Below are 115,343 nucleotides of genomic sequence, written 5' to 3'. Positions count from 1 at the left end.
AAGCCATTGTAGAACACACCTCACCGTTAGCTGAAACTGGGAAACCGGTCATTTCTGAAAAAGATAAAGCGATCGGACGAAATATTGCTAACTTAATTAAAGATGGAGATACAATCCAAATAGGTTTTGGGTCCATACCAAATGCCGTAATGGAGCACTTGAAGGACTTTAGACACTTAGGTGTTTATACCGAAATGTTCCCTGATAGTTTAGTAGATTTATACGAAAGTGGCGCAATAACAAATCAAAATAAACCTTTTTACAAAGGAATTTCAACGGCAACCTTTGCTTTTGGCAGCAAGAGACTCTACCAGTTCATGCATGAAAACCCTGCCCTATGTATGATCCCGGTTAATGAGTCGAACAGTATTAAGCAAATTGCTCAATTTGAACAGTTTGTAACGATTAACGGTACTGTTGAAGTCGATTTTTTAGGGCAATGTAATTCAGAAGTGGTGAAAGGAACTTATTATTCTTCATCTGGCGGTCAATCTGATTTTGGAAAAGGTGTGACACTATGTAGGGATGGCCGTGGAATTATTTGTTTACACTCGACAACTAAAGACGAAAAGATCTCAAAGATTGTTCCTTATCTTCATGATAAATCTGTCGTGACAACCTCTAAAAACGATGTAGACTTTATCGTTACGGAATTCGGTGTGGCCCACCTAAGAAACAAAACCATTTCAGAACGTACAAGGGCATTAATTAACATCTCCCACCCTAGATTTCGTGAGGAACTTACTTTTACCGCTCAGCGTATGGGATTTCTTTAAACAAGGAGGGTTATATCGTGGAAAACTATACAGAATATTATTTAAATCATTTACTAGGCGTTCTCGTAACGAACCCCAACTTCAATACATTGCTAGAAAGCTATGAAAGTTTGAAAAACGATCTTAAGGAGAATGAAGAGCTTAACCTTCAGATCGACTCACTAGACGCGGCATTTAAACAAGCCGTTGAACATTGGAAGTTTGCTAACTGAGTGTATTAACCTTATAAAGAGGTAAAAAAGCGACGTAAGGAGACTGATTCCTTTGTCGCTTTTTTGAGTGTTCGTTCATTTTTAAGTAAATCACTACTTCTTATAAGTTAAAACGGGGCACGCTCCATATTTGTTCCATCAAGATTCATCTGGAACCAGCCAAGCTGCAATGCACTTATATGTTTAGAGTAATAAATTTGATCGTTAATAATATGAATATGTGATCCACGTTCATCGAGCATTTCAGCTTCTAACGTGTTTAAATCAATTTTATATAAACTATGATCTTCTGTAACATTTGTAAAATATAAAATATCTCCGGCCACATTAAACCCTTGGCTTTCATACGTCGATAATAGTTTTGTATTTGTTCCGTCGAGTTGAACACGATATAGTTTAGCACCATCTAATGCGCTCTCAAAATAAATCCAATCGTCTTCCACTATGAACGTTCTGACCGGATAATCAATCACTCTTGGAGGATGTGTCTGCCCTAGTTCATCAACCCCAACGACATAAAGGATACCTTTTGGTTCTGTTTGATAAATGACTTGATCCTCGTAAATGCTATATCGGAAAAGATCATCGATCAGTTGAATCTTTACACCGTCCTCAGAAACCATATAGAGAGATTGTTTATTATTTAATGGATTATTAGCTTTATAAAAGATCCAACCATCCATTACACGTAAATCTATCGCATAGTCATCTGATACTTTTTCTACTTCTGTTCCGTCTATTTTCATCCGATATACGTTGAAGCGGTCTCTTTCATCTGAATAATACAGCCAATTTCCCATTACATTTAAATCTTTAGCTAGTACATCAGAAATAAGTTCCTTTTCTTCTTGTCCATCTGTCCATTTATAAATTCCACTTTCTTGCATCCAGTTGGAATAATAAACAGCTTCGCCATCGGTTGCAAAATACGATCCATTTAAGTGATTTCCATCGCTATTTCCTTTTTCTCCCGTAAGAAATCCAGTTTGCTCTTCTAACAGGTCACGATCACCTAAAAATATATCCCCGTACGTTTTTGCATTTTCAATCACCGTTTGAGGTACCGTTACCTCATCTGTTTCGTTTAATGCATTATAAGAAATATACAATGTTTCTATCATCTTATTTTTAACTTCATCATTTTCAGCATCCACATCGAGTATACTCAAATTAAAGGTATATTCCAGCATTGCCGACGTCCGATGAAACGTTTCTTTATCGATGATCATTTCATAAGTAAATGAAGTAGGACCATTTTCTGTTCGAATCGAATGGATCATCGTATGAAAGAGCGGGTCATCCATCACATAGTAAAATGGAAACAGTCCCTTCCATAAAGATAACATTTCCTCTTCATTAGTGGAAATAGAAAAACGGTAGCCATTATTATCTTCTGTAAAATGGAATAAATCGATATTTTTTAATATAAGTTCAATTTCTTCTACTGGCTCAAGCGCATGGATTTTAGGTGATACATTAATCCACAGGTCACTTTCCTCATCCATTAAAAAGTACGTTTCTCCACCTGTGATATAGACTTCTGACTTCATTGTCGTTCCTGATATTTTCGATGACCGTTCGATATGAGCTTCGGGTGGCTGAACTTTTGCTGTTCCACTTAAGTAAGAGATTAACGTCCCCATATCTGCTTCATTCGTAATGGCATCCATTTCAAAGGAATAAGTTTCAATTTTCTTCATTACCTCAATCGAATGTTGTAAAATTTCTTCTCGTGTTAACTGCTCGCTATCTTCCTCACAGGCAACAACGAATGCTAAGACACTCAGTAGCAAAGCAGCTATAAATAAATGATTAAAACGCATGTATTCCCCTTTCAAAGTCCTCGTCACTCTTATTTTTACGGCTAATCCGTATAATTCAATTTAGATAAAACTCTATAGAAATCCTCTTTTAGATTTCAATAATACCACAAAATCCAATGTTTACTACAAATTTTTCACGGGTACAGATGAATAAGGAGGGATAAGTGATGAAAAATAAACAAAAAGAACTAGAACTCCAAAAACGAAACAAAAGATCCCATGCGTTTAAGGAAGATTGGGACGAGCAGTTAAAGCGAGACCAGATGATTATGCCAATTGATGAACCACCACTAGAAGACATAAAACTCGAAGAACAAGAAGAACGTCAAAAGAAAAAAACCAAACAAAACTCATCCAGCCAATAAACCAAAACCGAACGGTGCCAGGTACCTTTAGAAAGGTACCTGGCACCGTTTATACACTAAAACATTAAACTATTAGTACTTTAAATGACTGAAGGTACGTGGTACCCTCTGCTGAATATTCTATAACTAGGTGGTATGCTTCATGATCGTGGAGTTTTTTGAGCCTTCAGCGTATATGAAGGGAACGGTATTTTTATCTCCTGCCCACGCAGCCTCATTACTATTATTTGCACTGTCTATCGTTTGGATGTTTGTTCATCGACGTAAGAGTTACATGTCTCATGTGCGGTGGGGGATACTCGCTGTACTTGTCCTTTCCGAACTTAGTATTATTTTTTGGAGTATTGCTGTTGGCTTGTGGGATATCCGTTTCAATTTACCACTGCAACTTTGTACAATTAGCATTTATTTAAGTTCCATCATGCTCATTACCTGTTCTTATCGTATCTTTGAAGTCCTTTATTTTTTTGGTATTGGAGGTGCCTTGCAAGCATTAATCACACCAGAATTGTTTTACACATTTCCACACTATCGATTTTTACATTTTTTTATTGCTCACATTGCCATTATTCTTGCTATTCTCTACATGATTTGGGTACAAAAATTTACTGTCACATGGAAATCGGCCGTTAAATCATTCATTTTTCTAAACAGCATTGCATTTATTGCTTTTTGGGTAAATTATTGGACAGGTGCTAATTATATGTTTTTAGCGAGAAAACCCGATAACCCTAGCATCCTTGATTGGCTCGGTCCGTACCCTTGGTATATCCTATCTCTTGAAGTGATCGTCATTTTCATGTTTACTCTCCTTTACTTACCTTTTTTCCTGAAAAGAAAATTACAATCATCAACTCCTCATGTATAAATTGAGATTTTTTGTACAAATTAATAAGAATATTTTAGAGGAGGTTTTCAACTTGAATAAGATTATTGAACAAATATCTACCTTTTTAATCGCACTATTTGAGTTAGAGTACGAACACCTTCTTAATGATGAATGGTGCTACGATGAGCACGGTGACCCAACTGCCAAGCTGTAATACAATTTTAATTCACTTCTTTCCCATTTATCTTCCTTAAGGTGGAGTTCAACAAACAATCCCTCTCAGTATTCTGTTACGAACTCCCCTTTACCATATCAAATTATCCCATCCTCACTATACCGTAACCACATATAACAATAATCGTTTACGACATCATACACTCTATCATCAAAACCTTGTAAAAAGCCCTTACCCTCTCCACTTAAAGTTAATGCCCACCGACCAAATATACTACGAATCCCTAACCCAAAAATTATTAATCGATCTCACTATATATAATAGGATAACTACTATTGGTAAAATTTCTCTCCCTCACTGCATAAAATTGGGAGTAATGTTAAAAATATTAGATACTAAGGAAAGTATATCCATGCTTCTCAGGAGGTGGGTTTGTGAAATCGTTACAGTTTGATTATAGTATTCCACGCTATGTCTTTAGCAAAGTCGTTGGAAGGTGGAAGCCTTCTCTCTATTGGCATCCACGTCTGTCTTGTTTACGGTTACGTGAAGTTCAAGAACCAAATCTTCCAAATGAAGACTGGGTTAAAGTCGAAGTAACCTATGGTGGCATTTGTGGAAGTGATTTAAATTTAATTTTCCTCAATGATAGTCCAGCTACTTCCCCTTATGCTTCGTTTCCTTTTACAGTAGGACATGAAGTAGTTGGAAAAATATTAGAAACAGGTCAAAATGTCAAGCATCTAAAAAAAGGGGATCGCGTCGTAATTGATCCAATCTTATCGTGTATGAGCCGGGGCTTTAAAACACCTTGTAAAGCTTGCGAACGTGGAGAATTTAGTTTGTGCAGTCATATGACTGAAGGAGATATATCACCTGGATTACTAATTGGAGCTTGTAAGGATACTGGTGGGAGCTGGGGGCCTGTCCTCGTTGCTCATAATACCCAAGTTTTACCTTTACCTGATGAAGTTGATGATTTAAATGGAGTTCTGATCGAACCATTCAGCTGTGCACTTCATGCGGTATTAAAAAATAAGCCAAAAGCTCAAGATCGTGTTCTCGTAATCGGTGCAGGTGTCATTGGCATTTCGGTCATCGCTGCCATACGTGCGCTCGGTATTAGCTGTCATATTACTGCACTTGTCAAACACCGTTTCCAAGGCGATCTTGCGACAACATTCGGGGCTGATGAGGTCATTTATCTTACTCGAAACGGAACATACATTGATGAGACCGCCAAAACTTTAGATGCAAAAGTTCTAAAACCGATTTATGGCGCACCTGTCATTGAAGGTGGTGCAGATATCGTATATGAATGTGTCGGTAAAAAGCAAAGTATTAATGACGCTCTGCGCTTTGCTCAAAGTGGTGGAAAAGTTGTTCTCCTCGGATTAGCAAGTATTATCGATGGAATAGATTGGACTGCGGTTTGGCTGAACGAGCTTGAGGTGAAAGGAAGTTTTGCCTATAGCACCGGAGAATACGAAGGTAAAACGATGCGTACTCTTGAGATTGCTATTGATTTAATTCGTCAGAAAAAAGTCGACTTATCACCAATGATTTCTCACCGCTTCCCACTCGAAAATTATAAGGAAGCGATTTATACAGCAACTAATAAAGGTAGTAGTTCCGTAATGAAAGTTATATTTGAACATGGGAACACAATTAACAGAGGAGGCAATCAGCATGAAAACATTTCTAGTTAATGGAACGACTGAAACTTCATTTATGGCATGGTTAGAAAAAGGGATGAAAGAGGTTTTCAGTCGAAATGGATTTACACTTTTGGAAGATGTCGATGAAGACTTGCGACTCGTTCTGAATTTTACCGACCCTAAATCGTGTCGTCCTTTTAGAAGAAAAGCACAAGCCACATTTGTCGTTTCGATTTTAGAAAATGAAGGAGTTATGGAAAATGTGTTTAAAGAGGCATATCCTTATTTAATTCGATCTCTTTCCAACCATTTAATGTTTGTAAACCATAACGCGGGAACGACAACCTTCTACTTTTTAACTCCCGAACAAGGCTGCTATCAAATTGAGTACAAACAAGGCGATGATGAATCAAGACTCTTCCAGAAAATATATGAACGCTTAGAGCCACTTGCTTCATCTCAACTTGTCATTGACAATGACTTTCACTTTGACTTACCAGAACCGTTATGGAACGGAGATGAAGTCAGTGTACAATTAAAACAATCTGGGAAGAAGCTCGATAAAATGGATCTTCTTCCTGCTCCATTCCCGATTGATGAATATTTAACACCACGAGATATGCGCCATTTACATAAATTATATGGTATTGGTGGTTTAAGCTACGGGAATTTAAGTGCAAGACAAGATGAGAACCACTTCTGGATGAGTGCTAGCGGCATTGATAAATCGAACATGAATACAATTGGACAAGACATTTTATTTATAAAAGGATATAACTCAAAAGACAATAAAATTGAAGTAAGTGTTCCACCTGAAGTAACACCAAAACGAGCTTCTGTTGACGCAATTGAACATTGGATGATTTATAAAGAACACCCTGAAGTTGGAGCGATCGTCCATATCCACGCATGGATGGACGGGATCACAGCAACGGAAATTAATTACCCATGCGGTACAGTTGAATTAGCCAAAACAGTCGCACAACTTGTTCGTGAATCAGAAAACCCTTCCCAAGCGGTCATCGGACTCAAAAATCATGGGCTTACGATTACTGGGACAAGCTTAGAGGATATATTTGAACGGATTGACGGTAAAATTAACCGCCAAGTACCAATGAATTAATGTGAAACCTATTGGTAACATCTAATTAGCCCCGACAATCCTATTGTTGTCGGGGCTCCACTACGTGATTATATGCAACTAAACACATCTTAACGGTAAAGAGGTGTGTTTAGTTTATAGATTTTGGGAACGGTAATTACAAAAATTCAATGAATTACACTTTCTGAGCCTCTTCTCCCTGTTACTGGTAATACCAGGGTCATATTCTCGTTTTCTGGCCCACACTCCAACCAGTATGAGTCCAGATTGCACTGTCGTAAGAGTTGAGGGAAGTCTCGCTGGCCGCTACTACTACCAAGCCCATCTACAAATGCTGTTTCTATCTAAAAAACATTAAGAGGCTGCCATAAAAGTGGGCAGCCTCTCTTCTTTCTACGATCTATTTTATTTCCTCAAGCTCTTCTTCATTTTTCCCAACTTCTTTAATTAACGCTTTATAGCCATTTCTCGTTAATTTAAACTCATTATCAACGTATCCTGACTTTTCTAAAGCTTGAATGATGTCATCTGATAATGATGAGCGAATTTCATCTAGCGCCCAATTCAAGTCATAAATCGATCCATTGAGGACAGAATCCTTATCCAGTGAAGCAGCGATTTCTTTGATCGGATCGACCTTTATGAAATACTTCTTTGTTTCAAGTACAGCTTGGTGGATTTTGTTTTTCGCATTATTAATTTCTTGCATAATCGTTGATATTTCGTTATCTTTTTGTTTAATTTGTTGACGATACTTTTGTTTTTCTAAATCGCTTAATTCAGCTTTTGTAAAAAGCTCTTCGAGTAACATCGTTCGATCTAAATCTACTTTTTCTAAATCACTTTGTTTCTTTGCAACTTCAGACTTTGTTAACTCCACATCTTCAGATTTTTCGTCTTCAACCTGCTTAGTTTTCACATTGTTTGCTTCTTCACTTTGGTTAGTAACTAACGGAGTTCTTATTCGATTAATAGAAACCGCAAGAGTCATTAACAACACCATAACAAATAATCTAAAAATAATATCATTAAACAAAGCTCCTATGAAAAGTGCTACTCCTAAACATCCAATAACAATTATAAACGCCCAATCTTTTGACGAGTTTGGTTTTTTTAATGCTTGAAGTAACGACGAAGATTGCTGTTTTGATCTATATTCCATCTTCTTTCTCCTTTATTTACTTTTTAATTGCAACATCATTTGAAAAATATCCTATTTTGAGTATATCAATAAAATTTAAGTTTGCCAGACTTCAATTGTGTCAACTTATTATAGAGTAAGGAAATCATACTGTAATGAGTAGTCTTTACTATTCTCTTCTACAAATACCTTATATTAAAAAAGATAAAGCTATTACAAAAATGGATAAATGGTATAAAAGATCCAATATATTTGTTCTCCTATAGGATTTTAGCATATTAAGAGAAACATAACCTGAACGAATGACGATAATAACCAGAGCAATCGTAATTAAAATGGACGGGATCATCTCGCAACACCTCCAAGTTGTTAAGTCATTCATGTATATGATCAAAGATTTCGTCATACGACTCTTTTTTTATTGACAACTTCGTACAAACAATTCCAATATTAAAGCACCTGAACTTCAAGAACAGTTTAATCAAAGCATCTCCACTCTAAAAAAAAAGACGCAACATGTAAGACAGCTTCACATGTTACGACCTTCAAAATAAGATTTTTCCATTTACTTCATATATACATCTCTCTAAACTTACCTATTAAATGGGTCTCTTCATGTCCCTCACCTATAAAAAATCAAGAACGTACGTACCGTCGCGACCATTAAGATAAGGATTAATATGACCGCCAAATTTATACTTGTATCCACGGTATTGCAGAAGCGACGGGGAGATTTCATTCGATCTTTCCGTAAACTCGATTCCTTGAAACCCCTTTTCATTGGCGATCTCTTCTAGAATAACTACTAATCTGTCCAATTGATATTTAGACATAGCTTTTTTACATTCCAATAAAACGACCAAACGTTTACTACGTCCAGGTCCAGGTCGAATCGTCAACTTACATTCTACAAAATTTAAATAGAGACAAACTAAATCCTCGGTATAACCAGCATAGTTTAAAATCTTGTTCAATTCACTGAAATCTTCCAATTTAATTCGAACAAACAAAATACTACTTCCTCCTTATTTACTAAACCGCACGGAGGTCCATATTCGGCAACTGGCTAGCATAGTTAATTAACATTAACTGAAGCCCCTATAGTTTTGCGTCATCACTTTTCAATGATTTTGCCCTTTCGTACGATTGTTTTATATCATTACTATCTTAACAGCATTTTCAGAATACTGAAACCAAAAAGGTCTAATTTTCATTTCTGTATGTCTCTTTTGGAACTTTATCGAGAAATTGACTCAGTTCCCCTTTATAAAAAAGGTCTAGTGAATGCATCGCCCTTGTACACGCGGTATAAAATAAATTCCGTTCACTATCCTCGTGGTATTTTGAGTTTGAAGCATCGTAAATAATAACGGCATCAAACTCGACTCCTTTTGATAAATAAGAGGGGATTACTAGTACCCCGGCTTCATAACCTGTCGATTGTTTTGTTATCATTCGAAGAGGTAGTAATTCTTTTAAATGTTCGTATACATTCTCTGTTTCCTCAGCCGTTTTACAAATAATTGCAATCGTTTCATGTCCATTGGCTTGAAGTGTTTCAATTCTCTTCCCTATTTTTGAATGGAGTTCATTTTCATCTTCAGCTAATTGAACCGATGGCTTTTCACCTTGTCGATTAAAAGGATCAATATTTGCACCGATAATCCCCTTCGTAAACTCGACGATTTGATACGTCGAACGATAACTGCGTGTCAGCTGATATTGCTCCATATCATCTTCTTGAAACAAATAACGTAACGCTTCAAAACTATTGACGGAAGAATGGGCATAAATGGACTGATTTAAGTCACCAAGCACAGTCATTTTTGCACGTGGAAATAAGCTTTTTATGAACGCAAATTGAAACGGCGAATAATCTTGTGCTTCGTCAATAAACACATGACGAATCGACGTATTCACCTGAAGACCCTCGAGCCGACCTTTTAAATAAAGAAGAGGTGTCGCATCCTCATATCGAAGATGGTTTTGTTCTATATTTTCAGTTGTTGAGACGCATATATCAGCCCACTCTTTCGGTAATTGATCCGAATACCCGTTTACATACTCTGCTTTTCTAAACAATTGGATATACGTTGCTTTCACATCAACAAACTGTAGATTTTCAATATACCTTCTAATTTTCTTCAAGCGTTTTTTCACAATGATCGCAGCAAGTATTTGTTGTTCTCGGTCAAAATCATAAAATTCATCGTTGTTTTGATTGTTTTTTTGGAGCTTATGGTAGGCTTTTAAATAGGCTTCCTTATCTAACAGCTCCATTTCACGTTCAACCCACTCTTCTTTTCGTTGCTGAAGCTCAAACGTTCGTAACTCCTTTAATAACCATTCTGAGGTTAAATTCATTCGATTAGGTATTGGTAAATCCTGATCTAGAGAGTAGAAATACTCTTTGATCCTTGTGCTTGAGAATAAAACTTGCCCTTTAAATTTCAGGCCTCTAAAAATGATACCATCTTGTTTTAGAAGACTTAAATACTCATCAATCACCTGCATAAATAATAGCGACGATTTCAATTGGATACCTGCGATACCCACTTTGTAAGATTTATCTTTAGTTTTCGTTAAAACAAATTCCATTTGAGAAAATGGATCTTCTATTGTAAACGCATCTCCTAAGCGATGTTCTAGGTATTCTTGGAATGTCGTCTGTTGCATATTTTCTTCACCTAGCTCTGGTAAAACACTAGAAACGTAACTATTAAACATGGAGTTTGGTGAAAATAAGACGATATTTTCTGCTAATAATGTATCGCGGTATCGATACAACAAATACGCCACTCGTTGCAGAGCTGCTGAAGTTTTCCCACTTCCAGCTACTCCTTGTACGATTAACAGTTTTCCTTTTTCATTTCGAATAATTTGGTTCTGTTCTTTTTGGATCGTTGCAACGATGTTTTTCATTTGAGAATCAGCTTGAGCCCCAAGAACCGTTTGAAGCATTTCATCTCCAATCGTAATTCCTGTATCAAACATATGTAAAAGCTCACCGTTACGGATAATATATTGCTTTTTTCCCTTCATCGTACCATCAATCAAACCAGAAGGTGTCTCATACTGAGCAGCTCCTGGCCCATAGTCATAATATAAGCTTGAGATCGGCGCACGCCAGTCGTACACATAAAAGTCAACGCCATTCTTATCGACGAATGATGATGTGCCAATATACACCGGTTCGGTCTCTTCCTCGCCGTTTTCAAGAAAATCAACTCTACCGAAGTAAGGTGATTTCTCTAATTTATGTAAATTACGTAACTCATTCATAGAATGACGATGTCTCCGCTCTCTTTCTGATAATAGCTCTGCTTGTTGTTTAATACTTGCAAACGTTTCAGCTGCTTCTTCTGCATTATCAAAGTTTACGGTCACATCGTCCCAAAACTTCCTTCTGATGTCGACAACGTCTACTTTTACATCACCTAGCTGATCCTTTAATTCGTGCATTCGTTCATTAATTTTATTGATAACGAGATCAACTCGTTCTTGTTCTGCTTTCCAATCCTTGTTTTCAGTCATTACTTCACTCCTAGCAGGTGCATCCTCTTATCTCTTTGAATAACCTTATCCCTATTTTAGACAAAGAAGGACGTTCCCTTACATATGGATACGTCCTTTCGTGATGTTTATAATTGAATGTATGAGTAAAGGTTTTAATTTATCTTTAATTTATTTATCCTACTGTCATTTTTCTGCCGTTTTATTTGAAGTCAACAAAGACTCTAGCACCTCTTGTACGAGTAGACCTTCTTTGAAATCAATTAAAAATGCTTCTTCACCTTCTGTCGCTTTTACAAATTCATCAATTAAATTCACAGGCGACGTTGTCAAGTCACTTGGTTCAACGATTGCTAATTCTTCCCCACGCTGTGCTTGCTTTACTATTCTCCAGTCTTCTAATGCAATCGTTTGATTCGTACCATGGATTGTGAAAGCAATCTTCTCTTTTTCAGCTTGGCCAACAAGACCGTCCACTAACACTTTTAAACCATTTTCCAAGGTTAGTGTTGTTATTAAGCCAATTTCACTTTTCTCCTGATCTTCTGGAAATTCAACTTGTGCGTCGACGTTATTTACTTTGCCAAACATGTGAACAATCATTTGTAAGTAGTGCGGCAAAATTTCACGGATGAACCCGCCTTGTTCTCGAGTGCCGATCCAAGGAGTTTGTTGCCATACACGAGGCCAAACGTCAAAATGCAGTTTTAATGAAATTCGTCTTACGTCTCCTAACTCCTCTTTTGCTACACGTTCTTTTATCGTAGTAAACGGTGCATTATAAGGTAGTGGAAAATGGATCGCATGGACAACGTTTGCTTGCTCCGCCTTAGCTAGCATCTCTTCTGCTTCTTGCAGTGAGTTAGCTAACGGTTTTTCACAAAGAACATGTTTGCCATTTGCGATAGCAGCAAGTACAACTGCATGATGATAAGCTGGTGGAACAGCGACATAGACAATGTCAATGGACTCACGGAGAACCAATTCCTCATAGTCTGTCAAAACTGTTACTCCTCCGCAAGCATCTGCCGTTTTGGCAGCTAGTGTTTCATTGACATCACAAACCGCATCTATTTCTGTATGAGGATTGGACATAAACTCTTTAATTAATCGTTGTCCAACCACTCCCAAACCAATAATTCCAACTCGTTTCTTAGTCAAATTATCCACCCTCTCCCGAATATACAAATCTCAGTTTACCATCAACAAACGATAATTTCGCGTCAAATGTATTATCACCTTTTTTAAATCCTTTAATAAGGCTCGTTTCTTCTCCTTTAAGCAATTTCTTTACATTCGCTTGTGAAACCGTTTTTCCTAACAGTTTTTTTGATATCGTGAAATCACATTTCGTCGTCGTATAATTTGAACAACCATAAAATGTTCCTTTATCGACAACATCGCCGTTACACTTTTTACAAGGCCCCATTTTTGTCCCAGGCGATCTCGATCCTCTTGCTTTTGTTCCCCCTGATTTCTTCCCTTTTCTTCGTTTTTTAAACTCTTCTAGATTGTACGAAGAAAAATTCCAGGACTGACTTTGCTCAATCGCATCTTCAATGAGTTTGAGAGAGAGCTTTTTTACTTGATTCATAAAGTCACTCGGTGAGGCAGCACCTTCTCCAATTTCGTGAAGACGTTGTTCCCACTTTGCTGTCATTTCGGGAGACGATAAGAGGCTGTCACCTATGGAATCTATTAATAATATCCCTTTATTTGTAGCACTTACTTGATTTCGTTTCACTTCAATATATTTGCGATCTTTTAAACCTTTGATAATGCCTGCCCGTGTTGCTTCTGTCCCAAGACCTTCCGTTTGTTTTAAGACTTTCACTAAGTCACTGTCTTCTAAGTGTTTCCCAGCTGTCTTCATTAACGTAATCAGTTGGCCTTCTGTATACCTTTTCGGCGGCTCGGTTTTTCCTTCTCGAACTTCAACCTTTTTGACTGCTCCTGTTGCTTTTTCTTGCACAAGTGGCAAGTCTTGTTCATCCTCGTTACACTTTTGTTTTTTCTTCTCACTGTAGATGACTTTTCGCCAACCCGCTTGAACTTCTTGTTTTCCTTTTGAAATAAACATCGCTCGCTCATCGACTACGGTATGAATCGTTGTATAATCAAAAATCGCCTGATCATAATGAGCTGCAATGAGTCGTTTTGCAATGAGCAAATAGATTTGTTGTTCATCAGGGCTTAACTTCCCAAGTTGCGGAACTTGTTCGGTTGGTATTATTGCATAGTGGTCGGTTACTTTCTTTTCGTCCACGTATCGCTTGTTATGGAGGATGGAAGGCTGAGGTACAGGAAAGAACGACCCGAGCTCGTCAAACTGCTGCAGCTTTCGTAAAATATCAGGAAACATTTGTGCTTCTTCTTTTGTAACATGACTTGAGTCAGAACGTGGATAGGAAATCATTCCCTTTACATATAGCTTTTGAGCAATCTCAAGCGTTTTCTGCGGTGAAAATTTATATAAACTGTTTGCCGTTGCTTGTAAGGCTGATAAATTAAAAAGGTAGGGTGGCTGAAACTCTTTTCGTTCTTTTTCAACCGATTGAATGGACGCTTTTTTTCCTTCACAAAACTGACGAATCTTGTTTGCCATAGCTTCGTCATCTAAACGTGTTTCCCCGTCTTTATGCCACTTCCCCTTATAAACTTTTCCTTGAAAATCAAAAGTAGCATTAACTTCCCAAAATGGTTTAGATTGAAAGTTAGCAATCTCTTTTTCACGTTTCACAATGAGTGCAAGTGTCGGGGTTTGAACTCGTCCAAGTGAAAACACATCAGAAATTCCTTTTTGTTGCAATAATAAGGTGTACGCACGGGACGCATTCATTCCAACAAGCCAATCTGCACAAGCTCTCGAATAGGCTTCATAGTAAGTAGCTCTCGTATCCGTCTCATCTAGTAACTTAGTAAACCCGTCAACGATCGCCTTATTGGTGAGCGAGGAGATCCATAGACGTTTCATCGGCTTTCTTACGCCACTTAGCTGAATGATGTTACGGACGATTAACTCCCCTTCTCTCCCTGCATCTCCTGCATGAATAATTCGAGTCACTTCATGTTTATTTAAAAGTTGTTTAACGATAGTAAACTGTTTATATTTTGATCTCGTCACTTTATATTGAAATTTTTCAGGAATAATCGGTAACGTTTGTAGCTTCCACGTCTTCCATTCTTGCTTGTAATGTTCTGGTGGACATAGCTCAGTTAAATGACCAACCGCCCACGTACAATAAGCACCGTTTTTAAACACTTCATTCGGCAGGATTTCGATAAAACCATCCCTTCGCTTAAATGGAAAGGGCGAAGCTAGCTTTAACCCTTGGTCCGGCTTTTCCGCAATAATAATTTCCATCGATTTAACCTCACACTAATCGCAGTTCTATATTTTTTAATAGATAAGGCTTTGTACACGCTAAGATTTCACACGATCACAAACGAACTTAGCCCTTGTTATATGTATCTACTTTTCCATTCATTAAGTATATATGAAAGAAGTCATTACAGCACGCGGAAAGTTCCTTTACGAAAAATAACGATCTATCTCTCATTCTACAAGTAAAATTCTACAGGCGACTGTCAATTTAGTAATAATTTCAGGAGAACTGAATATAACTTTCAGGCCATTCCCTGATCTTTTTTATTCCTTCTTTTGCTAAGATGAAGATAGGATTATTTAGACTTAATAATTCATTAAAACAAAGCTTAGTAAAGGATGATAATAGAATGAAAATAGTAAAAATAACTGCACTGCTACAACTCTTTATTGGGATAGGAGCTATACCTGCAGGAATTGGGTTCATATTAGACCCAAGTGGTAAAAACTTATGGATGACAACTGACTTATTAATAGACTCACCTTTTGAAACGTTTATAATTCCGGGAATAGTACTGTTTTCTGTAATTGGTATAGGCAGTATTATCGGGGCGATTATAACTATCAAACAATGGAGGAACTTTCATCTTTTAACTACCGTGTTAGGTTTAGCTTTAATAACGTGGATTTTATTACAAGTCTTTTGGATTGGCTTTGTGAGTTGGTTACAGCCATTATACTTAGGGCTCGGACTAGTAGAAGCCTTGTTAGGGCTGGCTCTTTGGAGGGAGAAACAAAGATCATAATAAATTTAGCAATGTCCTTCATTAATTGGCATTGTGCGGGGGCTTCTTGAAGTATCGGGGTAGAATAGAACATTTCGCAGATATTAAAGTTACACCTTCGCCATTATATACAAGGTTCCACAGTAATCGAAACTCCTCACCAACTACAACAATAAAAATCACAAAGAAAAAACCACAGGAACCCATTACTAATCCCATGGTTTTTTTCGTTGTTCTTTATGAATTACACCCACCACATATCTGATGGCTTTTCTTCAATAATGATCGAGTTTAAGTTTTTCACCGCTCTGGCAAAACCTTCTTCAATTGACATGATTGGGTCTTCATGTTCAATGCTGACAACGTAATCATAGCCGTAAACTCGCAATGCACTAATCATATCTGACCATTCTCGAATGCTATGACCGCAACCAACCGAACGGAACGTCCATGCTCTCGTTTGGACTTCACCGTATGGTTGCATGTCTGTTAATCCGTACATATTGACATTGTCCTGGTCAATGTACGTATCTTTCGCATGAAAATGATGAATGGCATTGGCTTTCCCTAAAATTTTAATAGCTCCGACTGGATCAATTCCTTGCCACCATAAGTGACTTGGGTCTAGGTTAGCCCCAATCGCATCACATGTTTCCTCTCGTAATTTAAGAAGCGTATACGGAGTATGAACTAAAAATCCACCGTGGAGCTCTAAGCCAATTTTGACATTATGATCTTTAGCGAATTGGCCCATCTTTTTCCAGTATGGAATTAGCTTTTCTTCCCATTGCCACTTCAATACATCCCCATATTCATTCGGCCAAGGCGTAACAGGCCAGTTCGGGTATTTTGCCCCTTCATGATCACCTGCTGTTCCAGAAAAGCAATTAACTACAGGAACCTCCATTAAGTTCGCTAGTTTAATCGTTTTTTCTAATACGGTATCCGATTCTTCAGCAAATGCTTTGTCAGGAGAAATCGGATTGCCGTGACAACTAAAAGCACTTATTTCTAAGCCTCTAGACGCTATTTTCTCTTTGTATTCATTACGCTTTTGTTCACTTTCTAGAAGTGCATCAAGATCGCAATGAGCATTCCCTGGATAGCCACCAGTTCCAATCTCAACGGCTTTTACACCAGCATCCCTCACGTAATCTAACATCTCATCTAGGTTTTTCTGTGAAAATAATACCGTAAATACACCTAATTTCATCCTAAGCCCTCCTCACTTTCCACTAACTCATAACTTTATACTTTGACCCGTCTCACTGCTTTTATAAATACCATCCATTATCCTTGAAACTTCAAGAGCTTCTTCAGGTTTAACGATCAATTCATCCCGCCCTAAGCAAGCATCGATAAAGTTTTGTGCTTGAGGAAGACCTGGATTATCTTCTCCACCAATGTATGTTGCTTGACTGTTGAGGAGCATCCCATGCTTGGCTTGGTTGAGTTCAAATGGAAATAAATCAATCCCACCCGTTTCACCAGAAATACTTAGTTGTTCAACATCTTCTTTAATGTTAGCTGACCATGACGTTTCAAATAACATCGTTGCCCCGTTGTCAAACCGAACATACGCAGTTACATGATCATCGACATCGAAGGTTTCGTGATTAAAAGAACCCCATTCATTGACCTGGTTAGGCATTTTACTAAGTTTGTTATACGTTTTCCCAATAACTTCAACAGGTTTTGGACTGCCAAGAAGCCATAAAGATAAATCTAAAAAGTGACAACCGTAGTCAATTAAACTACCTCCACCTTGCAGTTCTTTATTCGTAAAAACACCCCAGCCTGGTACCTTTCGTCTTCTCAGTGCTTGTACACGTGCGACAATCGGTGTGCCGATTTCATTTTGAAAAATGACATTCTTTGCAGCCTGAGAGTCTTTCATAAAACGGTAATGGTAGGCAATAGAAAGTACTTTACCTGACCTGTCCCTCGCCTCAATCATCGTTTTACATTCGTCTGTATTCATCGCCATCGGCTTTTCACATAAAACGTGAACTCCCGCATCTAGAGCTGCGATCGTAATCTCCGCATGAAATTTATTTGGTGTACAAATTGTTACCGCATCAACTTCATGAAAAAGATCGCGATAATTCGTATATACCTTTTCGATATTAAACTTTTCAGCAGCAGCTTTAACTGTCGTTTCATTCACATCACAGATAGCAACGACCGTTACATCATTGGCTAACTTTAGGAAGGCTGGGATATGACGATCTTGAGCAATCCCGCCTGCCCCGATAATACCCATACGTAATTTGCCCATACTAGACTCACCTTTCACTTACACACTCATAATTCGTTTTGTTTCATTTGACTCAAGAGCGGAAAGAACAACTTGTAATGATTTTAAGCCCTCTTCACCAGTAACAAGTGGTTGTTGATCTTCAATAACTGCTGTAATAAATTGGTCGATCACTTGAGTATTCGTTTGTCCACCTGACTCATTCGTTTGAATTCCACCTAGCTCATATTTAACAACTTCACCATTTTTATATTGAACAACAAGAGAATGAACAGGGTCATCTTCAAGACGAAGGATCGCATTCTCACCGTAAATAATCGTTGAGTTATCTTCCTTGGATACGTACGACCAGCTCGCAGCAAGGGTTCCGATAATACCGCTTTCTGTTTTTAATACACAAACCGCTGTATCGTCTACGTCTGTATTCTGTTTTGCACTTGTTTCAACAAATGCCCCAACTTCCACAAACTCTTCTCCAAGAATATAACGCAATAAATCTGTTTTATGAACACCTAGATCACCCATTGCTCCAATGAATGCTTGTTCTTTCTTAAAGAACCAACTGTCTTTTCCATCAGCACTCCAACCTTCTGGACCACCGTGACCAAATGCAGTGCGGAAGCTATAAATTTTTCCAACCTCACCATTTTCGATTAACTGCCTTGCTTTTTGATGAGACGGTACAAAGCGTTGGTTATGAGCAATCATCAGCTTCTTGTTGTTTTGCTTGGCGGCTTCAATCATCGCAAGTGCATCTTCACGTAAAGTGGCCATCGGCTTTTCACAAAGGACATGTTTTCCTGCTTTTAATGCCGCAATCGATACAGGCGCATGTAAATAGTTTGGCGTACAAACGCTAACTGCATCAACATCTGCATTTTGTAATAGTTCTTCATAGTTGGTATAAGCTGTTGCTTCATACTTTTCAGCAAATTCTTGCGCACGTTCTTCAACAATGTCACAAACTGCTGTAATTTCAGCATACTCATTATTCGCATATTCAGGCATATGGCGATGTTTTGCAATACTGCCACAACCGATAATTCCCACTCTAATTTTGCTCATCAATGACACTCCTCAACTTAGTTTTTTGCTTTAATTTCTTCTAATGGCTTCGCATTCCCGTAGACAGGTCTATTTCGTTTCGTCGGCGCCGTCCACTTTACTGCATTTTTTATTACTCGTTGAATTTCCTTGTTGTAATACGTAGGATATGTTTCATGACCTGGACGGAAGTAAAAAATCTTTCCGTTTCCACGTTGGTATGTACATCCACTCCTAAATACTTCTCCACCTTCAAACCAACTCATAAAAATCAATTGGTCAGGTGCTGGAATATCAAAATGTTCCCCGTACATTTCTTCTTTTTCAAGTTCAATGTATTCACCAATTCCTTCAACGATCGGATGGCTCGGATCAATGACCCACAGTCTTTCTTTTTCGTCAGCTTCACGCCACTTTAAATCGCAAGTTGTTCCCATTAATGTTTTAAAGATTTTCGAAAAGTGACCTGAATGAAGAACAATTAATCCCATCCCATCAAGGACCCGCGCTTTTACTTTTTCAACGATCTCATCAGCGACTTCATCATGGGCAAGATGTCCCCACCATACAAGTACATCTGTTGTATTTAAAACATCATCTGATAACCCGTGTTCTGGCGCATCTAATGTAGCCGTTTTTACAACGATGTCTTCTTCTCCTAAAAAGCTGGCAATCGCCCCGTGAATTCCTTCTGGGTATATGTCTTTAACTACTGGATTTTTTTGTTCGTGCCGGTTTTCATTCCATACGGTTACATTAATCATTGTTGCTCTCTCCTTTTACATTTCTTATTTGACTTCATCATATTTGATATAGCTATAACTAGAAATAGATTATATAATTAAAACATGTACTATTTTGCTATTTATTAGAAAGGAACACGTTATGAATTTACATATTGGCTTTTGTGGTTATTCGCACCATACAAAAGGTTATTATTCCAATGATAATTCAAAATTAACCGGGTATCTTTTACGTCTTCAAACGGAAGGATATTGTGAAGCATATATTAACCAACGGAAATTTGATATTAAAAAAGGAGATCTTCTCCTTGTAAAACCAGGAGAGTATTACGATCTATACATTGAAGGAAATCAAATGAGCGGGGATTATCACTTATTTTGTGAAGGAGAATGGGTAGACGAATGGTGGCAGCGCTCAGTCAAAGCTACGGTTTCTCGCATTGATCTCGACGAAAAAATTCTTTCACTTTGGCGCAATCTTATCATTGAACTTCGACGGCCCGATTCAGTGGAAGACAACGAACTTTCCCAATACTTATTGAAAGCATTATTAGTATCATTAGAGCGGGCGATTAACGACATCTCTCCTGCTGTTTCAAGGCCTTTTGCTGTAACTAGGATGCTGCGATACATTGAAGAACATGCAACGAGCGGGTTAAAAATTGAAGATGCTGCACAGTTTGCTGGACTGAGCGTTTCACGTGCTGTTCACCTTTTTAAAAGTAGTGTCGGGAAAACAATGATTGAATATGTACAAGAAATCCGTTTAGCTACTGCTATTAACCAAATGAAATATACGACAATGACACTTGAGCACATTGCACATAACAGCGGTTTCGGTACGTACCCATATTTTCATAGAGTGTTTAAAAAGAAATACGGAATGTCACCAGGGGAGTACCGCAAAAAGGAGTAGAGAAGGTAGTATAAATGGCGAATATAAAAGGACGCAAAACACTCAGACTTTGTCCGAGCGTTTTGCGTCCTTTTATAATGTTAGACCGGATTTACTGTTACACCTGCATTTGCTGTTACACTCGTTTTCGCTAACCAAGCGGCACCGATGACACCCGCATCATTTCCTAACGTTGCAATTGTTATATCCATACCGTCGCATACTCTAGGGAATGCAAACCTTTCAAAATACTCTTTAATTGGAGCTAAGATCGTATCCCCAGCTTTTGAAACTCCGCCACCGATTACGATTGTTTCAGGGTTTAAGCCGTTTGCTAGATTAGCCAATGCCAGACCTAAGTTGATAGCCACTTCATCAATTACCTTCTTCGCGGCTCGATCCTCTTCCTTCGCTAAATTGAGAACGTCTTTTGCAGTCAATGTTTGTGTTTGCTCGAAAACATCTCGTAATCTAGTAGCTTCTGTAGTTGCACTAACTTCTTCTAGCGCCAGACGAACGATCCCTGTTGCTGAAGCAATTGTTTCTAGACAACCTTTTTTTCCACAATTACAGCTTGCACCGTCTTTGATTACCGATGTGATGTGACCAATTTCACCGCCAGCTCCATTTAAACCGTGAACAATTTTACCATTAGAAATAATACCACCCCCGACACCTGTCCCTAGCGTTACAAAAATCATATCGTTAGCTCCAGCTCCAGCACCTTTCCACATCTCACCTAGTGCTGCTAAATTCGCGTCATTGTCAACAACAACTGGTAATGCTGTTTCTTTTTCTAGTAGAGCTTTTAACGGGAAGTGTTCCCATCCTAGGTTTACAGCAACTTCAATTGAACCATCTGTAAAATTAACAGGTCCGGGTGCTCCAACACCTATTGCAAGTAATTTTTCTTTAGATGAGTTTAATTCTAGCAACTTTTGATCAATTGATATAGCGATGTCAGTTGGGATTCGCTGACCATGTTCACTTTTATCTGTAGGAATTTCCCACTTTGTCACTAACTCACCATCTTCAGTCACAAATGCTAGTTTAATTGTAGTCCCCCCGATATCAACACCAACAAGCCATTTCTCCTCCATTTTTATCGCTCCTAACTACCTTTATCTTTATTAACAAGCTATTTTTACATCTTTACAGTTTTTTTTTATAATTTTTTTCGTATAAAAATAGTCCAAAAGGACACTGTCTCCAGTATCCTTTTGGCGCATAATTGCTCACTGCCAGCAAACGTTTGCGCAGGTCATCTTAACTTAATTTAGACTAATTTATACACTCTTGCTTCATACGGTTTCAATGAAACATTTTCAAGTGGTTCTTCTTGTTCAACATCATAGTTACTCAATAACAATTGTGCTGATTTCTTTAATAAGCTTTCTGGTAAACTAAAGTTTGTTTCTTTTGCAAAAAGGTTCGTGATAACTAGTACAGTTTCATCAGTAAATGTACGAGTATAGGCATATACTTGTTCATGGTCTTCTGCAATGAGATCATACGTACCATAGATAAGAACCGGGCCGTCTTTTCTAAGTTCAATCAGTTTTTTGTAATAGTGGTAAATTGAATTTGGATCTTGCATCGCCTGCTCTACGTTGATGTCCTTATAGTTTTCATTCAACTTTAACCAAGGAGTTCCTGTCGTAAATCCAGCGTTTTCATCCCTATTCCATTGCATTGGAGTACGAGAATTATCTCGACCATTTTTCCAAATAACTTCCATGATCTCTTCATGTGTTTTTCCATCTTCAATTTCACTTTTATATAAGTTTTTTATAGCTACATCATTGTAATCATCAATGGACGTAAACTTCACATTGGTCATTCCAATTTCTTGTCCTTGATAGATAAACGGTGTTCCTTGCATTAAGAAGTACATTGTTGCAAGACATTTTGCAGACTTTTCCCAGTACTGTTCACTGTTCCCCCATGTTGAAACCGATCGCGGCTGATCATGATTTTCAAGGAATAATGCATTCCACCCCATTCCATCAAGACCTTTTTGCCATTTTGTTAATGTTTCTTTTAGCGCCGGGAGATCTAAGCCTCCATCGGTGCTTTTACCCCATAGGGAAAGATGTTCAAATTGGAAGATCATATTGAAGCAGCCTTTTTCTTCGCCTACCCACTCTTCCGCTTGGTCTACTTTAACACCGTTTGCTTCACCGACTGTCATGATGTCGTATTTATCAAAGGTTTCACGTTTTAGCTCCTCGAGGAAAACATGAATGCCTTCACGGTTCATATGTCCTTTTAATGACGGGACATAGCGCTTATTGTCTGGGTTGGGCAGGTCTGGGAAACCAGGTACCTTCTTGATATGCGATATAGCATCCACTCGGAAACCATCAATTCCTTTATCTAACCACCAATTCACCATTTCATATAAGTCATTTCTTACTTTGGGATTTTCCCAGTTAAGGTCAGGCTGTTTTCGGGAGAATACGTGCATATAATACTCTTTTGTCGTTTCATCGTACTCCCAAGCCGAGCCGCTGAAAATAGACTCCCAGTTATTTGGTTCTTTCCCGTCTTTACCAGGGTGCCAAATGTAGTAGTCTCTATATGGGTTATCTTTTGAAGAGCGTGACTCAATAAACCACGGGTGTTCATCAGACGTATGATTAATGACAAGGTCTAAGATTAGCTTCATACCGCGGTCATGTACTTCTTTTAAAAGCTGATCAAAGTCAGCCATCGTTCCGAAATCATCCATGATCCCTTTATAATCACTAATGTCATACCCGTTATCATCGTTTGGCGAGCTAAAAATTGGACAGATCCAAATAACATCAATTCCTAAGTTCTTTAAATAATCAAGTTTTGAAATGACACCTTGGATATCACCAATTCCATCACCGTTTGAGTCCATAAAGCTTCGAGGATATATTTGATAAGCTACTGCTTCTTTCCACCATTTCTTATTCATCAGCAAACGCCTCCTTCTCTCTACCATAAAAATAGCATATTTACATCATCAGCGCAATCGTTTGCGCATTTTAATTTTTACGTTTATCTTTTGTACTTTGTTCTTCATCACAATTTCCTTAATTTAATTTATATATTCGTGCTTCATGAGGACGAAGTATTGTGTTTTGAAGATTTCCTTCTCCAGTTACATCGGGATAGTTAGCAATGATAAGTTCTACCGATTGCGCATCCAGATTTTCAGTCAGCGAATAGTCTGTTTCAACATCCGCATGATTTAAGATCACTACCCACGTTTGGCTTTCATACGTACGTGTATACACATACACATTTTCCTCACCTAGAGAAAGATCTTTATAATCGCCATAAATCATGACAGGATTTTCTTTTCGTAATGAGATTAATTTTTGATAGTAATAAAAAACAGAACTAGGGTCTTGCAATGCTTGCTTTACATTAATTTCTTTATAATTGGGATTCACCTTGATCCATGGTGTTCCTGTTGTAAAGCCAGCTTGTTTTGTGTCATCCCACTGGATGGGTGTACGTGAGTTATCACGGCTTAATAGTAGTAAACTTTCGAATACCTCTTCCGGGTCACGGCCTTTTTCGACTTCTTCCTTATACTTATTTTTCATCGCGATATCATTATAATCGTCAATCGAATGAAAACGAACGCCTGTCATTCCAATCTCTTCCCCTTGATAAATGTATGGAATACCTGGAAGTGTATGTATCATCGTAGCTAAAAGTTTAGCCGATTCGATCCGATATTCTTTATCATTTCCATATCGGGTGACTTGGCGGGTATGATCATGATTGTTCAAGAACTGTGAGTTTGTTCCTTTGCCTTTTAATCCTTCATACCAGCGTGTTTGGATTTCTTTAAACCGTTTCATATTCCAGGTCGGCATATCATCTGCAACTTCGAAATGGAATAACGTATGTAACTCATTACGGTCTTCTCCTACATAAAGAAGTCCATCTTCTGGTGTGACAAACGGTATTTCACCAACCGTCATGATATCGTAATGCTGTAACACTTCTCGATACATTTCTTGTAAGTACTCGTGAATACCCGGGTTATTACCTAAGTAGTTAATATGATTTGGATTTTCAACACTCGGAAAGCCTTCTAATTTTGCAAGTAAATTAATGACATCTAAACGAAATCCATCAATACCTTTATCTAACCAAAAACGCATCATTTTATAGATTTCTTGACGTACCTCTTCGTTTTTCCAGTTTAGATCAGGTTGTTCTACTGCAAACGAATGCATGTAGTACTGCCCCGTTTTTTCATCAAACTGCCAAACTGATGGTGTGAAATAAGAGCGCCAATTGTTTGGTACTTTTCCGTCTTGAGGGTCTTTCCAGATGTACCAATCACGCTTCGGATTACTTTTAGAAGAGCGAGACTCAATAAACCACGGATGCTCATTCGAAGTATGATTTACGACTAAGTCCATAATTAATTTCATTCCCCGCTCATGAACTTCGTGTAAAAGGCGTTCCCATGTTTCCATATTTCCAGCCTTGTCCATTATGCTGTAATAGTCTGAAATATCGTAACCGTTATCAAAATCAGGTGACTCATAACAAGGGTTTAACCATATCACGTCGACACCGAGCTCTTTAATATAATCAAGCTTTTGGATGACTCCTTCTAGATCGCCGTAACCATCACCATTCGTATCATAGAAACTGCGCCAATACACTTGATATACAACTGCCTCTTTCCACCACGTTTTATTCATGTCCGTAACTCCCTTTTTTGCACACTAATAGTTTTAATAACAAACTATAATAATATAATTATCACAAAAAAGAAGGGTGCCCCAATAGTGCGTAATTCTCAATTCCATATAAGCGTCTAGTAGAAAGTCTTGATTTCTCAAACTCTTTTTGGATAAAAATTGCACTTTGTGATGGGACATCCCCGCTTCTATTTACAAGATTGCCTTTTGACTAACCTATGAGGTACAATTACTTTTTTCTCCCCATTGTCAGGGTTATTGATCTTGCTGATTAAACAATTCGTTGCTTGATAACCTAGATCATAAATATGAATATCAACGGTTGTCATTGTCGGTGACGAAAGTTCTGAAATCATTACATTATTAAAGCTAACTACAGATATATCACCAGGAACATTTACATTCATATCCGCTAGCATTTTCAACACACCGAAAGTCATAATATCATCAACAACAATAAGTGCAGTTGGGCGTTGTTCAAGAGACATTAGCTCAATAACCGCATCTTGTCCACCTTTTTCTAATTCTTCATGATGAACAATATAATCGTCTCGAACAGGGATATTGGCATTAATTAATGCTTGTTTATATCCTTTTAGATGGTCAATCGTTACGACATAATCTAAATTTCCACCTATAAAACCAATCTTTTCATGGCCTAGTAACATCAAATATTCTGTTACTGTTTTCGCTGCCTTAAAGTTATCATTGTTAACAAAGGTTACTTGGTCTTCGTCTATATTATAAGGTCTGCCGATCAGGACAAATGGAAAGCCTTGTTCAATAAGAAAGGGCATGATTTTATCATTTACTCGAGAGTAGAGCAGCAGTATTCCATCTACTCGTCCCCCATATACCATTTGCTTTACTTCTTCAAAAATTTCATCTTCCGATTGACCTGTTGATAAATACAGTCCGAACCCTTCTTGGTGTGCTTTCGTACTAATTCCCCGAATAACTTCAGGGAAGAATGGATTTTGAAACGCAATTTTAGCCGAGTTTGGCATTACTATACCAATCGTTTTCGTACTTTTATTGGCAAGACTTCTTGCGTTTAGATTAGGGTGATATCCTAATTCCTTCATTGCTTCCCTGACACGTTCTTTCGTCTTTTCACTTATACGTGAACTATTTGCAATAACACGAGATACCGTCGACGGTGCTACATTTGCCCGCTTAGCGACATCTTTTATAGTGACCGCCATCGGTATCCACCTCCTCTACAGTGATTTCATCTATATTTTAGCTGTTAGCACCACTTTAGACAATCTTTTCCTTTCTCACTAGAGGATGTTCAAAAAGTCCGGGAAAAATCTTTGGCGGTAGAAGAACTTCTTGGATCTTTTTGTCCTCCTTTTTGAACACGCACTTTTAGTCATTTACTAACGATTTAGCATTATGATGTTGTTACAATCCACATGAGTAACGCCGAGTATAGGAATAGACCTCCAGCGAGTACTAACAAAATAATAGATAGTATTTTAAATCCTTTAAACACTTGAAATCACCTTCTAATTACTTATTATCCTTTTTCCGCACCAGCCGTTAAACCTTCTACAATATAACGTTGGAACACAAAGAACAAGATCATGAGCGGAAGTGCAATAAGAACTGCTCCTGCTGCGAACACCGTAAAGTTGTTGTTGGCTTGACCTGAAACTAATGTAAATAGCCCTTGTGCTAATGTCCAGTTACTGCTTGAACGCAAGATTACCTCTGCCATAATGAAGTCCATACTCGCACCAACAAAGCTATTAAAGGCAACGAATGCGATAATTGGTGTAGCAAGTGGCAGCATAACTTTAAGGAAGATATCCGTATTCGATGCTCCGTCAATACGAGCAGCTTCCATTAAACTGTTTGGAATACCATCAAAGAAACCTTTAACAATCCATGTATTAAACGCTACACTACCCGCAGCTAATACAAGAATATAACCAAGATGAGTATCTAAAAGACCAAACGTTCCTAATAAAGTATAGATTGCAATCATCCCCATGATCGTTGGGAACATCTGAAGGATAATGATCGCCATTAAACCTTGCTTTTTACCTTTAAATTTAAACTTTGAAAAAGCATAACCTGATAGTACTCCGAAAGTTGTTGAAATGACCATATTAGAAAATGCAATAAACATCGTGTTTCTATACCAAGTTATATAATTATGTTCAGCAAATAAAGTTTTATAATGGCCCCAGTTCCACTCAGCAGGACTAGGGAAGATCCTAGACGTGTGTAATGAAGAACCAGGGTTTACTGAACCAATAAAGATAAAGTAAACAGGGAACAAACAAATAATAACGAGTGAAACTAAAATACTATATACAATAAACATATTAATTGTCTTTTTTACTTTAGGGCTAAGCATTTATTACACATCCCCTTTCAAGGCTTTGGTATTTCGTAAATTGAAATACGCAAATCCAGCAATGATCAAGAAGACGACTAAAGCAACGGCAGAAGCTATCGCATATTGACCATTATCTAATGTCATTTTGAAAATCCAAGATAATAAGATATCCGTGTGACCAGCATAGTTGTAATTTGCGTTTAGTGGGCCACCTTCTGTCATTAGATAAATGAACGTTAACTGGTTAAAGTTAAATGCGAATGTAAAGACCATTAGCGGAGTCGCAGCTACCATAACGATTGGGAATGTTATTTTCCAAAATTGTTGAACGATTGTTGCTCCATCTACTTCAGCTGCTTCATAAAGTTCTTTACTAATCGTTGTTAATACAGCTGTAAATAATGCCATCCAGAACGGAAAGCCTAGCCATAAGTTAGTCAGTAATACGGCAACCTTTGCCCACATCGGATCTGATAACCAAGGAATAGGGTTCAAGCCCACAGTTCTTAGCATTTCATTAATAACACCAAACTGACCATTATACATATTTCTGAAAATAAGAATACTTACAAATCCTGGTACAGCCCAAGGAATAATATAAATGTTTCTCCAAAACTTACGATACTTAACAATCTTTTGTGATAAAACAACAGCTACAAAAAGACCTGCAAATACAACTAAAACAGTTGACATCACTGCCCAAATGATCGTCCATGAAAAGACTCCGAGGAACGTTCCTCTCCAAGACTCCATAGTAAATAAACGGACAAATTGCTCAAGCCCTACCCAATCAACTAAAGACCTTGGGGGCAAATAGTTTGGTGAAGAGAAGTTTGTAAAAGCAATCAATGCCGTAAACACTAACGGGAATACAGTTAACAAAAGCATAGCAGTGGCAGTTGGTGCGATTAAAATATAAGCGTACCCCGTATCCCATGCGTTGCGCATTGATGTTTTAAAGTCGCTAATTGGTTGACCTAGTTCACGTAATTTTCCTACAAGGTAAGCATCACGAACACTTAGATAGTAAATACCTAGGATAATGAGTAATAAAATTAACATCATTAGTCCTTCAGCCATTAACAGAATAGAGTGATCACCTTGTTCGATAATACGGCCTCTCTGTCTAACCTGCGGCTGTTCCCCTAATGTAATTAATCCGTGTAACCCGCTAATAATCGGTCTTACAGCGAAGATCAATACAATAAGTTCAAATACGGCCCAAGAAATACCTTTCCAATACTGCTTATTATAAATTTGTCCTAGTCCCATAAAGAGAACAGATAGCAAAGCGGCAATTTTGCTATGACTTTTGTCTTTATGTGACACTTTCATTTCTGATTGATTTGCCATTGATTATTCCCCCTTTTAACGGAATAAGTAAACTTTCAAAAAACTTAAAATTTTTGTGGTATAAAATGGATAATCAGTGAGGCGGTTAGGGGGATTATTCCTTCATACCACACTCACTGATTATTTGCTGACCTTTTATTTTTTTGTAATAACGAAGGAATGCATCCTCGTTTTACAATTGATTAATTATTGTTGTTGCTCACGAATAGCAGTTTCAATTGTGTTGACTGCGCGGTCTAACGCTTCTTGAACATCAACATTACGATTCCAAATTTCTGTGAACGCTGCTTCCATCGGTCCCCAAACAAGTGGCATTTCAGGAATGTTTGGCATTGGTACAGCATGAGTAGCTTGCTCTAAGAAACCTACAGAAATCGGGTTATTTTGAATATCTTCATGCTCTGTTAAAGCAAAACGCGGCGGTAATGCACCAGTAATTTCGTAAGCTGCTAAAAGGTTCTCTTCGTTCGTGATAAATTTTGCTAATAGAGACGCTGCATCTGGGAATTCAGTGTAAGCATTAACATAGAAACCACGAGTTCCAGAGAAAGTTGTTGGGTTCTCACCGTTGCTTAAAACTGGAAGTGGAGCTACGTTAAAGTTAATTCCAGCATCCTCATAACCACGAACAGCCCAAGGACCATTGATGTCGAATGCTAATTCTCCACCTTCAAACAAACCAGTTCTAACGTCATAAGTAATATCTTCTACAGCCATACCAGGATTTAACTCCTTTAATGGCATTAAGATCTCTTCAGTACCAGCAACAGCACCAGCATTATTTAATCCGATGTCTTCTGGGTTCGTACCATCATCTCCAAATACATAACCACCGTGTCCACCAAGGAAGCCATATAAGAAGTATAAGTTAGCAGGTTCCATCATAAAGCCGTACTGTTTACCTTCTGTTAAGTCACCAGCCATTTCAAATAGCTCTTCCATTGTTTCAGGTGTTTCTTCTACTAAGTCTGTGTTGTAGTAAAGGGCATATGTTTCAATACCAGATGGATATCCAAATAATTCACCCTCGAATGAAGTAGCTGTAATCGCTGCTTCCATGAAATCTTTACTATATTCTTCAGGCCAGAAGTTTTCTAATACTAGACCAGCTGAGATTGCACGTCCGATACGATCATGCGTTGATGCGAATACGTCAGCAGCCATTCCTTGAGGACCATCAGTTGCTAGACGCTCTGGAGCATCTTCTTGGTTGACTTCTTCTACCTGAACTGGTACACCATATTCAGCTTCAAACTTCTCTGCCATTAATTCTGCCCATTCAAGTTGTTGGTCACCGTCACTCCATAAAAGTAACTCTGCACCTTCTTCAGGAACGATTTCGAAATCCTCTACTGTTTCTTCAGTAGTATCTTCACCGATACCCGTATCTTCTTGTACTTCTTCATCTGCTGCTCCACCACAAGCTGCAAGCATCATAGATGATGATAACAACACAGAAGCAGTTAAAAGTTTTGTCTTTTTGAACATAATCGATTTCCCCTTTTTAAAGAATAATTAATAAATAATAGAACAATCCTTTTACTTACAAAACAACTAAGTATTATACACCTCCTTTAAATGATAAAGATCATTAAGGCTTGTACACATTTTGACAACAAGCGATAGTTATTGGGTACGATACAATTATTTTCTATTGCAATGCTATTTTCTATTCCAATTTAAGGACTGAATTATTCTAGTTCAACTTGGGCTTAGAAAAATAAATTATCACGCCTATGAGCAACCGCTTGCATAAAGGAGTTTTAAAAAAGGCTCACGCACACATCTTGATGTGAAAACGTTTGCACTTTGTTGAATTTATTATACAATCCATTATCTATACTGACAATACTTTTTTAAGAAATTATTTTTGTTTTCACCTAAATGACTTATTTCATTTATAGGTCATAGCTTTAATGTAATAACTGTTCTATTTTTCATTTACCAAGTTTAGTATAATTACAAGTGCTAGAGAGTATCTTTATTGGAGGAGTATACTTACCTCGAAAGGTGTATTGCACCATCCTTAACAGAGGTTCGCGCTTCATTTTAAGCAATCGATTGCACTATCGCTATGTTAAAAACTATTCCTAGTCGGATCTTTGCTTTATTAAAAGATATATTTACCGATAGATTCCGTTGTAAACTCTATGGCTCCCTCCATACTAAACCTTGTGCAAGCGCTTGACAACCATGATCGGTGTTAGTAAATTTCTTGATGAGTAACAATAATTTTGTTCCATACATAAGGAGAGTGTCACTCATGTTTAAAGCAGCCATTTACCATCGTCCAAAAAATGAATTCGCTTATGCTATAGATGAAAGCACCCTGCATATTCGACTGAAGACAAACAAAAATGACGTACATAAAGTTATTCTAATATACGGTGATCCTTATGATTTTAACCAAGAGGAAAAATGTTGGGTATCCACCAAGAAAGAAATGACCTTCAACGGCAGTGATGGTTTGCACGATTATTGGCTAGTTGCAATCTCTCCTAAACATAGCCGTCTACGTTATGGATTTTTGCTTGAAAATGAGAAGGAATCTCTTTTTTACACCGAAAAGGGTTTCTATAAAGAGCAGCCAAAAGATGCTGGGAATTATTTCTGCTTTCCTTTCTTAAATAAAATAGATGTATTCTCCCCTCCTGCTTGGGTGAATAACACCGTCTGGTATCAAATTTTTCCAGAGAGGTTTGCAAATGGCGACTCAACGATTAATCCAGAAGGTGCACTCGCATGGGGGAGCACTGACCCTACACCGACTAATTTCTTTGGTGGAGACTTCCAAGGCGTCATTGATCACTTAGATTATTTAGAAGAACTCGGAATTACAGGTTTATACTTTACTCCTATATTTAAGGCATACTCTAACCACAAATATGACACGATTGACTATATGGAGATTGACCAACAATTCGGAGATAAAGTTACCTTCAAAAAGCTTGTGCAAAAATGTCATGAAAGAGGTATTCGTGTTATGTTAGATGCCGTTTTCAATCATAGCGGCTTTTATTTTGAACCTTTTCAAGACGTCCTAAAACAAGGGAAAAATTCTCGATACAAAGACTGGTTTCATCTACACGGATTTCCTGTCAAGGCTGAGGAGCAACCTAATTATGATACTTTTGCGTACGTACCATCAATGCCGAAGTTAAACACTGAAAACGAAGATGTTAAAAAGTATTTATTAGATGTTGCCCGTTATTGGATTGAGGAGTTTGATATTGATGGATGGCGTTTAGATGTTGCTAATGAGGTTGATCATTCCTTTTGGCGGGAGTTTCGGTTGACTGTTAAACAAGCGAAGGCTGATGCCTACATTTTAGGGGAAATTTGGCATGACTCCATGCCTTGGCTTCAAGGCGATCAGTTTGACGCCGTGATGAATTACCCCTTAACATCAGCAGTTACAGAGTATTTTGCTAAAGCCAATATTAGCACGTCTGAGTTCGCAAATGCGGTGACCGCAGTAACCAACCTATACCCAGAAACTGTGAACGAAGTACAATTTAATTTACTCGGAAGTCACGATACACCGAGAATTCTTACAATTAGTGACAACAACAAAGATAAGGTAAAACTTCAGATGTTCGTTCAATTTACAATGGCTGGAACACCTTGTATCTACTATGGCGATGAAATTGGATTGACAGGGGATCAAGATCCAGGCTGCCGTAAATGTATGGTATGGGATAAAAGTGAACAAGACACAGAAATGTTCTCTTTTACGCAAAAGTTAATTTCATTACGTAAAAACAATCCTTTATTGCGTACGAATCGTAATTTCCAATTTTTCGATGTCTCGGACGATGAAAATGTATTAACGTATCGAAAGAAAGATGAACAAAACGAAATTATTGTGATCATTAATAACAATGCTGAAAGAAAAGAAATTGCAATCCCTCCAGCCTACCAAAATAAAAAAGGCGAAGACCTATGGGCGCAACAAAAAACTTCACTAGCTTCTACGATTGATTTAAAACCATACGATTTTCATATCGTCATGCTTTAAGAATTTATACAGGGGTGACTCCTTAACAAGTGCCACGTCCTTCAAGCCAAATACGTTTTTATTCTTAAAAAACGTATTTGGCTTCATACGAGGAATGCAGCAACGCGGAGTCACTCACTCACTTACCAATATTTATTATTAGAAGTTGATTGGGGTTTAATTATTTATCCGACCTCGTATATTGAGGCTTGAACAAACGTTAAAACACACCCCAACCAACGATGATCTCACAAGAGGAAAGGGGGATGAACGTGCTTCAAAACGAAAAACAACAACAGCGGAAGCTAACCCTCTTTGCCATTACATGGCCGATTTTTATCGAAATCATGCTTCATATGATTATGGGGAATGCGGATACCTTAATGCTCAGCCAATATTCAGATGATGCTGTAGCAGCTGTTGGAGTATCCAACCAGCTGCTTGCAGTCATTATCGTGATGTTTGGGTTTATTGCAACAGGTACAAGTATTTTAGTTGCCCAGTATTTAGGGGCGAATGAAGGTGAAAAGGCAAATCGCTTTGCTGTCGTATCCTTATTTGCAAATGTCATCTTTGGTCTCCTATTAAGTATCGTTCTCTTTTGCTTTAGCGAATCTATATTAAGAATGATGAATCTCCCGCCAGAACTGATGGACAATGGTGTCACTTATTTACAAATTGTTGGGGGATTTTCATTTATTCAAGCATTAATTATGACAGCTGGAGCAATTATTCGCAGTCACGGTTTTACGAAAGATGCGATGTATGTCACGATCGGAATGAACATCTTAAATATTATCGGGAACTACATCTTTATCTTCGGTGCGTTTGGATTTCCAGAACTCGGTGTAACTGGGGTTGCTGTCGTCACCGCTGTCAGCCGTGGCCTCGGGGTCATCGTATTACTAGTTCTCCTATATAAACGTGTCAATGAAAATCTATCATTATCCTTTTTAGGGAAATTTCCAAAGTATGAAATTAAATCCCTGCTTAAGATTGGAATACCGTCAGCAGGAGAACATCTTGCCTATAATACTTCACAAGTTGTCATTGTTTACTTTATTGCTTCAATTGGAACTGAAGCTTTAACAACGAAAGTCTATACACAAAATATCATGATGTTTATTCTGCTTTTTTCTGTGGCCATCGGGCAAGGTACACAAATTTTAATCGGTCATCAAGTTGGTGCTAACAAATTAGATGATGCATATAAACGTTGTATCCGCAGCTTAAAAATTGCGGTAGCCGTGTCTACAGGAATGGCGGTAATTTTTTATCTCCTTAGTGACATGATCTTTTCTATTTTTACTACGAATGAAGAGATTATTAGAGTCGGTAGCTTGTTACTCCTATTAACTATAATTCTTGAACCTGGTCGAGCGTTCAACTTGGTCGTCATTAATTCTTTGCGAGCTGCAGGAGATGTTCGTTTCCCAGTTTATATGGGCATTCTCTCCATGTGGGGAATTGCTGTTACCGTCTCTTATATTCTAGGAATCTATTTCGGCTTAGGCTTAATCGGAATATGGATTGCATTTATATTAGATGAATGGCTGCGCGGGCTATTTATGCTGTGGCGCTGGCGCGGTCGTAAATGGCAGCAGATGTCTTTTGTAAGAAAAGTGGAACAAAAAGACCATGCATAACAGAGAGAGATGACTCAAACAGCCTAATTACAAGTTCCAAACACTTTGGGAAATTGTAATTACTAGGCTATAGGAGTCACCTTCTTCTTTTTATAGAATTTTATAACTTGGTTAAAAATCTATAATAACCTCCTACCTAGAGCAATATCTTAAAGTAGGAGGAATTTTTAAATGGAAGCACTAGCCTTTCTGTTCTCATTGTTTCTACTAAGTATAGACGGGTTTATTATTGGCTTTATTTTTGGATTAAAAAGGATTCGTATTGAATTATCAACATTGACCATTATTTCGATCTTTACTGCATTTGTCATGCTTATTGCTTTATTTTTTGGTAATGTCGTCGGAGAGTTTATTCCCACGTATGCGATCAAAGTGTTATCGGGAATTTTGTTAATCGTAATTGGAGCCTACCAATTACTGAGCAATCCTCCCCTCTATCAACCCTCCTTTTTAATCCGCCTAGCGATCATTATTAATATCGATGGTCTCGCTTATGGCGTACAAGCAGGGTTAGCCGGCCGTTCGTATAGCTTCGCCTTCTTTGTTGGGGTTTTTCTTTTTGCAGCGATTGTTTTCGGGGTTATACAAGGAAATACAATTAGAAACTCTTTCGTTCTTCGTTACCTCGCTGTTTTACCAGGTTCCATTTTTATTGTGCTAGGTTTAAGTAAATTTATATTTTAACTAAAATTTAATTTCCTACAAATACAAAAGAACTCATTCACATTAGAATGAGTTCTTTTATTTAGAATAAAAAGAGAACCATTTGAAGTAGTCCTATTTCGCTTGTACTAACTGTGAGAGCCTGTCATTGGATTTGATAAAAGAAATGGCCTTTTCATTAAATTCATCACTTTTTTCAATGTTACAAACATGTCCACAATTTGGGATGACGTGCAATTTACCATTGACATCGTCTTTCACGTGAGCTCTTACTAGTTTTACAAACAGATGGTCTTCATTACCCGAAATATATAACTTCGGTATGTTTACATGTGCACCGAGCGTTGTTTCTTTTACATGATTCGCAAGTTGGAACCAACGCAAAAATGAGGCTCTTCCCATCTTTTTCGCCTCTTGAATGAAAATACTTCTTGATGTCTTGTGATTTTTCTTCGGCATCATAATTTGGGCAAATAACCGGTACAGCCACATATACGGCACGAAGTTTTTAAGTGCGCTACCTAGTCGAATTAACGTTGCAGACAGCATATTAAAGCGAACTACCATTCCACCTAATACAGCAGAATGAAAACGATGGCTGTGTGTTTTCATCAACTGATAAATGACTACAGACCCTAAAGAAATCCCAACAAAATGGGCTTTGCGAATCTTATGTTCATCTAACACACGAATGACCATTTGAGCACACGTTTTAAAAGAACTATGTTGCTCCCACTCTTTAAAAGATGGATTTGGATGATGGTCAGGTAAATCAATTGTGATGACATTAAAATTTTGTTTAAAGTACTTTAATTGCTTGTACCATATTTTTGAATTCCCCCCAAGCCCATGAAGCATGACGACCCAAGGTAATTCCAGTGATTTGTTGTGAGGAAAAATTTTATGACGCAAACTATCCTGTACTGAAGGCAAAATAAGCATCCTCTCTACTCTCTAATTCGTTTACTATTCTATCATTTTTTACGTAGATCACCTAGTCTTTCAACCATTAGAGTTAAAATTTCTTGCTTTTTGCCCAAAATCGCCATAAAATGTTCTTACAAATTACTAAAATTGGAATCGAGGAGTCAACTTGGAACAAGATCAGTCAAAAGAACATCTTATGGGTGTCTTATTCGCCATCGGTGCATATGTACTCTGGGGGATATTACCTCTTTATTGGAAATTAATGGACACCATTCCGCCGCATGAAGTTCTTGCCCATCGAATTGTATGGTGCTTAGTCTTTATGCTTATCATCCTACTTACACTCGGAAAGTTTAAAAGTTTTATAGAAGAAGTAAGAGGAATACTTACTCAACCGAAACAAATGATTAGTATTACGATAGCTTCTTTGATAATAAGTGTTAATTGGTATTTATTTATTTGGGCCGTCACTAACGACCGGGTAATCGAAGTGAGTCTAGGATATTATATTAATCCGATTGTCACAGTCATTCTAGGAGTGCTCGTCTTAAAAGAGAAGTTATCGTTTTGGCAAACGATTGCTGTTGTGTTAGCACTCACTGGTGTTTTACATATGACCGTACAATTTGGAAGTATTCCATGGGCTGCGTTAACATTAGCTGTTAGTTTCGCCCTTTACGGACTATGTAAAAAAATTGCCAATGTCGGCGCGATGACCGGTTTAACAATTGAAACCCTACTTATATCGCCATTCGCCTTATTATTTATTGTTCATTTATCAAGGTCAAATGCCAATTCTTTTACTACTGAAGGACTCGAGGTCATGCTCCTCCTCATTGGCGCAGGTGTGGCAACAGCAATTCCACTTTTGTTATTTGCTAGTGGCGCTAGACGAATATCTTTATCGCTCATAGGTTTTTTTCAATATATCGGTCCAACAATTATGTTATTTCTTGGCGTTTTATTATTTCAAGAGCCTTTTACAATCGCGCACTTCAGTTCGTTTTTATTTATATGGTCAGCCTTATTTATCTTTTCATTCGGAAAGACAAAGTTATTTGTTAGACTAGAACCTAAATTTCTACAAAAGAAAAAATCGTTTCAAGGGTAAGAAAGAAGCGCTCTGTATAAGTAAGCAGTTCCAGTAACGTGGAAAAACTACAATCAAAAAAAAGATAATCACCACGCAAAAAAGGTTGGGTTTCTTTCCCCCAACCTTTTTATATGTGTTATCACTTCTAAAACATACCGTTCATCAACCCTATGAAGGACACTTCCCTTGGCTTTCTCTCTTAGTTTGTCCTTCATCACCTCTATGAAGGGTACTGCTTCTTTATTTCCGTTACAACTTCCTCGTTCTCGTTCATCTAAATATCCTACAGTACTAACGGAAAATAGCATACCAATTACTATGTTAGTTGATATGCTAATTCATATGTTATTTATAAGAAAACTACTTAGTTTATAAGAGCGGTGTTTTTTATTCGTACGAGCTTATTTGTCGCTACTTTTATAAATCATATCAATATGAGGAATGTCATCTTCTAAATACACATCCGAGGTGGTTTTAAAACCATATGATCCGTAAAAGTGCTCTAGATATTGTTGCGCTTGAATTTTAATTTCGGTGTCATTTAAATCATGTTCAATTAGAGTAATCGCACGTTTAAGCATTTCTTTAGCCAACCCAGTTCCTCTATATTCTTTTTTTACAATTACTCTTCCTATCGAACACTCTTTATACTTTGTATTCCTAGGAAGAATTCTTAGATAAGCAACAATCTCTCCATTACACTCCTTAAATAAATGATGGGAAATTAGATCGTATCCATCCACTTCTTCATAAGGGCAATTTTGTTCGACAACAAATACATTCGTTCTTTCTTTTAATATATTGTAAACTTCTAAATTTGTTAGTTCTTCAAACGTTTTAAGCTTCCACTCCATGTTTCCCACCTCTATGTATATTGTTATAGGTTGTATTGGATAAGATTGAATTCAAAGAAATAATCCAATTGATTGTTCGAGATTTATTGGTATCTAACTATACCTATTTTACACAATTCGTTCTATAAAAGCATTTGTTATGTTCTACTTTTCTCGCTTCAATCGTCTAATTTAATACTTTCCTGTTTGATTTTAATCCATTCTCATCAATTTCATGTTTTAGGACAGAATAACCAATATATCTTTTTATTTTAGGAGCGATTATGTTGTCGGATATACCTGTAGGTTTATTATTTTTTCTTGGCATCCTTTTATTTTTATCCGCCTTCTTTTCCTCAGCGGAAACAGCATATTCGAGCGCAAATAAGATTAGAATTAAAAGCTATGCTGATGAAAATCGCAGCGGTGGACAGAAGGCTTATTTTATTACTCAGCATTTTGATCATGCTTTATCTACGATACTAATTGGCAATAACTTAGTTAACATTGCTGCTGCGACGATTTCCGCTCAAATTGCAACGACCTTATTTGGAGCAAACACTGGACTTCTCGTAAGCACGGTTGTCATGACGATTCTTGTACTCATTTTTGGTGAAGTTCTACCGAAGTCATTTGCAAAAGAAAATGCCGAACCATTCGCCTTAAAAATTGCAGGTATTTTAACGTTTCTTATGAAATTTTTTAAGCCGTTAACGTGGGTTCTCGTTCAATTAAAAGAAAAAATTTCAGCTCTTGTTACGAAGGAAGAGTTAACTCCATCGATCACCGAGCAAGAATTAAAAGAAATGGTGACCATTAGTGAGGAAGAAGGCGTCATTGAAAATCATGAAAAAGAGTTACTCCATAACTCATTAGATTTTAATGATATTCGGGTTGTAGAGATCTTAACGCCACGGACCGATGTCTTTGCGATCGATGTTGAAATGCCTTTCGAGGAAGTGACGGCGTTATTATTTGAAGAGCGGTATTCCAGAATACCTGTTTACGAAGGAAATATTGATAATATTATTGGGATTTTATCTGAACGTGATTTTCTTTCGCACTTAATTAAGCATAACAAAGTGAACATTAGAGAAATTGTGCGTAAGCCGATGTTCGTTATTGAAACCTTAACCGTTTCAACACTCCTCCCGATCTTACAAAAAAATCGCGTTCATATGGCTGTCGTCATCGATGAGTTCGGTGGGACATCTGGGATCATTACGTTGGAAGATATATTAGAAGAATTAGTCGGGGAAATTTGGGATGAGCATGATGATAAAGTACGCGGTGTAGATCAATTAGAAGAAAACCTCTATGAATTTTACGGGGATTTTGATTTAGATGACTTTGCCGATTTGGCAAAGATCAAAATCCCTAATAGCACGAATCACACATTAGGCGGCTGGTTAGTTGAACTCTTTCAAAAAGTACCTACAGTCGGCGAGCAATTAGAATATGAGCATTTAACAATCACCATTACCGAAGCGGAAGAACGGCGCATCATAAAAGTCAAAGTCGAAATAAAAAACTAAGTACTACAAAAAATATTGGTACCAGGCACCTTCATTTATTTACCTTATTAAAGTGGTAAAGGTGCCTGGTACCTCTTCATCTTTTTTTACCTCTTCTTTTTTCACTTCTATTTTCACTTTTTCTTTTTCCTATCATTTCTCTTTTTTCACAAATGCCTATGGGCTGACATACAGTATTTCATGATAATTGTTTGACGATCTTATCTTCTCAGAAAGGAGTCATTTATATCATGGATTTAACTGCAGCCCATTGGATGTACCTTATAGGCACATGTATCATTATAATGACGATGCTTTTTAGACAAAACGTTGTCGTTCCCGCGTTGTTAATGACCTTTTTTGTTGGATGGATCTACAGTGGTTCATTTTTGATGGGCGTTCAATCGATCTTTAATGCCAGCTTAACGGCGGCAGCAGAGCTTTTTAATATATTTCTCATTATCGCGATCATGACGGCACTTCTGCATGCTTTAAAAGCGATAGGTTCTGATGAACAAATGATTGTTCCGTTTCAAAAAGTGATGAAAAATGGCCACTTGTCCTTTTGGATACTCGTGTTTGTCACATATGCCCTATCGTTATTTTTTTGGCCGGCACCAGCTGTTCCACTAATAGGTGCACTTCTAATACCGGTGGCCATTCGAGCAGGTTTACCACCAATAGGTGCGGCTATTGCGATTTCATTAGCAGGTCACGGGATGGCTTTATCTTCAGACTTTGTCATTCGCGTTGCACCAGGGTTAACCGCTTCTTCTGCAGGTTTAGATGTAGCAGCCATTACTGATAAAACGCTCATTCTCTCACTTATTACTGGAGCGGTTGCACTATCCATTGCCTACTTTATGATTCGAAAGTCCATAGTTAAGCCTTCGAAAGAAAATCTTATCAAATGGGAGCAAAATGATGAAGATGACCAAGAACAAGGGCAAGAAATAAGTCCACCCGAACAAAACGAAGTGGCTAAGAGCAAATATAGTTTTTTATTCGCCCTAATTGTTCCGCTAACCTTTTTAGCGATCATCGTTTATGTTGTGCTTGCCACATTTTCAAATGCAGTACCTTCAATTGAAAGTGGTGCTGGTGCATCACTCATCGGCGGAATTGCTGTCATTTTGATAATTGGGGCTGCTTTCGCAAAAAATGTAAAGTCTTCCTTAAAAAATGTAGCAGATCATATAACGAAAGGCTTTATGTTTGCCTTTAAAGTGATGGGCGTTGTTATTCCCATTGCAGGCTTTTTCTTCATTGGTAGTGGAGATTTTGCAGCGAAGATATTTCGTTTAGAAGATCCTGATCAAGCCCCAGCGTTTCTATTTGATTTAGTTCAAGCCGGGCAACACGCCATTCCTGAAAATGCATTTATTACTGGTTTTGGCGTCCTTTTATTAGGGATGATATCAGGCTTAGATGGTTCTGGATTTTCCGCTTTACCGTTAATCGGTTCCCTGTCAGAAGCATTGAGTCAAAGTATTGGAGTGGATGGAACAACACTAGCTTCAATCGGACAAATGGGTGCCATTTGGGTTGGCGGTGGTACGTTAATCGCCTGGTCACCAATCATTGCGATTGCAGGCTTTGCAAAAATACCAGTTATGGACTTAGTTCGTAAAAGCTTCATTCCGGTAATTATCGGATTAACCGTTTCTACAATTGTCGCGTTGATGTTCTTATAAGTTTAAAAATTTGAGGGTGACTCAAGTGGTTTCATTACTAGCCTCCACCAGTCATTAGTATTCAATCGGTTGGAGTTCTAAGCAGCACTAACCATAAAAGTCACCCTCTGGAGTTATTTATAAGTAACCTTTATTTTTCCAGCAACAGCTTTCGCTTTTTCTCTTGAAGTATCAACCGAGTCTGATGTATGAAGCACGACAGCCATTCTTCGACCAATTTTGGTTTCTGGTTTACCGAAAATACGAACTTGCGTATCTGGGTCAGTTAACGCCTCTTCTACGCCCTCCACTTGATAAGACTTACTCTCTTCCCAAGCTTTAATCGTATGACTTGCACCTGGTGAAACTAACCGAATGTTAGGGATCGGCAAACCCAAAATAGCACGAATATGCAGTGCGAATTCCGATAATTGTTGGGTAGCTAGTGTGACCATACCCGTATCATGCGGTCGGGGCGAAACTTCACTGAAATACACGCCATTCGGGGTTAAAAATAACTCGACTCCAAATAAACCATACCCACCTAAAGCATCCGTGATTTTTTTTGCCACTTCTTGAGACTCGGTAATTTGCTCGTTTGTCATTTGGTGCGGCTGCCAGGATTCAATATAATCACCATCTTTTTGTACATGTCCAATCGGTGCACAATATGAAGTACCTGAAACTGAACGGACTGTCAACAATGTAATTTCCGATTCAAAATGAATAAATTCTTCTACGATCACTCGCGCTTGCTTGCCTCTTCCACCTTCAAGCGCTTCATTCCAAGACTTCTCTACATCATCCATTGAGCGACAAACACTTTGCCCTTTTCCAGAAGAACTCATAATCGGCTTAATCACACAAGGTGTTCCAATTTGTGCAACAGCTTCTTTTAATTCATTTAAAGTATTTGCAAAAGCATATTTTGCAGTTGGAAGCCCTAACTCCTCACTCGCTAGGCGGCGAATGCCTTCGCGGTCCATCGTTAATTGCGTTGCTTTAGCTGTAGGTACAACATTGAAACCTTCCTCTTCTAGCTCTACTAACGTTCCAGTCGCAATTGCTTCAATTTCAGGAACAATATAGTCCGGTTTTTCGGCTTTTATAATTTTACGAAGCTCCTCCCCATCTAGCATATCAATAACATAAGAACGATGGGCTACTTGCATTGCTGGTGCATTTTCATAACGATCAACAGCAACTGTCTCTACACCTAAGCGTTGTGACTCGATAATCACTTCTTTTCCTAACTCTCCTGAACCTAACAACATGATCTTTTTTGTACTTTCATCAAATGGTGCACCGTACATTATGTAAATCCCCCTTATTTTTTCTATACACGAACATATTAACTTAGGATACTAGATAAATCAACTATAACGATCTAAATACACGAACTTTTTGATTGTTATACAACCATATCGTTCGACTAAACTAAAGAAATCTCTTTCACTCGTAAAGCTCTATTGCTTCATTAGCAAACCCGAGAAACCCTTCATGTTCAACAAAACTTCTATTAATCACGAAAAAATCAAAAAATATCAGTTTAACCTTCGATTTTCTATTCAAAAAAAGGTAAAATAAAGAAGTAGTACATACATATGAAAGGTGAGTGAAAAAACATGTATAACTTAAAAGAGAGTGAACGTATTTTTGTTTTTACAGGTCCAGACGGTTCAGGAAGAAAAACAGTTGCAAAGCTAGTTGGAGCAACCTTCCATATGAACGGTGTCGTTTCCCATACTACGAGAACAAAAAGAAGATATGAAACTGAAGGTGTCGATTATCACTATTTAAGTGAAGAAGATTTCCTTGAAGCTCACCGTAACGGAGAATTCTTAGAAAAAGTTGAAATTAACGGGTATTTGTATGGAATTAAAGAAAAAGAAATTGAAGAGAAGTTTAAGAAAAAAGGCTGTATTTGGGTAGTGTTGAATACAGAAGGTGCTGACATTCTAAAAGAAATGTATGGCGATAAAGTTATTCGTATTTTTGTATATGCAGATGAAGAAACAGTAAGAAGACGCCAATACGGTCGCGGGGACTCAGATGAAGTTATTCAAAGTCACTTAGATCACTATAACGAAGATATGGCGTACAAGGAAAAGTGTGAGTACGTTGTTGAGAACTACGAGTTGTCTCATACTACATTTGAAATCGCTAATCTCGTTGAAAAGTATTTAGAGCCAAATAAATAATTTATAAACATAAAGAGCTTGTACATTTCTTTACATGTACAAGCTCTTGCTTCTTTAAAAAATGCCCACCCATTACCCACACATAACCATTAATCAAAATATCGATCTGCACCTTCAATTTTTTCTATAAATAATTGATGGGCTTTTGAATACCCAGGATTTTTCGATTGGACAAGAGAAAAGTGTCTAACAAACTTCCGGTTGTTAATATTTAATCTTTTTATCGTTCCAGCTTGAAGTTCCTTCCTTACTGTCCATTTCGAAATCATTGCTATTCCTAACCCTTCAGACACCGCTTCTTTAATCCCCTGACTACTGCTAAAAATAAAGGAATGTTTAACGTTTAAATTCAACTCTTGCATAAATCGGTCACTGTACGCGCGTGTACCTGACCCACTTTCTCTCCAGATCCAAACCTCTTCCTGGAGCATTTCAGGCTTGACCACTTTTAATTGGGCTAAGGTGTGATTTGCCGGTGCGATCACAATCATTTCATCCTCCATAAATGGGTGCACTTCGACATCCGTGTTGGTAACTTCCCCTTCAACTAACCCAATATCTAAATCATTGCTGCGAATTCGTTCTATTACTTCTTCGGTATTTGCAACAGTCACTTCAACAGTGACACCGCGATTTTCCCGTGCATATTCAGCCAAAAGTTTCGGAAGGATATACTCACCAATGGTAAAGCTGGCACCCATTTTAATCGTTCCTTGAACAATATTTTTACGATCATTCATTTCCTGTTTGGCTTCATCATATAAAGAAAGCATTTGCTTAGCTTTCACATATAATATTTTTCCTTCTTCTGTCACTTTCACTTGTTTTGGTGAACGATGTAATAACGTCGCCTCAAATTCATTTTCTAAATTACGGATGTGTAAGCTAACATTCGGTTGTGATAAATTCAAGATTTTCGCGGCTTTTGAGAAATTCTTTTGTTCAACAACAGTTACATATATGCGTAAGGTATCAAGTGACATGATTAAGCTTCTTTTAAACCTTCATAGTATCGAGCAAGTTCAATAATCATCGCACCCATTCTTTCGAGCTCAGGAACTACATAATTGTTAATCCCTTCTTCTCGAAAAGCTTCAGCCGTTACTTTACCAACTGCTACCGGAACGACTTTTTCTTTAAAGAAAGGTAATAACTGAGCATAAGTTCCTTTTTCTCTTGCATAATTAAAAAGAGAACGGACTTGAATCGCCGTTGTAAAACAGACCGCATCCACGTTTCCTGCAAAAATTTCTTCGCATAGTGCATCAACTGTTGCTGGCTCAGGGGCAATATGCTGGTACGGTAAAATATGTTGGACTCTAGCACCCTTTTCTTCTAAAAACTTCGTTAACCGTGGTGCCGTTTCACCGTGTAATTGTATCGTTACGCGTTTTCCTGTAAGATCAAAGTCTTTTAGGGCTCGCGATAAACCTTCTGTTGTCCCATCATCATCTTTTGCAATTGGTTTCACATCTAGTTTCTTTAATGCTGCTAATGTCTTATATCCTCTAGCAGCCACTTTCACCTGTTGAACCATATGTAAGAACCGTTCTTCTAATCCATTTTGTTGTGCAATTTTTAATAAAGTTTCCGTTCCAATCCCAGTTGTAAAAATCATCCAGTCGGTCCCATCTTCAATTAATTGTTTAAGTTCTAGTTGCACTTGTTCTTCTGCCAAAAAAACAGTTCCTTGCAAAGGACGAACAATCGCTGTCCCTCCTTGTTTTTCAATTAAAGTTGCCATCTCTTCTGTTTTGCGCGAAGCAGCTAAAACTACAGTTTTTCCAGCTAATGCATTTCCCATTTGTTTACTCCTTTCATTCTAATCCTATGAATCTAGTTTACCCTAAAATCGTTAAAAGAATCGAGATTGTCACAACACTGACTAAAGTTGTAACTAATGCAATACTCGAGACAAGCTTTGGTGTCGTGTTAAATTGTAGAGCATACATCGTTGTTGTAACGGCTGTCGGCATCGCTGTTAACACTATTAGTACTTTTGCTAAGAGCGGGTCTACAGGAAACAACATTACAAATATAAAAGCAATAAGAGGTGATACAAACATTCTTACCGTCGTGCCATAAATAAGCCTTTCTTTATTAATGACTTTATCGACTTTTAGCTCAGCTAATTGCATACCGAGTATTAACATGACAACGGGAATTGTCGCTTGACCGACAAGATCAACAGCTGAATATAAGTTTGCTGATAGTGGAATGTTAAATAAATTAAATAGGATCGCAATAATCATCGCATAAGTTAACGGCATGGCGCTTATCGTTTTGATCGCGGCTCTAAATCCTAACTGTCCGCTTGCTGCATAGTATACCCCGAAAAAGTTCATAATAACGGACTGCAGGACCATAAACGAAACGGCATAAGCAAAGCCGGTTTCCCCATAAGCGAATAAAATGATCGGTGCTCCATAATTACCTGCATTCATAAAAGCTGTTGATAAAATTAAACCACTTTCTACATCACGCGGATATTTCCGGAATTTCGCATAAACCTTATTAATGATAATGAGGACAAATAAGAGAATAAGAGAAAAGATCGTAATAAATACATACTGTTGATCTAACTGAACATCATAGAACGTTCGAAATACTAATGCTGGCGTTAATATATATACCGCTAATGTCGAAATCGATTTCAAGTCCATCTTTTTCCACCGCTGAACAACAAAACCAGAAAGAAATATTAAGATGGCGGGCAATACTACATTAACAAAAATTGTCATTCGCTATCACTAGACATACTATTGCACTCCTATTTTTTAGATTTACTTGTTTAGACAATAATACACCAATATTAAGGGTTGCGAAATAAAGAACTGATGATTAAATTCTTTGTTAAGCGTCCTTCTTCCTTAAATCTTTATAACTTATTACGTAAAACGCTCAAGGTTTAAACACAACTATACACCACTCTCTCAGTAAACACATTCACATATCCGTTTAATTAGTGGAAATACTAAACTGAAATGATATTACTGGGAGGATGAACATGTCTGCGATTACAGAACAAAAATATAAATCGTTTGCTATGAGTGAATACGATGTATTAAAAAAAGTGATTTTATGTGAACCTAAGAATATGAAAATTCGTGAAGTTATTAATGATACGCAAAAACATTTTAAAGATGAAGGAATTCACATCGAGCGCTCCCTTGAACAGCATAAACAATTTGTTGAGACGTTATTAACCTATGGGATTGATGTCATTTTACTTTCACCAATTGAAAAGTTTCCTGAACAAGTATTTACACGTGATATTGGGTTTACATTAGGCCAAACAATCTTTGTAGCTGAAATGGCACATGATGTTAGAAAAGGTGAAGAAGATGTTTTAAAACAGTGGTTAAAAGATGAAAAAATTTCCTACTTTAATCTCATCGGCGATGAAATCGAAGGTGGAGATGTCATCATCGATCAGTCGACTATTTATGTTGGGTTAAGTAACCGTACGAATCAATACGCGATTGACCATTTACAAAGTATACTACCACAATTTGAGGTTGTCACTGTTCCCTTTACCGAAAAATATTTACATCTTGATTGTGTTTTTAATGTGATCTCACCTAAAGAAGCATTATATTTCCCAGAGGCATTTGAACAAAAAGAAATAGATGTTCTTAGTCAACGTTATGACTTAATTGAAGTATCCAAAGATGAACAGTTTACATTAGGCACGAATGTCTTGTCGATTGGACAAAAGCGAATTATTAGCTTACCTGTTAATAAAAATGTAAACCAACAACTTCGTGAGCGTGGGTTTGAGGTAATTGAGGTCGATATTACCGAAATTATTAAATCGGGCGGTTCCTTCAGGTGCTGTACTCTCCCACTTTTACGTGAACAACCAACTAGTTAACCGACGCTGTCCATCAACACCTACAACCAAAATGCCCAAATGATAGGGCATAGAGAACTACTCTATGCCCTTTTTAATTAAGTTAATTTATCCTTTTAATGGTCTTACCTCTTAACATTTCTTCCATCTGTATAGCTGGTAGTGGCTTACTATAAAAATACCCTTGAATTTCTTTACAATTCACTTCACTCAAAGCTTTTAATTGTTCAGCGGTTTCTACCCCTTCTGCAACAATATTCATCTTAAGGGCTTGTGCTAATGTGATAATTGTTTTTGTAATCTCAAAACTTTCAGCTTCTTGGGGGATCCCCTTCACAAATGAGCGATCTATTTTTAACGTATCAATCTTATATTTTCGTAAGTAACTGAGTGACGAATAACCCGTTCCAAAGTCATCTAACGCAATAGTAATGCCCATCGCCTGTAATTTCTTAATGGTATCCAATATATAAGGGTTATTTTCTAAAACTGCACTTTCAGTAATTTCAACCTCTAACCATTTTGGGTCGAGTTGATGCTTTTCTAATGTGCCCCGAACGATTTCTACTAGGTCTTTCTTTAAAAACTGTAACACAGAAAAGTTAACTGACATTTTAATTGGTGGTAAGCCAAGAATTTGCCACTGTTTGTTTTGTTCACATGCACGATCTAAGACCCATTCACCAATCGTAATAATCTGCCCGTCCTCTTCAGCGACTGGAATAAATTCGTTTGGCGGAACATTTCCAAAGCTCGGATGGTACCATCTAAGCAATGCCTCAACACCAACAATTTCTTCAGTTTGACTGTTTATTCTTGGTTGAAAGTGCAGCAATAGTTCTTCAAACTCTATTGCTTTTCGCAAATGATTTTTTAATGTGAAAATCCGATACGTATGATTAGTCATCGAAGGTGTATAGACCTCATACTGGTTTTTCCCTTGATCCTTTGCTTGATACATGGCAGCATCCGCATTTTTCATTAGTTTATGAATGTCCGTTCCCCCATGAGGATAGGTACATACTCCAATGCTGCACGTAATATATAACTCATAATCATGAATATAAAACGGTTCCTTAAAAGTTTGTATCACTTGCTTCGCTAATTTAGTAACCTCCTGTTCACCGTCCATAGTAGGTTGAAGTAAGCCGAATTCATCCCCGCCTATACGAGCTAATACTTCAACACCCTGAATAGTCGTTAGTAGTCTTTTAGCAACCTCACAAAGCAAATGGTCACCAATATGATGACCTAATGTATCATTTATAAATTTAAAGCCATCCAAGTCAAATATAAAAACTGGGAATTCCTCACCTTTTTTCCTAGCTGCTTCCACTTGTTCCATCAAACGTTTTTTAAAATATTCCCGGTTATACATTCCAGTCAATTGATCATGGTAAGCTAAATATTCGACTTCACGTTGACTCTTTTTATGTTCTGTTAGATCTCGATAATTAACTACAATCCCTCTAATGTAAGGGTTATCAACGTAGTTGGATGCAACTAATTCAGTATCAACCCAACGGTTATCTGACCTTTGGATCCTTAATTCAACCTTTATAACTGTAGCTGGTTTAGTTAGTATATTGGCAAATGTACCTTTTGCAAGTTCTAAATCGTCTGGATGTATGAGTGCGAACGCATTTGTACCGATCAACTCTTTCGCCTCATAGCCTAGCATTTGTTCACATGCTGGGCTTTCATATAATACTACTCCATTGGCATCGATGATACCGATGACATCACTTGAGTATTGGATTAGATGTTGAAATCTCTCTTCACTTTTCACGACCTTATGCTCAAGTTCAATTGTATTTGTATTATCCTTTACGACACCATACACTCCTATAACTTCTCCTTCGGCCTTAATAGGAGTAGCCGTTACTTCCACATATTTTATATTAAAACTTTTTTGCTGTATTCTAAATGTGATCTCTTTCCCTTTTCCTTGTAAAACGAGCTGAAAAAAATCCATGACTTTAGCAACATCTTCACCCAGAATAAACTCTTTAAAGTTTTTTCCTATGATCTCTATTGAGTCATATTCTGTTAATGTAGACACCCGTTGATTAATTTCAATAATGTTTCCTTTCGTATCGACTATGAACAAAGCTTCAGGATAAGTGTAAAAAAGTTGTTTATATGGACCATCCTCGGTTCGCAAAAAAGTTGTAAGTTTCATATGATCTTGTTTCTGCTTCTCCACAACATCCCCCTTTTGTACCACGACTATATACAATAATACACGTTTCAACAAAATTCTTCCATAGAGCACACAAAATTCACACCATATATAGGAGAAAGGTCATTTTTGCTATATGAGTAAGCGATTGCTATACTTTGAGTAACGATCTAAATGCGGGGTGAGAGATTTTGAAAAAATATGCGTTTCTGTCGGATATACATGGTAACGCCACAGCTCTAGAAGCTGTATTAGATGATATTCAGTCACAAAACGTTGATGAAATTTTTGTGTTGGGAGATTTATGCTATCGGGGCCCACAACCAAAACGAGCGTTACAACTCATACAAGCATTAGATGCTAAAGTCATTAAAGGAAATGCTGATGAATGGGTAGTTCGCGGAGTACAACAAGGTGAGGTACCAGATCAAATGCTTGAAATGATGAACACTGAAAGAGACTGGTGCAAAGCACAACTTAATGAAGAGGACCTTTCTTATCTTGAACAACTTCCTACCGACTTAGAGATCACCTTACCAAACGGTACTGCAATTTATGCATTTCATGCTACACCGACAAGTTTATTTGATGTGGTTTTGCCTGATACTGACCCAACGGTTTTAATGGAAAAAATGATAGCGACAAGTGATGCAAACCTATTCATCTATGCTCATATACACTTACCTTATGTTCGTTACTTCAATGGAAAATGTATTGCAAACTTAGGTAGTGTAGGTTTACCGTTTGACGGACAACCTTTAGCTTCTTACGCGATTGTAGAAGAAAAAAAGGACCAGTTTAGCATTACAATTCAACGAGTCCCTTATGATACTGAAAAAGTAATATCCCAATATGAACGTTTACAATACCCGAACCTTGAGGTTATGAAAAAGGTTGTCCAACACGGAGCAAGTCCTTTTTCTAAATGATGATAATTCCATTCCTTGTAATTAAAATAGACTGACTTGTAAGTAGAGTTAGTCTATTTTCTCTTTGTCATTAACTTCATAACGGAAATTGAGATGAACGGCTTAACATTTTTAGTCAACATTATTTTCAGAATTTTAAAGGAATTTATCGAACAATCGCGAATACAGTATTTTACTAGAATATAAATTAAAGGTAGAAGGGAAGTCTTTAAAGTGATTAAACCGTTAGAAGAAACAATACTAGGAGCTTTAGGAATTGAAGTAGTTGAAACTACGGAAGAGCGTGTCGTTGCGACTATGCCAGTTCATTCTGCAACACATCAACCGTTTGGATTACTGCACGGTGGTGCGTCCGTTGTACTAGCGGAAACAGTAGCAAGTATGGGAACATGGAACCTTGTCGACCAAGAAAACGAAGTGGCTGTTGGCTTAGAAATTAATGCTAATCACATTCGTTCGAAAACAGACGGAATCGTAACAGCAATTGGAACGCCTCTTCACAAAGGACGTACAACGATGGTTTGGGACATTAAAATTGTCGATGAGCAAGAAAAACTAATTTGTGTTTCTCGTTGTACGGTTGCTATAAAGAAAATGCCAAAAGCTGAGTAATTACAGCTTTTGGCATTTTATAGAAGGACTATAACATGATTAAAAATCAAAATCATCCGGATCTGGACCGACACGTTCGTCCTTATTTAATGCATTAATCTGAGCCATTTCTTCGCTTGTTAATTCGAAATCAAAGATATCTCCGTTTGCTGCAATTCGGTCTGCGTTGACTGACTTCGGAATGGTCACTACACCACATTGTAAATCCCACCGCAAAATCACTTGTGCAGGTGATTTCCCATACTTTTGTCCTATCTCAATTAACGTCGGATGGTCAAGTAATTTACCTTGTGCTAGTGGAGACCATGCTTCCAATTGAATTTGGTGCTCTTTACAGAAAGCGCGTAAATCCTGTTGTGCGAGTTGCGGGTGGAACTCCACTTGGTTGACCATCGGCACAATATTTGCCGTTTCTAGTAAATCTTCTAAATGATGAACGTGAAAATTACTTACACCGATCGCACGTACTTTTTTATCTGTATATAACTTCTCCAAAGCACGCCACGTGTCTTTATACTTTCCAGCCACTGGCCAGTGTACTAAATATAAATCTAAATAATCTAGGCCTAACTTTTCCATGCTTTCTTCAAAGGCTTGTAATGTCGTTTCATATCCTTGATTGGCGTTCCAGACTTTTGTTGTAATAAAGAGTTCCTCGCGTGGTACTCCACATTCTTTTATTCCTTTTCCGACGCCTTCTTCGTTTTTATAAATCGCTGCCGTATCAATACTTCGATAGCCTGCTTGAACAGCTGCCTTTACAGATTCAGTCACTTGTGAGCCATCTTCTACTTTCCAAACACCTAGGCCTAACCAAGGCATTTTTACTCCATTATGTAACGTTGTTGTGTCTTGAATGTGTTTTGCCATATTCGGTTCCTCCCATTTTGTTACGTTATGATAACTATGAACTACTACTTCCATTATGAAGGAAGTTCTCAAATTTTGCTAATTTGACTACTGTTTAATTCATAGTAGAAGCCTCTTTCTTGGATTAAAGACTTGTGATTACCCTTCTCTATAATTTCACCTTCTTGTAAAACAATAATTTGATCCGCTTTTTGTATCGTATTTAAGCGATGGGCAATGACAAAGCTCGTACGTCCTTTCATTAAACGTTGCAGTGCCTCTTGAATTTTCACTTCTGTTATCGTGTCAATATTACTAGTCGCTTCATCTAGTACTAATATTCTAGGATCAGCTACAATCGCCCTGGCTATTGATAGTAATTGCTTTTGACCTTGACTAATACCACTGCCGTCTTGTTTTAATACGGTATCATATTGATCCGGCAGCTTCATAATAAAAGAGTGTGCATTAGCAAGTTTTGCCGCTTCCTCCACTTCCCTGTCACTTGCACTTAACCTGCCATAACGAATGTTTTCCCGGATAGTACCCTCAAATAAAAAGGAATCTTGAAAAACAAAACCCATATGCCTGCGGAGACTTTCTCGTTGTATCTTCTTCATTTCGTATCCGTCAATTAAGATCTGACCACCATCGGCATCATAAAAGCGGGTTAGGAGATTGATGATCGTTGTTTTCCCTGCACCCGTTGGACCAACTAAAGCAACCGTTTGACCTGGAGTTACAGTAAAACTAACATTTCTTAAAGTATTTTCGTCACTTTCATAAGAGAACGATACTTGCTTAAACTCCACTTCCCCTTTCACTTCTTTAAGAGCTATAGCGTTCGTTTCATCTGCACTTTCTTCTTTTTCATCGATGACTTCAAACACACGCTCAGCACCTGCAATTGCTGAGAGGATCGTATTAAACTGGTTCGCTAGATCATTTAGCGGACGAGTAAACTGCCTCGCATACTCAGCGAAAATGACAATAATACCGATAGAGACCATCCCGTTCAAAACGAAAATCCCGCCAACAAGCGCAATAACCGCAAAGCTTAAGTTGTTCAGGACATTCATAAGTTTCGGGATAAACCCAGAAATGGTTTGGGCCCAAAATCCCGCTTCCCGAAGACGTTTATTTTTCTCCTGGAATTCAGCTAACACTTTTGGTTCCTGCGAGAACGTTTTAATAATGGACTGACCAGATAACGTCTCTTCAATAAAGCCATTTACTTCACCGAGATTACGTTGCTGCTCCTTAAACAGCTTTCCTGTTCTTTTTGTAATCCACTTCATCCCTAGTACCATTAACGGAATAATGGTAAGGGTGACTAGCGTTAACAGTGGACTCAGCCATAACATCACGATTAAAATACCGACGAGCGTCAGAACACTCGAAATGACTTGAATAACGGAACTGTTTAACGTTGAACTGACATTTTCAATATCATTCGTTACCCGGCTCATTAACTCCCCATGCTGCCTCTTCTGAAAAAACGCAATCGGTAACTGGTGAAGCCTCTTAAACAAGTCAGAACGCATTTGAAAAACGGTCTTTTGAGCAACTCGGATCATTACAAAATTCTGTCCCCAAACAGCGGCCGAATGGATGACATATATAGCGCTCAATCCTAGAATTACATAGACTAAACCGTCGAAATTACGAGTCACAATAAACTCATCAATCGCCATTCCAACGATAAATGGTCCAAGCAGGGCAAATACAGAACTGACAATAACTAAAACCAATACTAGTATTAATGGGCTTTTATTTTGCACCAAGTAACGCCAAATTCGTTTTAACGTTCCTGCCCAATTTTTAGCTTTCTGTTTTTGTTTTGCCCCCGTACTATTATCTTTGGGATCAATAGCTATTTTTTTATGTTGGAAAGGTTTACTCACTTCCTTTAGCAACGTACATCGCCTCCTCCCCAAACTGAGATCGATATATTTTTTGATACAGTGAATCATTGGTTATTAAGTCTTGATGTGTTCCTTCTGCGATCATTTCCCCATCATCTAATATTAAGATCTTATCCGCTTCGACAGCCGTACTTATTTTTTGTGTGATGATTAGTGTTGTACATCGTAATTCCCGTAAGCTTGCAAGTATTTTTGCTTCTGTTTTTAAATCTAATGCACTCGTACTATCATCAAGTAAAAGGATTTTCGGCTTTCGAACAAGTGCTCTGGCAATCGCAAGCCGTTGCTTTTGTCCTCCTGATAAATTAACACCTTTTTGGCCAAGTACTGTGTTATAACCATTCGTAAACTTAGAAATAGTTTCATGGATTTGGGCTTTCTTAGCTGCTTCTATAATCTCTGCGTCTGTTGCATCTTCTTTTCCCCAAGCTATATTGTCTTTAATCGTGCCTGTAAACAATAACGTTTCTTGAGGAACGTAGCCTATTTGTTTACGAAGATGGTCTAGCTTTATCGTTCGAATGTCTTTATCATCGATATCGATCTCACCGTCTGTCACATCATATAGCCGGGGGATCAAATGGAACATCGATGATTTCCCGGACCCTGTTGAGCCTAAAACAGCTACGGTTCTCCCTCGTTCCGCTTCAAACGATACTCCCTTTATAATATCTCTGTCGGTAGCTGGATAACGAAATGACACCTTTCGGAATGTTATCTTGCCCTCCAAACTCTCCATTCGTTCATTCGATTCAATAGAGTTTTTTTTATCTACCAAGTCTACTTCTGTATTGAAAACTTCAACAATTCGCTCTGATGAAGCTCTAGCTCGTGAGAAAAAGATAATAATCATCGAAAATACAGAAAAAGCTCCGCTAATTCGTGTTGCATAATTGATCACCGCAACGACTTCACCTACATTAGCCCCGCCTGCATTTACTTGAAAACTGCCAAACCAAAGCACGCCTAGAATACTTACATTCATCAGCAGCAAAATAATCGGCATCGTGATTTCCATCAGTCGTAACGCCGAAACAGTCGACCCCATCAATTCTTGATTGGATTTGGTAAACCGGTCAATTTCTGTGTCTTTTCTCAGTAACGCTCGAATTAATTTAATTCCTAGTAAATTCTCACGCATGACCCGGTTCACACCGTCTAGCTTTTGTTGGACGATATTAAATAAAGGACGTCCTTTTTTAAAAATCCAGATTAAAAATAACAGACTTAAAGGAACAGCTACCGCTAACAATAGAGCAAGCCTTACGTTTACAACGAGCGCCATAATTAGTCCACCAATGACTAATAACGGAGCACGCAACATAATACGCAGGCCTGTAAACAAGGTAAGTTGAAGAACATTTACGTCGTTTGTCATCCTCGTAATTAACGAAGATGTTTGAAAGTGACTTAAGTTCGTAAACGAAAACGCTTGAATTTTTTCAAACAACCCGTTTCGGATGTCATGACCAAACCCTTGACTGCTGTGTGCTGCATAAAAAGAATTAATAATACCTGCCGCAAAGGCAACGAGGGACAGACCAATCATAATACTTCCCCAATAAATCACGACCGAAAGATCCTCTTGTAAAATACCATCATTAATAATTTTCGCCATAAATAACGGCTGCAGTAGTTCAACTGTTAGTTCAACTAAGGTTAAAGTAATCGCGATAACCATAAATAAGCGATATCGTTTTAAATATGAAAATAGAACAGCCATAATAAATCCCCCAGACTACCTTCTGTAAACGCAATCGATGTATATGTATTTTTATCTTATATATACATTAATACTACACGAAACATCCATATAATAGAATTTATTTGACTCTTGCCTTCTTTTTAATAATTAAGGACATTAGGGAGCTGTTATTCAATATCTCCATAAAGAAAACGCATGCAGTTTTCCTTACCAGAAACCGATGCGTTTCGACCAATGTGACTGCCAATACTTTATTTTTCCTCTGTCCTTTTATTTTTACGTACTAATATAGAAAATAGAAAAGTTACAGCCCCCATTACTAGAAGTAAAGCAGATAAATCTACAGTTGGTATAAAGCGAGTTTTCTTTTTAGTAATCTCATATCCCCTACAGGGCGAACTAACATCGTTCCGCCTCCACCTTCACCTTCGCCCAGGCTAGAGCCCTCTTTTGTTTCCTCAGCCGTTCCTCCCCCACCACCGAATAAATAAGTTACTTTAGAAACTGGAACGACTTTTTTATCTTCTAACTCAATAGGTTCGCCATATACTTTTTTCGTTTGGACCGCTTCACCCATCTTTGCAAACATGCCGCGAACAGGATTTTGATATCTTGACGCTTTTTCCTCTTTTATTTCGTTCATAAGGGGTTCCTCCTAATAGTTAATAGTAGGTAATTCGCTGTATTAGCGTATGTTTCCTTTACTGTTAAAATGGTTTTTATGAACTTTTATTCATGTTTTTATAATCCTTTCTCCTCCTAAAGTTGTAGTTGTAGTTCAATCTTTCTCTTGATTAAATTGTTTTCAACTTTATGTAATCTATAATCATAGTAAAAATTTTGAGGGGGAATTAAAGATGAAAAATGCACGCTTATACGAAACACATGTTCAATCGACTAATTTAGAAAGATCGATTGCTTTTTATAAAAAATTAGATCTAGAGTTAGCTTATGTATTGGATGATAGAAGAGCAGCTTTCTTCTGGGCTGGAGATCCGACCATAAAAGAATTTATGCTTGGGGTGTGGGAAGTTAATGAAGAAAATTTCCGTAAATCACATTTCGCTTTCCATGTTTCCTCTAAAGAATTACTTCAAGTTCCTGATTTTCTCAAAAAGAGGGAGATCTCCTTAATTCCATCTTTTGGACTCGATACGACGGAACCCGTTGTACATGGTTGGATGCCGTCTGCTTGTTATTACTTTTTAGATCCAGACGGGAATACGTTAGAATATATTTCAGTACTTCAAGATCAACCTAAACAAGATGCTGGGGTTGTCCACCTCAGTACGTGGAAGGAGCTAAGTAAAAAAGAAGTATACTAATTATTAACTAGAAAGGAGCAGGGTTGCATTTACACTGTACATCGCTCCTTTCTGTTATTATATTTTTTCTCTTATTCTGGCTGCCAAAGATAGTCAAAGATAGCGGCTTGAAATAGATTGGTATCAATATTACAGGTCTCAGCATCGATTCCATATTGCCATGCCCAATTCAACCATTCGTTTGGCGGGCCTGGTTCGTACTCTTCCGGTGCATTTTCTTCTGTTGTAATCCCAATTTGAGGTTGGTTTGCCCAGACAATCATATGATCCGCGATTTCAGGGTTTTCGTTAATGGCTCCTTCGAACGCTGCCCACACATCACTTTCTGCATCAAATAATCCGTAAATAGCAGCATTATAGATGGATGGTTGTAGTGTGTCGTACCAGCCTTGTATAAAAGCTGAGTCGATTGGATATTCAGGTTCGACGTTGGCAAATATCGCTACTCCTTCTGGAACGCCAATACGTTCTGCATACTCAATCGCAACTTCGGCTTCCGCTACTCCTTTTTCGTATGTCGTACCATCTGTAAAGTGATTATAGATTACTAGAATAGACACACCTTGCTGATGGAGAAAACTTACTTCATCTTCTGTTAAGCCATAAGAAACTCCGTCATTATCTTCTAAATAGCGTCCCCAAACCTCGGGCTCCCCAAAGTTTGATGTCACACAAGCGTATAATTCCTCAGTCGTTAAACTAGCCGAATCAACACCCCAGACGATTTCACCTGCATCTTCTTCGTTTCCATTAATCGTTCCGGTTTCACCGTTTCCTTCGCCATTCTCTCCATTTGTCTCTTCTCCATTACCTTCTCCGCTCTCACCATTTTCCGTTTCACCGTTTCCGTTACTTCCATTCCCATTTTCTTGTTCCTCATCATTTGCACCATTTTCTTCTCGATCTTCCATTTGTCCGTTTTCGCAAATAAGAGTTCGTTCGTAACCGTCATTTATTACAAAAAAGAAAAAGGAAGCAAAAGCTAAAATAAAAACGGTTGCTAGAACAACATACTGACGCACTATTTCGCCTCCCTACATTTGCAAAGTCCATATATACTATTGCGTTCGTAGTAATGACGTGTAGGCGTGTACCTGTCATCAGCGTTTTTTTTAAGTTGCATATTAATTTTATTTTTAGGCTTGTTTATGTTGTAACTTTCTTTCGGAATCCTCCGTCTAATCGTTCGGAAACACATTCACAATGAGTTCACTTCACTCAGTGGAGGGCCCCTGCTGTTTGTAAGTGCTCCAACCCAACAAGTTTCTTATAGCCAGTTTTATAAAATCGATCTCAATGGATCACGCAAATATGTACGTTAGTAAAAAATAAAAATTCGAGGTGCATTCAAATGTTTATTATGAAAAAAAATGCGATAAAAATGATCGCTTTATCACTCGGAGTCACGGCTATGATTGGATTTGCTCACAGTGCAGATGCGGCAATTTATGAAGTAAAAAGAGGAGATACACTATTTCGAATTTCCCAAGAAAATAAGATGACAATCAATGAATTAAAACAAGCAAACAAATTAAAAAGCAATATCATTTTTCCTGGTCAAAAGCTTCAATTGAAGGAAGCTGCCACTTCTTCTTATGTCGTGAAAAGAGGTGACACCTTATACAGTATTGCTAAAAAACATCAGATGAAAGTAGACGATTTAAAGAAGTTAAACGGTTTGACAACGAATACCATTTTCCCAGGGCAAAAACTAATGATTAAAGGGAAATCTGTCACAGACAACTCCATGCCTACTATGAACAAAGAAGTTAAACTAACGGTTCAAAACGGATATCAGTTTGTAAAAGAAGAACCTGGAAAATATCAACTTTTTTGCAAACGAGAGTCAGGATTTTTTGTAAGAGTAGAATTGCTTGATGCCAAAGCCAACCTAACTGACCTAAAGAAAAATTCTCAAGAATATTTGAAAACGACAGGGAATGTTAAAGAAGTTAAAGACTTAAAAAATGTTCACCCATTTTACAAAGGGTCCGAATTTTATTTCACAAGCTCTAACACAAAAGTACAACAGAGTATAGTCGTAAAAAAACTCAATGGTCACCTCGTCAGATTCACACTTCACCTCCTCGATAAAGAAGAGGCCGAAGATATTACACCTTCTTTATTAAACCAATTACAAACGGTTAAATTTTAAATATGAAAAGAGGATGACCCTAATTGTCATCCTCTCCCCATTCTCTATACACTTTTTCTCATAGACTACTACTTATCCTACCGGATAATGTTTTGAACTAACCTAGCAACAAACGCCTTCTTTTAATGATGTTTTCTCTTATGGTCCCATTTCGGAATATAACCATCGTCTTCAAGCTTTTCATAATGACTTTCAAACTTCTTGATAATTTTATTCCCTTTTTCTTCACTGAACACCCCAAACTCTACATACTTCTCAATAATTTCTTTCTTCTTTTCAAAAGCTTCTTTATGTAAGACAGCCAACTCTTGTTTTTGCTCTTCTGTTAACTCGACTTCTTGAACTTCAGCTTCGTTATTGTTAAATTCTGCTTGTGCAGGCAACGGTCCGAATGCCGTCAACGATAAGAATAAAGCTGAGAGTACACCAATAGATAACTTCTTCACATAACCACACCTTTCAAGAAAATCACCTATAGTGTACTTCAACCTTGTAATTTTATACTATCAATGAATAATATTCCTTTTAAAACTATTTAATAAAACTTATACTTATAACCTTTAATTCGCCCCTTATGCCGCTTTGGACATTCCTGTTTCTGTGGAGACGTTCTTTCGAGTCGTTGTTTTACCCACAATAAAAGTACTAAACGGAAACCTTGATAAAATATAGATGATAATTACCGGGACAATAACCCCCGCCATAAATTGAGCAATCATATAACTGAATGGTGTTGTTTCTAATAATGGGAACCAGCTTCTAACCATCGTTTGAACAAAAGGATGCAGCAAATAAATCCCATATGAATATCCACTTATGGAAACGATCCACGTTGGAATTCGATTTAGTTTTGAAAACAGCAGGAAGAAGAGGAAGAATAACATGACGGTGTAAGGAATAATATCGAAACGAGCTGATGTCACTCGCATTAACCATCCCGAATGATATATAAATTGTACAAGTCCCATTGAAACTATGGTACCTAACACTACAACCATCCAATACCTATTCAACTTATCGATAAACAATTCATAATTTCTCCCGCAATAGTACGCAACAACATAATAAAATAGCCAACCAAAAATCACAATTCTTGATAAGAACAGGGTTAAATAACTTGAATGTTGTACGAAGTCGATAAAAAAGAAATAAAAGCCTATCCAATATCCTGTGCTAATGAGAAAGCTTACGATTAAAACATGCATAGCTTTATATCGCTCCAGATATTTTATAAATAATAAATGCAGTAAATAAAACTGAAAGATAATTAAGACAAAATACCCGTGCCATTGTCCTATAAAATTAAACCCAAGTTCGATGGCAAAATCTTTGAATGTCCAGTCAAATCGAATATATTTATGGCCCGCATAAAACGTGGCCATTACTATATAAGGGATTAATATATACTTGATCCTCTTTTTAAGGAAACCGTTCGGAATCTTTTCTTTGTAAGCATGCGTCATCACAATAGTTGAGATTAATACAAACATTGGCGTACCGTACAACAACAACATTTGAAGTGTGCGATAAACAACCCGTATATCCCCCGATAAAGAGAAGTCTGTTATTACCCTGCTTACAGCATGAGTTAGGACAACACTCAAACAAGCAATGATACGCAGCCAATATACTTCATGCATTTCTTTTGTACCCACGTAATCACGCCCCTTTATAATGAACACACTTCTACTTATTTTCCTTGATCTTTCTCGTTTTCTCAATTTAAAAAAGCACCCTTTTCTGGATGTTTCCCCCAACCATAAAAAAGCAGGAGCTGACTTAAATGATCAACCCCTGCTCATATATTTTTTTATTGGTTACCTTGTTTAACTAATCTCGCAATGTCTAGTGTACGTTTTACTTGGTGTCGTACTGCAGGCTGAACATCTTCCTGCATGTTTCCGTCTTGATCTACAGTAACACTTGCTCCATATGGGTTTCCACCGGTTGTAAATAATACAGGATCTGTGTATCCAGGTGCAGCCACAATTGCGCCCCAGTGGAACATCGAAGTATATAGAGATAAAATCGTTGCTTCTTGACCACCATGAAGGTTTTGTGCAGAACTCATTGCACTTACTACTTTATTAATTAATTTCCCTTGGAACCACAATCCTCCAGTCGTATCTAAAAATTGTTTCATTTGAGCTGGCATGTTACCAAAGCGAGTTGGTACACTGAAAATAATGGCATCAGCCCACTCTAAGTCTTCAAGTGAAACTTCAGGAACCTCTTTTGTTGCCTCCACATGAGCTTTCCACGCTGGGTTGGAATCAATCGCTTGTTGGGGCGCTAACTCAGGTACTTTTAAAACTTTGACGTTTGCACCATTTTCTTGCGCTGCTTCCTCCGCCCATTTTGCTAACGTGTAGTTCGTACCTGTAGAACTGTAATAAATAATTGCTAAATTTAAATTTGACATAATCGTATGACACTCTCCTTTGGATTATAAATAGTAATTTTATCTTAAATCTCGAATTCAAATAATATGACTTCAAGATATTTAAGCCGAAAAAAATATTTTTAATTACACAATTACTGAACGTGCGTTTTGTCTTAGCCATTAATAAAGCTAATAAAGCTATTCCCACATTCTTAGCGATACTAAACTATTTTTCATAAGACAAACTATCTCCATTTAATTATTCTCGAATTCAAGATATTAGTCAAAAATTAGAGCGCATTACGCGTTGATCCCTAATTTCTTTAATAATTCAATTAATGTTTCTCTTTCGCCTTGATCCAAGCTGGAAAAGATTTTTTCTATCGCTTCCTGATGAGTCGGAAAAATTTTACGCATTAATTCATTTCCTTCTTCAGTAATGGCTGCATACGTCACGCGGCGGTCTTTTGGACATGCTCTGCGAATGATTAAGTTTTTCTTTTCTAGTTTATCAACCACATACGTGATGCTCCCGCTTGCTAATAAAACTTTCTTACCAATTTGTTGTATGGCCTGGTCACCTTTATGGTAAAGTAACTCTAATACTGCAAATTCAGTAGGATTTAAACCATACCGACGAATATCTTCTTCTACACGATCGGAAACCGCTCGATGAGCACGGGATAATACGATAAATGATTTTAATGCTAGCTCTTCGTTTTGTGTTTTCTCATTTGTCATATGAACCATATCCTTACTTTTTATCTTGAATTCAAGATAAATTATATAATTTTTTTTTCTAATATGTCAACATTATTTTTGAGGTGGATTGAAAAATCCACCTCAACTTATCCGTATCTGTTATAATTAATTATTCATTTTATCTAAGAATCCCTCAGTTCGAATTCCCGCTCGTCGAATATAAACACTCGCTTCGACATCAATATCTGCCTTTACAAATTCGTCATCCCAACGATTTTTAAGCTCTTTAAATTTTCTAGGGTGCTGCCGGTGAAATGTATTACCAAAGCCAAATATATCTATGCCATAGGTTTGTTGAACCTTTTGAACCGTACCCTTAATTTGCTCACCGATAAAATTATCAATGTATTCCTGATACTTCTCATATGTTTCAATCGACGTTAAATCTTCTTCACATTGCGACGATTGTAAAACTGATTCTAGTAAAATATCGACTGTAATTTGGGGCTTATTGTCTTTATAAGCAGTTTTAATTTTTGTCGATGAATTTTTAATTCTTACTCCTATAAATTTATTTTCACCACACGGAACACTTAATGTCGTAAACTTAATTTCATCTTGCGTCCATAAATAATTTCTCGTATCTTCATTGTTTAAATAGCCTACTAACTTGTCATTGTTAAATAGAGCGATGCCGTGGACTATGACTATTGGTTCAGGTCGCAAATTTTGAATATGTCCTATATTTTTTCCTTTATTTGGGTCACCGTCGATGGTCATTGCTGCAGTTACTGGGTGCCTACCATTCGCAGTTATTGCACGAATAAAATCCGTCAAACGAACTTTTGGTTCGCCTCCCCATTCCTCTTCCATCGTATCAATTTGTACACTTAATTTTAGTGACGGCACTTTTTGAATAGGATATGTTGTACTAATGATATCCTCAGCCCTAACTCCATGCGCGATAATAATTTTAAAATCATTTCGAAATTCACCATTTCGTTCTAAGTATTGCAAGAATTCACCTACACCTTCTCTTGCCAATTCCTCGTCAATGACTACCGTTTGAATATGGGAAAAAATTAGTTTTCTTGTAAAACCCACATTCATTTTATCTACTAACTCTGCGACTGTGTTTCCTTCTATTCCGTAAACGATCGCTGGTGTTCCTCCCTCACTTTCCCCTTCATAAATTTGTTTAGCGTTTATTGCTTCAATAGTTATACGTAACTTTCCTTCGGTTCCTTTATGCAGAGCCATGCCACTTACAACTGATACATCATTTAACTCATACCGGTCCCAACACCCTGTTCCTATAAGTAATAAGGAGAGACATAAAAGCATCATATAAATAAGGGAGCGCTTCATTCTATCCCTCACTTTCTTTAGTAGAGGACTTATTTTCACTTTTAGTCTTCAAGTATGTCGGACGGATATTTGTCTTCTGGAATGGAAATCGTACAAAAACATCTTTTTGATCCTCAATAATAAATGGGCCTAACGGAGCGAAGTAAGGCACACCGAAAGAACGTAAACTAATTAAATGTAGCAGTATGGCTAAAAGACCGACTAGCGTTCCGAACATACCTAGTGCTGCTGTAATAAAAATTAGTCCAAACCTTAATAAACGAACAGAATTAGCAAAACTATAAATCGGCGATACGAACCCTGCCATCGCTGTTAATGCGACGATAATGACTAAAAAGTTTGATACCACACCAGCTTCTACAGCAGCTTGTCCAATAACAAGTGCACCAACAATGGAAACTGTTTGTCCGACAACTCTAGGCATTCGAACCCCTGCTTCTCTTAAGATCTCAAACGTTATTTCCATCAGCAATAACTCTAATACAGCCGGAAACGGTACTCCTTCACGCTGCGCTTGAATACTTATTAATAGATCTGTCGGAATAAGTCCGTGATGAAAGGTCGTAAGGGCTATATAGATTGCAGGTAAACAAAGTGCTAAGAAAAAAGATATGTATCGTATCAACCGAATAAAAGTTGTCATCATGTACTTTTGATAGTAATCTTCACTTACCTGAAAAAAGTCGACAAATACAACAGGTGCACTAATAACATAAGGACTCCCATCAACTAGCAGAATAAACTTTCCATCCAATAAATGAGATGAGATCGTATCAGGACGATCCGTATGGTACGTTAATGGAAATGGTGTCAGTGTTGTATCACTAATAATCTCTTCCAAATTTCCTGAATCGTATAAAGCATTAATGTTAGCTTCCGAAACTCTCCGGCGCGCTTCATTGACAAGATCTGTATTCGTGATATTTTTAATATACCCTAAATAAACCGTGGTCTTCGTTTCAGTCCCAACTGTAAAACTCTCAAACTTAAGCGATGGGTTTTTAACCGCCCGACGGATTAAGCTTACATTTGTATTCACTGACTCTGTAAAGCTATGTTGCGGTCCGCGAACAATCGTCTGGGTTTCCGAAATTGATATATCACGTTCCTGAGTAGTCACTACATTTATGGCTAGAGCGTAAGGAAGGCCTTCTAAAAAGATAACTGCATAACCCAAAAGCACATACCATACGACCTCATGTTCATACTCAATCAAGTAACACTCATGACTTGAAAAATATTTTTTATAAAGTTGATCTAACTGTCCTCTTGTCTCCAGCACCATTTCGTCTTCTATTTCAGCTAACGTTTCCGTAATCTGTTTGGCAACCATATTTAGATCAACCATGGTCTTTAAATAGACGATAATGGCTGCCTGTTTACCGATTTTCATCTCTTCCATTAGAAAATCGAAATTACCTTCAAATACACTTTCAACTTGGGTTTTATTTAGCTTTAAATATCTCGCGATAGTCGTTTGCGATTGCCCTTTTTCTAATAGTTCATCGGGAGTTTGATTTTTTATTTTTGACCTAGATTTCATTCGGCTTTTTACTAACTTTCTAAATAGACTCATACGTCTAGACCTCCTGTACTAGACTGACTCATCCGCTGTTTAATGAGTAGAATGAGACAAAGTACGATAGGAATTCCGAATTGAAAAGGCAAATGAAGAAAATAAGGAACCAGGGCCAACCCTTCTTCATAATGCTCCACAATGTTATCAGCAATGATCACCGAGAAGAAAGCTAACAGCATAGCTGTAGGGAACAAAAACGCTCGATATGGTAATTTAAACAAATGTTCTAATCCTTTTACTGCTCCGTACAAGAAAATACCTGCCTTGATCAGAATTCCAAACATTAAGATAAAAACTACTAAAATATCCACTCGTTCAAAAAAATCAAATACTTCGATTTCTCGAGCTGCAACTAATAGAGGAAAATTCGAACGAACTTTAATATCTACCCCTAATGTTACAATTTGAATAACATTCGAATAGGTAATTAACAAGCCACTTATAATGACTGCAGCTATACCAACTTTAGGAACATAATCAAAATGATTAGTTTGTGTCATCAATAATGTACATACAATGAGCTCACCATAAGGGAACGTTACCATTGTCGGAAAAACAGCTTCCATAACAGGCCCTATGCCATCTTCTAAAACCGGAAGCAGTTGGTGAAAATCAAGATCTCCACCAATAAACAAGAATACTCCCACTAAAAATAATGCAAGAAGAATAAACGGGCCGATAACTTCAGTCATTCTTGCAAAAACTTCAATACCAAGATAAAGTGCATATGCTAATAGTAAGCACATGACAATTGGGATAATTTCAACCGGTGTTAATGGCAATATAGTTGTTAGTATCAACTCTCCAAAATCTCTTAATACCCTTGCCGCAATGTAAAGGAAGTAAATAATATAAAGAAATATAAAAGCCTTTCCAACCACTTTACCAAACCCTGTTTCGATCAATTTAAAAATGTTCTTTCCAGGGCTTCGACTCAAGAGAAAAAAATAACCAACGACAATAATAACTCCTATTGACATTGCAATGAGTTCAGCCAACCAATAATCTTGTTTAGCCTCTTCACCCGCACCAACAACAACAGCACTACCTACTAAAAAGATGATTAAAACGAGAAATAATTGCCAAAGTGAAATTCTTTCTTTCATTGCACCCTCTCTTGTTTCTGTTGATTTTTACTCTTCTTCCTTTGTTTGTCATGATATATTGCAGCTATTAAACCGACAACAGCTGCAACGACGACAATTAGTCTCCTTGAACCCATTTCAAACCAAATTAAGAAAAGAAAGCTTTCCAATAAGGAAAGTTGACCGTACACAAAGAAGTTCAGCACAGTCATTAATAATATCATTCCAAATAAAACGAGAAAGAAAGCGATTGTTACCATACATTCACCTATTCAAAACCATTATTTTTCTAGTATTTTCTTTGTATATATCTTTTATGTACTATAATCAAATTAAAAAAGCCCCCATTTACTGAGGGCTCATTCGTTCTATTGCGCATAAGTTGCTTCTAACTCTTAAGCTTATTTAATTAATAATTTCTTTCCAAAAGGCACTTTCGGTGAAAAGCCTCCAGGAATAATCCAAAAAAGCTCATAGTTTATTTCCATATCTTCCATAACATAACCAGTGACATCGGTTATGTAAAATAATGTTTCAATCTCGTTTTCATTGGCCCATTCCAGTACTTCCGTATAAGACGATTTACCATGGGTGAAATACTGAATATCATTTTTTTTAGCAGTCGTAATTTCACGAATTTTATAATCTGCTAAAACGAGCTGTGTTTCCGGTTTTAACTCATGAAAAAGTTTAACAATATTTGAAATTGTCTCAGTCGGATAATCAGTAGTAGAAGTATCAACTGCTAGCGCTATTTTTTTGTCCTCACGTTTAGAAAGAATAATTAATAAGTCCTTTTGCCACCTCATCGCTTCATCTCCTTCTCTCAAGTAAAGCTCAACACCTTTTATTTTACTATAGTTACTCAAGAAATATTTTATGAAAGAGTGTATATTTTAAGCTAATCCAATCATTTGCTTTTTAGCATGCCGTAATTTAGCAATATAACGCCCCTCCATTAATTTCATGTAGCTACTCGCATAAAGTTTCTTCATACTTTCCGAAAAATTGTACAACCTAAGGATAGAAATTGAAAATGCAACGTTCGGAAAAACACCATAATTTATATGATTTTTAGATTGTTATTTAAATTAATTAATGTTATATTTAGTCGAAAAGTGTCGAAGACTGAGGACTGAAGACTGATGTCATTATATGGATATGTTTTGTATATTCAATTGAAAGCATTTACATACTTAAGACGCCGTATTATTGACCTCTATTTTCGACTACATTATCTACATATTTTTAGGGGGTTTAACAATGAGAAAAAGTAAATCACTACTGTTATCCATCATCTTGGCAGGCGGAACACTATTAGGTGCTTGTGGGACTGGTGGAGACGAGGCAGAACCTGCTCCAGAAACAGATGGACAAGCCGGTGCACCTACTGAGGATGTAGCTGAGGATTTTACAGTCGCGATGGTAACTGATACTGGTGGAATTGACGATAAGTCTTTTAACCAGTCGGCTTGGGAAGGAATGACACAATTCGGTAATGACTTTGGTCTAACGGAAGGAACAGAATATAAATACTTACAGTCAACTGCTGCAGCAGATTATGGTCCTAACTTAAACTCACTAATCCGTGAAAACTACGACCTTGTATGGGGTATCGGTTTTTTAATGGCGAGTGACATTAAAGCTATTGCAACACAGCGCCCTGAAGCTCAACTAGCAATTGTTGATATGGTTGTTACAGACGATGATGATCAACTAATTCCTAATGTTGCTAACATTACATTTAAAGAGCACCAAGGATCGTTTTTAGTTGGAGTTATTGCAGGTATGCATACAGAAACAAATAAAGTGGGCTTCCTTGGTGGTGTTGATGGCACACTAATTAAGAAGTTTGAAAATGGATTTAAAGCTGGTGTGAAGTCAGTAAATCCTGATGCTGAAATTATTGTACAGTACGCTGAAGATTTTAATGACGCTTCTAAAGGTCAGCAAATTTCTAATGCTATGTACAGCCAAGGCGCTGATATTATTTATCATGCAGCAGGTGGTACTGGTAATGGATTATTTACTGAAGCTAAAAACCGTAAGCGTAACAATGAAAATGTTTGGGCTATCGGTGTAGACCGTGACCAACATGAAGAAGGACTTCCTGAAAACGTAACATTAACATCAATGGTTAAGCGTGTAGATACTGCTTTATATCTTGTTAATGAACAAACAATGAATGGCCAATTCCCTGGTGGTGAAGTATTAGAATTTGGATTAGAAGAAGAAGCGGTTGGTATCGCTCCTACAACTGATAATGTTTCTGAAGAAGCATTAGCTGCTGTTGAAGAGTACATCCAAAAAATCCAATCTGGAGAAATTGAAGTACCTCAAACAGATGAAGCGTTCGAAGAGTTTCTGAAAAATCTATAATCATCATTAAATGGTAGGCGGTCTCAATTTTGTCTTGCAACTTGCATCCCGAACATCGTGCACTCTCTGGGGTTAAAGGGCTTGACTACTCCCGAGACCGCCTTTTTATTTTCGCTAATTATCTAATGGGGTGTCGCTAGCTATTGGGCTTGTTTTAGTTGTGTCTCTGATAAATATTACCTTCTAAATTAATGTCCGATAGTTAACTGTACTATCGTCTTAGGAAACATTTCTGTCGGAGGTGTGACATTTGAGTTATGTTATTGAAATGAAGAACATTCGTAAAGAGTTTCCTGGCATCGTCGCAAATGATAATGTAACCCTACAGTTAAAACAAGGAGAAATCCATGCTTTACTAGGTGAAAATGGTGCTGGAAAATCAACACTTATGAATGTATTGTTTGGACTATACCAACCTGAACAAGGAGAAATAGTCGTAAAAGGAAATCCTGTGAAAATTACCGATCCAAACGTGGCTAACCGTCTAGGGATCGGAATGGTTCACCAACACTTTATGTTGGTGGAGAAATTCACGGTAACTGAGAATATTATTTTAGGAAAAGAGCCAACAACAAAAGGAAAAATTAATATAAAAAAAGCTGCTAAAGACGTCGAAGCGATCTCCAAGCAATACGGTTTATCTGTGGATCCACATGCTAGAATCGAAAATATCTCGGTTGGAATGCAACAACGTGTAGAAATTTTAAAGACCTTATACCGAGGAGCAGAAATTTTAATTTTTGATGAGCCAACAGCTGCACTTACTCCCCAGGAAATTAAAGAGTTAATTCAAATCATGAAAAAGTTAGTTTCTGAGGGAAAATCAATCATTTTAATTACTCATAAGCTTAAAGAAATTATGGAAGTGTGTGATCGTTGTACAGTCATCCGCCGTGGAAAAGGTATAGGCACCGTAAACGTGTCTGAGTCTACACCTGACAGCTTAGCAGCGATGATGGTCGGTCGTGAAGTTAACTTTTCAGTTGAGAAAGACCCTGCCGAACCAAAACAAACCGTACTTAACATCGAACAATTAGTCGTTAAAGATGTACGAGATGTCAGTGCAGTAAATGATTTGAATTTAGAGGTGAAAGCTGGCGAAATTCTAGGAATTGCTGGAGTCGATGGCAATGGCCAATCCGAATTAATTGAAGCGATTACAGGCTTGAAAAAACCGACCAGCGGGAAAATAACTTTGAATGGTCAAGATATTACGAATTTACCCCCTCGTAAAGTAACAGAATCGGGTGTTGGACATATCCCACAAGACCGCCACAAGCACGGACTAGTTCTTGATTTTACGATTGGTGAAAATATCGTTCTTCAAACGTATTATCAACACCCTTATTCAAAATCTGGTGTACTTAACTTCAAAGAGATCTATAAAAAAGCAAATGAATTAATTACAGATTATGATGTTAGAACACCGAGTGAACATACACTCGCTCGTGCTTTATCTGGGGGTAATCAACAAAAAGCGATTATTGCTCGCGAAGTCGATCGCTCTCCTGACTTACTCATTGCGGCCCAACCGACTCGCGGATTAGATGTCGGAGCCATTGAGACTATTCATCGGCGTTTAATTAAAGAAAGAGATAAAGGAAAAGCTGTGTTACTCGTTTCCTTAGAACTTGATGAAGTCTTAAATGTTAGTGACCGGATTGCCGTTATCTATGAAGGAAAAATTGTAGCCATCGTTAATGCTAACGAAACAAATGAAAATGAACTCGGTCTTCTGATGGCTGGGGGTTCCTCAAAAAAGGCAGGTGATCCATCGTGAAGAAAGCACTAGATTCAAAGTTATCTCATATTCTCTTCCCTCTCATTGCTGTCTTGTTCGGTATTATTATCGGTGCAATCATTATGTTACTTAGTGGCAATAATCCGATAACTGGCTACTCAGCGTTAGTCAGGGGGATTTTTGGAGACATGTACTTTATCGGTGAGACGCTTCGTACGATGACACCACTCATTTTAGCTGGTTTAGCTGTTGCCTTTGCATTTCGTACAGGGTTGTTCAATATCGGTGTTGAAGGCCAATTAATCGTCGGCTGGTTAGCTTCCGTATATGTAGGGTTAGCTTTCGACTTACCAGCAATCATTCACCTTCCACTCGCTATTGGAGCAGGTGCTCTTGCAGGTGCAATTTGGGGGTTAATTCCTGGACTTCTAAAAGCTCGTTTTCATGTTCATGAAGTCATTGTGACCATCATGATGAACTATATCGCCTTATACGTAGTTAATTATATCATTAGAACATTTTTATTAGAGCCCGGTGAGCGTACAGGAACGATCAACCCTTCCGCATCCCTTGCATCACCATTTTTACAGTCCATTACCGACTTTTCAAGATTACACTACGGTTTTCTCGTAGCAATTGCCGCTTGTTTTGTTCTCTGGTTTGTTCTTTGGAAAACGGCAAAAGGCTTTGAATTACGTTCGGTTGGATTTAACCAACACGCATCCGAATATGCAGGAATGAATGTAAAAACGAATATCGTTTTATCCATGGTGATTTCCGGTGCTTTCGCTGGTGTTGGTGGCGCTATGGAAGGTTTAGGTACTTATCAATATATGACCGTAATGGCAGGATTTACTGGCGTTGGATTTGATGGTATCGCCGTTGCTCTTCTCGGAGCAAACACTGCAATTGGTGTTGTATTAGCTGCTGGTTTATTTGGTGGACTAAAAATCGGAGCACTAAATATGCAATCTCAAGCTGGCATCCCAACTGAATTAGTTGATATTGTCATTGCATTAATCATCTTTTTCGTAGCGTCTAGTTACTTAGTACGTTGGATTATTAGCCGATTGAAAAAGGAGGGCATTTAAATGGACTTTCTACAAATCTTAGGTTTAATCATTCCTGCTGCTATATTTTCAGCTGCCCCTCTTATTTTCACAGCAATCGGCGGGTTATTTAGTGAGCGGTCTGGTGTAGTTAACATTGGACTTGAAGGTTTAATGGTCATCGGTGCTTTTGTCGGTATCGTTGCAACACTTACATTAGAAAGTATGGGGCTTGGTGCTGCGTCACCTTGGATTGCCTTCATCTTTGCCATTTTCGCTGGTATGATTTTCTCGTTATTTCATGCTGTTGCCTCAATAACCTTAAAAGCTGACCAAATCGTAAGTGGTGTTGCTCTTAACTTTCTAGCCCTAGGTTTAGCTGTCTTTTTAGTTAAAAATATTTATCAAAAAGGACAAACAGACTTTGTTCAAAATTTAATTTATCGGATTAATGTACCTGTATTAAGTGAAATACCGATAATTGGAAGGTTGTTTTTCTCAAATGCGTACGTGACTTCTTATATTGCGATTGGTGTCGCTTTTGCTGTGTGGTACGTAGTCTTTTATACACCATTTGGTCTACGCTTACGTTCAGTTGGTGAACATCCGATGGCTGCTGATACGATGGGAATTAACGTGATTAAAATGCGGTATGTTGGCGTAATGCTAAGTGGTGCATTTGCAGCTATGGGTGGGGCAGTTTATGCCTTAACCATCTCAGGAAACTTCGCTGCTGGAACGATCGCTGGACAAGGATTTATGGCATTAGCAGCTTTAATCTTCGGAAAATGGCATCCACTTGGAGCTTTAGGTGCGGCCCTATTTTTCGGACTCGCTCAATCGTTAAGTATAGTCGGACAACAAATCCCTGTATTACAAGATATACCGCAAGTATTCCTACTGATTGCACCCTATGTCTTAACGATATTAGCTCTTGCTGGACTTGTTGGAAGAGCTGATGCGCCAAAAGCTATTGGTAAACCATATGAAAAAGGATCAAGATAAAAAAGAAATTGCATTCCAGGAGCTATTCCTGCGAATGCTTTTTTATACCCAAATATAAAGTTGAGAAAGTGGAATGATAATTAAAAGTCACTCAATGAGGAGGGTATCATGAAAGAAAAACAACAACATAAAAACAATGATGTTGGTCATCGAGGAGAAAGTTACCAGGTCTACAGTGCAAAAGCCGCTGAAACTGAATTTGAAGCTTCCTATGAATTTGCTAGTGGTAATAAAACAAGTAAATCCACTAAAAAGTAACCATATTGGCTGCCCATCAAACAACATATGATTTGGCAGCCAATAAAACATCACTCTATCATCTTAAAACCACAATCATCGTCGTCTAATAATAAAACGAAGCGCTGCTTCCCATACTAACTGTAATTCATTAAAAGGAGCTTTATTATGCCTGAATTACCGGAAATGGAAAACTATAAAAATTTACTTAATCAAAAGATCCAAGGAAAAACCATTTCAAATGTTATTGTAACTCGTGAAAAAACGATCAATACAAACGTTGAACTATTTAAACAAAGTGTTATGAATAAAAAAGTTATAAAGGTTTCACGTCGTGCCAAGCATTTAATATTTGAACTGGATTCAGGAATGAACCTACTTCTTCATTTAATGTTAGGCGGTTGGATGTATTATGGTGATGAACAAGACCAACCAGACCGAACTAAACAAGTCACTCTTTCATTTGGTACTGAACAACTATTCTTTATTGGACTTCGACTAGGGTTTCTACATCTTTTAAATAGTCAGCAATTACAAGAGGAATTTAAAGAACTCGGCCCAGAACCATTAGACCATAATTTCACTTATAATACATTTTTAGAATTAGTGCAAAAAAGAAAAGGAATGCTCAAAACAACATTAGTCAATCAATCATTTATTGCTGGCATCGGTAATTGTTACTCAGACGAAATTTGTTTTCAAGCCCAGTTAATGCCTACAAAAAAGTTTAACGAACTAACAGATCAACAAGTAAGAGCTCTGTTTGATGCAATAGGCACTATTTTTCATTCAGGTATTCGACAAGGGGGCTACATGGATTCCCCACTCACAAAGGATGATCAATTAACTGGTAAGTACCAAACACTCGTCTATGATCGAGAAGGCCAACCTTGTCCAAGATGTAATGGAACAATTGTACTAGAGCAAGTCTCTTCTCGAAAAACGTTTTTCTGTCCAAACTGTCAACGGTAAAGCAGGTGATGCACATGTATGTTGGAAGTCATGTAAGTATTCGAAATGGGTATTTTGAAGCAGCAAAGACAGCGCATCGAATTGGCGCTTCAGCTTTTCAATATTTTCCGAAAAACCCACGGAGTTTGAAAGTTAAAGATTTTGATGTGGAAGATGCCAAGCAATGTGCTGCATTTTGTAAAGAACATGATATCAAAACGATCGCTCACACTCCCTATCCTACAAAACTCATTCCAGAAGACTCGAAAGATGAATCGCAAATTATTTCCTCTATTCAAAATGACCTGGAAATAGCTGAAGCTTGCGGCTCGATCGGGATTGTTATTCATTTTGGAACGACAAAGAAACTCGCACTACTAGATGGCTACCAAAAAATGATTGAAATGTTAGATCGTGTCTTGCAGGGGTGGGACGGTAATACACTTCTTCTTATTGAAAATAATGCAGGTGCAGGCACTGATATGGGGATTACATTTGAAGAAATGATCCAAATTCGTAAGCTATCTGACTACCCAGAAAGAATCGGTTTTTGTTTTGATACATGCCATGCCTACGCGAGTGGAATTTGGAATGGGGAGAACTGGTCAGAACTAAAAGCCAAAGGTGTAGAACTTGAATACTTTACTCATTTAAAAGCCATCCATTTCAACAACTCCAAGTATTCATTTGGAGCAAGAAAAGACCGCCACGCAAATATCACGAGCGGGCATATCACTAAAAAACAATGGCTTACACTCTTAGATGGAGATTTTATCAAAGACATTCCAATCATTCTTGAAACACCTAATGATGAACCAGACATACACGAAAAAGAAATTCAGATTATAAAAGAATGGATTGCTACTACTAAAAAGTAAATAAACCTTTTACAATATAGTAAAGACATACTTTTGGAGTAGGGTTATGAATAACTGGATACAATCTTTTCTTGGAAAACGGTTACTAAAAACAGGGCTTGCAGTATTTATTACTGCGTTGATATGTCAGTGGCTTAATTGGCCTGTAGTATTTGCTGTAATTGCAGCCATTGTTACCGTTGAACCGACCGTGCATGCTTCCATTCAAAAAGGAAAAATTCGCCTGCCAGCCGCTGCCATTGGCGCTGCCATTGCTATGACATTTGACTTTTTATTGGGGCAAGTACCCATTACCTTTGCCTTATCTGCTTTTTTCACTATTTATATTTGTCATCGCTTGCGCTGGGATGATGCTATTTTAGTTGCAACTTTAACAGCAATTGCTATGATACCAATGACTTCGGAAAATTTTTTCTTAGCATTTTTAATTCGAATCGCTACGACTACAATAGGTATTGTCGTCTCTACACTTGTTAATCTTATTATTTGGCCGCCTAATTTTATGAAGGAAATAAACGAAGATTGTCATGCACTGTTTGGTGAAACGATTGAACTGATTGAAGATATTCTCGAATATCAATTAATGGGCAAACGAAGTCGTCAAGTGTTAAAGCTTCGCTTTGAACATTTAAGTAAAGGTATTGAACGTGCTACCGAAACAATCCGTTTTCAACGAGAAGACTTCCGATATCGTAAGAAAGATGTTACAAACACGAAGCAGCTTTATGATTTAGAACGACAAATTGATTTATTACATAAAGTCTCTTTCCATATAGGGGATATCTTATCTGCTTCAGAGCAACAGTCGATTCCTAGAGAAGATACAACAGTTCTACAGGCCGCATGGACACACATTAAAGATGCCTATGAGAGAAAGGAAATTGATCATACAGCCGAAGAAAAAGTGAGATCTATGCTTTACTCTCTAATTTATGATCACCAAGATGAAAAAGAAATCTTAACAAAGAGTACGACTGTCGCTTACGAATTATTAGCTATTTATCACTTACTTATCGAGTATATCGAGCGGCGTGAGCGTCAAAATTAACGCTCGCCTTCCCACTCTTTATAAAACTGATCAAGAAATTGTTCCATATACTTATGGCGGTTTTCTGCCAACTGCTTCCCGTATGGTGTATTCATTAAATCTTTTAACTTTAGCAGTTTCTCATAAAAATGATTAATAGCGGTATTATCTCGCTTTTGATATTCTTCTTTACTCATATCTTCTCTTGGCTTAATCGAAGGATCATACATAATATTACCTTTCGCTCCTCCGAAAGCAAACGTTCTTGCAACCCCAATTGCACCTAGCGCATCGAGACGATCTGCATCTTGGACAACCTGTCCTTCTAATGTTTTCATCGGTGGTTGTCCACCCCCTTTGAATGACATCGAGGCTATAATCTCCAGAATATGTTTCATCGTTGCGTCTTCCACTTCGATCCTTTGTAACCATGCTTTTACTTTTTGTAAGCCTGCTTCTTCACTCTCATTTAGTTTTTCATCGGCTATATCATGAAGGAGTGCGGCCATTTCACAAATAAATACATCTGCTCCCTCAACACTCGCAATAGTCTTTGCAAGCTTTGTTACACGGTAAATATGCCACCAATCATGTCCACTTGCTTCGCCACTTAATTCATTATGTACATATGTTTCTGTTTGTTTTATTTTTTCAATATTTTTCATTTGTCATCACCCACTGTTTAATCTAGCATAGAAATCCATTTCATACACTACTTACCTTACTGTCTTTCAGTTCTTACCTTACATATTCCGCTTCATACGAATTTTCCCCAGCATGGACAGCTAATAATGTATTGGCATAGCCAACAAGCCGATTGACTAATTCGTCACAAATCGCATATACGAGCGGTTCTAGTTCGCCTCGATATAATGAAGGATCGTCAAAAATGATCGTTGTATTAATAAAAATATCACGGTTTCCTTGCAGATCGTAGTGAATGATCACCTTACCTGCCGCGCCTCCTGTTTTAGGGTCATTAAATTCTTTCAGGAAAATATACCATTCTTCAGCGGTGGCAGATCGGAAATTTTTTGTAAATGTTAAAGCCGATAGTTCATTATCAATTCGTTCTTTTAATTCAGGACTTACTAGATCAAATATTTTTTTATCCATTACACCATCCCCTTATTGGTCGGTATCATAAATAATTTTAATTAAAGGTTAACTAAAAGACACCTCCTCTAGATTGTTGTCACTAGAGAAGGTGCTATGTACAACCTACATATCAAACCCGTCCATGGCTTCCATGTTATCTTCAATGAGTTCAATAATCGTTCCAGCTTCTTCTTTACTAAAGATAAAGTTACTCTCATCTTCAATCAATTCATTATCTTCTGTTTTAATTCGATTGACACGACGAAGAATTCCGTCTCCAGTATCATGGATCACACCGAATTGATAAGATACTTCAACTTCATCCATATACGTATAAGCCATTACTTCAGGGGTTGTCCACTCTACATCGACTACGATTTCCTCATAATCTTCATCTTCTTCGTCATCCATTGAATCTGCATCATCTTCAAGAAGAATCGTATCTTCCTCATCTTCCATTTCTACTTCATCGACAAGTTCAAATTCATCCAAGAAATCATGGAATGATTCGTGAACAGCTTCAATGATGTCTTCAATATCAGGAAGTAACGTTCTTGATGACTGCTCTGTTTCTAAATCAAACGCTTCCATGTAAAATTCTTCGTTATGTGGGTCAAAAAATAGCGTGCAGAAAAACTCTCGTTCATTATCTTCCATCTCAACAAAACATTCAATTCTTGGATGTTTAGCAGCTCGATCTACAGTAATATGCCCCATCTCATCATATTCTTCGCAAATGGACTCCATATAGTCCTGTAACTCTCCACAAACTCGATCAAACCACTCTAATGACATGAAGAAACACTTCCCTTCGTGAATTATCTTTCTTATTATTTCTTGCATGCCATTTTTTTGTTCATGGTACTTTATCCCAATCCTTTTTTATTTGTCTTTTAACTTAACCATGAAAGCATTTTCGAATATTGTTTTTTAGCATCTTCATAACCTAATTCATATAAAGCTAAGAGACGTGCTTGATTACGTTCAATACGACTGACAGGGACTTCTATGCTTGGCTTAATCACAAAGACATCCCCTGCGTTTTCCTGCTCTTCCAATCGAGCTAATGTTTCATTATATACGAGATGACGCTTTTCCAATAGCTCTGCAATTTTAGGATGCTTCCGATAGATTAATTTTGCAAACACCGCCGCTTTAGTAGGCTGTCTTCTAAAGTCCTCAGCCTTTGTCATAATAACTACATTTTTTTTAAAGCCATCGATTTGTGCTTTCTGAATAGGAATAGGATCAATTATTCCTCCGTCTAACAGTGTTTTTCCGCCATATGATACAGCTGGCGCTACAAAAGGTAAAGAACTAGAAGCTCGAATAATGGTTAGAATATCTTCACCATTATCATGTTTATTATAATAAATAGGTTTCCCTGTCTCGCAGTCAGTCGTCCCGATTACAAATTGCTCACTTCCTGTTCGAAACGTCTCATGATCAAAAGGAACGATCTTATTTGGAATTTCATCAAAAAGAAAGTCCATCCCAAACAATTGTCGTTTAAACAGCAAATTACGAAAAGAGATAAAACGGTGATCACCAGCAAGACCTACATTCACTTCTTTATTGCGTCCCTTTTGCCTAGACAAATAAGAGGCCCCCATACAAGCTCCTGCTGACACACCGATAACATATGGGAATAATAGCTTTTGCTCTAAAAAAAACTCAAGAACACCCGCTGTGTACAACCCTCTCATCCCACCGCCCTCTAAAACTAAACCAGTTGTTTTCATAACATTACCTCTATTGTATGTATTAATTCTTACTATTCTAACTTATTTAACCTATCACTAGATAGTGCTACACTAATAGTAATCGATTACTGAGGAGTGGTCCAATTGTTCGACCCGACCATTTATGAAAATTTAAAGGTTGTTTTAGAAGGTGCCGTTTATGATCTTGACTTTGCGAAAGAAATCCATGTAATTAATCGTTCTGACATCATTGAATTAGCAAAAATGTCGAGAGAATTTTCAATGCAGTTTAAAACAACAAATGCTAAGAATGATTGCCCCATTGCTGAAGTTCGACTCCTGTCAACACTTCAAGACTTTGCGATTGAAAAAATACAGCTAGATGAAAATGCAGCAGGATGTTTCTTTGACATTTTTTTATTCACTACAATTCAAAACGTAACAAACGATTGTGATAAGATCGAAAAAAAACTAATGCAAATTTGGCAAAATCGGCCGATCATCACACAAAGGATTTCATTTTCATACGGTCAGGAACATATCTTAACGGATAAAATTACAATCCGTTTCGGCCGAAAGATAAATGAGGATCAAATTGAAGACTTTCAACAACTACTTAGCTACACCTTACAATCGCTTCAGTTTTTAGAAGACTACTTTAATTAAATTTGAAAAGTTCTATAACTTTACCCTATTTCGTTTAAAACTACTTGAAAACGTGAATGTAATACGAAAAAAGACAAATGCTATAAACATCTCAAAAGTTGACTTCTACTGATGATTTACCGATGAAAGTTAGAATTACTTTATTTAAAAATACTACACTTTGCATAACGAAAAGGGTTGATACATATGAAAAAAATTGCTTTTGTAACCGATAGTACAGCTTATATAACGGAAGATTTAAAAAATCATCCAGATGTCTATGTCATGCCTCTTGCGATTATTTTTGGTGATACTGTCTACGAAGACGGGATTAGCTTAACAACAGAACAACTATACGAAAAAATTAAGCAATCTAAGGAAGTACCAAAAACCTCACAACCAGCCGTAGGTAAATTTGTTGAGTTATATGAAAAACTGAAAGAAGAATACGATCAAGCAATTGCTGTCCACATATCAAGCAAATTAAGCGGAACACTTGAAAGCAGCCGATCGGCAAGTGAAATGGCAGAATTCCCTGTTGAAATTGTTGATTCAAAATCCATGTCTTATGCTATTACTTCATTAATTCAAACAGGAATGAAATTATCAGAAGAAGGAGTAGAAGGAGATACAATTGCACAAAGACTTCGTGAAGAAGCAGATAAAGGTGAAAACTACATTCTCTTAGGAAGTCTTGAGCAGTTTTATAAAGGTGGGAGAATGTCAGGAACACAATTTTTAATAGGAAATCTTCTACAGATCAAACCAATCATCCGGATTAATCAAAACGGCGAGTTCGAAGTGTTTGAGAAAGTTCGTTCAGAGAAAAAAGCCGTTCGTCGTTTGTTAGAACTTATACAAAATGCGTACGAAAAACATTCCATAAGTGAAATCCAGATCATGCACGGAAATGTGTTGGAAAAAGCAGTTGCCCTTGAACAGGACATTAGAAGTAAATTTCCAAACATGAACGTTGTTATCGGTGAGATTAGTTCGACGATTGCTGCTCATGCTGGTGAAGGAACAGTAGCAATTATCTGGCAAAAAAATTAGCATTAGAGTTTTCATTTCAAAAACAATTGAAAAAGAGGCTGACTTAAATGGAATGCATTTCATCATCTTAGAGTACATTCACACCTAGTCGGCCTCTACTCTTTACACACGTTTTCTTACATTAAAGTTCTCATCAATGAGTAACCAGTTTTGCGGGAAATCCCACCCTAATACCCAATAGTAAAAACCTCGTAAACCAAGCTCTTTGACTAGATCAAACTTAGCTTGCATGCTTCTTGCATCTTCAAACCACACTTCATGCTCTACGCCCTCTTCATCCACATAATTAAAAAATGGAGACTGTGCCACCGGGTCGTATTCAATGTCCGCGTTATACGTGGCCGCTAGTCGAATCGCTTCCTGATGGTCTATTGCCCGAGCTCTCGTTTCACCTGCGACAAAAGGTAACGTCCAATCATAACCATAAAGAGGAATACCCATCATAATTTTATCATTCGGCATTTCTGACGCTGCATATTCAATGACTCTTCTGACTTGATCGATCGGTGCAACAGCCATAGGAGGTCCACCTGTCCAACCCCACTCGTACGTCATTAAGAATACGAAATCAGCATATTCCCCATGTGCCGCATAGTCATGACCTTCATACAGAACACCAACCATGCCTGGCTCTACTTGCGGTGCTAGTGCACTCGAAAGAAAATAACCTCTTTCATCTAATCTCACTTTCGCCTTACGCATCAGTTCATTGTATGGCTCACGGTTTTCTGCACCTAAATACTCTAAATCAAAGTCTAGTCCTAGATAACCCTTTTGATCCATAATTGCAATTGCTTCATCCAATAAGCGGTTTTGTAATTCTTCGCTTTGCAACACAGTCGTTACAAGCTCTGTATCAAAAGCTCCATCTTGAATATTTGTTATCACCATCAAGGGAACAATGCCATTTTCATATGAAACATTTATAATTGCTTGATCATCAATTGGCGTTAATGTCCCATCTGCATTTAGCTCATAACTAAAGATTTGAACAAATGTTAAGTACTCACCTACTGCATCAACAACTTCAGGAGATTCCTCCCCCGTAATTTGCAAATCCACATATGCGCCTACATCAACGGTTGGCTTTTCTAGAAACTGAGTTGGAATATACAGCCTAAAGCCAACAGGTAAGTTTTGCGGGTCCTGAATTTGGTTTACTTCAATAATCGTCTCCACTGGGATTTGATAACGTTGACTAATCTGCCATAAACTTTCTCCAGGTTGAATAAAATGGAACCTGCCGATAATTGGAATCATTAACGCTTGCCCGGTTACGAGCTGATCAGGATTTGGCAGTTGATTGGCTTGAGCAATCGCATTTGCCGTTGTATTGTATGCTTGAGCAATTCCAAACAGCGTTTGCCCTGGTGAAACAACATGTATTTGCACAGCTTTTCCTCCCTAATGCCCAATATTTACCCTATCACTGTATTCAACCAGGTGAATTAAATGCCTGGCCATTAGAAGTTTTCATTGAAAAGCTTTATACAGAGCATTTAGTATCAAAGACTAAGCTTAAAAGACTCAAACGGTTTAATACAGATTAATTCCAAGTTTTAGTAATTACTAATTCTAAATGACTCATTAGAACTGAAAAATAACTTATAATGGAAAAAGACTGATCTATGTTGTTCTTTAGAACCAATTAATCCCTTATACTGGTATTGTTCTAATCTATGTTTCAATTTAAAGCAGTAATATACCGTTTTATGGAAATATTTCTATCTAAGTAACCCTCCAAATCGACTTATTCCTAATAAAGGAAATGAGGATAGGCATAAAACACCTTATGAAACCACAAACACACCTCCCTATGAAGAAAGGTGTGTTAACATTCAAAGTGATTGCGATCCATTGCATGCTCAACTGAAAGTAAGCCAGGCCTGTTCTCCCTGCTATCTTCAGTTACTTAATGAATCCCCATTTCTTTTAATAGCTTATTAAACTCAAGCGTTTCAAATTGTTTTCTTACTTTTTCTGCGTCAATGGTTAATAAAGCATCTTCAACGACACACTCAATCGGAACATCACATCGAATTTCTGCTAATTGGCGTGAAAGGTGGAGCATGTCCAATTCACTTTCAATCTTTGTTCTCATTCCCTTTGGTAATCTCTCTAGGTTTTCAATGATAGCTTCAATCGTTGCATATTCTTTTAATAACTTAATTGCTGTCTTCTCACCAATTCCTTTAACCCCAGGGAAATTGTCGCTAGTGTCTCCCATTAATCCTTTTAAATCAATCATTTGAGCCGGGGTTAGACCTTTTTCTTCAAGTAATTTCTCAGGTGTATATACTTCGTAGTTTGACATCCCTTTTTTCATAATAATTGAGTGAACCCGGTCGGTAACAAGTTGTAAGCTATCGTGATCTCCGGTTAAAATTTGTACCTGCATCTCGGAACTATATTTTTTAGCTAATGAACCGATACAGTCATCTGCCTCAAATTGTTCAATCCCTATATTGGGAATATCGAAGCTCGAAACGACTTCTTTGACGAGGTCAAATTGAGGAACCAACTCTTCAGGCGGCTCTCCTCGATTGGCTTTATATTGATCGTAAAGCTCGGTACGGAACGTTTTGCTGCCCATATCCCAGCAACAAATGACGTGACTCGGCTCAAATGTTTGAATAGCATCCCACATATATTTTACAAACCCATAGATCGCATTCGTAGGAACACCTGCGCTCGTTTTCATTATATAACCTCTATATGCTGTTGCGTAGTAGCCTCTAAATAATAGAGCCATGCCATCAACTAGCATTAATTTATTATTATTTTCCAAGAAACCCACTCCTGACTTTTAAAACGTACCTATCTATCCTAACAAACTATTTCTGAATTGAATAGTGAAAAGAGGGGGTGACCATTTATTGTCACTCCCTCTTCATAAAGTAGATTAATAGAAAGTCAAGCACATATAGCCGTTGACACTATAAATAATTAAGTACTTTCTAATATTTCTTTTCTTTTTCTAACGATCTCATCATAATCATCAATCAATTGAATTTTATGTTGATCTAATACAGATAATATCTCTCGTACGTTAGCAGTTGTTTGTTCTGCTTGATTCAACGAATCATTGATCTTTCCGTGAACAACCCAATCAACAATAATGCCATCAAAAAAGTAATCTGCAAAAGTAAGAAAATTCCCAATATCCATCTTAATTTCAAAATGATTTTCAATATCGATCAGTTCTTCTTGAAACAGACGTAGTTGATTTTGCGCATAATGGATCTGTTTTCTCGCATCATCTAAGTGACTATGTTTAATAGCTGTTGTCAGCATCCCGCCACCAAACATATCCCACGTCGACCAGCCCTTTGCTTTATCAAGTGAATGAATAGCTCGTTGTAATGCCGATAGAGAAGCAAGACCTGCTTGAATAGCTTCTTCATATTCTTTTAAATATGATCGAATACTAGTCTCTTGTTCTGAAAGAACATATAACTCTCTACTTAGAGCAGAATGCTTATCATGGATTAACCGTTCTTTTTCTTTTAAAAGACTTTTATATTCAACCTCCGCATTCACAACCGTGTGCAGCATCGTACGTAACTCTTCTAATTCCTTTTCCAAGTCTATAATCGTTTCTGCTGCTTCTTTATATTTTAATTCTGCTGCAATGACTTCTTGTTGCTCTTTATCAAGCTTCTCTAATTTTTTACCCATTATCGTAAAAAAGATATTCGTTAGTGAGATCTTTTCTAGCCGGGAAACGTCTTTCTCTTCCTTTTTCAATTGAAGATACAAGTGATTAGCTTTATCTCTTTCTTCTTCTAAGTAAGCCTCGCTTCGAACAATATGTTCTTCGAATTTTACTTTTTTCCGTTTCTTTTCCTTGGCTTCAAACAGCCTCTCATTTAGTTCTGTGAACACTATCATCACCTCTACTTATTCAAACGTTATTCCTGTAATAATGTTTCAAGTTATCGCTTTTTTAGGTTACTAATTTAGGCATAAAAATAATTAGATTAGCACTACCGGACGATTATATAATATTATTAAATATTGTTTCTAATTCAGCTTTATTATGATAAACAAAGTTAGCTAATTGAGCCTTTTTAAATGCAGGAGTAATGTGTAAATTCGGACTTAAGAACCGCAGTGTTTCATATGTATCATCTAATTTCACCTGAACGTCCGCTTCTCGTCTTAACGGTGTCTTATTCGTTATAATGCGAATGGCAGTCCCATCGATTACCTTTTCAATCGTTTCATTCGTAATAGGCAAGCTCTTCAAGTGCAATTGGATAAAATGATGAGCCATATCTTCTATATTTTCATTTAACATGTTGAGCACACCTTCTCTACTGGGATAAAAATGAACGTACTTTACTAGACAATCACAGCAAAGTACGTTTCATTTTTTCGTTATAATATTTCTTATTGTTGAGCGTTATTTTCTCGTTGTTGTTTAATTCGTTCTAACGCGGAAGAGCCATTTGGTTTATCATATTTCTTAAACTGATCTTCTACAGAAGTCGTAGAGTTTAATTGTTTAACAGCTTTTGATTTATTTAATCGCTCATTTGCTCGTTCTTCATAGCGATTTAAAGTATTGAGTGAACTATTTTTGTTTACTTTCTCAAATACTTTGTTGATACTTTCATTAGCATCTGCCATTTTATGTTTCGCGACAATTGATGCTTTTTGAGATTTCACTTCAGCAATCGACTCCTGAAGCGATTCCAACTGATCGCGTAAAACCGATACTGTATCCGCCTGCTCTTCGGCTAGGGCATGGAAATTCTCTTTTTCAGCTAGGTGCTTTTCATATTGGACTGCCATTTCTTCTGCAGCTGCTTCATCACCTGAATCTAACGCGTTGTTTACTCGATTTAACCATTTTTCAGCTTCTTTTTCTGCTTGATTTTCTAAACCTTCTAACCTTTTTTGTTCTGCCATAGCTCCTGCTACTCCGTCTCGAGCCTCTGCATAGGCACCTTCTAAATCTCTGATCTTTTGATTTAAGACATTTTCGACATTTTCCATCGAATCAATGGCAGCATGAGCGTTCCCTTTAATTAACGTAACTAGTCTTCCGAAAATAGACATATAAACAAAACTCCTTCTTAATATATATATTTTTTTGTATATATAGCACCTAGCTTAAATGGTTCTTTCTAGTTTTTGAATTCTGTCCTCAATGGGAGGATGAGTCGAAAATAGCGATGCAGATTTCTTGGAAAAATGGTTATAAATATAAGATGATTTAAGGTTATTTCCTCCAAGCTGTGCTTCATATTCTGATTTACTATAGCGCGGACGATAACCGCCAATTTTCGCTAATGCATTAATTAATCCTCGATTATTGGATACAATTCGAACGGCTTTCGTATCTGCCATATATTCTCGTTGTCTTGAGATTGCTGAAGAAAGTAATGCAGAAACGACTCGAGAAAATACTAGAATGATGATTACAACTAAAAATAATAAGGCTGTATTTTTACCGTTATCATTATTATTGTTCCTTGATCTTCCTTTCACCCGCATGTTTCGGTAAATAATTTCAGCTAAAAGAACGAAAGACGATGTTAGCGCGATGGTTACAGCTTTTAACCTAATATCGTAATTAATAATATGGGCAAATTCATGGGCCATAACCCCTTCAAGTTCTTCCTCGTCTAGCATATGTAACAGGCCTTCTGTTACACCCACAATTGCATTATTATGGTTAAATCCGGTTGCAAAAGCATTAGGAATGTTTGTAGGAATTACGTAGATTTCCGGCATTTTTATGTTGCATCCTACCGATAATCTCTCAACGATATAGTAAAGAGTCCGTAACTTTTCATCCTGAGTATCCTTCGTCACTAATCTGCCATTAATACTTTTTTTGATCATGAATTTGAACGTTACGAAATTGAATAATAAGTAAGCCCCGGTAATAGCCATCGTAATGAACGTAAAAGTAATGACATCTCCTTCAAGATACCCATATAGTGCACCTGCACCTACAATAAGGGAGAAAAAAACGATGAGCAGGAGGATTGAATTGAATTTATTCTTCCTAATCTCCTCACCAGACATTAAATATCGTAAATCTTTTTCGCGAGTTTTTGTCATTTCCATCACCTATTTCGAACGAACGTCATTCACTGATAAATGATTGTATACCTTTCTTTCTTCCTCTGTTATTGAGAAAGACTCTTTAGGTGTATGGCCAAACTTACTAGCTATTAAGTTCGTCGGGAATGAACGAATGAGAATGTTATAGTTCTCAACGCCTCCATTGTAGCCCGTCCGTGCATACGTAATTTTTTCTTCTGCTTGTTTGATAGAAGACATAGCATCTTTTAAGGAGTGAGCGACATTTGAATTTGGATATGCCTCCATTAGCATAGACATTTGTGGTAATAAAGAATTGACGTTTTCGTTCGCGACAGCTTTTTCTTTGACACTTTTGCTTGTTAATCCTTTTCGTGCCAGTAAAGCGGATTCCACAAAGTCTTTCTCTCGGTCTGAACCGAGTTCAAACATTTGAACCACATTCGTTAAAATCCGGTATTTAGCATCAAGTTGATTGTCAATATTGGACCAAGCGGTTTTTACATACTGTTCATGACGAACGAGTTTGTTGTAGGACAACCATAAATAAATGATGACACTAACCGGAATGAGTATTGCAATTAATAAAAGAACTACAATGAGTGTTGTCATAAACTACCTTCCTTTATTTTTATTTTTTGATTTCTGCAAAAGCGGGCGGTAAATCCGGCTTATACTATATTTACGAACAGGATTTTGTTTGGTTTCAAAAAAATTTTCAAGTTTTTTAGAGGTGCACCAAGTAAATTTTCCCTTTTTAATTCTAATATATCCAACTGCACCTTCCAATATTTTTGTAATTTTGTATTTAATTCACAATTTATATCGTCCTCACAGTAATTTGATGGTAACTTGCTATAATTAGAGTACTGTTTCATAGTAAAAATTTTCTTAGCGGTTATACCTTTTTAATGATATGATAATTTCGTATTACGAAAGGAGTACTTCTATGCAAGCACAAACTCAACAACAAACAGTTCAGCCTCAAGAAAAAACAATGTACAATATTTTACTTATTATCGGATTTGTTCATTTGCTGAATGATGCAATACAAGCACTCGTACCCGCTATGTTTCCGATACTCGAACGGTCGATGGGGTTAACATTTACCCAGCTCGGTATCATTGCATTCGCATTGAATATAACTTCTTCACTAATTCAACCTGTCGTTGGATTATATACGGACAAAAAGCCGTCACCGTATGCTTTACCGATTGGACTTTGCTTTACTTTTTTTGGTGTACTCGGGCTCGCTTTTGCCCCGTCGTTTTGGTTTGTCGTTCTTTCAGTCATTTTTATCGGTTTAGGGTCGGCAACTTTTCATCCTGAAGGATCGCGCGTAGCTTATATGGCTGCTGGAAAACGGCGTGGATTTGCACAATCCATTTATCAAGTTGGAGGAAATGCAGGTCAAGCGATGGCGCCGCTTATTACTGCTTTAATTTTAGTTCCAATGGGGCAATTTGGCGCGATTTGGTTTACAATTATTGCTGCATTGGCGATAGGACTGCTCGTTTACATTGCAAGGTGGTATTCTAGTCAAATTATTGCGCTAGCTAAAATGCCGAAAAAGAAAGCTGTTACAACTAAGATGAGTCCTAAACATAAGAAAATGGTCGTATTTGCTATTAGTCTATTAATCTTTTTAGTTTTTGCTAGATCTTGGTTCCATGCTGGGATCACAAACTTCTATGCTTTTTATATTATTGAAAAATTCGGTTTAACAATTGCACAATCCCAGGGCTACATCTTTGTCTTTCTTTTAGCTGGTGCAATCGGAACATTTGCTGGGGGACCTCTTGCCGATCGATTCGGAAAAAGAACAATGATCATGCTGTCGATGCTTGCATCTGCTCCATTAGCACTGATTCTCCCGTATGCAGGACCAACTGCAACATACTTTTTATTAGGTATTATTGGATTTATTATATTATCAAGTTTCTCGGTTACCGTCGTTTACGCACAAGTATTAGTACCAGGCAAAATCGGTACAGTTTCTGGGTTAATTGTTGGTCTTGCCTTCGGTATGGGCGCAATTGGCTCTGTCGCGCTTGGCTGGCTCGCCGATGCTGTCGGCTTAACAAACACGATGCTATTCACTGTTGCCCTTCCATTAATCGGCGTACTAACATTTTTCTTACCATCCGATCGTAAAATAGAAGAGATGCATGGATAGTGCTTTTAATCGAAAAAATATATCAAGAGAAAAAACCCTTCAATCTCGCTCGTACACAAGAGATTGGAGGGTTTTTCATAGGCGTTGGACTTTGACTATGAGATCCGAATATTATTTCCTACTCGCTTTTGATAATAAACGTCCAGTCCCCTTTTTGTTCGACTTTTTTTTCTTTCATTAATCTCCCGAGGGCTCGTTTAAATGCAGCTTTACTCATTCCAAAATCTAAGCGAATGTCACCTGGTTCACTTTTATCCGTATACGGCATTTTGCCCCCGTTTCGCTCTAGATAAGCATAAATCATCTCTGCATCTTCATCTAAACTCTCTTGTTTTAATGGAAGAAGCGAAACGTTAAGACTCCCATCTTCCTTTACATCGATAACGCGTCCTGTAACATGTTCACCAAGGCGTGGTTCTTGTCGTCTTTGACTTTCGTGAATAAAACAACGATAGCCTTCATCTGACAACATAAAAGAGCCTACTTTCAATGCGCGATAAATTCGGCCTGATATTTGTTGTTTGTCCAACTCGAACGTAGCTTCTTTCTCTATTTCTTCAACAACTTCTTCGGTTACAAGCTGGCCGAGTAATCGACCTTTATAATCTATTTTGAGTGTGACGAGTAATTGATCTCCTACTTTTGGCCAGACCGATTTAAAAGCGGGTAAATCATCAACTGAAACGAGAATATCTTTTTGAATACCGATATTAACAAAGACACCTAAGCGTGGATTAATATCTACAACTTCAACCCAGTCGTATTCCCCCAGCTGAACTTTTGGAATCGTCATCGTAGCAGCGAGACGACCTTCTTTGTCGTTATATAAGAAAACCTCAATGGTTTCTCCTTCTTTTACTTCTCCTGTTATTTCATTTGTATGTAATAGAAAGTCTTGTTCACCATCTGTTAAAAAATATCCAAATTCGGCTTGTCTCTCTACACGTAATTTAGCTATTGAACCTGCTTGTAATTTATTCATTCTTAAAAAACCCCTTATTCTATTTATCCACATGAAAACTAACCAATGGTATATTTGACCAATGCCTTACCTATTATACCAAAAGTATTGCGCTTGCATACTATTCTTGATGTTTTCACTTTATTTCACGTGAGATTGCTACTAAAATGAAGGTTAGGTACTACTTAGAGTAAGGAAGTGTTTTACAATTAAGAAAAAAGCTGTGTTTTATACGATTCTCGGTCTGCTGCTTTTAAGTAGTTTTTTTAAATATTTAGATGTGATCATATACAGCCGAGATGAAGCCACTGTTTTTCATTTCATCATGCTCCCTGCCGTTGCAATCGGTTCTATTTACTTTTTTATGCAGGCATTTGTCCATTATAAAAAGCTATGACCCTTAAACTTACAGGATTATAGCTTTTTATTCATATTTATCACGGAACTATTAGAAATATATCGATCTATACTAGTAACCGAATTTAAGTAGCTTTCGTTAACTCGTTTTAAATCCTACAAAGTCTCTGTATTTTTAGATCTCTTTCGGAGTTTATAGATGATAACTAGTACAATAATCGTCATTGGAATAAAAATTGGTGAAAGACCTATAAGTAAAACTATAAGACCTGAAAATAAAGCGACCGTATTATTGATGGACGACATGAATAAACTTTTCGACTTTTCCCAAGTATTTAAGTCATTACTTCCTTGGATCGATGGAACATTCACTTTATTTTCTTGTAAATAGATGGTGACTGTTGAGAACTCTACATTTTTTTCTAAATAGTTCATTCGCCCAAGTGTTCGCTCGATTTCTTCTTGTACCTTAGCTAAATCAGAAGAGATTTTTAATAAGTCTTCCGTATTTTCAGCGTCTTCCATAAATGCAAGGAGACGTTTCTCTACGACTCGTTTGGAACGTAAACGCGATTCTAAATCCACATATTCTTCCGTTACATCATTTCCACTAATCATTCGTTCGTTTACTTTTACACTTGCAGACTCTACATCATTTAAAAACGCTTGGAAATGTTTTTGGGGTACTTTTACGATCAGATTTCCGTGAATTTGTTGTTCTCCTGATCGATAAACCGACGACTCAATGACAAACCCGCCAAGTTCTTTTACTCGATCTTGAATTGCAGCTTCTGATTGATGGTAATCGTTCACCTCAAGTGATAAGTGTGCATTGTAAATGACCATTCTCTCTGAAGATTGATTATTTGAAGATTGGTCCGTAGAAACAGAAGCTTCCTCTACCATCTCTTTTTCTGCGCTTATCCCTCGGCTAGCTACGCCGCTATAGCTTGCTTCTTCAGCAACCATTTCCATTGCACCTGCGTCTTCACTCATTTCTGTCCGATATTCGTTGCTGCTACAAGCTGATAATAGGATGCTAAAACCAAGTATAGCGATTAGAACTAATAATTGTACATGTCTTCTCCGCATGTATTTACACACTCCATTCATTTTGGTTTTAACATTAGACGACCTTTAACGGAAAAAAGTTACAATTGATTTTCTGTCCATGTGAGAATTAGAAAAAGGGCTGTCTGAAAAGACTATAGAACTGTTCCTGTTGAAAAAAACACTGTTAGATTAGAGGATCATTGCAACCGTTGCTGTTATTAACTAAAACCAAAAAGCTGACCCGAACAAGAACGTTCTCTTGTTGAGTCAGCCTCTCTAATTTATTTAAGTTTCTTTATATCATTCGATCGTTTGTAAATAGGTGTATATTTGTTAGTGTGATAAAGGTCGATCTTCTTGCTCAGATGGGTGAATAATACGTTCATAAGATACAATACTCGCATCTTTTTCAGGTGATTTTTCGGTTTCATTAGCTTGCTCTTTTTTAATTGTTTGAATTAATGTTTGTGAGAGGTAATCGACATATTGTTCGTCCCTTGCTAACCAAGCAGAGTGATTTCTTTTTAGAAAGTATTCTGCTTCGTCAAACGATGTAAAGGTTTGTTCAATCACTTTACCATTTCGGTCAATACACCATTTATTTTCACCGACACGATAAACAAAAAATTGATCTTCAAAATGATTTTCATAATAACAACCTTTTTCTGCGGCTTTTAGGTTGTATTGATTACGGAACGCATCTGGTTTCATCGGCTCAATACGGAATGCTTCCGCAACAAACAGTTGATACGCCTGATCTGTTAAAGGGCATCCTGACGCTTTCGCATGTCCTCCACCACCAAATTGCCCTGCCACTTCTGAAACATCGATATGATCATGAATGGTACGTAAACTGATCTTTTTCCCGCCAACATTCATTATTGCTATGTAATCTAAATGCGGATTTTCTTTTCCGAGTTCATTTCCTAATTCAGAATGATAGTTTTCCGCATGGACGATGCCGACACATTTACTATCAATGAATGTCTGCACCATTTCTCTTCGTTTTCTGCGAACATACCGTTCAATTTTATTTTCTTCCATATCTAAAATTTTCGTTTCAAATTCATCAAAAGAAAAGCTGTCACTTTGTTGTAGTCGCCCCGCCATTCGCTCTTCAAAGTCTTCGATCGAAATCATAAAGAAAAGATCGTTGAGTCGTTTTGCTGTTTCGTTATTATTTTTTTCCCACTCCCATGTATCATAGAGTCTTACTAATTCAACAAACTCTTCCACCACAGGAGAAGACTCCAACTGTCCGTTGGCAACTAAATATTCATAAAATAATGAGGTTGCTGCCGTTAACCTTCCATCATCGTACTCAACTCTTACACTCCCCCATTCGTAGTCATTAAAATGAAGAGCCGTTTTGTGATGGTCAATTAATTTAGCCTTGCCTGTCTTTTTATAATACTCATTAATTCTTTCGGTATTTTGTTCATTGACTGATAGATCGGTTACTATAATAAAATCGTCGTTTTTCGCTCGCTCTAAAAAACGTTCGACCTGAAAATCTAACCCGCTGACAGAGTTGTAACGAACTCGCACTTGATCTTTAAAGGCCAGCTTAGCCAAGATACCACAACCAACCCCGTCTAAGTCATTATGAGTAAATAAATGAAACATCTCGCTGTCACTCCTCATTCTATGTTGTTTCATTATTATGTGACAAATCAAGCAAATCCATCAATTTTTGAAAAAACAACTTTGTTTAAAGAGACGTAAAGGAAAATGAAGCTAAAAACGATACATTTGTTTTTTTCGGAAAAAGCAAAAAGGAATAACTTTAATCTAATATTCACATGTTATTAAAAACAGGAAGTCTGGGAGGTTTTCAAGTGGCAACAAATGAGGAGATCGAACGTTTTTTAAATAAAGCACAAGATTTGGTTGATGATGGCTTGGATGAGCTTTTAGAAACAAAAATCATTCGTGAAAATGACCTTTCTGACTATTCGTATATTCAACATCAACTACATGAATTAGTAGAAGAAGCCGATCAATTAATGGTCCAATATCCAGATCAACGAAACAGATTAGCCGACTTGCAACGAAAAATTAAAGAAATTCAAGAAGTAATGGTTAAAGGAATTTACTAGGGGGCAAAAAAAAAAATGAACTATGATCAATTAAAACAAATTGTCTTATTAACACAAGATGCAACTGATATTGGTTGGGAATTTTTTATGGATGAAGGGCATTTAAAAGCTCGTGATAATACTTACTCTCAAGATACAACAACCTTTCAAAGTGAAGATCACTTCTATGAATGGTTAGAGGAACAGTTTGATAAAAAAGATTAGGAAAAAGGCTGACTTACAAGTGATACATTCACTTCTGTCAGCCTTTCTTTTATGGTTGCACCGTCTTTACAAATAAAAATTTTAGCCACTGATAGATGTTGATCACAAATACAAAACATACGGAAATAATAAGAAGTGTCGCTCCACCCTTATAAAACAATACGATCGTCATCAACCCAATCACGGTCATAATCGCAATTCGGAGAAACGACTCCTCCAGCTTTTCTGTCTCGATTTGTTGATACAGCATTTTACACGCTGAAACCAAACATGCTGCTGCTAAAAAGTATAAGCTCCCCGGTATTAAAAATTCATGGATAATATCGAAACTAAAAACAAACGAGGCTTGTCCTGCCCCAGTTAGGATCAATTGAAAATAGAGAAGAATCTCATCAATCATTTGATAGAACGGGACATGATTCATTCGACTAGAAATAGTACCCCCAATAAATGCAAAAATAAACCCAAATATAACAAATATAAATGGTAGAACGAAAACCATCTCCACACCTCATTTCATCTCTTTTCTATTATTCTATTCAAAAAAATAGATTTTAGAATAAATTAATAGAGAAAAGAGCATTAAAAATTGATGCAATAATAAAAAATCGGTACCAGGCACCTTTACCACTGTAATAGAGTAAAGGTGCCTGGTACCTGATTATTGGTATTTTTGGATTTCTAAATGAAGCTTAGTTTTTGTCTGTTTTACTATATGTTGTATCATTTCGTTTGTAGCTTGAGGGACATGGATCCCAACGGTAACAGTTACAGTACTCTGAAACTTCATACACCATATTCTAGATATTTCTTCTGCTAGTTCTAGTTCTTTATGATGAGGGAGTTGGTAGGACTGTAATATAAACGCAGTTCCACTTCTCCACTCGGCTGTACTAATGGCCCCAATATGAGGATGAGTCCCACCATAAATAGCGACAAGCCAGTCTTCTCCAATTCTTTTAACGTCAAAATAAATCATGTGCGTAATTCTAGCAACTCCCAATCTTTGAAATGAGGTTGATAACCTTTTTGGTAAAGTAATTCACAAATCTCTTTAACACTTCTTTCATCTGAAATATCAAACTGACTCATCCCACCATTTTTAGTGTTACCCCCTACTTGTGTAGAAGAACCTGCTGACATTTTTGTTATTCCTAAGGGAATTAATTGATCTCGAAGCGTTGAGCTTTCTCTCGTTGATAGTGCTATACCTGCATGAGGTGCAAACAAACGACAAGCTAAAATAGACTGTACGAGATTACGGTCCTGTACAATATTATTAGGCTGAAAGCTTCCCGCATGTGGACGTATCCTAGGAAACGAAAGGTTAATAGTTGTTCCCAAATACTCCCTTTGTAAATAATTAGCATGCATTGCGGTATAAAAAGTTTCTTTACGCCAATTATCCATTCCTAATAAGGTTCCGATCGTCACGTGTCGCATTCCTGCTTTACAACCTCTTTCTGGTGCATCTAAACGATATAAATAGTTTCTTTTCGGACCCTTTAGATGGATCTCTTTATAAATATCTTCGTCATATACTTCTTGATAAATCGTTAATCCATCGACACCACACTGAACTAATTCCATATATTCCTCTGTATGAAGTGGCTGAATTTCAATAGAAATAGAAGAAAAATATTTTTTTAAACTTTGAACTACTTCTTTTAAATAGGGGATTGGAGTATGAGCAGGTGCTTCTCCTGTCAATAACAAAATATGCTTTAACCCTGTTGCTGCGATTATCTGTGCTTCTTTTTCAATCTCAGCGATACTTAGTTTTTTTCTTTCAAATTGATTCTGAACACTAAAACTGCAATATGTACAATGGTTCACACAAAAATCAGATATGTACATCGGTGAAAACAGCAGCATCGTTTTTCCATAATGATTAACCGTTATTTGATGCGCTTTTTGTGCCATTTCTTCCAAATGGCTTTCTCCAGCTGGCGAAAGTAAAATGAGTAAATCTTCTTCATTTAAGTAGTCTTTTTCAAGTACTCCCTTGACTTCTTGACTGGTTACAGAATTCCAAATGTCTTGAAAGGAAAAGTTTTGCCATTCTTTGTATTGTTGATAAAAGCTCAAATCGTCACCCCTAAACTAAAAATCCTGTTAATGGAGAAGATGCCTGTGCCTGCAACGCTGGTGACCTTACCCCTGATAAATATGCTTTCCTACCAGCTTGGACACTCAATTTAAAAGCATCTGCCATTTGAGTAGGATCATCTGCTGTAGCTATCGCCGTATTTACTAAAACAGCATCAGCCCCCATCTCCATTGCCTCTGCTGCCTGTGAAGGTTTGCCAAGTCCTGCATCAACAATAATTGGAATATCCATTTCATTAATTAATATTTGAATTAACTCCTTTGTTTGCAGACCGCGATTTGAACCAATTGGAGCACCTAAAGGCATGATTGCTGCGGCTCCTGCTTCCTTCATATCTTTAGCCACCATTAAATCAGGGGACATATAGGGTAAAACTATAAATCCTTCGTTAGCTAACACTTCTGTTGCTCTAATTGTTTCATAGTTATCAGGAAGCAGATACTTTTGATCTTTAATAACTTCAATTTTGATCCAATCGCCCATCCCAGCTGCTTTCGCTAGTCGTGCAATGCGAATGGCTTCTTCCGCTGTCCGAGCCCCAGATGTATTCGGTAATAATGTCATCTGTCTTGGAATAAAAGATAGGATATTATCCTGTTGGTCATCTAAATTGACTCGACGTAAAGCAACCGTTATTAATTCAGCTTCAGATGTCTCACAAACATTGGATATAATAGAATGATTTGAAAATTTACCTGTTCCAATTAATAAACGACTTTTTAATTCATACCTCGCAACAATGAATGGATCAATCATATATAAATCCTCCTTACAAAATTTATATCACCACAATCAAAGTCATCTTACCTTCCCAAAGCCAACTGTTCAGTGATTCTTATCACAATAAAAATGGTGCCAGGCACCTTTACCACTGTAATAGAGTAAAGGTGCCTGGCACCGAATAATTAATGAACCTGATAAATTATTTTTTTAGGTTAAGCTTTGCTAAAGCTTCTGCTAGAGCAGGATTAAACGGCTCTTCTTCTTTGTTTTGTTTCTTTAAATATTGATTGACTTCTTTTTTGGAGACTTTCGTATTTTTCTCTTTTTTCTTTCTCTCATTAAATGTTGAAAGTTTCTCTTTATGTCCACAGCTACAAGCAAATACTTGTCCCTCGCCTTGTCCTCGTAATTCTAGTTTTTTGAAGCACTTCGGACAACGTGCATTCGTTTTCTTCGCCACTGCTTTTCGATGTCCACATTCACGGTCTTCACAAACGAGTATTTTTCCTTTTTTTCCGTTCACTTGAAGCAGATTTTTCCCGCATTCCGGACATGTCCGTCCCGAAATATTATCATGCTTAAATTTCCGCTCACTCACTTTAATTTCGCGAATAATCTCTTTCGTATACTCTTTCATTTCAACGAGAAACGCTTGCTTCGTTAACTTTCCTTTTGCAATTGCTTCAAGCTTTTGCTCCCATTCTGCTGTGAGGGCTGGTGACTTCAGGTCCGACGGCACTAGCTCTAATAACTGCCTTCCTTTTGAGGTCGTTACGATATCTTTACCTCTTTTCTCAATAAGAAAACTATTAAAGAGCTTCTCAATAATATCTGCTCGCGTTGCAACGGTTCCTAGTCCTCCAGTTTTTCCAAGCGTTTTGGCAATATCCTTATTCGTTTCAGTCATAAATTTAGCTGGGTTTTCCATTGCCGAGAGTAAAGTTCCTTCGTTAAATAATCCCGGTGGCTCTGTTTCCCCCTCGGTTTGTGTTACAGACTGAAGCGATAAAGTATCCCCCTTCTGTAAATGAAGAATGTCAGTACTCATGGCATTAGCTTTTTCTTCACTATCATCTCCGTAGATTTCCTTCCAGCCTAGAGACTGAACCACATTCCCTCTTGCAATAAACGTTTCTCCAGCAATTTTAGTAACAACCGTTGTTTGATCATATTCATATGGTGGTGAAAGGACTGCTAAAAAGCGTTTCACTACCAAATCATAGATTTTACGTTCTTTCTCATTTAACGAAGAAAGAATAGGAGCTACTTCTGTCGGAATAATGGCATGGTGGTCCGAAACCTTCTGGTTATCAACAAAATGACGGTTTGCCTTTATCGGCTTTTGTGCAATTTTAAAAGCATGCTTTGAATAAGGTCCAACACCGCAAGCGTCTAAACGATCTTTTAGAGTTTCTACTATATCATCAGATAAGTAGCGCGAATCTGTTCGTGGATACGTTAAAACTTTGTGTTGCTCATATAATTTTTGCATCGTATTTAACGTTTCTTTTGCCGAGAAGCCAAATATACGGTTAGCTTCACGCTGTAATTCGGTTAAATCAAACAGTTGTGGTGAGTATGTCTTTTTTGACTTTTTCTCAATATCTATAATTTGTATCGGTTTATTACTTATTTTCTCTTGTACTTTTTTTACTTGACTCAAGTCGAATGTTCTAAACTCTTTCGTCTTTGTATCTTGCCAAGTAAGCTTTATTGTTTTATCAGCTCGAACAGTTACACCGTAGTATTTCTTTGGTTTAAATTCAGCAATTTCTCGTTCTCTTTGATGGATAATCGCAAGCGTTGGCGTTTGGACTCTTCCGCAAGATAATTGTGCATTGTACTTTGACGTTAATGCTCTCGTCCCATTTAGACCGACAATCCAATCGGCTTCAGCTCGTGCAACCGCCGCTGAATATAGGTTTTCATAATCTTTACCAGGGCGAAGCTTTCTAAATCCCTCTTTTATCGCCTTATCCGTAACGGAGGAAATCCAAAGACGTTTAATTGGCTTTTGGATACTCGCTTTTTCAATAATCCACCTTGCGACTAACTCTCCTTCACGTCCTGCATCGGTCGCGATTACGATATCTCCAACATCTTTACGGTTCAATTGAGCTTTTACTGCCTGATATTGTTTATTTGTTTTTTTAATTACAATAATTTTTAATTTTTGGGGTAACATAGGAAGGTCATCCAGATTCCAGGATTTATACTTTTCATCATAGGATTCAGGGTCCGCTAATGTCACTAGATGGCCCAGCGCCCAAGTTACGATATATCGATCACCTTCAAAAAATCCGTTTCCTTTTTTCGAACAATTTAAAACTTTGGCAATGTCTCTTCCAACTGATGGTTTTTCAGCTAGTACTACTGTTTTTTTCATGGTAACACCCTTTCAACAACAACTATTAAAAACTATATCATAAATTGATTGACAGTGTAATTAATGAATGATAAAATTATAAATTTTGCTATTATCAGACAAGTATGATATAATAAAAAAGAACTCAAATTTAGGAGGTCGAGCTATGTTTCAAATTGGAGACAAGATTGTTTACCCAATGCACGGCGCTGGTGTGATTGAAGATATCGAGGAAAGAGAAATTCTTGGGGAGACCCAACAATACTATGTCTTAAATTTGTCTCATAGTACGATGCAAGTAATGGTTCCTATGGAGAAAACATCAATTATCGGTATACGTGAAGTCGTAGACCCCGATACGTTAGAAAAAGCATTATTAATTCTTCACGAAGGCGAACCAGACGACTCGGTTAATCGTCACCAACGTTATCATTTAAACATGAAGAAAATGAAAACGGGTGATATTTGTGAAAGTGCCCAAGTAATTAGGGATTTAATGTTCTTAAATAAAAATAAGAAGCTTGGTACTGAAGATAAGTTCATGCTTGATAATGCCCGACGCATTTTTATTAGCGAACTCATTCTTGTTAAAGGATTTGAAGAAGAACAAGCGATTGAATTTTTAGACAATGCAATTAACGGTTAATCGACCTGAAAACCTCTTCGCAGTGAAGAGGTTTTTTTGTATTGTCTTTTAACCGTCTTCTACTTATTTTCATTATGATCGTATATTTCGATCTAAATGACCTTATGAAGTTTACCGCTAAACACAAAAAAACGAAAAGGAGGCTGATCTTCTCAACCTCACTATTGCAGCTTGTATTTCTGAAAATCCAATCTCTTTACCAAATCACTAATATCGAGCTCAAAGACAATTATCCTTGCCTAACTCTCTTTCCAATCACATAACGGATTTCAAAATAGGTTACCTCTTCTGGTAAGCTTTCCTTGAGAGGCTTCAATCGTTCGGCGCCGATCTTCTCAATGGCTTCTTCAATTAATTGTTCGTGGTGCTCATTTACAAATTGGCGAAGATCGATGTTTTTTCCTTCATCGACACATTTTTCTAGATGACTTAGGATTGTTTCTTCTGTACACTCCCGCTCAGCAGCGATTTCCTTGACTGAACTTCCTTGCTCATACATTTCATACGTAATATGGTGACTTGGTACTTTGGACGAAGCTTTTTTCTGAGTACCTAGCTGGTCTGTTTTTTGATCCCGATACGGTTGTAATGCCGTTAAGAATTGTTCACCGTATTTCTCTAATTTTTGCTGCCCGACTCCATTTACAAGTAATAATTCTTCTGTACTTGAAGGAATTGACCGGCTCATTTCACGAAGCGTCTTATCTGAAAAAATTAAATACGGCGGAACTTTTTCTTTATCCGCAATCTCTTTACGGACCTGACGTAAACTCTCAAAAATTTCGTCATTTGCTTCAATCGCTACATGGGCTACCTTTTCTTTTCTGTAAACTTGCAGCTCTCCTTTTAAAACGGCAACCGCTTTATCGGTTAAACGCAACGTTGGGAAATTACCTTCAGATGGCTTTAAATATTGTTCTGCTGTCAGATAATCGATGAATTGAGCTAGATTTTTCCCTGTCCACGTTTTGAGGAGGCCATAGGTGGTCAATTGATCTAATTTGAAATCTTTAACTTTTTTACTTTCGGATCCAACTAAAACTTGTGCGACGATCGTTTTCCCGAACTTTTCTCGCATCCTTTTAATCGTGGAAAAGACCATTTGTGCTTCTCTAGTCACATCAGAAGTCTCTCCATCATCTAGACAGTTTGAACACTTCTTACATTTTTCAAATTCTTCATCTTCAAAATAATGTCCAATATATTGTTGGAGACACGACTCCGTATGGCAATAATCTACCATCTGCTGCAACTTTTGGTATTCATTCGTTCTTCTCGTTTCTTCTAGGTCAGACTGTTCGATTAAAAACTTTTGAATGCGAATATCATCAGGAGCAAAAAGCAGCACACATTCACTTTCTTCACCATCACGTCCTGCTCTTCCCGCTTCTTGATAGTACGATTCAATATTTCTTGGTAAATTGTAATGAAGGACGAATCGTACATTAGATTTGTCAATCCCCATTCCAAATGCATTGGTTGCAATCATAACGGTTATATTGTCACGGATAAAATCATCCTGAAACTTCGCACGCTCTAGATCTGATAAGCCTCCATGATATTTTCCAACAGCTATTCCCTTTTCTGTTAATTTATCATACAGTTGCTCAACGACTTTCCGCGTTGAGGCATAGATAATCCCTGAGCTTGCTGAGTGCTTTTTTAAGTATTGCGAGACATAAGAAAATTTATCCTGCCCTTTGACCACCTGTAACGATAAGTTATCTCTTCTCGCTCCATTCACAATCGTATTCTCTTCTTCAATGCTTAAATGACGGCAAATATCTTCTCTTACTTGAGGCGTTGCCGTTGCCGTTAACGCTAACACAACCGGATTGGTCGGCAATTTCCTGATGAGTGATGAGATATTTAAATAACTGGGGCGGAAATCATGTCCCCATTGTGAAAGACAGTGCGCTTCATCGATTGCAACAAGCGAAATTGGCAGCTCATTTAATAAATAAAAGAAACGAACGTCTTCTAACCGCTCAGGTGCAATATAAATTAACTTATATTGTTCATTTCTCATATTTTCGATCCGGTCACTTAATTCACTATTCGAGAGAGAACTATTAATATATGTACTCGGAATTCCAAGCTGATTTAACCCGTCCACTTGGTCTTTCATTAATGAAATAAGCGGTGAAACAACGACCGTCATTCCAGAATAGATCAGCGCGGGAACTTGATAACAGATAGATTTACCTCCACCTGTCGGCATAATTCCAAGTGTATTTTTTTCTTCTAAAACTTTCTCGACAATATCATATTGGCCCTTCCGAAAAGCTTCATAGCCAAAGTATTGTTTTAAAAGTTCAACTGCTTTTGTTTGCATGAATGAACTCCTTCCTAACAACTGCTTTTTCTATTGTAAAGGAAATTATTAATTTTATAAATGGAGGAAAATGACCTTTTCTACTTGAGATTGTTAAGTGGACTAAAGGGGTTGGTGGTTTAATATCGTAATTTGCAGGATCTTTCCTAGCAAGATTATTTCCTTCGGCCCGTAAGCCAAGCGTATGCTCAGATCATCTCGTATAACGTGGAGATATTGATAAATACAGCCTTCTCATTTAACTTCGATACTTCATTTTACAATAGTTCAATGACTCCTAGTGCAAACTTTTTGTAAAGAAAAAGCACTTCTCTTTAAAGCTCCTATTTACAAAAAAATAAATTGGATATTTTCAAAGTATGTTAAAATAGCTTCATTCGTTTTATAATAGGTAAGGTGCAAAAAATTAAATTGATTATCTATAAATTTATATAGAAAGAGTGTTGTCCATTCATGAGTGTATTAACGGTGCAAAACTTAAGTCACGGATTTGGTGACCGTGCGATTTTTAATGATGTATCTTTCCGCCTTTTAAGGGGAGAACATATTGGTCTGATCGGAGCAAACGGCGAAGGTAAATCGACGTTTATGAATATCATTACAGGAAAACTGCAACCTGACGCTGGAAAAGTAGAGTGGTCGAAACGAGTTCGTGTTGGATATTTAGATCAACATACAGTTCTATCAAAGGGCATGACGATGCGTGATGTATTAAAAAGTGCATTTCAATATTTATTTGACCTAGAAACACAAATGAATGAGCTTTTTGATAAAATGGGTGATGTTTCTCCAGAGGAACTAGAAAAGTTGCTTGAAGAAACAGGAACGATTCAAGATATTTTAACGAATAATGATTTTTATACGATTGATGCTAAAGTCGAAGAAATTGCTCGCGGTCTTGGGCTAACAGATATTGGACTAGATCGTGATGTTGATGATTTAAGTGGTGGGCAACGAACAAAAGTCCTTCTGGCTAAACTTTTACTAGAAAAGCCTGATATCTTACTATTGGACGAGCCGACAAACTATTTAGATGAGCAGCATATTGAGTGGTTAAAGCGTTACTTAAATGAATATGAAAATGCGTTTATCTTAATCTCACATGACATCCCGTTCTTAAACAGCGTTATTAACCTTATCTATCATATGGAAAACCAAGAGTTAAGTCGTTACGTCGGTGATTACGACCACTTCCTAGAAGTTCACGAAATGAAAAAACAACAATTAGAAGCAGCCTATAAAAAACAACAACAAGAAATTTCTGAGCTTAAAGACTTCGTTGCGAGAAACAAAGCCCGCGTGTCCACACGTAATATGGCAATGTCCCGCCAGAAAAAGCTAGATAAGATGGAAGTCATTGAACTCGCTAAAGAGAAGCCAAAACCAGAGTTTAATTTCAAAGAGTCTCGTGCATCTGGAAAAGTGATCTTCGAAACGAAGGATTTAGTAATTGGATATGATGAACCACTATCAAGACCTTTAAACCTGCGTATGGAACGCGGACAAAAAGTCGCATTATACGGGGCAAACGGTATCGGTAAAACGACGTTATTACGCAGCATTTTAGGTGAGATTAAACCTGTTTCAGGTTCGGTTGAACGTGGTGACTATTTGCATATTGGCTATTTTGAACAAGAAGCAAAAGCAGATAATCAAAATTCGTGTATTGACGAAATTTGGAGAGAGTTTCCTTCTTATAGCCAGGCTGAAGTTCGTGCTGCATTAGCAAAATGCGGATTAACGACTAAGCATATCGAAAGTAAAATTATGGTGTTAAGCGGTGGAGAAAAAGCAAAAGTTCGTCTATGTAAGCTCATTAACAATGAAACGAACTTACTCGTACTCGATGAGCCGACGAATCACCTTGATGTCGATGCAAAAGAAGAATTAAAGCGTGCCTTAAAAGCCTACAAAGGAAGCATTCTTCTCATTAGCCACGAGCCTGAATTCTATAATGATATCGTTACTGAAAAATGGAATTGTGAGACTTGGACAACGAAGGTTATTTAATTTCCATTTTTAGAAATTAGTGAGAAATTAAAATGCGCTTAAATCCTTTATGGTTTGAGCGCATTTGCTATGTTTGCGTAATACTCATAAAAAAGCATGTCCAGTATTGAAGAAAATTTACTAGCGCTCTTTTTTCATTTCGATCATGTACCAGCTTCCTTCTTTTACAACAGGAGTAATTTCATCTATGTAGTAACCGGTATTTTGGGCATAAACTCTAATTTCATCTTCAGTAGGAATCGGGTGTAAATTTTCATGTGCAGTCATAAAACTATTGAATGCTACCGAAAATGCCTTTCCATTTTTACTTAAGTACAGTGGAGTAATAATGGTTAATGAACCACTTTTTTCTAAGCTATCATATGTTAATTGAAACAATTCTTCTCTACCCTCTCTACTAAAATAATGCAGAAGGTTATTCATCATAATGTAATCAAAGGCTTGATTGATTTTATCTCCGGTTGTAATGTCTTTTTGATAAATATTAATATTACTAATCTTGTTTTCTTTTACTTTTTTCTGTGCTTCGTCTACTACACTTCTATTTATATCAATTCCGGTGAACTCCTTATTTTTATAAAGTTTAGATAAACGAACAAGGTAACCCGCATGACCACAGCCAATATCCAAAACAGAAGTAGCTTTTGACTTCTTTATTTTCTTTTTCACTTTAGGAAAAGCGAATTTTTCAATGAGTGCTGACGTTTCTGCAACAGTCTGACCAAATCCGTCATGATCATAATTCTTTCTAGTAGCCTCGTTTGTCAATAAATGAGGGTAGTTTAATAGAGTCGGTATGTGTAACTCCATCATTTCTCTTAATAATTCGCCAACAGAATAGCGACTAGTAGCTGAGAAATACGTGATCATATGTTTAGTAGGAAAAATCTTTTGGTTATCCCCTATATATAAATGGCCGATAACCGTTCCTACGTCTACCCAACAGGTGAGTAACTGTTCGTCCATACTAGTAGACTGTTGAAGTTCAGTGAGCGTCTTACCTTTAGCAAGTTCATCAAATAAGTTCATTTTAAAACCAATATAGGCGTGCCATGTCGGAAGAAACCCTTCATTTTTCTTCATCCACTTCCTTGCTTCCCATACTCTTTTCCACTCCTTAAACAACTTAAATCCCCCTCCCTGTTTCTAGTACCACGGATAATCGTCCTCTTTAGTGTAAAAATGCTCTTTTTGGTTAAAAGATGGGCCTAGATGTTGAGCTAAAGGAAAACCAGCTTGCATTAAGCGATCAAACATATTTTCTTTCCATGCTCCTAAGCCTGAAATATTTAGTATTTGCTTAAAGTGTAGATAAGAGTTTTTCTCTATTCTTTGCAGGACTTGCATTCTAAACTTCCTCCACAAAGCAAAATCATATGAGTATACGAGCGCAGAAAGGTGACTTAAGTTAGAAATGTATTCCACCCTAGGTCTTCTTACACGTTCAAACCAACGCAGAAGTGTTGGATCTAATTGATTTGTACGGTCCATCCATGCTAACAGCTCACCAAGTACATCCGAATCCTGGATCGCTAAATTCATTCCCTCTCCAGCAATTGGGTGGACACTATGAGCTGCATCACCAATTATCGCTGTATTTTTAAATACATAGGTTTCAGCGTGGTGATTAACTGGAATCATCAGTTGAATTTTCTTAAAGCTGTCGACACTTTGGACAAACCCATCCATCGCTGGCATTAAATCGATGTATCTTTGATGAAGAGTGTCTAAACCACTTCGAAGCAATTGTTTATATTCACCTGACTTTATAAGCAACACGGTTCGAACTAAATCGTTTGGCAATGGAAAAACACCTAATAGTTGATCTCCTTTTGTGATAATCGTTGCTTCCTTTAATTGTGACGGTTTAGGAAAAGATACTGTTAGAAAATGATGATTATATTTCTTGCGTTTCAGACCAATCCCAAGGGTTTGACGAACAGGTGACATCCTCCCTTCAGCCCCAACAAAAAAATCACTAGGTATTCTCTTCTCCTCACCAGCCTGTTCAATTACAGCTACTTGTTTTAAGCCCGTTCCTTCTGGTTCTAGTGTTATAAACTTTGTATCCCCAAAGTAAAAATGATCACTCAATTGGTGACAAGCATCTAGTAATATTTCTTTTAATTTTTCATGCGGGATCATCATGGCATAATTAAAAGAATGGTCTAATATACGATAATCCCATTTGGCATACTTCACCTGATGTGTCGGTTCTATTTCTTTTACTATCATCTGCTCTATTTTTTCACCATACTTCAATAATTGGTCACCTAAACCTAAGTGACTCAAAATTTCAATACTTTTTGGTTGTAATAGCTCACCTTTATACTTTGGAGATGGTTTTGCATTTTTTTCAACGACGGTTACATTTACGTTATTCTGAAGAAGTTTCAACGCTAACGTTAAACCAGCGATACCTCCACCTGAAATAAAAACATTCATGACATCACTTCCTATAAGACCAGGAGTATTATCCTAGTACTGAAGTATGTATTTACATTCTATGTATATTAAAGCTTCCCCCTATTTATATACTTAAAACAAAAAAAAAAGAAAAAAAGCAAGAGATTCTTCGTCTCCTGCTTATAAGATGTGCTATTTTTCAAGAATTACCTCTACTACATCTGCAAAATACGTAGCTGCTCTCTTAACCTCCTCTAATGAATTGTCATAACCACCAATGTCTATTAATATCGCTTGATCGTGCAAGTCTTGATTGTAAATCCCATTACGTCCTAGACCTCCTGTTTCGACAACACCTCTTGATAAACCAGGGTACATTTCTTCTGCCAATAGGTGAAGCTCTCTAGCAAAATCCAGATTGCGCTTTTGTTGTAAATCCCCCCCGACGTTGAAATAAATTCTAGCGACTTCTTCACCATTGATAATCGTCGTCGTCCGATTTCTTGATAAAGAATCACGGTGGATATCAAACACCAATTGAATGTTGTCATGTTGTGTAAGTACTTCCTCTACATTTTCCCTCGACACATCATAGGAGTCCGTGTACTTCAGTCCGCGCTCATCAAGTATTGATTGAAAATCAGTGGAATCATGAATCGTAACAATTCCTCTCTTCGTTAACTCATTGCTTAAATGGTCTCCAACAGCCGTAATATTATTTTCGCGGTCCCAAGCATGGGCTCCTGGAAATTCATCATCCTCGTTTACTTCTATCTCCAACTCTGGCAGGAACGCTTCCCACGTATGAGTATGGTATATATAAACCTCTACTTCCTCTTCATTCTCAGCTGGCTGTTGGAACAACCCATCTATATTGAAAACCAGTAATAAAAATAAAATACTTGCAAAAATGGCGCCCGTTACAGGAAGCATTAATTTATTTTTAGACTGTGCTGAAAATTTGTGAACGAGCTTTCCTTCCAATTGATCTACAAACTTTTCGTTTGGCGTTATGTTTGAATGGCTTTTCTTCAATTCTCTTAAAAGTTCTAATTCATCATTTCGGTCCATTTCAAACCCACCTTTCATTTACTAGGCTACTATTTGACTGTAGTTCTTTTTTTAATAGTTTTAAACCTCGATGATAATTGACTTTTACCTTAGACTCGTTCCATTTCATGATTTGAGCAGTTTCTTTCACAGAAAACTCTTGTATTCCTCTAAGTATAATAACCATCCGATATTCATACTTTAACTTTTTTAATGAAGCATACACGGTATCCATCTCTTCTTTCACTTCAACTATCTCTTCCGTCGTCTTTTCTTTAGAAGGCATAAACTTTAAACAAATGTCACTCACCAACTGCTGTCTTCTGCATTTTTTTGAATGATCGATTGCAACATTCCGTGCAATCGAGAAAATCCATGTTTTTAATTGTGACTCTCCTTTAAACTTAGGTAACGATTTAAATAAACGGATGAAAACTTCTTGCGTTAAGTCTTCGGATTCATTTCTCGTATTTGTAAAAGCTACTAGAAACTTATACACATCTTTGTAATGGTCACGGTAAATTTGTTTAATCTCTTCTTTTACATGGTCTCGTTCCAAAACTCACCCTCCCCTTTTTTAGTGATACTGATTAGTCTTATTTCAGCTTCAAAAGGTTACAATTTTTTAAAATTAATATGAAATAACATCGGACAACGATTATTTAACTCTTCCCTAACTAAATTTCTACTTGGCAAAATAACCTTTCATTATTTTACCATTTTACATCACGCATCAACTCCAAACTGATCGTATCTATAGATTGGGAGCAAAATTATTATTCTTTAAATTTGCATTCCAAACAAACTCATGGTAGTTAATAAGTAAGGACCTGGGAGGGCGATAGATATGTTTTTTAAAACCGCAGAACAAAAGAAACGATACGAAGAAATTGGTCAATTAGCAGATCAGTTTTCAAAACGAGCTCTACTGCATGATCTTGAAGGTTCATTTCCAATTGAAAATATAAATGACTTAAAACAAATCGGTTATACGACATTAACATTGCCAGAAGAGTTTGGTGGCAAAGGTGCTTCTTTGTATGAATTTATTTTACTGCATGAGCGATTAGCTCAAGGGTGCGGGCCGACTGCTCTTTCAATTGGTTGGCATGTTGGAATTATTTTAGATTTGGCCACCAATCGACCATGGACACAAGAAAAATACGCAGCGGTTATGGCAAAGGTAAAAGAAAATGCATTACTTAATCGAGCAGCGACAGAGGCACAAACCGGTTCGCCAACACGAGGAGGTAAACCACAGACGACGGCAGTAAAAGATGGAGAGCATTGGAGAATGAATGGTCGAAAAACATTTACAACGATGGCTCCTGCACTCGATTACTACCTAGTTTCAGCTACCATTAAAGGCAGTGACGAGGTTGGTGAGTTTTTAGTCCCCCGTAATATACCAGGTGTTCGTATTGAAGAAACATGGGATAGTATTGCAATGAGGGCAACGGAAAGCCATGATCTACTATTAGAAAATGTCAAAGTTGAGAAAGATCATTTATTAGAAATGGTTTCTTCTCGGCCCAAGTATAAGGCGAATGGCTGGCTGCTTCATATCCCTGCCTGCTATTTAGGGATCGCACAAGCAGCAAGTCACTATGCAATTGAGTTTGCTAGGTCCTATCAACCCAACAGCCTTAATCATCCAATTATTGAATTACCGAATGTACAAAGACAAATTGGTGAAATGGAGCTTAAGTTAAAACAGGCACGGTACTTTCTCTTATCTGTTGCAGAAAAATGGGATGAGTTAGCGGATAAAACAGTTACGATTCCTGATCTTGCCGCAGTTAAACATGTCGTTACGAATTCAGCTATTGAAGTGGTCGATCAAGCGATGCGGGTCGTCGGTGCAAGAAGTTTATCCGAAAAAAATCCACTTCAGCGATACTACCGTGATGTCCGCGCTGGACTGCATAACCCTCCGATGGACGACGCTACTATTCAAATACTTGCTCAAAGTGCCATTCAAAGAAGTTCTGGCCAATAAGTCACTGTAAGAATGAAAAAGATGACTCCTAGTTTAGGAATCATCTTTTTGTTTTTATTAAATTTTAACAGAAATTTGCTAACTTTTATCAACCATCAAATAGAACCTACATCAATTGATACGGTCCATCCGGACGTTCTAGCACATATTGTTCCTCGGCTTTATTTAGCATTTCACTCCACGAACTAAAACGAGTGGTTTGAGCGATAAATTGATCCCATTCTGCCTTATTATTATTAATTATTTCTTGTATATCTGAAGTAGTAAAGTATCCATTTCTAATAAATTGTTGCCACGAATAATACGAGGTGTAACGCTCCATAAATTGTTCATTAAATAAGAGATGATACGGTGCAATTGTTGTAGAGTATTGTTCAACAAACATTTTTTGTAAACTAGAAATTACTGATTTCAACATACCAGACATCCCCTTTAATTCATACTAAATTTATCTGTTTTATATTCAGTCTTAAACATTTTGATCTTTTTTTACTAAAATTACTATTACTCTAACGTTTGTGTATCTAATTATATATTATTCAAACAATTCCTACCTGTCAACTTGTAATTATAAAATATCTAACTTTTTTTCACATTATTTTCTATTGTTTTAAAAAAACTCAAATGTTTATAATTAACTTGTCCTATTTTTAGATGAAAGTGAGAATTTATAATTTAATGTACTACTTTACTCATGAAATGTTTGCAAACGCTGCAATTTTATCATCATTTATTTTCTTTTCGGGCTATTTAAATAGAGATGTTGCGTTGTCAGTTCATTCACCACTACGTACAAAATTGGCAGTCGGTGTATTGTCGAGTCTATTAGGAATTATTTTGATGCAATATAGCATTCAACTCTCTGAAGCTGTCATCGACTTACGCTATTTTTCTATTGTGCTTGCAGCCCACCTTGCTGGATTTATACCAGCTACAATCGTAGCTCTTATCGTAGGTTTTGCACGAATTTGGTTTTGGGGTTTAAATTTAGGTGGATTAATTGCGTTTAGTACAACTCTCCTCGTTGGAGTAGGGTGTGGAATAATCGGTCAATACATATCCAAACAGTATCGTAGAAAATGGTTATATATGACTGCCTATTCAACAGTGATAGGAATGGCAACACTATACCTCTTATTAAGAGATATGGTTATCATATTACAATTTAGTTTAGTCTTTATTTTGACAGGTATTTTTCTAATGTATTGTTTACGTTATGTTAGAGAAGCCAATGAAAATTACCGTTCCATTAAACAGAATTCATTTGAAGATGCATTGACAGGGTTAACCAATGTTCGAGGTTTTACTAAAGCTATTCAGGAGTTAATTGATGAAACTCGAATGAAAGAAGAGAAGCAACTCTCTTTCCTATTAATTGATATCGATTCTTTTAAAAAAATTAATGATACTTATGGGCACTTAAACGGTGACTTCGTGTTAAAAAGATTAGGACAGATCCTGCAGTCAGAATCTCGCTCATCAGATATCATTTCAAGAAATGGCGGCGAGGAATTTTCGATTTTACTTCCTAACTGTGAAAAAGAGGATGCTGTTCAAATTGCCAAAAGGATCCGTAAATCAGTAGAGGGAGCTTTGTTTTATATCAACGGTCCTCAACTTAATGTTACTGTTTCAATCGGTGTTTCGAGCTTAACAAGCTCAGACATGACACAAGATCAGCTCGTTCAAGAGGCCGATGAATGCCTTTATTTTGCTAAACGCTCTGGTCGAAATCTAGTTGGATTTCGAAACGGCGGTAAGTTTATGACTGAAAAATAATTAGTTACAGCGTCAAAAAAACACGTTATGCCTGATTGTATTAATCAGGCTTTTTTCATTTATTCCATTGTCACAGTCTACTATAGTTTTTTATCAAATGAATTAATGGTATAATTTTATAGATATTGTTTTTTGGAGGGTTTTATTGAATGATTACAGTACAAAATGTAGGTTTACGTTACGGAGATAGAAAACTGTTTGAAGAAGTAAATATTAAATTTACACCAGGTAACTGTTACGGTCTTATCGGTGCGAACGGTGCTGGGAAATCAACGTTTATCAAAATTCTTTCTGGAGAAATTGAACCTCAACAAGGTGAAGTACATATGAATCCAGGCGAGCGTCTTGCGGTTTTAAAACAGAACCACTTCGAATATGAAGAACATGAAGTCCTTAAGTGTGTAATTATGGGCCATGCTCGTTTATATGAAGTTATGCAAGAAAAAGATGCGATTTACATGAAAGAAGATTTTAGCGACGAAGATGGAATTAAAGCAGCTGAACTCGAAGGTGAATTCGCCGAAATGAACGGTTGGGAAGCTGAGTCTGAAGCAGCTATCCTTCTAAAAGGTCTTGGTATTGGCGAAGATCTTCACTACAAAAAAATGGCAGATCTTACAGGTGGAGATAAAGTTAAAGTACTCCTTGCACAAACTTTATTCGGTAAGCCTGATGTTCTTTTACTTGATGAGCCTACGAACCACTTAGACATTAAAGCGATCCAATGGTTAGAAGAGTTTTTAATTAACTTTGAGAATACCGTTATCGTTGTATCCCATGACCGTCATTTCTTAAATAAAGTGTGTACCCACATTGCCGACTTAGATTTTGGTAAAATTCAAATTTATGTTGGTAATTATGACTTCTGGTATGAGTCTAGTCAACTTGCGTTAAAAATGGCTCAAGATCAAAATAAGAAAAAAGAAGAGAAGATAAAAGAACTACAAAACTTTATTGCGCGGTTCTCGGCTAATGCGTCTAAATCCAAGCAAGCAACTTCTCGAAAGAAATCATTAGAGAAAATTTCGTTAGATGATATTAAACCATCATCTCGCCGCTATCCTTATGTACACTTTGCTCCAGAACGCGAAATTGGAAATGACTTATTACGTGTAGAAGGTCTTTCTAAAACGATCGATGGAGTAAAAGTGTTAGATAACGTTAGCTTTACGATGAGCAAAGATGACAAAATTGCTTTAGTCGGTACAAATGAAATTGCAAAATCGACTTTATTTAAAATCTTAATGGGTGAAATGGAAGCTGATAGTGGAACGTATAAATGGGGTTTAACTACTTCTCAAGCTTACTTCCCTAAAGATAACTCGAAGTATTTTGAAGGGTGTGACCTTAATCTTGTTGATTGGTTACGTCAATTCTCACCAAACGATCAAACTGAAAGCTTCTTAAGAGGTTTCCTTGGTCGAATGCTATTCTCAGGTGAAGAAGTGATGAAAAAAGCGAGTGTTCTTTCTGGAGGAGAAAAAGTACGTTGTATGCTTTCAAAAATGATGTTAAGTGGTGCTAACGTTCTCCTATTAGATGAGCCTACGAACCACTTAGACTTAGAATCAATTACAGCTGTAAACAACGGTCTCATCAACTATAAAGGGTCAATGATCTTTACTTCACATGACCATCAGTTTATTCAAACGATTGCTAACCGCATTATTGACATTACACCAGAAGGTACAATTGTCGATAAACTTATGACATATGATGAGTACTTAGAAGTAGCAAATGCGAGTGCTTAGTTAGAAAAGCACAAGGTGCCTGCTTATCGGCGACAAGCGCTGGAGGGCCAGCAAAACGTGTCTTGTTCTTTAGACACGTTTGATGGAACAAAGCGACCTCGAGCCGATGGCACCTGGAGCTAGACATTCTCGAAATTTTCACTTCATATCTATTCAAACAAACACCGCTCATATCATTAGAGCGGTGTTATTTTTTATTTGTTATTTGTAAATTTTATGGGTTGCACCAGTTACATCGAGACGGATCGGCGTACTCCTTGCCACTTGGAAACAGAATTTCTTCTTCATGTGTACACTTTTTACATTTATACAAATGAGACCGAACAGCTTCGGTAGGTTTACCGCAATACTCACATTCTAATCCTTTTTTGTATTCAATGACCTCATACCCAGGCGTTGTACAAGCTGGGCAAAACGACTGTAGTTTTTGGACAAGATCCAACGTGGCTAATTCAATATTTTTCATTCGGGTCGGATTAAACATTGCTCGCATATCCGTTTGGATAAAAACAGATTTTCCGGAAACGGACAGCAAGTCGGAAACAGCTTGTTTCAGTTGCTCAGAATTTATAATCCCTTTTACCATTTCTTTTGGTTTTAAAGTATCTTCAGATGCTTTTACAATAACTCCGTGATCAGGAAACCCTTGGGCTTGAGCAAACTCATACGCCTCTTCAAAACTTCCAACTACTTCTCCTGCGTAATTTGTGTTCCCATTTGCCGCAAACCCTGTAATCTCAAGGTCTCGTTCCTTATCAACAAACAAAACAAGTTCGCGATTAAAAGCTAAATATGGAATAATTGGGTGTGAACTAAATGAGCCCTCGCTGGCCAATCCTATGCTTAGATTACTTTCAAGCATAGCTGTTTCTAACTTTTTTCGAGCTGCTTCTAGCTGGTCTCCCGTTCTCTCCACGTCATTTGTAAACGTACCAAAAGCATCCGTATTCAAATATTTAGGAACTACTATTTCAATGCCTAATTCTCGCTTTAAGATAGGAGCCATCACCTGTTCTTTTTTATGCATGGTGGCTAGTATCGCTATTTGGTTTAAATAAATATTGTTGTTTCTGTTCATCTTAATGTCAGCTGCACTTTCTTATAGAATGATAAAAATCCCTACTACTTCCTCAGCTGGAGGATCGCTTGTTCTTTCATTTTAGCTTCGATCATTATGTCTACATCATAACCTTCTAAAATAGACAAGAAAAAATTCATATCTTCCTCAGCGATGTAATCGTGATGAGCCGTATCAGTCTTACATGTTTTTCCTGAACTTATATGCATTTTCGGTTTACCTACTTTCGCCCACGTTTCCACTACTGTTGGAATAATTTCATGGATATCAGTATCGACTCGGTTACAAAAGTGATGATGAATATCGAAACATATCGGTACTCCTGTTTCTTTATGAATGTCCAGTACGTCATTGACGGTATACACCTTATCATCATTTTCAAGGCGAATTTTCCCCTTTATGTTTGGACTTAATTGATTAAAGACTTTTATAAACCTTTGTTTACTTTCTTCTTTATTTCCATAAGCACCGCCAGTATGAATAATGATATCTGTCCCACCTACCATATCCATTAACTTGGCATGGTACGCTAGGTCTTTTAATGCATTACTTACTACATTTTCATTTGGTGAATTGAGAACAGTATATTGACCTGGATGGATACTAAGTCGCATGTTATGTGTTTGTTTTATTTCAACGATTTGATTCGTGAGATGAAGGACGTCCTCATCTTCCCACCAATTCCAATCGAGAATATCGTGACTGCCAAACGGTATAATATCACTGCTCAAACGAAAGAAAAGAATATCATGTTCGGCATTCCAAAGAACCATTTTCAAGACTTCATTTAAATTCAGCAAAGCAAGTTCCTTAATTTTTGCCATTCCTTCTTTTTCAACTGTAGCTAAACGACAAGTTCTCATCTTTGATTTCAAGCTAATATTTTGACAAGCATACCCTAGTCGCAATTCTTCTCATCCTTTTCATCAGTCTTTCAACCCTCGGTACTTTGCAGTTGTTAATTCTTTCATATAATCTTCTAGCTCTGGCATATTCACATCTTTCGCATGCGCTATCGCCAATTCGATGTCATACGGAACTCGTACTAATTGAATTGAAAAACTGCTCATTTGTTTTGACTGATACTGACCTTCTAGTATCGCATACGAAGCCTGTGTTATTTCTAACGGGTTTCCGACACTTCCACAGTTGAATAACGTTTTCCCTTGAAAGTTTTGCACATAAGCATTGTGTACATCACCGTATCCGACAACATCAGGCTCTTTTTCACCTTGAATATTTTCCGTGTATTGAGAATTTTGGAACATCGTGAGCCTTTTCTCAATCGGATCCCACGGTTGAATTCGTTCATGAACACTTCTTGGTGAAGCGTGAAATAATCGAATTAACCTCCCACTCATATAAAAGTCAAAAGAGAAAGGTAGTTGTTCTAAAAAAGTGACTTGATCGTCACGTAGTTGCGCTTGGTGCCAGCGAAGCGTTTCAAACTTTGGCTCTTTCGTAATGATATCGTCCCAATTCCCCATAACCGTCAACTCACAATTGGCTCTAACTTTATCAATGACTAAACTAGAATGCGGTCCTTTACCGACCAGGTCTCCAAGACAAATAATATGAGATATTTGACGACTTTCAATGTCGGCTAAAACAGCATCTAAAGCTGGAGTATTGCCATGAATATCTGATACGACTGCGATTTTTTCCATTGTATCTCCTCTCTCTGTTAACCTGCGATTTAGTTGTTTATGTAAAGATATACTAGTATATCTAACCATCGCAGGACACTCCATTCTATTTATTGTTTTACCATAAATCTCATTAATTTGTGAACGAAAGCTTCTTTATTGTATTTAGAGTTAATACAATAGCAACCCGAAAGAAAAATTGTATTTAAAACTTATTATTCCTTCCACCTTCTCTTTTTATAGCATTTCTAAAGCAAATTTGCTATATGAACATATCGAACACAAAAGTCTTATTTACCGCATATAAGAAAACGCACATTTCCTTGATTTATTATTCAAATGCCCTTTCAAATATACGAATAATAACATTAACTATAGTAATAACTTAGATTTAATTAAAGGTTAACTTAACTTATCTTGGAGGTGTTAATTTGAACAATTTTGAATCAATAAAAATCGAAGAACGACCAAAGAAAAAGGTAAAAATAAAGAAGAATACAACGAATTACAAATTAATTGGAAAAGGA

107 protein-coding genes and 1 riboswitch (2 of these 108 cut by a window edge) are annotated in these 115,343 nt (G+C 37.3%); of the genes, 41 read left to right on the top strand and 66 right to left on the bottom strand.

What is annotated here, in order from left to right:
* Positions 1-776, top strand: the 3' portion of a protein-coding gene (locus tag AC2VNP_RS10340) for an acetyl-CoA hydrolase/transferase family protein (protein WP_486917261.1). 505 nt of this gene lie to the left of the window's left edge; the window shows 776 of its 1,281 coding nt (coding positions 506-1,281); its start codon lies off the left edge, out of view; the stop codon is at positions 774-776.
* A gap of 17 nt (positions 777-793) precedes the next feature.
* Positions 794-988, top strand: a complete 195-nt coding sequence (locus AC2VNP_RS10335; protein ID WP_486917260.1) for a hypothetical protein — start codon at positions 794-796, stop codon at positions 986-988.
* Between the two features lie 107 nt (positions 989-1,095).
* Here the strand turns inward: AC2VNP_RS10335 and AC2VNP_RS10330 are convergent, their stop codons facing one another.
* The gene (locus tag AC2VNP_RS10330; protein ID WP_486917259.1) at positions 1,096-2,811 is read right to left on the bottom strand and encodes a DUF6612 family protein; all 1,716 of its coding nucleotides are present in this window, start codon (positions 2,809-2,811) and stop codon (positions 1,096-1,098) included.
* A gap of 167 nt (positions 2,812-2,978) precedes the next feature.
* Between AC2VNP_RS10330 and AC2VNP_RS10325 the strand changes: the two genes are divergently transcribed.
* The 5 genes from AC2VNP_RS10325 (at position 2,979) to AC2VNP_RS10305 (ending at position 6,961) form a co-directional block, all read left to right on the top strand.
* The gene (locus AC2VNP_RS10325) at positions 2,979-3,176 is read left to right on the top strand and encodes a hypothetical protein (protein ID WP_486917258.1); all 198 of its coding nucleotides are present in this window, start codon (positions 2,979-2,981) and stop codon (positions 3,174-3,176) included.
* Between the two features lie 142 nt (positions 3,177-3,318).
* Entirely contained in the window at positions 3,319-4,044 is a 726-nt protein-coding gene (locus AC2VNP_RS10320; protein WP_486917257.1) for a YwaF family protein, read from the top strand.
* A gap of 52 nt (positions 4,045-4,096) precedes the next feature.
* Positions 4,097-4,219 carry a hypothetical protein gene (locus AC2VNP_RS10315; RefSeq protein ID WP_486917256.1) on the top strand — a complete coding sequence of 41 codons (123 nt, stop codon included), beginning with the start codon at positions 4,097-4,099 and terminating at the stop codon, positions 4,217-4,219.
* A gap of 395 nt (positions 4,220-4,614) precedes the next feature.
* Positions 4,615-5,889: a zinc-dependent alcohol dehydrogenase gene (locus AC2VNP_RS10310; protein WP_486917255.1), complete on the top strand. Its 1,275-nt coding sequence runs from the start codon at positions 4,615-4,617 to the stop codon at positions 5,887-5,889.
* On the top strand, positions 5,870-6,961 hold the full coding sequence (locus tag AC2VNP_RS10305; RefSeq protein WP_486917254.1) for a class II aldolase/adducin family protein: 1,092 nt from the start codon (positions 5,870-5,872) through the stop codon (positions 6,959-6,961). The genes AC2VNP_RS10310 and AC2VNP_RS10305 overlap by 20 nt, the downstream gene beginning before the upstream one ends.
* A 379-nt stretch (positions 6,962-7,340) precedes the next feature.
* Here AC2VNP_RS10305 and AC2VNP_RS10300 read toward each other — a convergent pair whose 3' ends face one another.
* The 5 genes from AC2VNP_RS10300 to AC2VNP_RS10280 form a co-directional block, all read right to left on the bottom strand.
* Positions 7,341-8,102 carry a hypothetical protein gene (locus AC2VNP_RS10300; RefSeq protein ID WP_486917253.1) on the bottom strand — a complete coding sequence of 254 codons (762 nt, stop codon included), beginning with the start codon at positions 8,100-8,102 and terminating at the stop codon, positions 7,341-7,343.
* Positions 8,103-8,707: 605 nt separating this feature from the next.
* Positions 8,708-9,091, bottom strand: a complete 384-nt coding sequence (locus AC2VNP_RS10295; protein ID WP_486917252.1) for a hypothetical protein — start codon at positions 9,089-9,091, stop codon at positions 8,708-8,710.
* Positions 9,092-9,135: 44 nt separating this feature from the next.
* Positions 9,136-9,226, bottom strand: a riboswitch (cyclic di-GMP riboswitch).
* 58 nt (positions 9,227-9,284) lie between these two features.
* Positions 9,285-11,615: an RNA polymerase recycling motor HelD gene (helD, locus tag AC2VNP_RS10290; protein ID WP_486917251.1), complete on the bottom strand. Its 2,331-nt coding sequence runs from the start codon at positions 11,613-11,615 to the stop codon at positions 9,285-9,287.
* 165 nt (positions 11,616-11,780) lie between these two features.
* Positions 11,781-12,755 (bottom strand): Gfo/Idh/MocA family protein, encoded by a 975-nt coding sequence (locus AC2VNP_RS10285; protein WP_486917250.1) that lies wholly within the window; start codon positions 12,753-12,755, stop codon positions 11,781-11,783.
* 1 nt (position 12,756) lies between these two features.
* Positions 12,757-14,958, bottom strand: a complete 2,202-nt coding sequence (locus AC2VNP_RS10280; RefSeq protein ID WP_486917249.1) for a DNA topoisomerase III — start codon at positions 14,956-14,958, stop codon at positions 12,757-12,759.
* A gap of 371 nt (positions 14,959-15,329) precedes the next feature.
* Between AC2VNP_RS10280 and AC2VNP_RS10275 the strand changes: the two genes are divergently transcribed.
* Entirely contained in the window at positions 15,330-15,725 is a 396-nt protein-coding gene (locus tag AC2VNP_RS10275; protein ID WP_486917248.1) for a hypothetical protein, read from the top strand.
* Between the two features lie 223 nt (positions 15,726-15,948).
* Here the strand turns inward: AC2VNP_RS10275 and AC2VNP_RS10270 are convergent, their stop codons facing one another.
* Genes AC2VNP_RS10270 through AC2VNP_RS10255 form a run of 4 tightly spaced genes read right to left on the bottom strand, consistent with a single transcriptional unit; the run spans position 15,949 to position 19,769 of the window.
* Complete coding sequence (locus AC2VNP_RS10270) at positions 15,949-16,917, bottom strand: sugar phosphate isomerase/epimerase family protein (protein ID WP_486917247.1); 969 nt, start codon at positions 16,915-16,917, stop codon at positions 15,949-15,951.
* 27 nt (positions 16,918-16,944) lie between these two features.
* Positions 16,945-17,982, bottom strand: coding sequence for a Gfo/Idh/MocA family protein (locus AC2VNP_RS10265; RefSeq protein ID WP_486917246.1), 1,038 nt, complete (start codon positions 17,980-17,982; stop codon positions 16,945-16,947).
* A gap of 18 nt (positions 17,983-18,000) precedes the next feature.
* Positions 18,001-19,026: a Gfo/Idh/MocA family protein gene (locus AC2VNP_RS10260; RefSeq protein ID WP_486917245.1), complete on the bottom strand. Its 1,026-nt coding sequence runs from the start codon at positions 19,024-19,026 to the stop codon at positions 18,001-18,003.
* A gap of 17 nt (positions 19,027-19,043) precedes the next feature.
* The gene (locus tag AC2VNP_RS10255) at positions 19,044-19,769 is read right to left on the bottom strand and encodes a ThuA domain-containing protein (RefSeq protein WP_486917244.1); all 726 of its coding nucleotides are present in this window, start codon (positions 19,767-19,769) and stop codon (positions 19,044-19,046) included.
* 121 nt (positions 19,770-19,890) lie between these two features.
* Here AC2VNP_RS10255 and AC2VNP_RS10250 point away from each other — a divergent pair, with 121 nt between their 5' ends.
* Entirely contained in the window at positions 19,891-20,664 is a 774-nt protein-coding gene (locus AC2VNP_RS10250; RefSeq protein WP_486917243.1) for a helix-turn-helix domain-containing protein, read from the top strand.
* A gap of 80 nt (positions 20,665-20,744) precedes the next feature.
* Here the strand turns inward: AC2VNP_RS10250 and AC2VNP_RS10245 are convergent, their stop codons facing one another.
* The 7 genes from AC2VNP_RS10245 to AC2VNP_RS10215 form a co-directional block, all read right to left on the bottom strand.
* Positions 20,745-21,743, bottom strand: a complete 999-nt coding sequence (locus AC2VNP_RS10245; protein WP_486917242.1) for an ROK family glucokinase — start codon at positions 21,741-21,743, stop codon at positions 20,745-20,747.
* A gap of 176 nt (positions 21,744-21,919) precedes the next feature.
* Positions 21,920-23,587: a glycoside hydrolase family 13 protein gene (locus AC2VNP_RS10240; protein ID WP_486917241.1), complete on the bottom strand. Its 1,668-nt coding sequence runs from the start codon at positions 23,585-23,587 to the stop codon at positions 21,920-21,922.
* Positions 23,588-23,705: 118 nt separating this feature from the next.
* Positions 23,706-25,343 (bottom strand): glycoside hydrolase family 13 protein, encoded by a 1,638-nt coding sequence (locus AC2VNP_RS10235; RefSeq protein ID WP_486917240.1) that lies wholly within the window; start codon positions 25,341-25,343, stop codon positions 23,706-23,708.
* A gap of 188 nt (positions 25,344-25,531) precedes the next feature.
* The gene (locus tag AC2VNP_RS10230) at positions 25,532-26,548 is read right to left on the bottom strand and encodes a LacI family DNA-binding transcriptional regulator (RefSeq protein WP_486917239.1); all 1,017 of its coding nucleotides are present in this window, start codon (positions 26,546-26,548) and stop codon (positions 25,532-25,534) included.
* A gap of 317 nt (positions 26,549-26,865) precedes the next feature.
* On the bottom strand, positions 26,866-27,711 hold the full coding sequence (locus AC2VNP_RS10225) for a sugar ABC transporter permease (RefSeq protein ID WP_486917238.1): 846 nt from the start codon (positions 27,709-27,711) through the stop codon (positions 26,866-26,868).
* Between the two features lie 3 nt (positions 27,712-27,714).
* Positions 27,715-29,046 (bottom strand): carbohydrate ABC transporter permease, encoded by a 1,332-nt coding sequence (locus AC2VNP_RS10220; protein WP_486917237.1) that lies wholly within the window; start codon positions 29,044-29,046, stop codon positions 27,715-27,717.
* Positions 29,047-29,232: 186 nt separating this feature from the next.
* The gene (locus AC2VNP_RS10215) at positions 29,233-30,534 is read right to left on the bottom strand and encodes a sugar ABC transporter substrate-binding protein (protein ID WP_486917236.1); all 1,302 of its coding nucleotides are present in this window, start codon (positions 30,532-30,534) and stop codon (positions 29,233-29,235) included.
* A gap of 775 nt (positions 30,535-31,309) precedes the next feature.
* Here AC2VNP_RS10215 and AC2VNP_RS10210 point away from each other — a divergent pair.
* The 3 genes from AC2VNP_RS10210 to AC2VNP_RS10200 all read left to right on the top strand — a co-directional run bounded on the left by AC2VNP_RS10210 (position 31,310) and on the right by AC2VNP_RS10200 (position 35,373).
* Positions 31,310-33,064 (top strand): glycoside hydrolase family 13 protein, encoded by a 1,755-nt coding sequence (locus AC2VNP_RS10210; protein ID WP_486917235.1) that lies wholly within the window; start codon positions 31,310-31,312, stop codon positions 33,062-33,064.
* Between the two features lie 245 nt (positions 33,065-33,309).
* On the top strand, positions 33,310-34,689 hold the full coding sequence (locus AC2VNP_RS10205) for an MATE family efflux transporter (RefSeq protein WP_486917234.1): 1,380 nt from the start codon (positions 33,310-33,312) through the stop codon (positions 34,687-34,689).
* 171 nt (positions 34,690-34,860) lie between these two features.
* Positions 34,861-35,373, top strand: a complete 513-nt coding sequence (locus tag AC2VNP_RS10200) for a manganese efflux pump (protein ID WP_486917233.1) — start codon at positions 34,861-34,863, stop codon at positions 35,371-35,373.
* A 93-nt stretch (positions 35,374-35,466) separates the two neighbouring features.
* On the opposite strand, the gene AC2VNP_RS10195 is transcribed toward AC2VNP_RS10200, so the two are convergent.
* Complete coding sequence (locus AC2VNP_RS10195) at positions 35,467-36,285, bottom strand: alpha/beta fold hydrolase (protein ID WP_486917232.1); 819 nt, start codon at positions 36,283-36,285, stop codon at positions 35,467-35,469.
* A gap of 190 nt (positions 36,286-36,475) precedes the next feature.
* Here AC2VNP_RS10195 and rarD point away from each other — a divergent pair, with 190 nt between their 5' ends.
* Positions 36,476-37,390, top strand: coding sequence for an EamA family transporter RarD (gene rarD, locus AC2VNP_RS10190; protein WP_486917271.1), 915 nt, complete (start codon positions 36,476-36,478; stop codon positions 37,388-37,390).
* 383 nt (positions 37,391-37,773) lie between these two features.
* On the opposite strand, the gene AC2VNP_RS10185 is transcribed toward rarD, so the two are convergent.
* Entirely contained in the window at positions 37,774-38,226 is a 453-nt protein-coding gene (locus AC2VNP_RS10185; protein WP_486917231.1) for a GNAT family N-acetyltransferase, read from the bottom strand.
* 266 nt (positions 38,227-38,492) lie between these two features.
* Here AC2VNP_RS10185 and AC2VNP_RS10180 point away from each other — a divergent pair, with 266 nt between their 5' ends.
* Both AC2VNP_RS10180 and AC2VNP_RS10175 read left to right on the top strand, forming a co-directional pair.
* Positions 38,493-39,740: a hemolysin family protein gene (locus tag AC2VNP_RS10180; protein WP_486917270.1), complete on the top strand. Its 1,248-nt coding sequence runs from the start codon at positions 38,493-38,495 to the stop codon at positions 39,738-39,740.
* A gap of 230 nt (positions 39,741-39,970) precedes the next feature.
* The gene (locus AC2VNP_RS10175) at positions 39,971-41,413 is read left to right on the top strand and encodes a hypothetical protein (protein ID WP_486917230.1); all 1,443 of its coding nucleotides are present in this window, start codon (positions 39,971-39,973) and stop codon (positions 41,411-41,413) included.
* Positions 41,414-41,526: 113 nt separating this feature from the next.
* Here AC2VNP_RS10175 and purT read toward each other — a convergent pair whose 3' ends face one another.
* Positions 41,527-42,705 (bottom strand): formate-dependent phosphoribosylglycinamide formyltransferase, encoded by a 1,179-nt coding sequence (purT, locus tag AC2VNP_RS10170; protein WP_486917229.1) that lies wholly within the window; start codon positions 42,703-42,705, stop codon positions 41,527-41,529.
* 312 nt (positions 42,706-43,017) lie between these two features.
* Between purT and AC2VNP_RS10165 the strand changes: the two genes are divergently transcribed.
* Complete coding sequence (locus tag AC2VNP_RS10165) at positions 43,018-43,593, top strand: guanylate kinase (RefSeq protein WP_486917228.1); 576 nt, start codon at positions 43,018-43,020, stop codon at positions 43,591-43,593.
* An 89-nt stretch (positions 43,594-43,682) separates the two neighbouring features.
* Here the strand turns inward: AC2VNP_RS10165 and AC2VNP_RS10160 are convergent, their stop codons facing one another.
* From AC2VNP_RS10160 to AC2VNP_RS10150, 3 genes are read right to left on the bottom strand one after another with little or no spacing between them, the layout of a single operon-like run.
* Entirely contained in the window at positions 43,683-44,576 is an 894-nt protein-coding gene (locus tag AC2VNP_RS10160) for a selenium metabolism-associated LysR family transcriptional regulator (RefSeq protein ID WP_486917227.1), read from the bottom strand.
* 2 nt (positions 44,577-44,578) lie between these two features.
* Positions 44,579-45,397 (bottom strand): uroporphyrinogen-III synthase, encoded by an 819-nt coding sequence (locus tag AC2VNP_RS10155; protein WP_486917226.1) that lies wholly within the window; start codon positions 45,395-45,397, stop codon positions 44,579-44,581.
* A gap of 37 nt (positions 45,398-45,434) precedes the next feature.
* On the bottom strand, positions 45,435-46,334 hold the full coding sequence (locus AC2VNP_RS10150; RefSeq protein WP_486917225.1) for an AEC family transporter: 900 nt from the start codon (positions 46,332-46,334) through the stop codon (positions 45,435-45,437).
* Positions 46,335-46,600: 266 nt separating this feature from the next.
* On the opposite strand from AC2VNP_RS10150, the gene AC2VNP_RS10145 reads away from it, so the two are divergent.
* Positions 46,601-47,467 carry a dimethylarginine dimethylaminohydrolase family protein gene (locus AC2VNP_RS10145; RefSeq protein ID WP_486917224.1) on the top strand — a complete coding sequence of 289 codons (867 nt, stop codon included), beginning with the start codon at positions 46,601-46,603 and terminating at the stop codon, positions 47,465-47,467.
* Between the two features lie 82 nt (positions 47,468-47,549).
* Here the strand turns inward: AC2VNP_RS10145 and AC2VNP_RS10140 are convergent, their stop codons facing one another.
* Complete coding sequence (locus tag AC2VNP_RS10140) at positions 47,550-49,652, bottom strand: putative bifunctional diguanylate cyclase/phosphodiesterase (protein ID WP_486917223.1); 2,103 nt, start codon at positions 49,650-49,652, stop codon at positions 47,550-47,552.
* A gap of 167 nt (positions 49,653-49,819) precedes the next feature.
* Between AC2VNP_RS10140 and AC2VNP_RS10135 the strand changes: the two genes are divergently transcribed.
* Positions 49,820-50,557 (top strand): metallophosphoesterase family protein, encoded by a 738-nt coding sequence (locus AC2VNP_RS10135; RefSeq protein ID WP_486917222.1) that lies wholly within the window; start codon positions 49,820-49,822, stop codon positions 50,555-50,557.
* 213 nt (positions 50,558-50,770) lie between these two features.
* On the top strand, positions 50,771-51,169 hold the full coding sequence (locus AC2VNP_RS10130; protein WP_486917221.1) for a hotdog fold thioesterase: 399 nt from the start codon (positions 50,771-50,773) through the stop codon (positions 51,167-51,169).
* A gap of 39 nt (positions 51,170-51,208) precedes the next feature.
* Here AC2VNP_RS10130 and AC2VNP_RS10125 read toward each other — a convergent pair whose 3' ends face one another.
* From AC2VNP_RS10125 to AC2VNP_RS10110, 4 genes are all read right to left on the bottom strand, one after another.
* Positions 51,209-52,039 (bottom strand): aldo/keto reductase, encoded by an 831-nt coding sequence (locus AC2VNP_RS10125; protein ID WP_486917220.1) that lies wholly within the window; start codon positions 52,037-52,039, stop codon positions 51,209-51,211.
* Positions 52,040-52,107: 68 nt separating this feature from the next.
* A complete protein-coding gene (locus AC2VNP_RS10120; protein ID WP_486917219.1) occupies positions 52,108-53,934 on the bottom strand; it encodes an ABC transporter ATP-binding protein in 1,827 nt (608 codons plus the stop codon).
* On the bottom strand, positions 53,915-55,666 hold the full coding sequence (locus AC2VNP_RS10115) for an ABC transporter ATP-binding protein (protein ID WP_486917218.1): 1,752 nt from the start codon (positions 55,664-55,666) through the stop codon (positions 53,915-53,917). Before AC2VNP_RS10115 ends, AC2VNP_RS10120 begins: the two co-directional genes overlap by 20 nt.
* A gap of 322 nt (positions 55,667-55,988) precedes the next feature.
* Positions 55,989-56,291, bottom strand: coding sequence for a spore germination protein GerW family protein (locus tag AC2VNP_RS10110; RefSeq protein WP_486917217.1), 303 nt, complete (start codon positions 56,289-56,291; stop codon positions 55,989-55,991).
* 214 nt (positions 56,292-56,505) lie between these two features.
* On the opposite strand from AC2VNP_RS10110, the gene AC2VNP_RS10105 reads away from it, so the two are divergent.
* Positions 56,506-56,973, top strand: a complete 468-nt coding sequence (locus AC2VNP_RS10105) for a VOC family protein (RefSeq protein ID WP_486917216.1) — start codon at positions 56,506-56,508, stop codon at positions 56,971-56,973.
* A 71-nt stretch (positions 56,974-57,044) separates the two neighbouring features.
* Here the strand turns inward: AC2VNP_RS10105 and AC2VNP_RS10100 are convergent, their stop codons facing one another.
* Positions 57,045-57,995 (bottom strand): glycoside hydrolase domain-containing protein, encoded by a 951-nt coding sequence (locus tag AC2VNP_RS10100; protein WP_486917215.1) that lies wholly within the window; start codon positions 57,993-57,995, stop codon positions 57,045-57,047.
* A 329-nt stretch (positions 57,996-58,324) separates the two neighbouring features.
* Between AC2VNP_RS10100 and AC2VNP_RS10095 the strand changes: the two genes are divergently transcribed.
* A complete protein-coding gene (locus tag AC2VNP_RS10095; RefSeq protein ID WP_486917214.1) occupies positions 58,325-59,128 on the top strand; it encodes a LysM peptidoglycan-binding domain-containing protein in 804 nt (267 codons plus the stop codon).
* 122 nt (positions 59,129-59,250) lie between these two features.
* Here the strand turns inward: AC2VNP_RS10095 and AC2VNP_RS10090 are convergent, their stop codons facing one another.
* From AC2VNP_RS10090 to AC2VNP_RS10050, 9 genes are all read right to left on the bottom strand, one after another.
* Positions 59,251-59,574: a DUF2680 domain-containing protein gene (locus AC2VNP_RS10090; RefSeq protein WP_486917213.1), complete on the bottom strand. Its 324-nt coding sequence runs from the start codon at positions 59,572-59,574 to the stop codon at positions 59,251-59,253.
* Positions 59,575-59,700: 126 nt separating this feature from the next.
* Complete coding sequence (locus AC2VNP_RS10085) at positions 59,701-60,783, bottom strand: acyltransferase family protein (protein ID WP_486917212.1); 1,083 nt, start codon at positions 60,781-60,783, stop codon at positions 59,701-59,703.
* A gap of 155 nt (positions 60,784-60,938) precedes the next feature.
* Positions 60,939-61,550, bottom strand: coding sequence for an NAD(P)H:quinone oxidoreductase (gene wrbA / locus AC2VNP_RS10080; RefSeq protein WP_486917211.1), 612 nt, complete (start codon positions 61,548-61,550; stop codon positions 60,939-60,941).
* Positions 61,551-61,811: 261 nt separating this feature from the next.
* The gene (locus AC2VNP_RS10075; RefSeq protein ID WP_486917210.1) at positions 61,812-62,252 is read right to left on the bottom strand and encodes a MarR family winged helix-turn-helix transcriptional regulator; all 441 of its coding nucleotides are present in this window, start codon (positions 62,250-62,252) and stop codon (positions 61,812-61,814) included.
* A gap of 126 nt (positions 62,253-62,378) precedes the next feature.
* Positions 62,379-63,581: a Ger(x)C family spore germination protein gene (locus AC2VNP_RS10070; RefSeq protein ID WP_486917209.1), complete on the bottom strand. Its 1,203-nt coding sequence runs from the start codon at positions 63,579-63,581 to the stop codon at positions 62,379-62,381.
* Position 63,582: 1 nt separating this feature from the next.
* The gene (locus AC2VNP_RS10065; protein ID WP_486917208.1) at positions 63,583-65,157 is read right to left on the bottom strand and encodes a spore germination protein; all 1,575 of its coding nucleotides are present in this window, start codon (positions 65,155-65,157) and stop codon (positions 63,583-63,585) included.
* Positions 65,154-66,266, bottom strand: coding sequence for a GerAB/ArcD/ProY family transporter (locus tag AC2VNP_RS10060; RefSeq protein ID WP_486917207.1), 1,113 nt, complete (start codon positions 66,264-66,266; stop codon positions 65,154-65,156). Before AC2VNP_RS10060 ends, AC2VNP_RS10065 begins: the two co-directional genes overlap by 4 nt.
* Complete coding sequence (locus AC2VNP_RS10055) at positions 66,263-66,505, bottom strand: hypothetical protein (protein WP_486917206.1); 243 nt, start codon at positions 66,503-66,505, stop codon at positions 66,263-66,265. Before AC2VNP_RS10055 ends, AC2VNP_RS10060 begins: the two co-directional genes overlap by 4 nt.
* A gap of 141 nt (positions 66,506-66,646) precedes the next feature.
* Positions 66,647-67,054, bottom strand: a complete 408-nt coding sequence (locus AC2VNP_RS10050) for a VWA-like domain-containing protein (RefSeq protein ID WP_486917205.1) — start codon at positions 67,052-67,054, stop codon at positions 66,647-66,649.
* A 454-nt stretch (positions 67,055-67,508) separates the two neighbouring features.
* Here AC2VNP_RS10050 and AC2VNP_RS10045 point away from each other — a divergent pair, with 454 nt between their 5' ends.
* The 8 genes from AC2VNP_RS10045 to AC2VNP_RS10010 all read left to right on the top strand — a co-directional run bounded on the left by AC2VNP_RS10045 (position 67,509) and on the right by AC2VNP_RS10010 (position 75,533).
* The gene (locus AC2VNP_RS10045) at positions 67,509-68,624 is read left to right on the top strand and encodes a BMP family lipoprotein (RefSeq protein WP_486917204.1); all 1,116 of its coding nucleotides are present in this window, start codon (positions 67,509-67,511) and stop codon (positions 68,622-68,624) included.
* Positions 68,625-68,874: 250 nt separating this feature from the next.
* Positions 68,875-70,404 carry an ABC transporter ATP-binding protein gene (locus AC2VNP_RS10040; protein ID WP_486917203.1) on the top strand — a complete coding sequence of 510 codons (1,530 nt, stop codon included), beginning with the start codon at positions 68,875-68,877 and terminating at the stop codon, positions 70,402-70,404.
* Positions 70,401-71,456 carry an ABC transporter permease gene (locus AC2VNP_RS10035; protein WP_486917202.1) on the top strand — a complete coding sequence of 352 codons (1,056 nt, stop codon included), beginning with the start codon at positions 70,401-70,403 and terminating at the stop codon, positions 71,454-71,456. Before AC2VNP_RS10040 ends, AC2VNP_RS10035 begins: the two co-directional genes overlap by 4 nt.
* The gene (locus AC2VNP_RS10030) at positions 71,457-72,419 is read left to right on the top strand and encodes an ABC transporter permease (protein ID WP_486917201.1); all 963 of its coding nucleotides are present in this window, start codon (positions 71,457-71,459) and stop codon (positions 72,417-72,419) included. It begins immediately after the preceding gene.
* A gap of 108 nt (positions 72,420-72,527) precedes the next feature.
* A complete protein-coding gene (locus tag AC2VNP_RS10025) occupies positions 72,528-72,677 on the top strand; it encodes a hypothetical protein (RefSeq protein WP_486917200.1) in 150 nt (49 codons plus the stop codon).
* A gap of 147 nt (positions 72,678-72,824) precedes the next feature.
* On the top strand, positions 72,825-73,628 hold the full coding sequence (gene mutM, locus AC2VNP_RS10020; RefSeq protein ID WP_486917199.1) for a DNA-formamidopyrimidine glycosylase: 804 nt from the start codon (positions 72,825-72,827) through the stop codon (positions 73,626-73,628).
* 14 nt (positions 73,629-73,642) lie between these two features.
* Entirely contained in the window at positions 73,643-74,485 is an 843-nt protein-coding gene (locus tag AC2VNP_RS10015; RefSeq protein WP_486917198.1) for a deoxyribonuclease IV, read from the top strand.
* Between the two features lie 46 nt (positions 74,486-74,531).
* The gene (locus AC2VNP_RS10010) at positions 74,532-75,533 is read left to right on the top strand and encodes an aromatic acid exporter family protein (RefSeq protein WP_486917197.1); all 1,002 of its coding nucleotides are present in this window, start codon (positions 74,532-74,534) and stop codon (positions 75,531-75,533) included.
* On the opposite strand, the gene AC2VNP_RS10005 is transcribed toward AC2VNP_RS10010, so the two are convergent.
* The 4 genes from AC2VNP_RS10005 to AC2VNP_RS09990 form a co-directional block, all read right to left on the bottom strand.
* Positions 75,530-76,177 carry an HD domain-containing protein gene (locus AC2VNP_RS10005; protein WP_486917196.1) on the bottom strand — a complete coding sequence of 216 codons (648 nt, stop codon included), beginning with the start codon at positions 76,175-76,177 and terminating at the stop codon, positions 75,530-75,532. The genes AC2VNP_RS10010 and AC2VNP_RS10005 overlap by 4 nt on opposite strands.
* Positions 76,178-76,250: 73 nt before the next feature.
* Entirely contained in the window at positions 76,251-76,628 is a 378-nt protein-coding gene (locus AC2VNP_RS10000) for a hypothetical protein (RefSeq protein WP_486917195.1), read from the bottom strand.
* 105 nt (positions 76,629-76,733) lie between these two features.
* Entirely contained in the window at positions 76,734-77,405 is a 672-nt protein-coding gene (locus AC2VNP_RS09995) for a hypothetical protein (protein ID WP_486917194.1), read from the bottom strand.
* Positions 77,406-77,503: 98 nt separating this feature from the next.
* Positions 77,504-78,352 (bottom strand): patatin-like phospholipase family protein, encoded by an 849-nt coding sequence (locus AC2VNP_RS09990; RefSeq protein WP_486917193.1) that lies wholly within the window; start codon positions 78,350-78,352, stop codon positions 77,504-77,506.
* A gap of 105 nt (positions 78,353-78,457) precedes the next feature.
* Between AC2VNP_RS09990 and AC2VNP_RS09985 the strand changes: the two genes are divergently transcribed.
* Together AC2VNP_RS09985 and AC2VNP_RS09980 are read left to right on the top strand one after the other, a co-directional pair.
* Positions 78,458-78,979 carry a hypothetical protein gene (locus AC2VNP_RS09985; RefSeq protein ID WP_486917192.1) on the top strand — a complete coding sequence of 174 codons (522 nt, stop codon included), beginning with the start codon at positions 78,458-78,460 and terminating at the stop codon, positions 78,977-78,979.
* A 186-nt stretch (positions 78,980-79,165) separates the two neighbouring features.
* Positions 79,166-80,011 (top strand): DegV family protein, encoded by an 846-nt coding sequence (locus tag AC2VNP_RS09980; protein WP_486917191.1) that lies wholly within the window; start codon positions 79,166-79,168, stop codon positions 80,009-80,011.
* Between the two features lie 102 nt (positions 80,012-80,113).
* On the opposite strand, the gene AC2VNP_RS09975 is transcribed toward AC2VNP_RS09980, so the two are convergent.
* The 7 genes from AC2VNP_RS09975 to AC2VNP_RS09945 all read right to left on the bottom strand — a co-directional run bounded on the left by AC2VNP_RS09975 (position 80,114) and on the right by AC2VNP_RS09945 (position 86,680).
* Entirely contained in the window at positions 80,114-81,403 is a 1,290-nt protein-coding gene (locus AC2VNP_RS09975; RefSeq protein ID WP_486917190.1) for a glycosyl hydrolase family 18 protein, read from the bottom strand.
* Between the two features lie 520 nt (positions 81,404-81,923).
* Complete coding sequence (locus tag AC2VNP_RS09970; protein ID WP_486917269.1) at positions 81,924-82,778, bottom strand: 5'-3' exonuclease; 855 nt, start codon at positions 82,776-82,778, stop codon at positions 81,924-81,926.
* Positions 82,779-82,957: 179 nt separating this feature from the next.
* Positions 82,958-83,896 carry a hypothetical protein gene (locus tag AC2VNP_RS09965; RefSeq protein WP_486917189.1) on the bottom strand — a complete coding sequence of 313 codons (939 nt, stop codon included), beginning with the start codon at positions 83,894-83,896 and terminating at the stop codon, positions 82,958-82,960.
* Between the two features lie 112 nt (positions 83,897-84,008).
* Entirely contained in the window at positions 84,009-84,311 is a 303-nt protein-coding gene (locus AC2VNP_RS09960; RefSeq protein ID WP_486917188.1) for a hypothetical protein, read from the bottom strand.
* A 92-nt stretch (positions 84,312-84,403) separates the two neighbouring features.
* Entirely contained in the window at positions 84,404-85,075 is a 672-nt protein-coding gene (locus AC2VNP_RS09955; RefSeq protein ID WP_486917187.1) for a PspA/IM30 family protein, read from the bottom strand.
* Positions 85,076-85,129: 54 nt separating this feature from the next.
* Entirely contained in the window at positions 85,130-86,086 is a 957-nt protein-coding gene (locus AC2VNP_RS09950) for a M48 family metalloprotease (protein ID WP_486917186.1), read from the bottom strand.
* 9 nt (positions 86,087-86,095) lie between these two features.
* On the bottom strand, positions 86,096-86,680 hold the full coding sequence (locus tag AC2VNP_RS09945) for a LemA family protein (protein WP_418200622.1): 585 nt from the start codon (positions 86,678-86,680) through the stop codon (positions 86,096-86,098).
* A 337-nt stretch (positions 86,681-87,017) separates the two neighbouring features.
* Between AC2VNP_RS09945 and AC2VNP_RS09940 the strand changes: the two genes are divergently transcribed.
* Positions 87,018-88,244 (top strand): MFS transporter, encoded by a 1,227-nt coding sequence (locus AC2VNP_RS09940; RefSeq protein ID WP_486917185.1) that lies wholly within the window; start codon positions 87,018-87,020, stop codon positions 88,242-88,244.
* A 118-nt stretch (positions 88,245-88,362) separates the two neighbouring features.
* Here the strand turns inward: AC2VNP_RS09940 and AC2VNP_RS09935 are convergent, their stop codons facing one another.
* The 3 genes from AC2VNP_RS09935 to AC2VNP_RS09925 form a co-directional block, all read right to left on the bottom strand.
* Positions 88,363-89,226 carry a CvfB family protein gene (locus tag AC2VNP_RS09935; protein WP_486917184.1) on the bottom strand — a complete coding sequence of 288 codons (864 nt, stop codon included), beginning with the start codon at positions 89,224-89,226 and terminating at the stop codon, positions 88,363-88,365.
* Between the two features lie 492 nt (positions 89,227-89,718).
* On the bottom strand, positions 89,719-90,654 hold the full coding sequence (locus AC2VNP_RS09930; protein ID WP_486917183.1) for a DUF4349 domain-containing protein: 936 nt from the start codon (positions 90,652-90,654) through the stop codon (positions 89,719-89,721).
* Positions 90,655-90,948: 294 nt separating this feature from the next.
* Entirely contained in the window at positions 90,949-92,241 is a 1,293-nt protein-coding gene (locus AC2VNP_RS09925; protein ID WP_486917182.1) for a DHH family phosphoesterase, read from the bottom strand.
* Positions 92,242-92,453: 212 nt separating this feature from the next.
* Here AC2VNP_RS09925 and AC2VNP_RS09920 point away from each other — a divergent pair, with 212 nt between their 5' ends.
* Together AC2VNP_RS09920 and AC2VNP_RS09915 are read left to right on the top strand one after the other, a co-directional pair.
* Entirely contained in the window at positions 92,454-92,714 is a 261-nt protein-coding gene (locus tag AC2VNP_RS09920) for a DUF2524 family protein (RefSeq protein ID WP_486917181.1), read from the top strand.
* 15 nt (positions 92,715-92,729) lie between these two features.
* A complete protein-coding gene (locus tag AC2VNP_RS09915; protein WP_486917180.1) occupies positions 92,730-92,918 on the top strand; it encodes a hypothetical protein in 189 nt (62 codons plus the stop codon).
* Between the two features lie 49 nt (positions 92,919-92,967).
* On the opposite strand, the gene AC2VNP_RS09910 is transcribed toward AC2VNP_RS09915, so the two are convergent.
* From AC2VNP_RS09910 to AC2VNP_RS09890, 5 genes are all read right to left on the bottom strand, one after another.
* Positions 92,968-93,420 (bottom strand): hypothetical protein, encoded by a 453-nt coding sequence (locus tag AC2VNP_RS09910; RefSeq protein ID WP_486917179.1) that lies wholly within the window; start codon positions 93,418-93,420, stop codon positions 92,968-92,970.
* Positions 93,421-93,579: 159 nt separating this feature from the next.
* Positions 93,580-93,897 carry a prenylated flavin chaperone LpdD gene (gene lpdD, locus AC2VNP_RS09905; RefSeq protein ID WP_486917178.1) on the bottom strand — a complete coding sequence of 106 codons (318 nt, stop codon included), beginning with the start codon at positions 93,895-93,897 and terminating at the stop codon, positions 93,580-93,582.
* Positions 93,894-95,006 (bottom strand): 2-iminoacetate synthase ThiH, encoded by a 1,113-nt coding sequence (gene thiH, locus AC2VNP_RS09900; RefSeq protein ID WP_486917177.1) that lies wholly within the window; start codon positions 95,004-95,006, stop codon positions 93,894-93,896. The genes lpdD and thiH overlap by 4 nt, the downstream gene beginning before the upstream one ends.
* 10 nt (positions 95,007-95,016) lie before the next feature.
* Positions 95,017-95,784 (bottom strand): thiazole synthase, encoded by a 768-nt coding sequence (locus AC2VNP_RS09895; protein ID WP_486917176.1) that lies wholly within the window; start codon positions 95,782-95,784, stop codon positions 95,017-95,019.
* Positions 95,785-95,950: 166 nt separating this feature from the next.
* The gene (locus AC2VNP_RS09890) at positions 95,951-98,137 is read right to left on the bottom strand and encodes a DNA topoisomerase III (protein WP_486917175.1); all 2,187 of its coding nucleotides are present in this window, start codon (positions 98,135-98,137) and stop codon (positions 95,951-95,953) included.
* A gap of 145 nt (positions 98,138-98,282) precedes the next feature.
* Between AC2VNP_RS09890 and AC2VNP_RS09885 the strand changes: the two genes are divergently transcribed.
* Positions 98,283-98,762 (top strand): CarD family transcriptional regulator, encoded by a 480-nt coding sequence (locus AC2VNP_RS09885; RefSeq protein WP_216827763.1) that lies wholly within the window; start codon positions 98,283-98,285, stop codon positions 98,760-98,762.
* 229 nt (positions 98,763-98,991) lie between these two features.
* On the opposite strand, the gene recQ is transcribed toward AC2VNP_RS09885, so the two are convergent.
* Positions 98,992-101,097: a DNA helicase RecQ gene (gene recQ / locus AC2VNP_RS09880; RefSeq protein ID WP_486917174.1), complete on the bottom strand. Its 2,106-nt coding sequence runs from the start codon at positions 101,095-101,097 to the stop codon at positions 98,992-98,994.
* 453 nt (positions 101,098-101,550) lie between these two features.
* Here recQ and AC2VNP_RS09875 point away from each other — a divergent pair, with 453 nt between their 5' ends.
* Positions 101,551-103,107 (top strand): ABC-F family ATP-binding cassette domain-containing protein, encoded by a 1,557-nt coding sequence (locus AC2VNP_RS09875; protein WP_275117379.1) that lies wholly within the window; start codon positions 101,551-101,553, stop codon positions 103,105-103,107.
* A gap of 120 nt (positions 103,108-103,227) precedes the next feature.
* Here the strand turns inward: AC2VNP_RS09875 and AC2VNP_RS09870 are convergent, their stop codons facing one another.
* From AC2VNP_RS09870 to AC2VNP_RS09855, 4 genes are all read right to left on the bottom strand, one after another.
* Positions 103,228-104,232 (bottom strand): class I SAM-dependent methyltransferase, encoded by a 1,005-nt coding sequence (locus tag AC2VNP_RS09870; protein ID WP_486917173.1) that lies wholly within the window; start codon positions 104,230-104,232, stop codon positions 103,228-103,230.
* Between the two features lie 21 nt (positions 104,233-104,253).
* Positions 104,254-105,552, bottom strand: coding sequence for an FAD-dependent oxidoreductase (locus AC2VNP_RS09865; protein WP_486917172.1), 1,299 nt, complete (start codon positions 105,550-105,552; stop codon positions 104,254-104,256).
* 153 nt (positions 105,553-105,705) lie between these two features.
* Positions 105,706-106,584 carry a stage II sporulation protein P gene (locus AC2VNP_RS09860; protein ID WP_486917171.1) on the bottom strand — a complete coding sequence of 293 codons (879 nt, stop codon included), beginning with the start codon at positions 106,582-106,584 and terminating at the stop codon, positions 105,706-105,708.
* Position 106,585: 1 nt separating this feature from the next.
* The gene (locus AC2VNP_RS09855) at positions 106,586-107,122 is read right to left on the bottom strand and encodes an RNA polymerase sigma factor (RefSeq protein WP_486917170.1); all 537 of its coding nucleotides are present in this window, start codon (positions 107,120-107,122) and stop codon (positions 106,586-106,588) included.
* Positions 107,123-107,410: 288 nt separating this feature from the next.
* Here AC2VNP_RS09855 and AC2VNP_RS09850 point away from each other — a divergent pair, with 288 nt between their 5' ends.
* On the top strand, positions 107,411-108,562 hold the full coding sequence (locus AC2VNP_RS09850) for an acyl-CoA dehydrogenase family protein (RefSeq protein ID WP_486917169.1): 1,152 nt from the start codon (positions 107,411-107,413) through the stop codon (positions 108,560-108,562).
* Between the two features lie 106 nt (positions 108,563-108,668).
* Here AC2VNP_RS09850 and AC2VNP_RS09845 read toward each other — a convergent pair whose 3' ends face one another.
* Entirely contained in the window at positions 108,669-108,980 is a 312-nt protein-coding gene (locus AC2VNP_RS09845) for a hypothetical protein (protein ID WP_486917168.1), read from the bottom strand.
* Positions 108,981-109,216: 236 nt separating this feature from the next.
* Between AC2VNP_RS09845 and AC2VNP_RS09840 the strand changes: the two genes are divergently transcribed.
* The 3 genes from AC2VNP_RS09840 (at position 109,217) to AC2VNP_RS09830 (ending at position 112,303) form a co-directional block, all read left to right on the top strand.
* On the top strand, positions 109,217-110,341 hold the full coding sequence (locus AC2VNP_RS09840) for a GGDEF domain-containing protein (RefSeq protein WP_486917167.1): 1,125 nt from the start codon (positions 109,217-109,219) through the stop codon (positions 110,339-110,341).
* Between the two features lie 149 nt (positions 110,342-110,490).
* On the top strand, positions 110,491-112,092 hold the full coding sequence (locus AC2VNP_RS09835; RefSeq protein WP_486917166.1) for an ABC-F family ATP-binding cassette domain-containing protein: 1,602 nt from the start codon (positions 110,491-110,493) through the stop codon (positions 112,090-112,092).
* 82 nt (positions 112,093-112,174) lie between these two features.
* Complete coding sequence (locus tag AC2VNP_RS09830; protein ID WP_486917165.1) at positions 112,175-112,303, top strand: hypothetical protein; 129 nt, start codon at positions 112,175-112,177, stop codon at positions 112,301-112,303.
* A 3-nt stretch (positions 112,304-112,306) separates the two neighbouring features.
* On the opposite strand, the gene AC2VNP_RS09825 is transcribed toward AC2VNP_RS09830, so the two are convergent.
* Genes AC2VNP_RS09825 through AC2VNP_RS09815 form a run of 3 tightly spaced genes read right to left on the bottom strand, consistent with a single transcriptional unit; the run spans position 112,307 to position 114,837 of the window.
* Complete coding sequence (locus AC2VNP_RS09825) at positions 112,307-113,170, bottom strand: DUF6671 family protein (protein ID WP_486917164.1); 864 nt, start codon at positions 113,168-113,170, stop codon at positions 112,307-112,309.
* Between the two features lie 44 nt (positions 113,171-113,214).
* Complete coding sequence (gene uvsE, locus AC2VNP_RS09820; protein WP_486917163.1) at positions 113,215-114,078, bottom strand: UV DNA damage repair endonuclease UvsE; 864 nt, start codon at positions 114,076-114,078, stop codon at positions 113,215-113,217.
* Positions 114,079-114,096: 18 nt separating this feature from the next.
* Positions 114,097-114,837: a metallophosphoesterase family protein gene (locus AC2VNP_RS09815; protein WP_486917268.1), complete on the bottom strand. Its 741-nt coding sequence runs from the start codon at positions 114,835-114,837 to the stop codon at positions 114,097-114,099.
* 410 nt (positions 114,838-115,247) lie between these two features.
* Between AC2VNP_RS09815 and AC2VNP_RS09810 the strand changes: the two genes are divergently transcribed.
* A protein-coding gene (locus AC2VNP_RS09810; protein ID WP_486917162.1) for a hypothetical protein crosses the window boundary here: on the top strand, positions 115,248-115,343 show its beginning. 495 nt of this gene lie beyond the right edge of the window; the window shows 96 of its 591 coding nt (coding positions 1-96); it begins with the start codon at positions 115,248-115,250; its stop codon lies off the right edge, out of view.

The organism is Alkalihalobacterium sp. TH-98, assembly GCF_057473385.1.
Note: the sequence above shows the minus strand (reverse complement) of the source record. Positions and strands in the feature narration are given on the sequence as shown.

Bases quoted from the DNA above. Each gene is read 5' to 3' on its own strand.
- AC2VNP_RS09955 (WP_486917187.1), bottom strand. From the start codon at position 85,075: ATGTCTATTTTCGGAAGACTAGTTACGTTAATTAAAGGGAACGCTCAT.
- AC2VNP_RS09990 (WP_486917193.1), bottom strand. From the start codon at position 78,352: ATGAAAACAACTGGTTTAGTTTTAGAGGGCGGTGGGATGAGAGGGTTG.
- AC2VNP_RS10070 (WP_486917209.1), bottom strand. From the start codon at position 63,581: ATGAAGCGCTCCCTTATTTATATGATGCTTTTATGTCTCTCCTTATTA.
- AC2VNP_RS10210 (WP_486917235.1), top strand. From the start codon at position 31,310: ATGTTTAAAGCAGCCATTTACCATCGTCCAAAAAATGAATTCGCTTAT.
- AC2VNP_RS09915 (WP_486917180.1), top strand. From the start codon at position 92,730: ATGAACTATGATCAATTAAAACAAATTGTCTTATTAACACAAGATGCA.
- AC2VNP_RS09945 (WP_418200622.1), bottom strand. From the start codon at position 86,680: ATGACAACACTCATTGTAGTTCTTTTATTAATTGCAATACTCATTCCG.
- AC2VNP_RS10325 (WP_486917258.1), top strand. From the start codon at position 2,979: ATGAAAAATAAACAAAAAGAACTAGAACTCCAAAAACGAAACAAAAGA.
- AC2VNP_RS09935 (WP_486917184.1), bottom strand. From the start codon at position 89,226: ATGAATAAATTACAAGCAGGTTCAATAGCTAAATTACGTGTAGAGAGA.
- AC2VNP_RS09960 (WP_486917188.1), bottom strand. From the start codon at position 84,311: ATGTTAAATGAAAATATAGAAGATATGGCTCATCATTTTATCCAATTG.
- AC2VNP_RS09910 (WP_486917179.1), bottom strand. From the start codon at position 93,420: ATGGTTTTCGTTCTACCATTTATATTTGTTATATTTGGGTTTATTTTT.
- AC2VNP_RS10110 (WP_486917217.1), bottom strand. From the start codon at position 56,291: ATGAACGAAATAAAAGAGGAAAAAGCGTCAAGATATCAAAATCCTGTT.
- AC2VNP_RS09860 (WP_486917171.1), bottom strand. From the start codon at position 106,584: ATGGACCGAAATGATGAATTAGAACTTTTAAGAGAATTGAAGAAAAGC.
- AC2VNP_RS10060 (WP_486917207.1), bottom strand. From the start codon at position 66,266: ATGAAAGAAAGAATTTCACTTTGGCAATTATTTCTCGTTTTAATCATC.
- AC2VNP_RS10125 (WP_486917220.1), bottom strand. From the start codon at position 52,039: ATGGCAAAACACATTCAAGACACAACAACGTTACATAATGGAGTAAAA.
- AC2VNP_RS10240 (WP_486917241.1), bottom strand. From the start codon at position 23,587: ATGAATAAGAAATGGTGGAAAGAAGCAGTAGCTTATCAAATATATCCT.
- lpdD (WP_486917178.1), bottom strand. From the start codon at position 93,897: ATGATTTATTTTGACGTTAAAAGAATTGGAGAAGACTGGCTTGTCGCT.
- AC2VNP_RS10305 (WP_486917254.1), top strand. From the start codon at position 5,870: ATGAAAACATTTCTAGTTAATGGAACGACTGAAACTTCATTTATGGCA.
- AC2VNP_RS10075 (WP_486917210.1), bottom strand. From the start codon at position 62,252: ATGACAAATGAGAAAACACAAAACGAAGAGCTAGCATTAAAATCATTT.
- AC2VNP_RS10245 (WP_486917242.1), bottom strand. From the start codon at position 21,743: ATGGAGGAGAAATGGCTTGTTGGTGTTGATATCGGGGGGACTACAATT.
- AC2VNP_RS09825 (WP_486917164.1), bottom strand. From the start codon at position 113,170: ATGAACAGAAACAACAATATTTATTTAAACCAAATAGCGATACTAGCC.
- AC2VNP_RS10255 (WP_486917244.1), bottom strand. From the start codon at position 19,769: ATGATTAATGTAACCGTATGGAATGAAAACCGGCACGAACAAAAAAAT.
- AC2VNP_RS09830 (WP_486917165.1), top strand. From the start codon at position 112,175: ATGGAACAAAGCGACCTCGAGCCGATGGCACCTGGAGCTAGACATTCT.
- rarD (WP_486917271.1), top strand. From the start codon at position 36,476: ATGGGTGTCTTATTCGCCATCGGTGCATATGTACTCTGGGGGATATTA.
- AC2VNP_RS10235 (WP_486917240.1), bottom strand. From the start codon at position 25,343: ATGAATAAAACGTGGTGGAAAGAGGCAGTTGTATATCAAGTGTATTGG.
- AC2VNP_RS10010 (WP_486917197.1), top strand. From the start codon at position 74,532: ATGAATAACTGGATACAATCTTTTCTTGGAAAACGGTTACTAAAAACA.
- AC2VNP_RS10250 (WP_486917243.1), top strand. From the start codon at position 19,891: ATGAATTTACATATTGGCTTTTGTGGTTATTCGCACCATACAAAAGGT.
- AC2VNP_RS10185 (WP_486917231.1), bottom strand. From the start codon at position 38,226: ATGGAGTGGAAGCTTAAAACGTTTGAAGAACTAACAAATTTAGAAGTT.
- AC2VNP_RS10065 (WP_486917208.1), bottom strand. From the start codon at position 65,157: ATGAGTCTATTTAGAAAGTTAGTAAAAAGCCGAATGAAATCTAGGTCA.
- wrbA (WP_486917211.1), bottom strand. From the start codon at position 61,550: ATGTCAAATTTAAATTTAGCAATTATTTATTACAGTTCTACAGGTACG.
- AC2VNP_RS10095 (WP_486917214.1), top strand. From the start codon at position 58,325: ATGTTTATTATGAAAAAAAATGCGATAAAAATGATCGCTTTATCACTC.
- AC2VNP_RS09970 (WP_486917269.1), bottom strand. From the start codon at position 82,778: ATGCTAGTTGATGGCATGGCTCTATTATTTAGAGGCTACTACGCAACA.
- AC2VNP_RS10165 (WP_486917228.1), top strand. From the start codon at position 43,018: ATGTATAACTTAAAAGAGAGTGAACGTATTTTTGTTTTTACAGGTCCA.
- AC2VNP_RS10050 (WP_486917205.1), bottom strand. From the start codon at position 67,054: ATGAGGTGGCAAAAGGACTTATTAATTATTCTTTCTAAACGTGAGGAC.
- AC2VNP_RS09845 (WP_486917168.1), bottom strand. From the start codon at position 108,980: ATGTTGAAATCAGTAATTTCTAGTTTACAAAAAATGTTTGTTGAACAA.
- AC2VNP_RS10200 (WP_486917233.1), top strand. From the start codon at position 34,861: ATGGAAGCACTAGCCTTTCTGTTCTCATTGTTTCTACTAAGTATAGAC.
- AC2VNP_RS09865 (WP_486917172.1), bottom strand. From the start codon at position 105,552: ATGAATGTTTTTATTTCAGGTGGAGGTATCGCTGGTTTAACGTTAGCG.
- AC2VNP_RS10280 (WP_486917249.1), bottom strand. From the start codon at position 14,958: ATGGAAATTATTATTGCGGAAAAGCCGGACCAAGGGTTAAAGCTAGCT.
- AC2VNP_RS10300 (WP_486917253.1), bottom strand. From the start codon at position 8,102: ATGGAATATAGATCAAAACAGCAATCTTCGTCGTTACTTCAAGCATTA.
- AC2VNP_RS09925 (WP_486917182.1), bottom strand. From the start codon at position 92,241: ATGTTTCATTTATTTACTCATAATGACTTAGACGGGGTTGGTTGTGGT.
- AC2VNP_RS10275 (WP_486917248.1), top strand. From the start codon at position 15,330: ATGAAAATAGTAAAAATAACTGCACTGCTACAACTCTTTATTGGGATA.
- AC2VNP_RS10155 (WP_486917226.1), bottom strand. From the start codon at position 45,397: ATGGGAAATGCATTAGCTGGAAAAACTGTAGTTTTAGCTGCTTCGCGC.
- AC2VNP_RS10105 (WP_486917216.1), top strand. From the start codon at position 56,506: ATGAAAAATGCACGCTTATACGAAACACATGTTCAATCGACTAATTTA.
- AC2VNP_RS09815 (WP_486917268.1), bottom strand. From the start codon at position 114,837: ATGGAAAAAATCGCAGTCGTATCAGATATTCATGGCAATACTCCAGCT.
- AC2VNP_RS09850 (WP_486917169.1), top strand. From the start codon at position 107,411: ATGTTTTTTAAAACCGCAGAACAAAAGAAACGATACGAAGAAATTGGT.
- AC2VNP_RS10330 (WP_486917259.1), bottom strand. From the start codon at position 2,811: ATGCGTTTTAATCATTTATTTATAGCTGCTTTGCTACTGAGTGTCTTA.
- purT (WP_486917229.1), bottom strand. From the start codon at position 42,705: ATGTACGGTGCACCATTTGATGAAAGTACAAAAAAGATCATGTTGTTA.
- mutM (WP_486917199.1), top strand. From the start codon at position 72,825: ATGCCTGAATTACCGGAAATGGAAAACTATAAAAATTTACTTAATCAA.
- AC2VNP_RS09940 (WP_486917185.1), top strand. From the start codon at position 87,018: ATGCAAGCACAAACTCAACAACAAACAGTTCAGCCTCAAGAAAAAACA.
- AC2VNP_RS10215 (WP_486917236.1), bottom strand. From the start codon at position 30,534: ATGTTCAAAAAGACAAAACTTTTAACTGCTTCTGTGTTGTTATCATCA.
- AC2VNP_RS10320 (WP_486917257.1), top strand. From the start codon at position 3,319: ATGATCGTGGAGTTTTTTGAGCCTTCAGCGTATATGAAGGGAACGGTA.
- AC2VNP_RS09840 (WP_486917167.1), top strand. From the start codon at position 109,217: ATGAAAGTGAGAATTTATAATTTAATGTACTACTTTACTCATGAAATG.
- AC2VNP_RS10005 (WP_486917196.1), bottom strand. From the start codon at position 76,177: ATGAAAAATATTGAAAAAATAAAACAAACAGAAACATATGTACATAAT.
- AC2VNP_RS10265 (WP_486917246.1), bottom strand. From the start codon at position 17,982: ATGGGCAAATTACGTATGGGTATTATCGGGGCAGGCGGGATTGCTCAA.
- AC2VNP_RS09995 (WP_486917194.1), bottom strand. From the start codon at position 77,405: ATGTCATTAGAGTGGTTTGATCGAGTTTGTGGAGAGTTACAGGACTAT.
- AC2VNP_RS10175 (WP_486917230.1), top strand. From the start codon at position 39,971: ATGGATTTAACTGCAGCCCATTGGATGTACCTTATAGGCACATGTATC.
- AC2VNP_RS09980 (WP_486917191.1), top strand. From the start codon at position 79,166: ATGAAAAAAATTGCTTTTGTAACCGATAGTACAGCTTATATAACGGAA.
- AC2VNP_RS10025 (WP_486917200.1), top strand. From the start codon at position 72,528: ATGAAAGAAAAACAACAACATAAAAACAATGATGTTGGTCATCGAGGA.
- AC2VNP_RS10055 (WP_486917206.1), bottom strand. From the start codon at position 66,505: ATGGTAACAATCGCTTTCTTTCTCGTTTTATTTGGAATGATATTATTA.
- AC2VNP_RS10015 (WP_486917198.1), top strand. From the start codon at position 73,643: ATGTATGTTGGAAGTCATGTAAGTATTCGAAATGGGTATTTTGAAGCA.
- AC2VNP_RS10220 (WP_486917237.1), bottom strand. From the start codon at position 29,046: ATGGCAAATCAATCAGAAATGAAAGTGTCACATAAAGACAAAAGTCAT.
- AC2VNP_RS10145 (WP_486917224.1), top strand. From the start codon at position 46,601: ATGTCTGCGATTACAGAACAAAAATATAAATCGTTTGCTATGAGTGAA.
- AC2VNP_RS10260 (WP_486917245.1), bottom strand. From the start codon at position 19,026: ATGAGCAAAATTAGAGTGGGAATTATCGGTTGTGGCAGTATTGCAAAA.
- recQ (WP_486917174.1), bottom strand. From the start codon at position 101,097: ATGCAAACAAAAGCAGTTGAACTTTTAAAACAATACTTTGGCTATGAA.
- AC2VNP_RS10115 (WP_486917218.1), bottom strand. From the start codon at position 55,666: ATGGCTGTTCTATTTTCATATTTAAAACGATATCGCTTATTTATGGTT.
- AC2VNP_RS10230 (WP_486917239.1), bottom strand. From the start codon at position 26,548: ATGGCGGTCACTATAAAAGATGTCGCTAAGCGGGCAAATGTAGCACCG.
- AC2VNP_RS09875 (WP_275117379.1), top strand. From the start codon at position 101,551: ATGAGTGTATTAACGGTGCAAAACTTAAGTCACGGATTTGGTGACCGT.
- AC2VNP_RS09885 (WP_216827763.1), top strand. From the start codon at position 98,283: ATGTTTCAAATTGGAGACAAGATTGTTTACCCAATGCACGGCGCTGGT.
- AC2VNP_RS09950 (WP_486917186.1), bottom strand. From the start codon at position 86,086: ATGACAAAAACTCGCGAAAAAGATTTACGATATTTAATGTCTGGTGAG.
- AC2VNP_RS10270 (WP_486917247.1), bottom strand. From the start codon at position 16,917: ATGAAATTAGGTGTATTTACGGTATTATTTTCACAGAAAAACCTAGAT.
- AC2VNP_RS09835 (WP_486917166.1), top strand. From the start codon at position 110,491: ATGATTACAGTACAAAATGTAGGTTTACGTTACGGAGATAGAAAACTG.
- AC2VNP_RS09930 (WP_486917183.1), bottom strand. From the start codon at position 90,654: ATGCGGAGAAGACATGTACAATTATTAGTTCTAATCGCTATACTTGGT.
- AC2VNP_RS10000 (WP_486917195.1), bottom strand. From the start codon at position 76,628: ATGGATAAAAAAATATTTGATCTAGTAAGTCCTGAATTAAAAGAACGA.
- AC2VNP_RS10160 (WP_486917227.1), bottom strand. From the start codon at position 44,576: ATGTCACTTGATACCTTACGCATATATGTAACTGTTGTTGAACAAAAG.
- AC2VNP_RS10030 (WP_486917201.1), top strand. From the start codon at position 71,457: ATGGACTTTCTACAAATCTTAGGTTTAATCATTCCTGCTGCTATATTT.
- AC2VNP_RS09895 (WP_486917176.1), bottom strand. From the start codon at position 95,784: ATGATTGATCCATTCATTGTTGCGAGGTATGAATTAAAAAGTCGTTTA.
- AC2VNP_RS10045 (WP_486917204.1), top strand. From the start codon at position 67,509: ATGAGAAAAAGTAAATCACTACTGTTATCCATCATCTTGGCAGGCGGA.
- AC2VNP_RS09890 (WP_486917175.1), bottom strand. From the start codon at position 98,137: ATGAAAAAAACAGTAGTACTAGCTGAAAAACCATCAGTTGGAAGAGAC.
- AC2VNP_RS10150 (WP_486917225.1), bottom strand. From the start codon at position 46,334: ATGACAATTTTTGTTAATGTAGTATTGCCCGCCATCTTAATATTTCTT.
- helD (WP_486917251.1), bottom strand. From the start codon at position 11,615: ATGACTGAAAACAAGGATTGGAAAGCAGAACAAGAACGAGTTGATCTC.
- AC2VNP_RS10225 (WP_486917238.1), bottom strand. From the start codon at position 27,711: ATGCTTAGCCCTAAAGTAAAAAAGACAATTAATATGTTTATTGTATAT.
- AC2VNP_RS10205 (WP_486917234.1), top strand. From the start codon at position 33,310: ATGAACGTGCTTCAAAACGAAAAACAACAACAGCGGAAGCTAACCCTC.